The sequence below is a fragment of the Paraburkholderia sp. BR10882 genome, assembly GCF_040948855.1.
In the GTDB taxonomy this organism is placed as follows: Bacteria; Pseudomonadota; Gammaproteobacteria; order Burkholderiales; family Burkholderiaceae; genus Paraburkholderia; species Paraburkholderia nodosa_A.
The window spans coordinates 571,945-687,287 of sequence record NZ_JBFPKP010000001.1 but is presented as its reverse complement, the minus strand read 5'-3'; the positions used below and the strand labels follow the sequence as shown (position 1 = coordinate 687,287).

Below are 115,343 nucleotides of genomic sequence, written 5' to 3'. Positions count from 1 at the left end.
TGCAGCAGCAGCTTCATCGCGTTCGCCGTGGCGTTGGCCGTGGTCTCGTGCGCGGCCACGATGCCGGCCATCATCATCGAATGCAGATAGGAGTCCGTGACGACTTCGGGGTGCGTCTTCTGCTTGCGGATGCCATATTGCATCCAGCCCGGGCCGTCCGGGTTCTGGCGCATCTTGTCGAGCACCTTGCCCGCGAACCGCCAGAAGTTGCCCACCGCGTGCGCCACTTCGACCTGCTCTTCGGGGCGCGGCCGCCCCCACGTATTGACCGTATGCGCAATCGAATACTTGCGCAGCAAGTCCATGTCCTCCTCGGGCACGCCCAGAAAATGCAACGCCACGGTGAGTGGCACTTCCCAGAGCATCTGGTCCACGAGGTCGGCACGCCCTGCGTCGATGAAACGGTCCACGTACTCGCGCGTGAGGCGCCGCACCATCGGTTCGTGGTGCTTGAGATGTTCGGGCGTGAACGGCTCCATCAGCGCGCGGCGGCGCGGCATGTGGGCAGGCTCGTCCTCGTTCACGAGCGTTCGGTTCATGGCGTAGCCGTACGAGTCCAGCACCGCGTTCGCCTCGGGACCGGTGGGCGTGATCTTTTCGAGCGCAATGGAGGGCGAGAACGTGAGGTTGTCGCGAAAGATCGCCTTGATGTCGTCGTAGCGCGTGACCACCCAGTAGCCAAGCTGCGGGCTATAGAACACGGGTTCCTGCTCGCGCGCCCAGCGCACGTACTCGGGCGGGTCCTGCTGGTAGCCGTCGCTGAAGGGGTCGAATGCCGCGGCATTGGCACTGACCGGGCAGCGCGACGTGGCGGCCGACGTCCGGTTCGCGGCGTGGGGAAACGGGCAGCGGCCCGTCGATGGGGAAGGTGTCTCGCTCATATGCCTCTCCTGCATCCTGCGTGCATTACGTTTTGCGTAACTCTAGTACGCATTGCGTAATTACGAGATAGGGGTTAACGTGCAAGCTCAGCAGGCACTATGCCGCCCCTACGCGCCCTAAAATCCGCGTGAACCCAACCGATATCCCAGCGTCCCGTCCAGTATGGAAAGCAGGAAAACCACTCCCCGTCGCATCACGGCCAAAGTGGCCGACGCTTCGACGTCGCCCAAAGTCGCGCAAGAGACGAAGGCCGTAGCCGCGCCGCGAGAGCGCCGTCAGCGCGTGCAATCCGCGCAAACCGGCATGGCCGTGCTCAAGGGTCTCGCGCGCCTGGGCGGCCGCGCGAGCCTCTCGGGTCTCGCCGCTTGCGTGGGCGAGAGTCCCGCAAAGGTGCATCGCTATCTCGTGAGCCTGATCGAGGAAGGCCTGGTCGCGCAGGACACCGCCACCCAGCAGTATCGGCTCGGCGTCGAGGCGATGATGATCGGCGTGGCCGCCATGCGTCAGGCCGATCCGGTGCGCATTGCGGAGCCCGCGCTCGTGCGCCTGCGCGAGACGCTCGAAGTGACGTCGTTCGTCGCGGTGATGGGCAACAAGGGGCCCACGATCATCCGTTTCGAGGAACCGGGGCTGCCCGTGACCGTCAACGTGCGGGTGGGCTCGGTGATGTCGCTGCTATGGTCGTCCACGGGCCGCGTGTTTCTCGGCCTGCTCGACGACACGCGCGTGCTCGCGCAAGCTGAAGAAGAACTCGCCCACGCCGATGCTTCGTTGCGCGCGCAACTGAGTGCGAGCGATCCGATCGGCACGCTGCGGCGCGACGTGCAGCAAGCGCGCTGCGCGAGCGTGCGCGACACGAATCTCAAGGGCATCAGCGCCGTTTCGGCGCCGCTCTTCGATCACACCGGCAAGCTCTGCGGCGTGCTCACGGCGCTGGGCGCCACGGGCGGCTTCGACGCCACGGCCGAGGGCCCGAACGGTCGCGCCGTACGCCGCGAAGCGGACGCCGTGAGCGCCCTCCTCGGCTACGTGGCGAGCAGCGCTTAACGCTTCGTCAGCGCATAAAAAAACCCGGTTCAAAACTGACCGGGTTTTTCCTTTTTTTCTGAACGACGTTAGCGAGCCACCGTCTTTGCGTCCGCGTCGGTGAGGGTATCCAGGAACGCCATCACGTCGCGGATATCCGAGTCTGACCAGACCGGTTTGCCGCCCAGGTGATTCGTCAGCGGCTCCGTCCTGGTATCCACATTACTGCGCAGATTCTTCGGCAGGTCGTCAAACTTCATGACGTGGCCGTGCGCGTCTTTCGAATACCACTTCTCCGGGTTCGTGTCGCGCTCGACATAGAAGCGTAACGAATCTTCCAGCGTATGGTACATGCCATTGTGAAAGAAGACGCGTCGCGTGGCGACGTTGCGAAGCGTGGGCGTGCGGAACATCCCGCAGAACCACTTCTGCTGCTTCGCCTCGTCTTGACGCAGCGGCCCACATAGCCCCATGTCGAAGAAATTCGGATCGCGGTTGGCCGGAATTTCCATGTTGCGTGGCACACCCAGCGTCTGAAAGTTGTAATCCGTCAATGCCGGATGCGCGCCGTGAGCGCCTTTGTTGATCAGGTGACAGCTTGCACAGTTGCCCTTGTCCGGGTCGCTGAACAGCGCCAATCCGTGCGCTTCCTGTGGCGTGAAATGATCCTTGCCGTCGAGCACCCGGTCGAATTTGCTGGAGTACGGCGCGAACGACGGATCGTTGAACTGGAATGCCTGCAATACCTTTCCGAGGTCCGCCAGCGCCTGCGTCGGCCGCGAGAAAATGTCCTGACCGAATGCTTCGCGGAACTGCTGTGCGTAGGCGCTTTTGCTCAGCTTCTGCGCTACGTCCTCCGCGCTGCTGTTTGCCATTTCATCCGGATTGAGCAGGGGAAATGCAGCCTGATCCGCGGGGGAGTTGTAGCGTCCATCCCAGGTGTATCCGCCGCTGGGCTGATTATCGCCGTCTTCGAGACGCTCTTTCAGGCTATTTGCCTGCGTGAACGTCCAGTAAGGCACAGCACGCAGATAGCGCAGCGACGGCGCCGAGCGCAGTCCGGCTCGATCGAGGTTTGGACCACCCAACTGGACTGCCAGACCGTTCGGCGGCCCATAGGCATTCTCAGGGCTGTGACAGGAGGCGCATGACTGCTTGCCGGAAGCCGACAGCGACGGATCGAAGAACGCTGCCTTGCCGATGGCTGCCAGATCAGGCGCAGGTGCTTTGACCGTGGCTGCCTGAGCGTCCGGTGCATGTTGGTCGCATGCGCAAAGCAGGCAAATGCAAAGGGCCGTTGTGAGAACAGTCCTTAGAGGAAATTGGCGCATGACGGATCAGGAAAAGAGCCCGGTTCGAGCCGAGAACCGGGCCAGGACAACAAAGTTCTTGTGAGACCGCTACGGATTAGCGGTTATCGATGTTGGCCGATGTGAAGATCGGCTTGAGCGATGCATCATCTGCGTAGCCGAGATACGAGCCGATGCCGAAGTTGTCTTCGAGCGAACGCAGCAGCGCGTAGTGGTTGTAGCCCGTACCATCCACGTGACCGCCCTTGATGAACGGCGACAGCAGAAGCGTACCGATCTGATCGCCACCGACTCCGAGGTAGTTCAACGCAATCGACACGCTGCGCACGGATGCAGGCAGCGTCGCCGGGTTGATACCGAGCAGGGCTGCTTGAGCCACCGGCAGCGTGGACATCGTGACCTGTTCCGGACGCGTCACGTTCGGACCCGTTTGCTGGTTGCAGCCCGGGCACTGGTTGCCCATTTCCGGCTCCAGCAGGGAAAGCGTCGTGCCATCTGCGCTGAGCGACGTTGTCGGCGTCAGTCCGGTCACGACGCCTTCGTCCGTCGTGATGATGATCAGGCCGTCCTGCTTGTAGGCGGGCGAAGCCTGAATCAACGGGATCGTGTTCTTCAGGAACGCATCGATCGAAGCCAAACCGCCAGGCTGACCGTTTTTGCAGCCCTTGCCCGCCGTGCCCGTACCGTCACCATCATGGCCGTCGTTACACAGGTTCGGCGTGATGAAGGAGAAGTTCGGCGTAGTGGCAATCGACTGAAGATCCGTTGCCAGGTTGTCTTGCAGGTTGACCACGTGCGCGTCGCAGTGGGCCAGATCATCGATGGTCGAATGGAAATACGGGAACGGATTGTGACGCGTTGCGTACTCATCGCCCGCCACGTCACCCGAAGCAGAAGGCGCCTGCGCGGCCTGCGTGCCGTCCACAGCCTTCGCCGGGTCCGAGCCCGCAAGCTGCGCGGTACGGCGCGGGAACGAACAGGTTCTCGTGCCGTCACGGTTCAGGTCGTTGCCCATGTCCTCGTTGTAGCTGCGCCACGTGAGCTTGGCCTGTTCCATCTGGTTGCCAATATGCTGCACGCGAGCCGGGAACACACAGCCGCCGCTCGCGTGGCCGTTTGCGTCCGTACCTGCCTTGAGAACCTTGGGGTTCGCCGAGTCGTTGCCGGCATCCACGATATCGGACCATAGCTGGAAGCAGTCCGTTTCGGTGTCGTGCGTCGACGGCTGACCCGACACCATCGATATGTAATTGTCCAGCGAAACGTGGCCGGTGCCGTAGTAGTTCGAAAGGAACGTGCCCTGCGGCATCAGCGATTTCAGGTACGGGTCCTGGTTCGAATCCGAGGCCGTCGTGCCGTACGTCGATTCCGCACTCTTGTTTTCGAGCACGATAACCCAGACGTGCTTGATCGCCTTGCTCGAAACGACGGTTGCAATGTACTGATCGCTCGCGGCCTTCACCACGTTGTTGCCGTTGGTATTGAAGTCGCCCAGCAGGGCGTCCGGCGTCGTGCCGATCTTGTTCGCCAGTTGCGTTTGAGCATCCGACTGCGACAGGCCGCTGTCGATCAGTTGCGAAAGCTGCGTCGTGATCGCGCTGACGGAACTGACGTCACGCGGCGAACGGAACGTAGCCGTCCCGTTGAACGCCGTGCCCATGTTCTTGCCCGATGCGTCGTTCTCCGTGGCGCCGCTCAGGTCGGCCACGATGTACTTCCACGACCCATTGCTCGTATCGGAGATCGAGAACTTGCCCTGGGCATCCGAGCGCGCGACCGGCTCGCCCTGGTCGCACTTGCCATTGTTGTTCACATCCAGGCAGACTGCCGCATTCTGGATATAGCTGCCGAGCACCTGACCGGTGACCTTCGGTCCGCCATCTGAGCCGTTGTTTCCGCAACCAGATAACCCCGCCAATACGCCGATGCTCGCCAGCATCGCGAGCGCACCCCTGCGCGACTGTATTTTCTTCACAACCGTCCCTCGTTATAAGTCGGACACAGCCGACGGATTTTGACTCGCGGAAAGCTTATGAAAGTTGTGTTACACGCTTGTTAAGGAGTTGTTGGGTAAACATAAAATGACTGCGTTTTACGGCTCCACGTTCGAAAATCGTTCAAAGGAATCATGCTTGCGCACACAACCACATGCCGCACGGGGTGAGGCGCCGCTATCGCGATTCCCGGCCCGCCGCGGTGCAACCGGCTATCATGTGAATTCACACCGTAGATGGAACGAATCAATCACATGGCTTCCCCCCAGGAAAACATCAGCATGGCGGTGTTCTGCGACTTCGAGAACGTCGCGCTCGGCGTGCGCGACGCGAAGATCGACCGCTTCGATATCAAGCCCGTGCTGGAACGGCTCTTGCTCAAGGGCAGCATCGTCGTGAAGAAGGCCTATTGCGACTGGGAGCGCTACAAGGGCTTCAAGGCCGCGATGCACGAGGCGAGCTTCGAGCTGATCGAAATTCCCCACGTGCGCCAGTCGGGCAAGAATTCGGCCGATATCCGCCTCGTCGTGGACGCGCTCGATCTCTGCTATACGAAGTCGCACGTGGACACGTTCGTGATCGTGAGCGGCGACTCCGACTTTTCGCCGCTCGTCTCGAAGCTGCGCGAGAACGCCAAGAAGGTGATCGGCGTGGGTGTGAAGCACTCCACCTCCGACCTGCTCGTCGCCAATTGCGACGAATTCATCTTCTACGACGACCTGGTGCGCGAACTCGAGCGCGAACAGCACACGCACGGCAGGGGCAAGAACAAGGACGGCGGCGGTGCGAAACGCCAGGGCGGCGACGAACGACAGCCGAAGCAGGACGGCGACGAGCGCAAGTTGAAGGCCGTGGCCTTCGCGATCGAAACGCTCGACGCGCTCGTGCTCGAGCGTGGCGAAAGCGGCAAGATCTGGGCTTCGGTGCTCAAGAGCGCCATCAAGCGCCGGCGGCCCGACTTCAACGAAACGCGCTACGGCTTTCGCGCATTCGGCAATCTGCTCGAAGAGGCGCAGTCGCGCGGGCTGCTCGAAGTGGGCCGCGACGACAAGTCGGGGACCTGGGTGTCGCGGCTGAACCCGCCCCCGCTCGCGGCTGCCGCCGCCAGCGTGTCAGCGCCGGAAAGCACGGCGCCGCGTGCCGAGGAGCCGCGCGGCAGGCGCAAGGGCCGTCGCAATGGCCGCGGAGGCGGCGCGGCGGACGTGCGCGAAACCGCAGTCGAGCAACCGGTCGAGGCGCAAGGCGAAATTCCGTTCGAGCCGGTCGAGGCGCTCGCGCAAGCAGCGCATCGGTACGAAGCCGCGCCGCCCTTCTCCGTCGAGCCGTTCGACGCGAACGAGAGGACCCATTCGCCGCAAGAGGCCTACGAGGCGCATGCGGCGCCCGAACCGGCCGCCGATGTCGAACCCACCGCGCCCGCCCCCGCGCGAGCGCGCAAGACGGCAGCTCGCAAGAGCCCCGCGCGCAAGAAGACAGCGAAGAAAGCGGCAGAAACACCGGCCAGTTCCGTTGACGAACCGGCGAGCCCGGCAGCAGCGCCGGCTGAGCCCGCTGCCAGGAAGGCGCCGTCGCGCGCGCGTCGCGCGCGCAGCAAGGCCGCAGCGGAAGAAAGCTGACAATGGCGTGACGCGCGCCGCTCGAAGTGGGCGGCGCGCAGCGCATCCGTCAATCGCCGAACGGATTCGCGGGGCGTTTGCCCTTCGCAGGCGGCGCATCTTCACTCGCGGGCGCAGTATCGCCGAAAGGATCCTGCTTGCCCGACGGCCCCGCCACTCCAAACGGGTTTGCGGCCTGCGCGGGTTTCGATCCACCAAATGGGTTCTCAGCGCCGGCGCGCTTCGCTCCCCCGAACGGATCGCACGTGCCGGCCTGCTGGCCGACATCGTCCTCCACGGCTTCATCCTTTGCCTGCGCGAGGTTGTACTCGGCCTGCACCTGCTCCAGCACGCGCGCCACGCTCGCTTCGAAGCCAGCCGCGTTGTGAAAGTGCTGCATCGTCCAGTTGCAGCCGCTGCGGTCGGGCTCCTGCAACTGCGGGCGCGGCACGCCGATCTTCACGCCGTCTTCGACCACCTCCTGCAGCTTGTGGATGCGCCGATGCACTTCCTCCTGCAGCCGCGAAGCATTGAGCGTCTTGCGCAACATTGCAAACCTCCTTTCCTGTACGCGTCACGTCGCGCGAGTCTAGCGCAATGACTCGCTCGCGTCGCTACGTGGCCGACGCGTTCATGTGCGCGAGCGCATCGCGCATCGAATCGCTCGGCACCACGAGTTGTCCCGTGAACGGCGTATCGAGGTCGGCGATCACGTAGACGGCCGACGAAATCGACACCGCACCAAGGAAGATCAGCACGATCGCCAGCGCGTTATGCGGCGCGACGAGCCCGAAGCTCAGGAAGATCAAAATCAGCCAGAGCGCGAGCATCGTGAAGAACGGCCGCGAAATCGTGCCATGCGCCTCTTCGATCAGACGCCACCGCGTATCGGTCACGCGGTCGAACATCTGCGAGAGCGGGCTCACGAGTGCCTGGTGATAGGCGTCGCGTGGCGCGAGCATTTCGATTTCGTGCCCGACTGAGTTGAGCAGCGCGCCGAGCGGCCGGCTTTCGAGTTCGTCATTGCCGACGCCCGGATCGTGTGGATAGTAGTTTCCCGGCGGCGGCTTTTCCTGCGCCCAGGTCGAGGCGATGGCGCTTGCCGTATACGCGCGCAGCAAGGTGCGCGCCGCGGCCGCGTCGGGACCGTATTCGCGCAGGCGTTGATCGAGCTGAATCAGGTCGGCGGCGTAGGCGCGCATGTCGTTGGTCGCCGTATCGAAGCTCGATTTCGCGGACGCGGTGAGCAGGCTCAGCACGAGCGCCGCAAACGTCACCAGCATACCGATCACGAGTTGCACGAGCTGCACGGTTTCATGCTTGCGATGCTCCTCGGGCAATAACGGCCGCAGCAGCACGCCGAGGCCCGTACCGCCGAGCAGCAGCGCGAACACGAGCAGCGCCGACTGGATTTCGGTCATGGCGACGGCCTGCGCTCCCCGGCTGCGGCGTTTTCCATCGGCGCGACGGTGTCGGTGTGCGGCGCTATGGGTGCTGGGGGCTGCGCATGCGCATCGGCGCCGCCAACGCTCAATGCGTCGATGCGCGTATGAATCTCCTTCGCGTGCGTCTCGCCCGGCACGAGGTCCGGATGCGCCCGCGGCACGGCGAGCTTCCACGCGGCGTCCAGCTCGCGCCGGATCGAATCGTAGATCTCCTTCGAGATCGAGCGGTCCTCGTACATGGCCTGTACGCGTTCGCGCCCTTCACGCAGCGCGTACAGCAGCAGCATGCGCCGCTCGAGCACGTCCGAAGCCTGGCCGAAGCAACGGCGCACGTCCGCGAGCCCATGCTCGGCGGTCGCGATGCGCGCCTTGAGGATCGTCTTGAGCAGCGCCGCGAGACGCTCGCCCAGCAGCGGCGTGAGGCTGCGGTCGTTGAAGACGATCAGCTGATGCAGCACCACGCGGCGACACATCAGGAGTTCGAAACGATCGGCGAGCGCGTCGCCGTACGGCTGCCGCACGCGCAGCCAGCGATAAAGCAGGCGCGCGACGCGCATCTCGATCGTGTCGGCCAGTATTTTTGCGGCCGCGCGCTGATAACCGAGCCGCCCGCCCACGCGCGCCTCTTCGATCATGGCATCGGTGTTGCGCATCATGGCGTCGAGATTGCGGATCGTAATGATGCCGCTGCCATACTGCGGAATGAGGTCGCGCTCCTTCGCCGCGAGCGTCACGAGGCCGATGACGAGACGCTCGCGGTCCGAGAGCGCCGCCTCGAAATCGAATGCCGTCGCGCTGATGTCCACGCTGCGCCGGAACGTATGGCAGGCCTGGTCGGCGATCGCATCGGGAATGTGAAAGGTGCGTGCCGCCATATGCACGCGCTCGGATACGCCGATCGACGAAAGCTGCACCGCCTTTTGCTGCAGCGCCTGCTCCTGGGGCGACAGCAGATCGAGGCGCAGCCGCCGGATCAGCAGCTTGAGCGACGTGCCGTTCACGATGAGGCTCACGAGCACGAAGCCCGTCGCGAGGATCGCGACGAAGCGGCGCGTGGAATCGGGCAGCGCCGTGTCCTGCGCGAGGCCCAGCGCGAGCACGAGCGTCACCGCGCCGCGCAGTCCACCCCATGCAATCACGAGCTTGTAGGCCCCGCTCACGGGCTCGGTGAGCCGCAGGCGGCTCAGTAGCGGCAGCATGCCGAACACCACGACGACGCGCGCCGCGAACGCCGCCACCACCACGACGGCGAGCGCGACGAGATCGATCCATTGCGCGTCACGCAGCGTGGCCGGAATCTGCATGGCCGCGAGCAGAAAAATCGCTGCGCCCGCCATGGCCGCGATCTGTTCCCAGATCAGTTGCAGATGCTTCCAGTTCACAGGCGACAGGCGCGTGCTCCCCAGCCCGCTGATGACGAGCCCGGCCGCGACCACGGCCACCACGCCCGAGACGTGCAACATCTGGTCGGCGAGGAGATAGAGCGGATACGGCAGCGCGAAACTGAGCGAGATCTCGGCTTTGCCCTCGCCGCCCAGCGCCGGCAGGAGCCACGCGAATGCGCGCCCGGCCAGCGCCCCGACCAGCAGCCCGCCGCCGAGCGCGATGCCGAGCGCACGCAGCGCGGCCGTTGCCGAGACATTGGCCGCGTCTCCTGTGATCGCGGCGATCAGCACGCCGGCGATGGCAATGGCGGCCGCATCGTTGAGCAGGCTCTCGCCTTCCACGAGGCGCACGAGCCGCTCGGGTGCGCCCACTTCGCGGAACACGGCGAGCACCGCGGAAGGGTCGGTCGTCGCGATCATCGCACCGAGCAGGAGGCCGTCGGCAAGCGGACCGAGGCCCGTGAGCCGGACCGCGCCGCCCACCATGCCGGTCGCCACGAACACGGCCACCACGGCAAGCAGCAGAATCGGCGCCGCGTCGCCGAGCATCTCGCGCACGTTCACGCTGAGCGCGGCCTGGAATAGCAGCGGCGGCAGGAAGATCCAAAGGTAAGCTTCGGGCGGCAGCCGAGGCGCAAGCGCGGGCATCACGAAGTTCGCGGCGAGCGTGGGCCAGGCCTCGCCGCTCACGAGGTAGATGCCGCCCAGCGTGAAACCCCACCCGGCGAGCAGCACCGATTCGGAAATCGACCAGCGCAGGCTCACCGCCTGCACGAGCGCGATGCTCGCCAGCAGAAAGCCGCTCAGGAGAAGGACGTGGATGACCATGGCGTGCAACCGTCACGGCGCCGGCAGCCACACCACCGTCAACGACCTCACCCCTTGTGCCCCCTGGATCAACACACCTTCGATATCGGCCGTCGCGGACGGCCCTGTGACGAGCGCCGCGTAGCGCGCGCTGCGAAAATCGTCGCGCCGGTACGCGTCCTGCAGCCCCGCCACCAGCTGTGCGGGATCGAGCAGCACCACGAGATGCTGCACGATATAGCCGAGCGCGTTCACCACGTACTCGCACTCGCTCAGCCATAGCGATCCCGTTTCCGCCACGCCGAAGCGTGCGCGCACCACGCCCACGTCGACGTCTTCGAGCGAGGCCGGCTTCGTGACGGCGCTGATCTCGCGCGTGCCCTGGACCTCCGGCGTGGCCGACGCGATACGCGCCTCGCTGCCAAAGCGGCGCAGGATCATGGCGCGCACCTCGGCCCCGCTTTGCATCTGCGTGTCGCTGCCGCCCATCAGTTTGAGCGCGGCGCCAAAGCGCTCGCGCAGATCGCCGGCGGGCGCTTCGAACAACGGCACCTCGGGCAACGGTTCGTGCGCGGGTTGCGCGGCGCGCACGCGCGCGAGAAACGCCTCACGATCCGCCATCGCCGCCTCCCTTGCGGTTTTTCCGGTACCACGCATGGAACGTCGTGTGCGGCACGTGCGGCAGATCGCGCTGCTTGCCCCAGATATTGAGCGGGTTGTAGAGCATGAAGTTGGGCAAGCGCCGCAACGCGCCCTCGAGCGATTTCACCGTGCCGCGATAAAGCGTCGGACTGCCGAGCAAGCGGCCAGCCATCTTCAGCACTTCCTGCTTCACGAAGGGCACCTCGTGCTGTGCCGCGATGACCTGCCGCCACTGGTAGATCTGCTCGTGAATATTGATCTTCACCGGGCACACGTTCGTGCAGCTGCCGTTGAGCGTCGAGGCGAACGGCAATGCGCTGAAGCGTTTGAGGTCGAAGGTCGGATTGATGATCGCGCCGATCGGCCCCGCATAGGTGCTGCCGTACGAAAGCCCGCCGCTGCGCCGGTACACGGGACAGGTATTCATGCATGCGCCGCACCGAATGCACTTGAGCGAATACCAGAACTCGGGCATGGCGAGCCGCTCGGCCCGGCCGTTGTCGACGAGCACGAAATGCATTTGCGCACCGGGCCGCGGCGCGCGGAAATGCGAGGTGTATTGCGTGATTGGCGAACCGAGGGCGCTGCGCGAGAGCATGCGCACGAATACGCCGAGATCGGAAAGGCGCGGAATCAGCTTCTCGATGCCCATCGAGACGATGTGCAGCGGCGGCACGTTGGCGGAAAGGTCCGCGTTGCCCTCGTTGGTGCATACCACCACCGTGCCCGTTTCCGCCACCGCGAAATTGCAGCCGGTCATGCCCGCCGTTTTCTCGCGCACGAACCACGGCCGCGTATTCATGCGCTGGCTTTCCGCCAGATAGTGAATGTCGTTGTTGTGCGGGTCCGTGCCGATGGTGCGGCCGAACACTTCGGCCACGTCGTCGCGCAGCTTGTGCACGGCGGGCACGACGATATGGCTGGGCGGCTGCTTGTCGAGCTGCTGGATGCGCTCGCCAAGGTCGGTCTCCATCACCGAAATGCCGCGCGACTCCAGATACGGACGCATCTCGCACTCGTCGGTGAGCATCGACTTGCTCTTCACGAGCGCCGTCATGCCGCGCTCGCTCAGGATGCGATAAACGATTTCGTTGTGTTCCTCGGCCGAATCCGCGAAATGGACCTGCACGCCATTGGCTTGCGCCGTGCGCGTGAAGTGGTCGAGGTAGTCGGCGAGATGCGAGAGCGTATGCGCCTTGATTTGCGAGGCGAGCGTGCGCAGCATTTCCCACTCGGGAATGGCATGCGCCTGGGCGTCGCGCTTCGAGCGCAAGTCCCATAGACGCTTGTCGTGGAAGGCGACGTGCTCCGGCCGCGAGAGAAACGTGCCGGCGAGCTTCGCGTGTTCGACTCGCTTCATTCGCGCGCTCCGTTGAGCACCTGGGCAATGTGGATGAAGCGGATGTCCGCGCTCATGCGCTCGGCGCAGCCCTGCTGGTGCATGAGGCAGGACATGTCGGCGGAAACGATGTATTGCGCGCCCGCGCTCACGTGATCGACCACCTTGTCCTGGCCCATGCGCACCGACACCGCCTCTTCGGTCACGGCGAACGTGCCGCCGAAGCCGCAGCATTCGTCGGGGCGCGCCGGCTTCACGAATTCGATGCCCTTCACGTGTTCGAGCAGCGCGAGGGGTTTCGAAAACGTCGGACCCGCGATTTCCGAAACCGAAGCTTCCTTCAAATGGCGCAGCGCGCTGCAGCTATTGTGCAAACCCACGCGCCAGGGAAATTCGGCCCAGGGGAATTCGCGCGCGCCCAGCACGTCGTGCAGAAACTCGACGAGTTCATAGGTGCTCTCGCGCACCTTACGTACGGTCTCGGTCTGCTCGATCGCGGTGAAGTGGTCGCGCACGTGATTCACGCAGCTCGCCGACGGGCCGACGATATAGTCGTAGCCCGCGAACGCGCGCGCAAATACCCGCTCCGCGCCGGCTGCCTCGGCCTGCGCGCCGCTGTTGGCCATGGGCTGGCCGCAGCAGGTTTGTTCGAGCGGATAGTCCACCTCGCAGCCGAAACGCTCCAGCAGTTCCAGTGTGGCGATTGCCACCTCGGGGTAGAACGCGTCGATGAAGCAAGGGACGAACAAGGCAACTTTCATGCGCGGGCTCACACGAAAAGCGGACCCGAACATTCTACTGCCGAACGGCGCGGGCGTCGCGCGAAGCGTGTATGCGCTGCGCGTTGCCGCGGTGCATCATGCTGCGCCGCGGCTTTTCACTCAGAAGTTGTGGCGAATGCCCGCGATCACGGCAAGCTGCTTGTCGGAGTTCGAATTCACGAGGTTCGGAATCTGCGCCAGATTCTGCGTCGCCCCGCTCGCGGCATCGATCCCGAGACCCGCCCCCGACGACTTCTGGCCGATCGCCACCGCATAAACTGCCGTGCGCTTGGAGAGGCTGTAGACCGCGCCCAGATTGATCTGGTGAAGCCGTGTGGATGAGCCGCCGTCCGGGTGATCGTCGTTGAAGATATAAGCGAAGCCGAACTGCAGCGCGGGCGAGTATTGCCACGACGTATTCAGCTCGGCGATATCGAACGAGATGTCCGCGCCCTGCGGCCGTGCCGCATCCGCGAAATACTGGCTCTGCGAAAGAAGCGTATGGGTATAGCTGAGCGCCACGCTAACCTTGTCGAACGCGTACGAGCCGCCCGCGCCGAAAATGCTCACGCGCTGCGCATTCTGTAGTTCGCAGTACGACGCATTCGGATTGCTGCAACTGAAGTCGCCGATATAGCCGCTCTCCCCGCCCAACGCCGCCTGCAGCGGATTGCGCAACTCGAGGTAGCCGGCAGAAAGCGAAAGCGGCCCGTTGGCGTAATTCGCCGCCACCGACCAACCGCGGTTCTGCGAGAAATTCCCCGCCACGCCGCCGAAACTGAACAGACCGCCTATCGTGAAGCCGCCGAAACTCGGGCTCACGTATTTGATCGAGTTATTGAAGTTGAACGCTTCGTTGAGATTGTCCACGTCGCCGAAGTGCGAGCCATAGAGCGTTGCCCAGTTATTGCTCGACACATAGGCGCCCAGATCGTCGGAAAACGGATCGTACTGGCGACCCAGCGTGAGCGTGCCGTAGTGGCTATTCGCCACGCCCACCCAGGCGTTGCGGTTGAAGAGCGTGCCGCCCTGCAGGAGTGCGCCGTTCTGCGAGAAGAAGCTGTTTTCGAGCGTGAAATTGACGCTCGTGCCGCCGCCAATGTCCTCGCTGCCCGTGAGACCCCAGCGCGACGGCACGAGGTTGCCGCCGCCCAGTTGCCAGTTGGCGTGGCCGCTCGTGCTGCCGTCTGCGTGCGTGGTCTGCTGGTTGGTCGAATAGATGAGGCCCGCGTCCACCGTGCCGTAAAGCGTGACTGAAGATTGCGCGAGTGCGCTCGTCGCGAGGGCGCACGAAGCCAGCGCCAGCGCTGTGCGCTTGACGAGATTTGCCATGTCGTTGTCTTGTCGAAGAGAGATGGGCCGCTGCGCTGCATGCGCGTGCGCGGCCGAAGCGCGGCGCCGGGAGCGCGCCGCACTAGTCAGGAACTGCGGGAATCGAGGGCTTGACGCGAGACGCGTCCCGGGCAAGTCGTTATTCGCCGAAGCGCGCGTAGATGTCCGGCCGCGAACGCTTGAGCACGAAAGCAATCAGCACGCCGATCAGCGCCACCGCGAGCACGACCCATGGGAACGCACGTACGACCGGGCTATCGGAACCGGCGAGCGCGTCGAGATTGCCGATCAGCACGATGCCGATGGAGAACAGACCGCAGCCGCCCAGCACCGGCGCGAGGAACGCGTGCCACAGTCGCGTGTCCTTCTTCGTGGCGCGGAAAAACGCCGCCACCGAAAAGCTCGTGACCGCCTGCAGCATGACGATGCCGATGGTGCCGAGCGCCGAGCCCCAGCTGAACACGATGTTGAACGGATCGCTGCCCGCGAGAACGAAAAGGCCCACCGGCACAGCGACCGAAAGTGTCTGCAGATAGCTCGCGAGATACGGCGATCCATACTTCGGATGCAGGCGATCGAGCACCGCGGGAAGAATCCCCTCACCCGCAAGCGCGTGGATGTAACGCACGATCGTGTTGTGGAACGACAGCAGGCTCGCGAAGATGCTGGAAAGCAGCAGGAAGCTCATCGTCGTGGTCATCGCGCCGCCCAGGTACTTCGTCGACTGGATGAACCAGAAGTCGCCCGGCTGTTTCGTCGCGACGTCCGTGACGTTGCTGATGCCATAGGCGCAAACGATGGCCCACGTGACGAACGCAAAAAACACGAGAATCAGCGTGACGGAAACATAGGTGGCGCGCGGCACCGTCACCTTCGGGTCGCGGCACTCCTTGCCGTAGATCGCCGTGGCCTCGAAACCGATGAACGACGCGAGCGCGAACATCACCGCGATGCCGAGGTGGCCGCTGAAAACGTGGCGCGGCGAAAACGGCGCGAGCGTCAGGCCATCCGGTCCACCATGATGAATCACGATCGCGAGGCTCAGCAGCAGCAGGATGCCGAGTTCGAGACACATGAGCACGCCGAGCAGGCGGCTGTTCAGGTCGATGCCGCGAATGCCGGTGAACTGCACGACGACGAGGCACGCGAATGAATACGCGTACCACGGCAGCGAACTATGCAGCAGTGGCCCGAGCACCACCGTGCAGAAGAAACCGAACAGGCCGTACAACGCGATCTGGATGCTCGTGTACGAGAGCAGCGCGACGAGTGCGCCGGCCATGCCAACAGGTCGGCCGAAACCCGCCGTGATGTACGCGTAGAACGCGCCGGCACGCACGATGTGGCGGCTCATTGAAGCGAAGCCCACGCTGAACACGAGCAGCACGACGCCCGCGATCACGAATGCGCCGGGAATTCCCGCGCCATTGCCAAGGCTGATGGCAGGTGGCACCGCGCCCAGCATGCCGGTGAGCGGCGCCGCCGCGGAAATGACGAGAAAGACGATCTGCCAAAGCCCGAGCAGGCTGCGCTGTGAGTCCACTGCCGCGTTGTCTCCAACGAGGTGAGCGGGAGAAGAATACGGTTCGTTCATCGTTGCCTCTGCGGGTGTCTGTTCTGGGTTCGCCATACGACACGATGAAGAACCGCGTGCCTCCGGCGCTCGACGAATCGAATTTCCCGATTCGGATTGAGCGCATGGTAGGCAGCTAATAAACTCGCCGACTTGGCGCAACGCGCCAATTACTCGATAAAGTGCGCCATGGCTGGAGCGGGTTTTCACTTAACCGCGCTGAAGCGGCCGATATTACCTTCGGCATCCTGATTAATGCCGCGAGCCGGGAATCCGTACTTCAGCCCACAAGCTTACTGAAAGCCGTCAATTCTCTTTCACGATTTGCGCGCTAGCGGGGTCGCTTGGCGCCTGCACGGCCCCAGTTGCGCGTCGCACGCCATAGCACGGTGGCGTCGGCATAACCCACGGCGCGGGCCACGGCCGCGTTGGTCATGCCCTCCTGCTCGCGCAGCACCGCCACGCTGCGCTCGCGCTCTTCGCGAATGATCTGGCGCACAGAGGTCCCGGCGTCGGCGAGATGCCGCTGCAAGGAGCGGTCCGAAAGCCCGAGGTCCTTGGCGATATCGCCGACCACGAGCTTTTCGCGCGCGAGCCGGCGCGTCACGAGATCGCGCACCTGGTCCACGAGGGTATGCGGAATCGTGTCGCGCGAAATCAGGTCGGTGGCGTGGCGCTCCATCATGCGCGCCATCTGCACGTCGGCGCTCTTGAGCGGCGTGTCGAGATCGTGCGGGTGCAGGACCACGCCGTTGGCCGGCTGCTGGAAGCGCACGGGCACGCGAAAGAGGCGCAAATAAGGCTTGAGGTCCTCGGGCGCGGCGTGCTCGAAATGAATCTCGCACGGCGTCCATGCTGCGCCTCGCACCTGGCGAATCATGTGGCACATGGCGGAGACGCTGTACTCGGCGTCCTGCCGGCGCGGCCAGATTTGCGTATGCGCGATGCGATAGCTCCACATCGGCCATGCGTTGTCGCTCACGAGATCGACGGCCGTCGCGCTTTGCCACGAGCCGAGCGTGTCGGTGAACTTACGGATTGCGGCGCCGAGTGTAGGCGACGACATGAACACGAGGCCAGCCGGCCCCAGTTCCGTGAGCTGCAATTCGGCGCCTAAGCGCAGGCCGAGAAAGGGTTCGTCGAGGACCTGCGCCGCGCGTTCGAACGCGTCCACGTAGCGCCCGAGCGCCACGATTTCATACGGATTGGAAAGCTGCCGGCGACTCAGGCCGAACTCGGCCAGCAATGCATCGCAGTCCGCACCAGCGGCGTCGAGTGCACGCACGATGGGACCCATCACGGCACCGCGAATCATCGGGAACCCGCTATTGACAGGCACTCTTTTCATGTCTCGCTCCATTAGGGCCTGTATGCGCCGACGGATTTAACAGTCGATCGTCTCTGGCGCACTCTATCGCCCCTTTGGCGCGTTTTGCAAGCGCGAAAAAAATACGGCGTTTCTACGATTGACCCATCGACATCGCATGAGACGAATGCGGATTCTTCATACCCTCCCATGCCCTGTTGCGCCCAACGCCATCCTTACGAAATGCTTATGAACACGAATCCGAACGCGCATCCGCTCGACCCGTTGAGCCTCGCCGAAATGCAGCTGGCCTGTGACATCGTGAAAGCCGCCGAGCAGCTCGACGATTATGGGCGCTTTCCTGTCACCGAACTGTGCGAGCCGCCCAAGGCGGAAGTGCTCGCGTACAAGCATGGCGATTACTTCTCGCGCCGCGCCTTCGTCATCGCGATCGATCGCACCCGCAGCCAGACGCTCGAATTCGTGGTGGACCTGCGCGAGAAGAAAGTGGAATCGCGTAAGGCGCTCGCCTTGCAAAGCGCGCCCTATGGCCAGCCGCCCGTGATGATCGAAGACTTCATGAACGCGGAGCGCATCGTCAAGGAAGACGTAGCATGGCGCGAGGCCGTGAAAAAGCGCGGCCTCACCGAAGACGAACTCGAGCGCGTGCAGGTCGATCCGTTCTCCGCCGGCGCGTTCGACCGCCTGAACGAGAATGGCCGCCGCCTCGTGCGCTGCGTGAGCTACTACCGGGAGTCCCTGACCGACAACGGTTACGCGCACCCCATCGAAGGCGTCGTCGCCGTGGTGGACCTGCTCGCGCACAAGGTGATCGAACTGATCGACGACGGCCGCATCATCCCCATTCCGCGCGCCAGGCACAACTACGACACGCCGAGCCTCGGCAAGCCGCGTGACACCGTCAAGCCGCTCTCAATCAGTCAGCCCGAAGGCCCGAGCTTCACGATAGACGGCTGGCAGGTTAGCTGGCAGAACTGGAAATTCCGCGTGGGTTTCACGCCGCGCGAAGGGCTCGTGCTGCACCAGATCACATGGGACGACGGCAAGAGCGCGCCGCGCCCGATCGTCTACCGCGCGAGCGTGACCGAGATGTGCGTGCCCTACTCGGACCCCACCACGAACCATTACTGGAAAAGCGCGTTCGATGCGGGCGAATACGGACTCGGCAAGCTCGCGAACCAGCTCGAACTGGGCTGCGATTGCCTCGGCACGATCCGCTATTTCGACATTCCGTCCGCCGACGACTTCGGCAACGGCTTCACCATGAAGAACGCCGTGTGTCTGCACGAAGAGGATTACGGCACGCTCTGGAAGCACTACGAGTTCCGCACCGGTGTGTTCGAGATGCGCCGTTCGCGCCGCCTCGTGATCTCGTTCTTCGCAACAGTGGGCAACTACGATTACGGCTTTTACTGGTACTTCTATCAGGACGGCACTATCCAGCTCGAATGCAAGCTCACGGGCATCATCCAGACTTCCGCAGTGGCTGATGGCGATAGTTACCCGTGGGGCGGCATGGTCACAGAGAACCTGGGCGGCCCGACGCATCAGCACTTCTTCAACGCGCGCTTGCACATGATGGTGGACGGCGAGAGGAACTCCGTCACCGAGCACGAATTCGTGCCGCGCGCGATGGGTGCCGGGAATCCATACGGCAACGTGTTCGATACGACCAGGCGCGTGCTCAAGACCGAGCAGGAAGCGGCGCGTAACGCCAGTGGTCAGACGGGGCGCTTCTGGAAAGTGGTGAACCCGAACGTGAAGAACCGCGTCGGCGCGAATCCAGGCTACAAGCTCATCATCAACGACTCGCCGCTCATGCTCGCCGATCCCAACTCGAAGGTGCGCCAGCGCGGCGGCTTCGCCACGCGCCACGTGTGGGTCACGCCGTACGACACGACGCAGCGCTACGCGAGCGGCGACTACCCTAACCAGCACGCCGGCGGCGACGGCCTGCCGCGCTATATCGAGGCGAACCGCAACGTAGAGAACGAGGACATCGTGCTGTGGCACAGCTTCGGCCACACGCACGTGTGCAAGCCCGAGGATTTCCCCGTGATGCCGGTGGAGTATGCGGGCTTCATGCTCAAGCCCAACAACTTCTTCTACGGCAATCCCGCGATGGACCTGCCGGGCGGGCGCGATCCGCACAGCGTGCAGGACCGCGCAGACGCGCCCGAAGCAAAATCGTGCTGCCACGGCAAGCAGTGAGCGCGCGATGATGCCGCGCGAGCGCCGCCTTGATGTAATGCACGCCGCACGCCTGCTGTGCGTCTGGGCGTCGATCACGGGCGGCGCGAGCGCGCTTGCGGGAGGCGTCATGATCGCGGCGATGCCGGCCGGCGCGCCGTTTGCCGCATTCGCCGCGAGCGCGCTTGCCCTGCCTGCGATGTCGTTGATTCCGGGCGTGCTTGCGCGCAGCTTCGCCACGCACCCCACGGTGCCGATCGCGAGCGCACTCGCACTCACGATGGCGGCAATGGGCGCCGGCGCGCACGCAGGAGCAACGCTCGCGCAGACGCCGCTCATCCTGGGCGGCGTCGCCTTGATCGCCGCGGCGTGCATGCACTTGCGGCGCACGCGCGATAGCGCGGCAAGGTCGGTGCATACGCACGCAACGGCGCCCGTGTGGCGCGACGGCATGCTGCTCATCGCACCCGCGCTGCTTGCAGGCCTGTCGAGCGGCGTGCTCGCGCGCTTCCAGTTTTTTGCGCTCTGCGGCGGCACTGCGATGTCCGTGACGAAGGTTGTGACATCACTCGCCGTGGTGAGCCTCGCGGGCTGGCTCGCCGATCGCGTCGATTACCGACGCGCACTGCTCGTGCTCTTCGTATTGCGTGGCGGACTGCTCGCCGCGCTGACGTTCGATTGCCTCGCGCCGTGGGCTGCGCTTGCTGCCCCCGCATTCGCCGTGCTCGACTACCTGACGCTCCCCACGCTCATACGCGGCGGGCGAGCGTCGCGCGCTTCGGGTACCGGCTGCCCGGGCCTCGCACATCACGCGGGCATGCTGGCAGGCGCGGCGCTCGCCACCACGGCATGGGGCTTCGGACAGGGCTTTTACGCGCTGTTCATCGTTGCGGGCGCGCTCAATCTTGCATGCGCATACGCATTCGCAATGCCACGCCGATTCCGTGCACACACGCCCTACCCTGCGTCAGCCGCCCTCGCTACGGGCAGCACAATCGACTTACGCTGAAACACCGAAAAACGTTCGCATTACTACCGAAATCAGGAGACGGTATGGACTGCCAGGACTTCACGCACACGATCCGCACACAAATGTTCGTCGACGGACGTTTTAGCGAAAGCGGCAACGGCCGCACGTTTGCCGTATTCAATCCCGCCACGGGCGCGGAGATCGCGCAGGTGCCCGACGCCAGCGACGCCGACATCGACGCTGCCGTCATTGCCGCGCGCCGCGCCTTCGAAGCCGACACGTGGCGGCGTATGGCGCCCGCCGCGCGCGAGCGCCTGCTGCTCAAACTCGCCGACCTCGTCGAACAGCACGGCGACGAACTTGCTGCGCTCGAAACGCTCAACCAGGGCAAGCTGCTCGCCTTCTCGAAGATGCTCGAAGTGGGCGGCAGCGTGCAATGGCTGCGCTATATGGCCGGCTGGGCCACGAAGATCGAGGGCAGCACCGTGGATCTCTCGCTCGCTTTCCCGCCCGGCGTGCGCTATAACGCCTCCACGCGGCGCGTGCCCGCGGGCGTGGTCGCCGCGATCGTGCCGTGGAATTTCCCGCTGCTGATGGCGGTCTGGAAAATCGCGCCCGCGCTCGCCTGCGGCTGCACCGTGGTGCTCAAGCCCGCCGAAGAAACGCCGCTCACGGCCATCCGCCTCGCCGAGCTCGCGCACGAAGCCGGCTTTCCGCCGGGCGTGTTCAATGTCGTCACGGGCCAGGGCGAAACGGCGGGCGCAGCGCTAGTTCGTCATGTGCAGGTGGACAAGGTCACTTTCACGGGCTCGACCGAAGTGGGCCGCCTCATCGGCAAGCAATGCGCGAGCGATCTCAAGCGCGTCTCGCTGGAACTGGGCGGCAAGAGCCCCGTGATCGTGCTCGACGACTGCGATCCGCAGCGCGCGATCGAAGGCGCAGCCGGCGCGATCTTCTTCAATCACGGCCAGGTCTGCACGGCGGGCTCGCGCCTGTATCTGCCGCGCGCGCGTTTTGAGGAGATCGTCGATGGCATCGCTAAGGTTGCGCGCGCAACCGTGCTCGGCTCGGGTTTCGATGCGGCCGCGCAGATGGGCCCGCTCGTTTCGGCGCGCCATCGCGCCAAGGTCGCCGGCATGATCGCGCAGGGTCGCGCCGAAGGCGGCGAGGTCGTGGCGGGCGGCGGCGGCGGCAATCGGCCCGGCTTCTTCATCGAGCCCACGGTGATTGCGAACGCGACCAACAAGCCGCTTACCGTCGTGCGCGAAGAGGTGTTCGGGCCGGTGCTCGTCGCCATGCCGTATGACGACGTCGAAGAAGCCGTCGCGGCGGCGAATGCTTCGGAGTACGGTCTGGGCGCGAGTGTCTGGACCAACCAGCTCGACCGCGCGCTGCGCGTCGTGGACGGCGTGCAGGCGGGCACGGTATGGGTCAACACGCACAACATGGTCGACCCGGCATTGCCCTTCGGCGGCTTCAAGGCCTCGGGTATCGGGCGCGAGCATGGCCGCGCGATCATCGACGCGTACACGGAGACGAAATCCGTCTGCATCGCCTACTGAGCGCCGCCGTGCAGCATTGTTAATCGAAATGGAATGATGAAACCCGGCGGCGCGCAATGATCGCCGCCGCGGTTTCGTCCATGATCGAGCCCGTTCTCACCACTTACGAGAAGGACTCCGATCATGAATGCCTCCACGAATTCGCGCGGCGTCGCCATCGTCACGGGCGCCTCGCGCGGCATCGGCGCCGCCATTGCCGAACGTCTCGCGCGCGACGGCTACGCCGTCGTCATCAACTACGCTTCGCGCAGCGCCGAAGCCGAGGCGCTCGTCGCGAAGATCGCGGCGGGCGGCGGTCGCGCGATTGCGGTGCAAGCGAACGTCGCGAAGGCCGACGACGTGCGCCGTCTCTTCGACACCACCGCCGAAACGCTGGGCCAGCCCACACTGCTCGTGAATAACGCGGGCATCATGAAGACGGTGACAGTTGCCGATTCAACCGACGCGATCTACGACGAAACGTTCGACATCAACGTGCGCGGCACGCTCAACACGCTGCGCGAAGCGGCGACGAAACTCGCGGATGGCGGCCGCGTGATCAACTTCTCGACCTCCGTGCTCGCGATGAATCTGCCGGGCTACGCGCTCTATACGGCCAGCAAGGCGGCCGTGGAGACGATCACGCGCGTGTTCGCACGCGAGCTGCGCGGCCGCTCGATCTGCGTGAACGCGGTGGCGCCGGGGCCGGTGGCGACAGAGCTATTCCTCAGCGGCAAGACCGAAGAACAGGTCCAGCATTTCGCGAACATGCCGCCGCTGCAGCGCCTCGGGCAACCCGACGACATTGCAAATGTCGTGTCGTTCCTCGCGGGCCCGGACGGCGGCTGGGTCAACGGCCAGGTGCTGCGCGCGAACGGCGGGATCGTCTGACACGCCGCCCGGCGTGGCTTCGCGGCAGAACCCGGGCGCGACGTGGTCTCAGGGCAAACCGCTGCGGCGTGAAACCGGCGGTCCCGGCCGGTGCTACACTCCGTGGTCGAAAAACGGTAGAAAGACAGAGCCGGAGGCATGGCGCGCCGGCTCATATTGCGCCCTCAACCACTCCAGACCATGTATCTGTCCATCCTCGCCGTCGGCATTGGCGGCGCGCTCGGCTCGCTGTTGCGCTGGGTTCTCGGGCTACGCCTGAATGCCCTCTACCCTGACCTGCCGCTCGGCACGCTTGCGTCGAACATCATCGCGGGCTATGTGATCGGCGTCGCAGTCGCCTATTTCGGGCGCATGCCCCAACTCTCCGCCGAATGGCGCCTCTTTGTCATTACCGGCTTGATGGGCGGCCTCTCCACGTTCTCGACCTTCTCAGCCGAAGTCGTTTCGCATCTGCAGCACGGACGTTTCGGCTGGGCCGCGGGCGAAATCGCCATTCACGTGTGCGCCTCGGTCGTCATGACGATCCTTGGCATTGCAACGGTATCGGCACTGGTTCGCTGATCGGCAACGAAAACGGCCGCGTTCGCCATTCGCGAAACGCGGCCGCATTAGTGATGCGACGGGAAGATCAGGCAGGACGCTGATACCCGCCCAGCAAACCGTTCTTCGAAAACACCCACTGCCACAACTGGATGTCGCGCGCGCGGAACGCTCCGGCGCACGAAAGCAGGTAGTAGCGCCACATGCGATAGAAGCGCTCGCCCATCTGCGCCTTGAAACGCGGCCACGCTGCCTCGAAATTCGCGTGCCAGGCCATCAGCGTGCGGTCGTAGTCGGCGCCGAAGTTATGCAGGTCTTCGGCCACGAACAGGCCGCCCGAAGCGTCGGCGATCTGGCCGATGGTCGGCAGCTCGCCGTTCGGGAAGATGTATTTGTCGATCCACGGATCGGGCGTGGTGTCGCGGCGGTTCTTGCCAATGGTGTGCAGTACGAACAGACCGTCGTCGGCAAGACAGCGGTGCGCGACTTCCATATAGGTGCGATAGTTCTTCGGGCCCACGTGCTCGAACATGCCAACGCTCGCAATGCGGTCGAACTTCTCGTCGAGCAACCGGTAGTCCTGCAGGCGGAATTCAACCGGCAGATCCTTGCAGCGCTCGGCGCCGAGCGCGGCCTGCTCCTTCGAGATCGTCACGCCCACGCACGACACGCCATAGTGTTCGGCCGCGAACTTCATAAGGCTGCCCCACCCGCAGCCGATGTCGAGCAGGCGCATGCCAGGCTTCAGGCCCAGCTTGCGGCAGATGAGATCGAGCTTGGCGTCCTGCGCCTCGTCGAGCGTTTTCGCGCCGCCCGACCAGTAGCCGCAGGTGTAGGCCATGTTCTTGTCGAGCATGGCCTCGTAGAACTCGTTGCCGATGTCGTAGTGCTGCTGGCCCACTTTCCATGCCCTGCGCACGGTCTGGCGGTTCATGAGGCGCGCCTTGAGCGCGTAGAAGACGAGACGGGAGGGATCGATCTGGTCGTCTAGATGCGCGCGCAACACATGTGCGAAGAATTCGTCGAGTTGCTCGCAATCCCACTGGCCGTCCATGTAGGCCTCGCCGAGGCCCAGGTTGCCGAGCGCCAATACGCGCTCGGGTAACTGCGGATCGTGGATGCGCATGTCCCACGGCCGTGTGCCGTTGAATTTCACGTCAGCGCGCGCCAATAGCTGGGCTATAAACCGCCAGGCCCCGGAAACGGTGGCCTCACGAACGGGTTGAGCTGCTTCGAGATCAGTCGTTGCCATACGTGCTCCATGCGGCAGGAGTCGGGTCCTTGGTACCTTGCTCCGATGCCATTCAAGAGGTTGCTATCAAGACATTCGTCGTCGCGCGCGCTGCGAGAAACTCTATGATGCACCTACTTCAAAAATTGTGCAGGAACACGCACAAGCCATACGGGGCGGGCCATAATCGCAAACTCGACGAAACCCATCGCCCTGGCGCCAGCAAACGGCGCGCCCGAACTGGAGATACCGACAATGGCCTACGACGACAAGAACATCTTCGCGCGCATCCTGCGCGGCGAAGCACCCTGCATCAAGGTGTACGAGGACGACGCTACGCTCGCGATCATGGACGTCATGCCTCAATCCGAAGGCCACCTGCTCGTGCTGCCGAAGGAAGGCGCCGAGTTCATCTATGAGCTTTCACTGGAAGCCGGCGCCGCCGCGATGGCGACGGTGCAGAAGATGGCGGTCGCGATGCGCAAGGTGCTTGCGCCCGAAGGCCTCTTGATCGCGCAGTTCAACGGCGCCGCCGCCGGGCAGACCGTACCGCACGTGCACTTCCACCTGATTCCGCGCCGCGCGGGCGAAGAACTGCGCCCGCATGCGCGTGAAATGGCCGACATGGCGCAGCTCGAAGCGCTGGCCGCGCGCATTCGCGCTGCACTGTAAGCAATATGTATTGCTAACGTTAGCTATTCTTGACGCTTAAACGCCGTCGAATTGCACGAATTCGTCGAGCGGGACCCGCGCCGAGCGCCACTGGTTGATGGGCGCGTCCGGGTCTTCGTGACCGATCGCCATGCCGCAGAACACCATGCGTTCGCGCGGCAACGCGAGAAACTGGCCAACGCTTTGCGCGTAGCGCGCCCAGCATTCCTGCGCGCAGCTATGCAGCCCGGCTTCGCGCAGGAGCAGCATCACCGTCTGCAGGAACATGCCGAGGTCGGCCCATTGCGGCGGCCCCATCTGACGATCTACGCTGCAAAAGAGCGCGAGCGGCGCGTCGAAAAACGCGTAGTTGCGCGCGAATTGCCGTAGCCTGCCCGGCCGGTCCTCGCGCGCGACGTCGATGCTGCGGTAAAGATCCTCGCCCACCCGATAACGACGCTCGCGATATGGCGAACCCAGCTCGCGCGGATACACGTCGTACTCCATCGGCTCGCCCGCAGGCACCTGCGCAATGCGATCGGCCATGATCGACTTGAGCTTCGCGAGCGATTCGCCGCCCACGACATGAACATGCCACGGCTGCAGATTGCCGCCCGAAGGCGCACGCGCAGCGGTATCGAGTACCCGGCGAATGACGGCGGGGTCCACCGGATCGGGCAAAAACTGGCGCACGGACTTGCGACTCGTGACGGCTTCGCTGACCTTCAAGCAGATTCTCCTCGGGGGATCGACGAAGCATTATCGGCGATCCCCCGCGCGGCTGCCGACGCACGCCGCTTGGCTCCGTTCTGGCGTCAGAACTTGTGACGGATACCCACTACGACAAGCGCCTGATTGCCGGCGCCCGAACTCACGCCGAAGTCGCCGATCGATGCCTGCGCAACGACACTCGAACCCTTTGCGTCGAGCGTGTGGCCACTCGCCTTCTGGTAACCGGCGAGCGCGTAGAGATCGGTGCGTTTGGAGAGCGAGTAGTCGCTGCCGAGGTTCACCTGGTTGTAGTGCGCTGACGAGGGCCCGGTGAGCGACGTGTAGTTGTAGCCCGCGCCCGCGCGCAGCGCCGGTGTGATCTGGTAATTCAGGAACGCCGAGCCGCTATTGAATTTGGCGGTTTGGTGGAAGGTCGAGTACGCATCGTTTGCGTATTGGGTGTTCGAGTAGGCCAGCCCGAAGCTCAATGCGCCCACCGCATAGCTGCCGCCTGCGCGCACGATCTGGATGGAGGTTGCGCTCGCAAAGCCCTGATTGATGACCGTGTTGAAGAGGCTATCCGAGCTGCTCGTCCAGCTGCGCACGCCGGCAGTGAGCGTGCTGCCGCCATTGGCGAAGAAATAGCCGGCCGCGAGCGAGAGCGGCCCGTTCGAGTAGGCGGCGCCGAAGCTGTAAGTCTGGCCGCTGCCGCTCGCGCCGGCCACGCCGCCAAAACCGTACAGCGCCTCGAACTGCAGCCCTGCGACGAGCGGGCTCGCGTACTTGACCGAGTTGCTCACGCGCAGGCTGTTGTCGTAGTTGTCGAGGTCGCCAGGCGTGCCGAACACGCCGCCGAACGGACCGTCAGCGGTGAGCGGCTGCACGAGATCGACGAGCGGATCGTACTGGCGGCCGAGCGTGAGCGTGCCCCACGTCGTGCTGGCAAGACCGACGATCGCCTTGCGCCCGAATTCGCGGCTGCCCTGCCCGAGCGCGCCGGTACCCACGTTGAAGCCGTTTTCGAGCTGGAAGATGGCGGCGAGGCCGTTGCCGAGATCCTCGGTGCCGCGCAGGCCCCAGCGGCTGCCCGAAAGGTTGCCGCTGCTGAGCTTGACGAGCGTGGACTGGTTCAGGCCGTTCGCGCCCTGGGCGTTGTGCACGTAAGCGAGGCCCGCGTCGACGATGCCGTAGAGTGTGACGCTGCTTTGCGCGTGGGCACTCGTGGCGATAGTGGCGCCCGACGCGGCGAAGGCGAGCGCGAGAGCGGCGGTTAGCGGGCGGCGTGTGAAGGAGGCGTTTTTGTTGTTCATGCGGGGCGTTCCGTTGCGTGTGGTGGTTGTCGCTACGCGGTCCTTGCGAGGCGGCTGCAAGGCCGGTGCGGCAACGTTACGGAATGCCCGGCAAGCGGGGAACGAACGAATTCTGCGTTGCTTAGGGTGCGCGAGGGACTTTGCAAAGCGCAGATCGTGCCAGGCGCTGCGCGAGCGCTTTCCTCCGGCGCGCGGAGTCTGCTATAATTCGCCTCCCGCCGGAGAGATGGATGAGCGGTTTAAGTCGCACGCCTGGAAAGCGTGTATAGGTTAATAGCCTATCGGGGGTTCGAATCCCCCTCTCTCCGCCAGAACAAAACGCCGAAACCCCGTAAGCGCAATGACTTACGGGGTTTTTGTTTTTCCAGCCCATCAAATAGCCCGCCAGAGAGGGGATAACGTGCGCGGGGCACGTCCAAACGCCCTCAATTACACCCGCTCACCGTGCAATACTTGTTGTACACGAGCCCTTTGCCATCCATCCCCGAGATCGTTCGCGTGCCGTTGCCGTAGTTCGTGATCGTCTCGGTCCACGTCGACCCATCGGCAGCCTGCCCGGTGATGAACGTCGTGTCGCCAATCGACGCGCCGGTCTGCTCCCAGGCCTCGCCCGGCAGCTTCTGCTGATACCCGTTGACGGTAGACGTATTGCCGAAGCGCTGCACCGTGTACGAATTGCCCGATTCGTCGACGCAGTTCTGGAAGGCATCGTTGCCCCAGCATTTGGCAAAAGCGGCGGGCGCCGTAAAGGCGCCGAAAATGATCAGGCTGAGTGCAACGCGCTTCAATGATTTCCCCGAGAAAACGCCCTTTTTCGGCTCGATTCACCACGAGTCCGAGGCCGGCGGCGCGCGAAATTGTACCGTAGCCGCCAGGGCGATCTACGGATGCGCCGGACACGCGTGCATCGCACGCTCCCGCTAGTTATCGGACAAAAAACGGATGACTTGATGGGCGCAACGAGAACAGCAGCGCCGCCGGTCGTTGAACACGCAACGTTGGAAGGAAGTCCGAATCGACCAGAACAGGCAAGCAGAAAAAGGCGTCGGGCCGCAGCCCGACGCCGAATTCCCGCGTACTGCTTCGAGGACCGGCGCGGGAACGAGAGGACTTCAGTATCGCCTCGCCCGCCCGTTTTTTAAGTGCTCGACCGCACACCGGCAATCAGGTCCCCACTCTCACGGATGGCGGATATAGTCCACCAGCGCGAGCGTATACGCGTCCGGCTTGCGATCGATGAGACTCACGCCGATCGCCACGAGAAAGCCTGCGGGCACACCGAACACGCCAGAGCTGATGGGCTCGATGCCAAACCATCGCGGGCCCGCGAAGCCCGTGAGCTGCGTGAAGAACGGGTACGTCGAGACGATGTAATAGACGCACACGGTCAGGCCCGCGATCATGCCGGCCACGGCGCCCAGGCGCGTCGTGCGCTTCCAGAACACGCCGAGCACAAGCACCGGAAAAAGACTCGACGCCGCGAGCGAAAACGCCGCCCCCACCAGAAAAAGAATGTTGCCCGCGTTGAGCGACGCCACATACGAGGCGAACAGCGCCACGCCGAGCAGCAGGATCTTCGACATCGTCACGCGCCGCTGGCTCGACGCGCCCGGACTGACCATGTGGTAGTACACGTCGTGTGAGAGCACGTTCGAGATCGTGAGCAGCAGACCGTCTGCGGTCGAAAGCGCAGCCGCGAGCGCACCCGATGCGATGAGCCCCGACATCACATACGGCAACCCCGCGATTTCCGGCGCAGCGAGTACCACCATGTCAGGCTGCATCTGGATATCGCTCCAGCGCACCACGCCGTCGTTGTTCATATCCGCAATGCTGATGAGGTATGGCTCGACGCGCCGCCATTGCATGACCCATTGCGGCAGATCGTCGAAGCGCTGCCCCACCAGATGCGTGAGGATCTCGAACTTGATCAGCACCGCGAGCACCGGCACGGTCAGATAGAAGAGCGCGACGAAAAAGAGCGTCCAGCCCACCGAGCGCCGAGCCGAGGCCACCGAGGTCGTCGTGTTGTAGCGAGTGAGGATGTGCGGCAGGCTCGCCGTGCCAAGCGAAAGACACAGGAGCAGCGACAGGAAGTTGCGTTGATGAATGCGCCGCTGGGCATCGTCGTCGGCGGGAAACGGTTCGTTCATCGGCACGGGCGGCGCGGCGCGCTCGAGCAGGTCGTCGCGCTGGCGCGTCCACACCATGCGTGCGGCATCCACGTCGCGCGGGAAGGCGCTCAATTCACGTTCGAGCGAATCGATATCGCGCAGCGGGCCGTTGTGACGGCGCAGGTTCGCAAGCGATTCGACGAGGTGCGTCTTCTCCGCAACGTACGACTGCGGCAGCGTGTCGAGCCGCGTCTGCCATTGCGCCGCGCGCTCGCGGTAAGCGTCGCGCACGGTGGCTTCGGTGCTTGCACCGCGCACGTCATGCTCGAGCGCTTCCACGCGCTGCATCACGTTGCCGTAGTCGACTTGCGGCAGCCAGCCGAGGCCGTCGCGATGCGCGATCAGCGAGACCGGAATCAGAATGGCCGCGATGAGAATGATGTATTGCGCGACCTGCGTCCACGTCACGGCGCGCATACCGCCGAGAAACGAACACACGAGAATGCCCGCCAGCCCGCAGAAAATGCCGATGGCGAAATCCACGCCGATGAAGCGCGTGGCGATCAGCCCCACGCCCTGGATCTGCGCGACGAGATAGACGAACGAGCAGAGGATGGTCGCGAGCACGGCGAGCGCACGCACGAGGTTGCTCGAAAAGCGCGTGCCGAGGAAGTCGGGGATCGTGTAGCGCGCGAGCTTGCGCACATACGGCGCCAGCAGGAAGGCGACGAGGCAGTAGCCGCCCGTCCACCCCATCAGGTAAGCGAGGCCGTCGTAGCCGCTCGCGTAGAGCGAACCCGCAAGGCCGATGAACGACGCGGCGGAAAGCCAGTCGGCGGCCGTCGCCATGCCATTGAAGAACGACGGCACACGCCGCCCCGCCACGTAGTATTCGACGAGGTCCGAGGTGCGCGAAAGCAGCCCGATCACCGCATATACCGCGATCGGCACGAACAGGAACACATAGCCGATCCACATGCCGGGGCCGGTGGAAAGCTCGATACGCCACATCACGTAAACGAAGGCGAGAAAGCCGAGCGTGTACAACGCATAGGAGCGTATGAGCCGGTGCGCAAGCCTCATCGTTGCTGTGCCTTGCTGGCTTCGCGAATGGCGATGTCGGCTTCGAGCGCGGCTTGCAGTACGCGGTCGGCGCGCTGCATCAGCACGATATAGATCGCCACGAGCAGCACGTAGAGCAGGATCGCCCCCTGTGCGCCGAGGTAGAACGGCAGGCTGAAGCCTGCGAAGCGCAAGTCGGCGAGCTGCCGCGCAAAGAGCGGCGCGACGAACGAGACCAGGAAGCCGATCGTCATGAGCACGGCGATCAGCGCGAGATTGAAGCGCCAGTAGCGCCGATGCGCGCGCGCCATCGCCTCGCTCACCGGAGGTGGCTCAGGCAATGGATTGAGATTGTTCTGCGGAGTCGTGTGTGGCGCGGCCATGCGCCTGTGTAGCAAAAACGCGTAGGGCCGGCAATCGGGGGCAATGCGGGGATCGATGCGGCGCGCGGCGCCAGGCAAGGCGCCGCGCGAGCCTCGGCGTTTAGAGCGATTCGCCGAGCTGGTCCAGAATCGCCGGGTTTTCCAGCGTGGAGACGTCCTGCGTGATCGCCTCGCCCTTCGCGAGCGAGCGCAGCAGACGGCGCATGATCTTGCCCGAGCGCGTCTTCGGCAGGTTCTCGCCGAAGCGGATGTCGCGGGGCTTGGCGATCGGCCCGATCTCCTTGCCCACCCAGGCGCGCAGATCGTTGGCGAGCTTCACGGCCTCGTCGCCCTGCGGACGCGTGGCCTTGAGCACCACGAACGCCACCACGGCTTCGCCGGTGGTGTCGTCGGGGCGGCCCACCACGGCGGCTTCGGCCACGAGCGGATTCGCCACCAGCGCCGACTCGATCTCCATCGTGCCGAGGCGGTGGCCCGAGACGTTCAGCACGTCGTCGATACGGCCCATGATCGTGAAGTAGCCCGTGTCCTTGTCGCGCACGCTGCCGTCGCCGGCCAGATACAGCTTGCCGCCGAGCTCCTCGGGGAAGTAGCCCGACTTGTAGCGCTCGGGTTGTCCCCAGACGTTGCGGATCATTGCGGGCCACGGACGCTTCACGACGAGAATGCCGCCCTGCCCGTTCGGCACGTCCTGGCCGGTTTCGTCGACGATCGCGGCCATGATGCCCGGTAGCGGCAGCGTGCACGAACCCGGCACGAGCGGCGTCGCGCCCGGCAGCGGCGTGATCATGTGGCCGCCGGTTTCGGTTTGCCACCACGTGTCGACGATCGGGCAGCGCTTGGCGCCCACGTTTTCGTAGTACCACATCCACGCTTCGGGATTGATCGGCTCGCCGACCGTGCCGAGAATGCGCAGCGAAGAAAGGTCATAGCTCTTCGGGTGCACCTTCGAATCGGCTTCGGATGCCTTGATGAGCGAGCGGATCGCCGTGGGCGCGGTATAGAACACCGTGACCTTGTGCTTGGCGATCATGTCCCAGAAGCGGCCGGCGTTCGGGTACGTGGGCACGCCTTCGAACACGACCTGGGTCGCGCCGATCGTGAGCGGGCCATAGGCGATGTAGCTGTGGCCCGTGATCCAGCCGATGTCGGCCGTGCACCAGAACACGTCCGAGGGCTTGTGATCGAAAGTCCACTTCATCGTTTGCGCGGCCCACAGCAGGTAGCCGCCCGTACTGTGCTGCACGCCCTTCGGTTTGCCCGTCGAGCCCGACGTATAGAGGATGAAGAGCGGATGTTCCGCGCCCACCGGCACCGGCGCGCACGTGTCGCTCTCGGCCGCCGAAAGCTCGTGCATCCACTGGTCGCGGCCTTCGTGCCATGTAACCTTGCCGCCCGTGCGCTTGTAGACGATCACGCTGTGCACCGCTTCGCAGCCGCCCATGGCGAGCGCTTCGTCGGCGATGTTCTTCAGCGGCAGCGCCTTGCCGCCGCGCATCTGTTCGTCGGCGGTGATGAGCGCGACCGCGCCCACGTCGACCATGCGTTCGTTGAGCGACTTCGACGAGAAGCCGCCGAACACGACCGAGTGCGTCGCGCCAATGCGTGCACAAGCCTGCATCGCGACCACGCCTTCCACCGACATCGGCATGTAGATGACCACGCGGTCGCCCTTCTTCACGCCGCGTTTCTTCAGCGCATTGGCGAAGCGCGACACGCGCGCGAGCAGATCCTTGTAGGTGACGTTCGTGACGGTGCCGTCGTCGGCTTCGAAGACGATCGCGACGCGCTCGCCATTGCCCGCCTCGACGTGGCGGTCGAGGCTGTTGTACGAGGCATTGAGTTCGCCGTCTTCGAACCACGTGTAGAACGGCGCCTTCGATTCGTCGAGCACCTTCGTGAAGGGCTTTTGCCAGCTCAGGGTTTCGCGCGCGAGGCGCGCCCAGAAGCCTTCGTAATCGCGTTCGGCTTCGGCGCACAGCGCCTTGTATGCGTCCATGCCGGACACCGTGGCGCCAGCCACCGTTTGCTCGGAAGGCGCAAAGACGCGGCGTTCCTGAAGAACCGATTCAATCGCAGACATCGACAACCCCTTGGTGAAGATGAAACGTCAAACTCGTGGACACGCATGAGCATCTTCAATGCCCGTGCGCGCCGTCTCCGTGCGCCGCCGCCCGCATGCGGGCACGGCGCTATTGGCTTGCGCCGGGAGCCGCCATTGTGGCATCCGGCATGCATGGGCGCGCGATACAGGCACGATCGTGCGCGATCTTCGCAAACTACCCATGCCGGCAAGATTAAGCGTAGCAACTTACCAGCCACTTACGCGCGCTCATGCAGCGGCGCGCCATGGCACGCAAGTAAGCAGACATTTAGAATGCTAACTGAACTGCGCACCCGGATTCCAGCTTGAATCGCTATTCCCTGTTTCTCATTGCCTCGATGCTGCTCGTGGGCAGCAACGTCGGCATCGGCAAATCGATTGTCGCCTTCATTCCCGTTCCCCTCTTCGCGCTGCTGCGCTTCGTGATCGCGCTCGCGGTACTGGGCCCGCTCTTGCGTCGCTCCAAAATGCAACAGGTGAAGCGCGGCGAATGGATCAATCTGTTCCTCCAGGCGCTGTTTGGGACATTCGGGTTTACGCTGCTGATGCTCGGCGGCGTGCATCGCACGAGCGCGGTCGCGGCCGGCGTCATCACGAGCACGATCCCCGCCGTGGTCGCCCTCTTCTCCTGGCTTTTCCTGCGCGAGCGCCCCGACGCACGCGCACTCGCTTCCATCGTGCTCGCCATTGCGGGCATCGCGGTCATCAATTTCGCGCACGTGGGCGGCGGTGGCGACCCCGGCGCCAGTTCGTTGATCGGCAACCTGATGGTGCTCGGCGCGGTGTGCTGCGAATCGCTCTATGTGATCCTGTCGCGCCGTCTCACCCAAACGCTCGCGCCGCTCGACATCTGCGCGTACACACACCTGTTCGGGCTTTTGCTGATGCTGCCCGTGGGTCTGCCGGGCGCACTGTCGTTCGATTTCGCGAGCGTCCCTTCGGGCATCTGGTCGCTGGCGCTCTGGTACGGGCTTTCGGCAAGCGTGTTCTCGTTCTGTCTCTGGATGATGGGCATACGCCATGTGCCGGGCAGCATCGCCGGCGTGTTCACGGCCGTGCTGCCGGTCGCGGCAGCCGTGTACGGCATCGCGTTTCTCGGCGAGCGCCCCACGCCCGCGCACGGCATTGCTCTCGCCTGCGTGGTGGCCGGCATCGGCCTCGCGAGCCTCAAGATCAGGCGCCTGCCGCCGGTGGCCTCGTGACCATTCCGTAATGCGATTGAAAGTATCGGGCGCGGGCGGCGCTGCCGCAATCCCGGCGAGCCCTTCCTGCGACGCTGTACAATAGCGCCCGCCCGGCCCCTCGCGCGCGCCTTCTGGCCCTAACCAGACGGCCCCGCTTGAGCAGCCCCGCTTGAGCAGCCCCGCTTAGGCAGCCCCACTTAGGCAGCCCCGCCCGAATTCGCCATCGTGATTGCCCATGTCCGCCGCACGCCCCCAGCCGCCTTCCGCCGCCGCCCCGGGTAAAGCCCGTCGCCGCATGCGTCCGTTGCCCAGCATCATCTTCATGAGCCGCTGGCTGCAGGTGCCGCTCTACCTGGGCCTGATCGTCGCGCAAGCCGTGTACTGCGTGCTGTTCCTCAAGGAGGTCTGGCACCTCGTGAGCCACGCCACCACGCTCGACGAAACGAGCATCATGCTGGCCGTGCTCGGCCTGATCGACGTGGTGATGATCTCGAACCTGCTCATCATGGTGATCGTGGGCGGCTACGAGACCTTCGTCTCGCGCCTGAATCTCGAAGGCCATCCCGACGAGCCCGAATGGCTCGACCACGTGAACGCCGGCGTGCTCAAGGTGAAGCTCGCCATGGCGCTCATCAGCATTTCGTCGATCCACCTGCTCAAGACCTTCATCAATCCGGACGCCGCTTCGGCGCATACGGTGATGTGGCAGGTGATCATCCACGTGGCGTTCCTCGCCTCCGCGCTCGTGATGGCGTGGATCGACCGCATCACCACGCATACGCACCCCGAACACTATCAGGAGCTCGCCGCGCGCCATCCAGCGCCAGGCGGGCACGCCGCTGCGCGTCGAGCGGTTCCCGAGCACGCCGAGTCCGACTGAACCGCGCACACGGCAGACATGATTCAAAACACCCGTCCCCACAGAAGCTAGCCATGACCGTCATCAAACAGGAAGACCTCATCCAGAGCATTGCGGATTCGCTGCAATACATCAGCTACTACCATCCGCAGGACTACATCGAGGCGCTCGGCCGCGCCTACGAACTCGAAGAGAGCCCGGCCGCGAAGGACGCGATCGCGCAGATCCTCACCAACAGCCGCATGTGCGCCGAGGGCCGTCGCCCGATCTGCCAGGACACCGGCATCGTCACGATCTTTGTGAAGGTCGGCATGGACGTGCGTTGGGGCGGCGCCACGATGGGCGTGACCGACATGATCAACGAAGGCGTGCGCCGCGGTTACCTGAACCCGGACAACGTGCTGCGCGCCTCGATCGTGAGCCCGCCCGAAGGCGGCCGCAAGAACACGAAGGACAACACGCCGGCCGTGATCCACTACGAGATCGTGCCGGGCGACAAGGTCGACGTGCAGGTCGCAGCCAAGGGCGGCGGCTCGGAGAACAAGTCGAAGTTCGTGATGCTGAACCCCTCCGACTCGATCGTCGACTGGGTGCTCAAGACCGTGCCGACGATGGGCGCGGGCTGGTGCCCGCCGGGCATGCTCGGCATCGGCATCGGCGGCACCGCCGAAAAGGCGATGCTGATGGCGAAGGAATCGCTCATGGAATCCATCGACATCCAGGACATCATCAAGCGCGGCCCGAAGGACTGGATCGAAGAGCTGCGCGTGGAACTGCACGAGAAGGTCAACGCGCTCGGCATCGGCGCGCAGGGTCTGGGCGGTCTCGCCACCGTGCTCGACGTCAAGATCATGGCCACGGCCACGCACGCGGCTTCGAAGCCCGTCGCGATGATCCCGAACTGCGCCGCCACGCGCCACGCGCACTTCGTGCTCGACGGCTCGGGCCCGGCAAAGCTCGAAGCGCCCTCGCTCGACGCATGGCCGAAGGTCAACTGGGAACCGAACACGGAAACGAGCAAGCGCGTCGACCTCAACACGCTCACGCCGGAAGAAGTCGCTTCGTGGAAGCCGGGCCAGACGCTCCTGCTCTCGGGCAAGATGCTCACGGGCCGCGACGCGGCGCACAAGCGCATCGCCGACATGCTCGCGAAAGGCGAGAAGCTGCCGGTGGACTTCAAGAACCGTGTGATTTACTACGTCGGCCCGGTCGATCCGGTGCGCGACGAAGTGGTCGGCCCGGCAGGTCCCACCACGGCCACGCGCATGGACAAGTTCACGGAGCTGATGCTCTCGCAAACGGGCCTCATTTCGATGGTCGGGAAGGCCGAGCGCGGCCCGGTCGCCATCGAGGCGATCAAGAAGCACAAGGCGGCTTACCTGATGGCGGTGGGCGGCGCGGCTTACCTCGTGTCGAAGGCGATCCGCGGCTCGAAGGTCCTCGCGTTCGAAGACCTCGGCATGGAAGCCATCTACGAGTTCGACGTCCAGGACATGCCGGTGACGGTCGCCGTGGATTCGTCGGGCACCTCGGTCCACAAGACCGGCCCCGCCGAATGGCAGGCGAAGATCGGCAAGATTCCGGTCGCCACGGTTTGATGTCTGCCTGATGCCTGTTTAAAAACCGGGGCCGCGCGCCCCGGTTTTTTTTGCATCACGCGAGGCGTACTGAGATTAGTTCCCAGCACTGAGTAAATCGCCGATATACACCGCAATTCAATGTGGATTCGGCCTTGGCTTTTGTGTATTGAGCGTTTATTGTTGGAAACCAGTCACCGCCCCACAAAGAAAGGAAAGACTATGCAAGGCGACAAGAAGGTCATCGAATATCTGAACGCGCAGCTCAAGAACGAGCTCACGGCTATCAATCAGTATTTCCTGCATGCCCGCATGTACAAGCACTGGGGCCTCGAGAAACTCGGCAAGCATGAATATGACGAATCGATCGGCGAAATGAAACATGCCGATATGCTCATCGAGCGTATTTTCATGCTCGACGGTCTGCCGAACCTCCAGGACCTGCATAAGTTGTTGATTGGCGAAGAAACCGGGGAAATTCTCGAGTGCGATTTGAAGCTCGAACAGATTTCCCAGTCCACCTGCAAGGAAGCCATTGTTTATTGCGAATCGGTGCGCGACTTCGTTTCGCGAGAGATTTTCGTGACGATTCTCGAAGACACCGAAGAGCACATCGACTGGCTCGAAACGCAGATCGACCTCATCGGCAAGATCGGCATCCAGAATTACCAGCAGTCGGCCATGGGTTCGGTAGAATCCTGATCGCGCGCCTCGCGCCCGCGCGCATCCGTCCGCCTTGCGGGTGCGCCTCAACCCTTTTGCGCCCATCCCCGTGAACCTTCCGGCCTCATCCAGCGCTGCGCCCATCGGCATCTTCGACTCTGGCCTCGGCGGCCTGTCGGTGCTGCGCGCCGTGCGTGCGCTACTGCCCGCCGAGCGGCTAGTGTATGCCGCCGACTCGCGCTACGCCCCCTACGGCCAGCGCGACGACGACTTCATCGCCGACCGCACGCTCGCGATCTGCGAATGGCTCGTGGCGCAGGGCGCGAAGGCGCTGGTGGTGGCCTGCAACACGGCGACGGCGCAGTCCATCGCGCTCGTGCGCGAGCGGCTCTCCATCCCGCTCATCGGGGTGGAGCCGGGGATCAAACCGGCGGCGCTGGTTTCCAAATCGCGCGTAGCGGGTGTGCTCGCCACCCAGGTCACGCTGCGCAGCGCGCGCTTTCAGGCGCTCGTGGAGCGCCACGCAGCCGACCTGCGCGTGCTGTGCCAGCCGGGCCATGGCCTCGTGGAGGCCGTGGAGCGCTGCGACATCGGTTCGGCCGACTTGCTCGCGCTACTGCGCGCATACGTCGAGCCCATGCTCGACGCGGGCGCGGACACGCTCGTGCTCGGCTGCACGCACTACCCGTTTCTCGACACGGCGATCCGCTCGATCGTCGGGGAACGGATGACGCTCGTCGACACGAGCGTCGCCATCGCGCGGCAGCTCGAACGCGTGCTCGACCAGCACGGCCTGCGCGCTAGCGGCGAGCCTGCCGGCGCGGGCGGCGACGAGATTCGCTTTTGCTCGACGAGCGACGGCGCGCACCTGCACGAACTGGCGGCCGCGCTGCTGGGTCTCGACGCCCCTGTCGAGCGCGTAGTCATCCCCTCGCGCCGCTCGCGGGAACTGGAAGCGAACGCCGCCTGACGCACCGGCGCCTCACACCGCGCGTGATACGAAGTTCGCGATTCGCGCCTCGCCCGGAAGAGCGCGTTTCAACCCCGTTTCCGCCTATCCGACTCACTCGCCTCGTTCCGCCTGGCTCCTGCCAGGAGTCTCCTGGTGAGCTCCCGCGGCAATGCTCAATCCTGCTGACAGTCACGCAACGGCTAACCGCTAGCCGGCCCGTCAAACGCCTTGACGAGCGCTCTACAAGGCTTGCCTTTTCCTGACGCAAAGCAAAACCCCTGCTAACCATCCGGTTTTGTTACAAAAAATCCGCCTCCGCGCTTGCCAAACCCAGCAAACATAATGATAATAATTCGCATTAACTCTCTCTATTGCGGTCCATCATGATTGTCTGCGTTTGCAAATCCGTCTCCGACCGGACGATCCGCGCCTCCATTCAGGAAGGCATGGATTCTTTCGACGAGCTGCAGTTCGAGCTCGGCGTCGCGACCTGCTGCGGCAAGTGCGAAGAATCCGTTCGTGACGTGATGGCGCAAAGCGGTGTCTGTGCGAGCCGCTGCGGGGTCACGCAACCGGCGCACCCCGCCGTGGTCCCCCATGCGGTTCCGCTCACGTTTTACGAGCGCAAGGCTGCCTGAAGCCATGGCGCGCATCCGGCCACCGATGCGCGCCCGCCCCGTCCGCCCGTTTAGCCGGCGGCGCCTCAGGCGCCACGCGCCGCGGACGTCAAATCGCCGCCGACAGCAAGCCCGTCTCCCGACCAGCCAGCTACCGCTCGTACCCATCAAAGGAGGTCGTGATGGAATTGCTGCTCGGATTCGTAACGACGTTGTGCATCTCGCTGTTGATCTTTCGCAAATAAAGCTGCCCGACACGACGCGTAGGTTTGCCTGCGCGCCGTCGTCCGCATGGCAGCCACGCTAAACATGCAGGCTTTCCAAACCACCACTGGCACGCTGCCGTCTCCCTCCGTTCGCGTCAACCGCCGTGTCGTCACCGCGAGCGCGATCGTGGTCGCGCTGCACGCCGCGCTCATCGCCGTCGTGCTGATGAAGCGCGAACCCGTGACGCCTGTCGCGCTCCAGTCGCAGACGATGATGGCCGAACTGCTCAAGCCCGAACCGGTCGCCGCCCCCGCTGCGATTCAGTCCACGCCCACGCCGCCTCCGCCCAAGCCGGTCCCGCACGTGGCGCGCGAGAAGCCGAAAGTTCAGCCCAAGCCCAAGCCAACACCGCTGCCCGTGGCCGAAACGCCCTCGCAGCACGCGATCGAATCGGCCGCGCCCACGGCACCCACGCCGCCGGCTCCCACGCCGCCCGCACCGGCACCGCAAGCCGCGGCGGCCACCGACGCCAAGCCGACCATGGCGCTCTCGGCGCCGAAGAACGTCTCGCACCTCGACTGCCGCATCGTGCAGCCCGACTATCCGACGCTCTCGCGCCGGCGCGGCGAAACCGGCACGGCATTCGTGCACTTCGTCGTGGGCCTCACGGGCAAGATCGAGAACATCGAGCTGAAGAAGTCGAGCGGCTCCACCCGCCTCGATGACGCCGCGCTCGACGCGATGCGCCAAAGCTCGTGCAAGCCGTACCTGGAAAACGGCGAAGCCGTCCGCGCGGCCTACACGCAACCATTCGAGTTCAGCCTGAACAATTGACGGGCTGAAGTCACACGCTTTCATGAATTGAATAAAGAGGATCAGGAATGCAGAACTACGGTATCGCCCACGTGTGGGCGCAAGGGGATTTCGTGACACGCGGCATCGCGCTCGCGCTGTTGATCATGTCCGTGCTGTCGTGGTGCGTGATCGTCGTGAAAGGCTGGAATGTCGCGCGCCTCAAACGCCTCACGAAGAACGCCGAGCAGCAGTTTTGGCATTCGGACGATCTCGCCGACGGCGTGAAGAAGCTCGGCAGCGGCTCGCGCGAAGACAACCCGTTCCTCGCACTTGCGCTGTCGGGCCAGGAAGCCGCCGACCACCATCACCAGACCCAGCCGCATCTGCACGACCGCATGGACGTGTCGGACTGGGTCACGCGGTGCCTCAAGGACACGATGGACGAGTCGGTCGCGAAGATGCAAAGCGGTCTCGCCATTCTCGCCTCGATCGGCAGCACGGCGCCGTTTGTCGGCCTGTTCGGCACGGTGTGGGGCATCTATCACGCACTGCTTACGATCGGCGCGACGGGTCAAACCTCGATCGACGCCGTGGCGGGTCCCGTTGGCGAAGCGCTCATCATGACCGCCTTCGGCCTCTTTGTCGCGATTCCCGCCGTGCTCGGCTACAACGCCCTCACCCGCGCCAACAAGGCGATCGTCACGAAGCTCAACCGCTTCGCGCACGGCCTGCATGCCTTCTTCGTGACGGGCGCGCGCCTCACCTCGACCGCACGCGGCGGCGCGAAGGAAGGCAACGCGAGCAACCTGCGTGTCGCTGCGCGCAGCCACTAAAGAGCGGAGGCAAGCATCATGGCGATGAGCCCCTTTGCCAGCGACGACGACGATGGCCTGATGAACGAAATCAACATGACGCCGCTCGTCGACGTCATGTTGGTTCTCCTGATCGTTTTCATGGTGACGATTCCGGTGATCCGTCACGCCGTGAAGATCGACCTGCCGCATGCGAGCAGCCAGAAGGAAGACGCGAAGCCCGCGCAGATCAACATCTCGATCGAAGCAGACGGTACCGTGCTGTGGGACGGTACGCAGGTCGACGACGCGGCGCTGAACCAGAAGATCGCAGCCGCGGCGCAAACCACGCCGCAACCGGAACTGCATCTGAACGCGGACCGCAAGGTGCAATACGAACGCGTGGCCCAAGTGATGTCTGCCGCGCAAAGCGGAGGCCTCACGAAGCTCGGCTTCGTCACCGACCCTGCGCATCACTGATCGCGTCACTGCACGCAACGCGCAAAATTGAGCGGTACAAAGTAAAAGGCCTTCATCGTCAGATGAAGGCCTTTTTTCGTGCGCACGCGGCGCATTCGGGCGGTGGCGGCGACTCCCCGACAATCGATCGGTTCACGCCGGCACATGCGACTGCCGTGGGCAACACGGACTGCGCTTTCGGCCCTGAAGGCCCACTATGATAGCGGCCATCAATTCCCGCTCAAGACCGGTGCTTGGCGAGAAGGACTTCAATATATTCCTCTCGCTTCGCACCTTCAAGAGCCAGGCCATTGAAAGTAGCGATGGCCGCTCACGCTTGAATGCCTAAAAACAAATGGCGCTATACGTTGCGCACAAATGCACTGCGTGAAAACTCAAGTTTCATACAAGCGCACGTGCCTGCACGTTCGCAAAGCTTCATGCAGTTTCGATCTTGCTCGCGCTCTTTGTGCGCGAGAGCCCAACCTGCCCGGCGGGTGCACTCTGCCCTTGCGCTTTCGGCGCAAGCGCGGCGATGTCGCTTTTCAGCGGACATTCCTGCTGCAAGCCCTTATCGGCATCGAGCACTTCGACGAGGTAATCGACGAAGGCACGCACGGCCGGAACCATGCCCTGGCGCGAGAGAAATACCGCATAGAGCTGCGGCACCGGCAGCGTCCAGCCCGGCATCACCGGTGAAAGCTTGCCCGAGCGCAGCGCGGCGCCGTACATCATCTCCGGCAATGCCGCGATGCCGAGGCCTTCGAGCGCCGCTTCACGGATCGTCGTGAGGTCCGCGGTGATGAGGCGCGGCTCGTGTTCGTGCGAGTGGCGCGTGCCATCGGGTGCGATGAGCTGAAACACGTGGCGGCCGTCGCCCGTGGGCGTATCGAGCGTTTCGAAGCGCGCGAGGTCTTCCGGCGTGAGCGGCGGCGCGTTCTGCGCGAGCAGGCTCGGCGCGCCCACCAGCATCTGCTCGGTGCGCCACAGCGGACGCACCACGATATTGGCGTTCTGCGGCGGCTCCGAGCGCACGCGCAGCGCAATATCCACGGAGTCTTCGAACAGGTCGATCACGCGGTTCGTCACGCGCATCACTACCCGCACTTCGGGGTAGCGATGCATGAATTCCGGAATGACCTGCGAAAAGATCGTTTGCGAAAGCGTGACGGGCACGCTCACGCGCACCGTGCCGCGCGGCGACGACCGCAGCGACTGAACGACGTTCACCGCGGCCTGCGCTTCCGCGAGCATCGAGCGGCAATGCTGGTAAAAGAGTTCGCCCGCTTCGGTGAGCGCGAGCTTGCGCGTGGAGCGCTGCAGCAGGCGCACGCCGAGCGAGGCCTCGAGTTCGCTCACCCGCCTCGACAGACGCGACTTCGAGATGCCGAGCACGCGTTCGGCAGCGGAAAAGCCGCCATGCTCGATCACCTGCGAAAAGTACATCAGGTCGTTGAGATTATGCGAATCGATTTTCATGTCGTCGTTCCAGCGATGGGACAATCCATTGCGATGAGGCCATAAAACAGGCCAAATTGGCTACCTATAATAGCGGTTTGTTTCGCATATAACGCAATTCCCACAATTCGAGGTGATATCCATGACCATGACCCGTACGATCGAACGCGTGTATCCCGCGGTTCGCACCACCGAGGGTGGCGGATTCATCGTCCATCGGCCGTTTCCGACCCGCCAGCTGATGGACTTCGATCCGTTCCTGCTGCTCGACGAAATGGGCCCCGTCGATTACGCGCCCGGCAAGGCCAAGGGCGCGCCCGACCATCCGCACCGCGGCTTCGAGACCGTCACCTATATGGTCGAAGGCCGCTTCGGCCACAAGGACTCGGCGGGCCATTCGGGCACGCTGCGCCCCGGCGACGTGCAATGGATGACGGCCGGCGCAGGCGTGATCCACAGCGAGATTCCCGACCCCGAATTCACGCGTACGGGCGGCCGCATGCATGGCCTGCAGCTGTGGGTGAATCTGCCCGCGCGCGACAAGATGATGGCGCCGCGCTACCAGGAGCTGCCCACGGAGCAGATTCCGGTGGGCCGCTCGAAGGACGGCAAGGTCTCGGTGAAAGTCATCGCCGGCGAAGCGCTGGGCGTGAAGGCCGCGATCGAAACGCGCACACCCATCCTCTACCAGCACTTCACGCTCGCGCCCGGCGCGCGCGTGGAGCAGCCGGTGCCGAGCGACTATCGCGTGTTTGCCTACGGTCTTTCTGGCACGGGTCTGTACGGGCCCGATGCGCAAGCGATCGATGCCCAGCAGATGGTGACCTTCGCGAGCGACGGCGACACCGTCACGCTCGCCGCCCCGGCCGACGCGAGCGCGCCGCTCAGCGTTCTGTTGATCGGCGGCGTGCCGCTGAACGAGCCGGTCGTGCGCTACGGCCCGTTCGTGATGAACACGGAGCAGGAGATCCGCCAGGCCGTGCTCGACTATCAGGCCGGGCGCATGGGGCGCATCGCTCACTGAAACCGGGTTGCGCGGGGACGGGGCTTCCGAAGCATCGCTACAGGGCGGCCCGGTTTCCGTCACAATAAGGTTTCTGGGGCGCGCATCGCAGGTAGCGCGCCCGTCCCTCTTTAACCGTCCCGCCCGCGAGGAGCGCATGGCCGAACCCGCAGTCACCGCACACATTGGCTCGACGAACTACCAGGTCCAGTTCGACGACGGCACCCACACCTGGATCGCCGACGAACCCGCCTCGCTCGGCGGCGGCGACCGCGGACCGTCGCCCTTCTCGCTCTTGCTCTCGAGCCTTGGCGCCTGCACCTCCATCACACTGAAGATGTACGCGCAGCGCAAGGAGTGGCCGCTCGAAGGCGTACGTGTGAAGCTCGCGATGGAAACCGGCAGCGAAGGCACGAAGATCGATCGCCAGATCGTGCTCGAAGGCGCGCTCACCGACGAGCAGCGCGAGCGCCTGCTGCAGATCGCCAACGCCTGCCCGGTCCACAAGGTCCTCACGAATGCGATCACGATCCGCACGGGTCTCGCCGTCGCTTGAGCGACCGCGCGCGGACACAGACACAGGAAGGCGACGCCTTGAATTTCGAACACCTCATCCAGATCAACGATCCGCTGAACCCGCTCGTCGAGGCCATGACGCGCGAGCAGCTCTGGGAAGGGCTCGTGCTGCGCGCCGAGCAGCCGCAGCTCTTCGTGATCGGGCTCGACAGCTGCACGATCCTCTCGCGCACCGAGAGCACGATGGAGCGCGAGTTGCACTATGGCCACGCCACGGTACGCGATCGCGTCACGCTCACGCCCAACGAGAGCGTGCGCTACGACATCATGGCAACCGCCGAGTACGTGGGCGGCTCGCTCACGATGACGATCGAGCAGCCCGATCCGCTACAGCTCTTTCTGCGCTTCGAGTACCGCACGACGCTGCCGACCGCCGATACCGAGGACGACCGGCAGACGTCCGAAATCGTGAAGTCGGCCTATCGCGAGTCGGACATCGACACCGTGCGTCTCATCCGCCAGTTCGTGCAGGGCGACGGTAGCGCGCTGCACTGACGCCCCCCGCGCTTGCCCTATCGCCCTGTGCGACGCGGCAAGCGCCGATTCAGCGCGCTTCGGCTCAGGCTATCGGCATTCGATTTCGATGAATATCTCGTAGTTGCAAATACGAACTATTATCATTTAGAATTCATCCATCGAATCGAGACAAAGACGTCACGTTCATGACCGAACTGAACCGCACCTCCACGCTTAGCTTGCGCCGCAACGGCAGCTCGGCATTGACCAGCGCGCGGCCCAGGCCTGCCGTCACACAGCCCCAGCCGCGCAAGGGCGCCGAGCCGGCGGCCGCCGCGGCAAGCGACGAGAGGAAACTGGATAGCGCGGCGCTGCTGCAAGGCCGCAGCCACGTGAGCATCATGCACAACGGCGAAACCTATCAGCTGCGGGCCACCCGGCTCGGCAAGCTGATCCTGACGAAATAGGCTTTACGCAGTTTTCAACCGGGTATTGTGGGGACCGCCTCCACCGAGAGGCGTTGGGGCATTAGCCAGCAACGACGGCTTGCACGCGAGATCTAGACCCCTTCGTGCAGACATCCTTCAAGCTTCAGCCAGCCGTCGAAGCAAGCCACGCCATTTTTTTGTTCTCATACCAGATCGGGGCGGCGCGCGAAGCGTGAGCCGCCCGGGACAAACGCCGCGGCATCCGTCCGCGGCTTTTGTTTTTTCCGGCGCCTCCCGGCGCGGCAAAGGATTGGCTTACTCCACCTCCAGCGCCGCGATGCCCGCGCGCGCGATGGCGGCATCCTGGTCGGACTTCACGCCCGAGACCCCGACCGCGCCAATCACATCGCCGTTCACGCTCACGGGTACGCCGCCTTCCAGCATGCCCGTGAGCGGCGCACTCAGGAACGCCGTGCGGCCCTGCTTGATCACGTCCTCGTACACCTTGCTCTCGCGGCGGCCCAGCGACGCGGTGCGCGCCTTGGCCACGGCGATCTCCGCGCTGATGGGCGCTGCGCCGTCGAGGCGGCGCAAATGCAGCAGATGGCCGCCATCGTCGACGATGGCGATCGTCACGTGCCATTCATTCGAACGGGCGTGCGCGACGGCTGCCTCGGCTACCCGGATCACGTCTTCATCGGTCAGTACTGCTCGCGTTCGCATGCGTCTCTCCGAAAAGTCAAAAACCGGATTTGGCGAAATCGCCAACCCGGTTTTGAGAGTAACACCCAGACTTGTGCCGCGACGCGCTGATCCTTCGTATGTCGCCTATATCAGCGGCAGATGAAGAAGCGTCGAAACAGGCTCAGCGCACCCAGCCCCAGAACATGAGCCACCAGGCGCTGTCCACCACGGCGAGCGCGAGCGCAAAGCCCGCGAGCGCGAGCGCGCGCTGCCAGAACCGCGAGCTGTAGCGCCCTGTCACGCGCCACGCGAGCCACGCGCTCCAGAGGTTCGTGATGACCAGAATCGCAATGCGCACCTCGGCGGCCCAGTCGAGCGGCACGTGCTCCGCGCGCAGCAGCGAGAGCGTCGTGGCGGACAGGCCGAGGAACACGCCGGCCCCCGCCAGCGGGATCAGCGACTGTGCGAAGTGATGCAGACGGCGCATCTCGAAACGCCCGAGCACGGCAGTCGAGCCCGCGAGGATCGCGAGCAGCACGGTGCCATAGACGAGCCCCGTCGCAACGATATAAGCGACGATCATCGCGCCGTCGAGCCACGAGAAGACGTCGTTCTGCGCGGGGTAATGCGTGAGCAGGAACCACGGCGCGTTGGTATCGAGCGGCCAGGTGATGTCGCGGTCGATGAGCCAGCCCGCGAGCCACTGCTTGATGCCGATGAACCACGGCGAGCCGGTCCAGTGGAACGCGCCGATCGCCACGCCGAGCAGGCCGTAGAGAATCAGCGCCGTGTCCCACCCGCTGGCCTGGCTGTCGCCGAGTTCGACCACCTCTTGCGCCGGCGATCGCCACGAGAGCGCGATGGCGTCGCGGTGGCCGCTGCAGCGGCCGCACATGTGGCACTGCGCCGCGCCTTTCATGTTGCGCAGCGGCACGAGCGGCGCGCAGTTCACGGGAATCACGCGATGCCCGCCGTGCTCGCCGTGCGTGTAGGAGCTGCGCCAGGCGTCTTCGTCGACCTTGTAGCGAAACGGCGCGAGGCGCGCCAGAAGCGCGAAAACCCCGTTCACGGGGCAGAGATACTTGCACCACACGCGCTTTTCGCGCCCGTACAGAAAGCCGATCACCATCGCGCCGAGCGTCGATCCGCCCAGCACCAGCAACACCGCCTTGGGGTACTGGTAGACGCTCACCATCTGTCCGTAGATCGTGGTGAGACCGAAGGCCACGAAAGGCCAGCCGCCCCAGCGCATCCAGTGCGGGATGGCGCGGCCGCGGCCGAACTTGCTCGCGAACTCGGTGAGCGCGCCTTCGGGGCACAGCACGCCGCACCACACGCGGCCGAGCATCACCATCGAGAGCAGCACGAACGGCCACCAGATGCCCCAGAACACGAACTGCGCTGCGAGCGTGAAGTTGTTCCACAGGTGCGCCGTGTCGCCGGGCAGCGGCATCGCCGCCGGCACGAGAATCAGGAATGCGTAGACAGCGACCACGACCCACTGCACGGCGCGGATCGCCGCGCCGTTACGTTGCATCCACTGGCCCGCCTGGGCGAGCTTGCCTGGGCGACCCGTTGCCTGCGTCGGGCGAGCGGATGCACAACTCATGCTGCCTTCCTCTTCGCAACCGCACCCGCGCGGCCGCTGGCGCGCCGCACGAGGAACCACACCACGAGCCAGTACACGGCATAGGCGATCAGGTTCATGAGCGCCGGATGCGCGCGGTAGCCCGTAAGCGTCGCGACGAGCGAGCCGAAGGTGCTCGAGTCGTCGAGGATCGCCGAGGAGTTCCACACCTGATCGACGATGGTCGGCAGGATTTCCTTGTCGATCAGCTTGTCCACGCCGGTCTGGAACAGGCCCGCGCCGAGGAACAGCAGCATGATCTCGGTGATGCGGAAGAAGTGCCGCCACGAGAAGATCTTGCCGCCCAGCTGCAGGAGATAGAACGTGAGGAACGCGAGCGCGAGGCCGATCAGCACCGCGAGGTACTGACTCGCGTCCACATGGCCCGACTGGCCGAAGCCGAGGCCGTAGAGAAAGATCACCGTCTCGCTGCCCTCACGCGCGATGGCAAGCGTGACGAGAATCGTTATGCCCCACCAGTTCGCGTCCTGCGTGCTCTTTTCCAGCGACTCTTCCATCTCGCGTTTGAGCGTGCGGCCGTGCTGCTTCATCCACAGCACCATCTGCACGATCAGCACGCACGCCACCAGCACCATGCCGGTCTGGAAGTAGTCCTGCGCATCGCCCGACAGCACTTCGGTAAAGCCGACCAGCGCCGCGCCGAGGCCGATGGCGGCAAGAATGCCGAGCGCCACGCCGCCCCACAGGTACGGCACGCCGCGCCGCGCATCCGCGTCGCCGTTTTTCAGCCACGCATAAAGAATCCCGACGACGAGCAGCGCCTCGACGCTCTCCCGCCATACGATGAACATCACCTGACCCATTCAACACCTCCCGCTACCGGCGATACGCGCCGGCGGCCTGACTTCTCAATGCCCATTTGGCGACGCTCATTTGGCGACGATCACGCCCTGCGCCTGCTGATGGAAATCGTCGAAAAACTTGTACTCGCCCGGATCGAGCGGCGCGATCACGACGAAGGAGTCCGCGCCCGGCGCCAGGACTTTTTCCTTGCGCAGCTGAACGCTCTCGAACTCCGCCGCGCCCTTGCCCGTATTGCGCACCTCGATCTTGATGCGCTTGCCCGCCGGCACTTCGATGCGCGCGGGATTGAGCTTGCCGTCGGCCATTTCGAGCTTGAACGTGGGCAGATCTTCGGCGTGCGCCGTCGTGGCCACGCCCGCCAGCGACACCGCAAACGACGCGCTGAGTGCGAGCGCCGCAAACTTCCGCATTCCAGTCATTGGTTTTACCTGCTCCTTGCTGCCATTCATGCGGCGGCGCTGCACGCGATGCGCGCCGCCGCCCGAGCTGCTTCGCGACGGCTTAGTAGCCGCCCTTCTTGCCGATGCCCGCGAACGGGAAATCGTATTCCAGCGTGATGGGCTTGAACCACGGGCCCACGCCCGTTTCCTTGTCGACGTGACGGCCGAACGCCATGTGGCCCGTCTGCATCGGCGCGTCCACGATCAGCTTGAGGTGGTACTTGCCGGGACCGGCCAGCTTCACGTTGTCGCCATAATGCGGGCCGTCGTTCGCGACCATCGGCATCAGGTCGCCCTTTTGCGCATAGCTCGACCCCGGCTTCGTCAGTTCGTAGTGAACCTGCAGATACGGCATCCAGTCGCCTTCGGCGAAACCGGTCGGGTTGTTCTTGACCGCGTGGATATCCGATTCGAGGTGAATATCGGAATCCGATGCCTTGCGCATCATGCCTTCGGGCTCCATCGTGATCGGCTGCAGATAGACCGCGCCGATTTCCATGCCGCCCTGGATGGCCTGCTTGCCGATCGGGTATTCAGCCGCATTGGCGGCCAATGCCGCCGTGGCGGCCGCAATGACGGCAGTGCCGCGCACGAGAGTGTGAATCCGCATCGAAACTCCTGGTTTTTATATGAGGGTGACTTCCCACTGAGCCTGCCGCATGCACATAAGAAAGTTAATGCGAACAATTCTCAATAATGGCGAAGTTTAACACCGATGCAGATGAGGGACAAATTCGGCGCCAGGAAAAGCCTCAGTGGAACAGGGTTTTAGCAGCGCCTGGTTAACACAGGCTTAGGGCGCCTTACAGCGGGGTTCCCGGGCCGGGAATACACGAAAGGCAATCGAAGGAATACTTGGGGGCGAGACAGGCGCAGGGTGGCGCCCATGCCGCCCTGCCCGCCCGAGGGGATAGCGCGCTCGACGCCCATCAGATCGGATGATCGCCCACGTTCGCCCCGAACACGCGCCGGCGCAGCACGGCGAGCTGGTCGCGCGTCTGTGCGGCCTTCTCGAATTCGAGGTTCTTCGCGTAGTCCATCATCTGCTTTTCGAGCTTCTTGATTTCCTTCGCGATCTGCTTCTCGGACATGTCCTCGAACTTCGCGCGCTCCTGCTCCTCGCGCAGTTCGGCGCGGGCTTCATCGACGTTGTAGACGCCGTCGATGATGTCCTTGATGCGCTTCACGACGCCGCGCGGCACGATGCCGTGCTCTTCGTTGAAGTGCATCTGCTTGGCGCGGCGGCGCTCGGTTTCGTCGATGGCACGGCGCATCGAATCCGTGATGCGGTCGCCGTAGAGGATCGCCTTGCCGTTCACGTTACGCGCGGCCCGGCCGATCGTCTGGATGAGCGAGCGCTCGGCGCGCAGGAAGCCTTCCTTGTCGGCGTCGAGAATCGCCACGAGCGAGACCTCGGGAATGTCGAGGCCCTCGCGCAGCAGGTTGATGCCCACGAGCACGTCGAACGTGCCCAGACGCAGGTCGCGGATGATCTCCACGCGCTCGACCGTGTCGATGTCGCTGTGCAGATAGCGCACCTTTACGCCGTGGTCGGCGAGGAACTCCGTGAGCTGCTCGGCCATGCGCTTGGTGAGCGTGGTCACCAGCACGCGCTCGCCCGCGGCCACGCGCTCGTTGATCTCGCCGAGCACATCGTCGACCTGCGTCGATGCGGGCCGCACTTCGATCACCGGGTCGACGAGGCCCGTGGGCCGCACGACCTGCTCGGCGATCTGCCCCGTCACCTTCTTCTCGTAGTCGGCCGGCGTGGCCGAGACGAATACCACCTGGCGCATCTTGCGCTCGAACTCGTTGAACTTGAGCGGCCGGTTATCGAGCGCCGAAGGCAGCCGGAAGCCGTAATCGACGAGATTCTCCTTGCGCGCGCGGTCGCCGTTGTACATGCCGTTGAACTGGCCGATCAGCACGTGCGACTCGTCGAGAAACATCATGGCGTCGGTCGGCAGGTAATCGACGAGCGTGGGCGGCGGCTCGCCGGGCAGCGCGCCCGAAAAGTGCCGCGAGTAGTTCTCGATGCCCTTGCAGAAGCCCAGCTCCTGAAGCATTTCCAGATCGAAGCGCGTGCGCTGCTCGAGGCGCTGCGCCTCCACGAGCTTGCCTTCCGTGTGGAAGAACTCGAGGCGCTCGCGCAATTCCGACTTGATGGTTTCGACGGCGCGCAGCACAGTCTCGCGCGGCGTGACGTAGTGCGACGACGGGTACACCGTAAAGCGCGGAATCTTCTGGCGCACGCGGCCCGTGAGCGGATCGAAGAGCTGCAGCGTTTCCACTTCGTCGTCGAACAGTTCCACGCGCACGGCCATTTCGGCGTGCTCCGCCGGGAAGATGTCGATGGTATCGCCGCGCACGCGGAAGGTGCCGCGCTGGAAGTCCTGCTCGTTGCGCGTGTATTGCATGGCGATCAGGCGTGCGATGACGTCGCGCTGGCCGAGCTTGTCGCCGTGGCGCAGCGTGAGAATCATCTGGTGGTATTCGGACGGATTGCCGATACCGTAGATCGCCGAAACCGTCGCGACGATCACCACGTCGCGCCGCTCCATCAGGCTCTTGGTGGCCGAAAGCCGCATCTGCTCGATGTGCTCGTTGATCGACGAATCCTTCTCGATGAAGAGATCGCGCTGCGGCACATAGGCTTCCGGCTGGTAGTAGTCGTAGTACGAGACGAAGTACTCGACGGCGTTGCGCGGAAAGAACTCGCGGAATTCAGCGTAGAGCTGCGCGGCGAGCGTCTTGTTCGGCGCGAACACGATGGCCGGGCGGCCGAGGCGCGCGATGGTGTTCGCCATTGTGTAGGTCTTGCCCGAGCCCGTCACGCCGAGCAGCGTCTGGAACGAGAGGCCGTCTTCCACGCCTTCCACGAGCGTTTCGATGGCCGTAGGCTGGTCGCCGGCCGGCGGGTACGGCTGGTAGAGCTGGAACGGCGAGCCTTCGTAGTGGACGAATTTCGACTCGTCGAGCGCGGGCGCGTCGGCGACGGTGTGGTCGGACATGGGGGCATCCTGTGCGCGGAGCAAACAACTATTCTAGCGTCTCGCCGCCTCTTGCCGAGGGGCGAGCCTGGGGCGAGACGAGGTGGGCTGGAGCCATAGATGGGGCGTAACGGCGGCGCTGCAAGGGCCGCGCGTCGCAGCGACGGTGAACGTCAGCGAGCGTGCGCCAGAAATCGGCCAATCGTGCCGGAAATAGCCCTCAAAACGGCGCGGAGAATGGCAAATCCGCGGAAATCCCGCTTGAGGATTCGTTACAATAGCGAGTTCCGTGGCCGGTGCAGCATGCGGCCCAACCGATCTTCCTTCACTCTAGCCGAACGATCATGTCCCTCTTTTCCGCTGTCGAACTCGCCCCCCGCGACCCGATCCTGGGTCTGAACGAAGCCTATAACGCCGATGCGCGCGCGACCAAGGTGAATCTCGGCGTGGGCGTGTACACCAACGAGGAAGGCAAGATTCCGCTGCTGCGCGCGGTGCGCGAAGCAGAAAAGGCCCGCGTGGAAGCCGGTCTGCCGCGCGGCTATCTGCCGATCGAAGGCCTCGGCGCCTACGACGCCGCGGTGCAAAAGCTGCTGCTCGGCGACGACTCGCCGCTGATCGCCGCGGGCCGCGTCGTCACGGCTCAGGCGCTGGGCGGCACGGGCGCACTCAAGATCGGCGCGGACTTCCTCAAGCGCGTGAACCCGAGCGCCAAGGTCGCGATCAGCGACCCGAGCTGGGAAAACCACCGCGCCCTCTTCGAAAGCGCGGGTTTTGAAGTCGTCGCGTATCCGTACTACGACGCGCTGACCAACGGCGTGAACTTCGAAGGCATGCTGAGCGCGCTGAACGGCTACGCCGCCGGCACCGTCGTCGTGCTGCACGCGTGCTGCCACAACCCGACCGGCGTGGACCTCACGATCGACCAATGGAAGCAGGTCATCGAGGTCGTGAAGGCCCGAGGCCTCGTGCCGTTCCTCGACATCGCCTATCAAGGCTTCGGCGACGGCATCGCGGAAGACGGCGAAGTCGTGCGCCTCTTTGCCGCTTCGGAACTCAACGTGTTCGTCTCGTCGTCGTTCTCGAAGTCGTTCTCGCTGTACGGCGAGCGCGTGGGCGCGCTGTCGATCCTCACCGCCAGCAAGGAAGAGTCGGCGCGCGTGCTCTCGCAACTCAAGCGCGTGATCCGCACGAACTACTCGAACCCGCCGACGCACGGCGGCTCGGTGGTCGCAGCCGTGCTCGGCTCGGCCGACCTGCGCGCCATGTGGGAAGCGGAACTCGGCGAAATGCGCAACCGCATCCGCGCGATGCGCACGGGCCTCGTCGAGCGACTCACGGCCGCCGGCGTGGACCGCGACTTCAACTTCATCAACGTGCAGCGCGGCATGTTCTCGTACTCGGGCCTGACCGCTGCCCAAGTCGACCGCCTGCGCGAAGAGTTCGGCATCTATGCCGTGAGCACGGGCCGCATCTGCGTGGCCGCGCTGAACACGCGCAATCTCGACGTCGTGGCGAGCGCAGTCGCACAAGTGCTGAAGTAAGCGCGTTCGCCAGCAAGACAGGCCGCTGCGCAGCGGCTTGCCGGCGCGATAAAAAAAGGCGTCCGTTCTTTCGAACGGACGCCTTTTTCTTTGGTGAAGACTGCGGAAAACCCGCCGGCAAGTATCAGCCGCCGTGGCCTCGCGAATCGCGATGGATATCGTGCGTGACGAAGCCCGAGTCGTTGTCCGGCTTGTCGAGCCAGTCCGGCTGCGCGAGCGAGGCGCGGATGTCCTGCAAGCCGCTAGCCCAGTGCTCATGCATGGTCGAGAGGCCGAACTGGTAGTCCTTGAAGTGCCCCTCGTATTCCTTCTGCCGGTAGATGAGGTGGATCACGTTGTACTTCTTCGAGCACGAAAGCTCGTCCGCCAGCGCGACCCACGGGTCATTGCGATGCTCGGGCGCGACGCGGTCGAGAACCTCGCGCAACACATGCCGGTAACGCTGCGAGCGCTGCAGGATATCGGTCACGAGGCGCGTGCGGCTCGAATACTGAATGTCCTTCACGCGCCCCTGCACGTCGATGAGGTTGTCGGGCACCGGCCCGCGCGCGCTCCAGAGATCGACCTGGAACGCGAGCGTGTCGCGCCGCGGCGTGGTCTGGATCACCTCATAGAGCGGCGTGTTCGACATCAGGCCGCCGTCCCAGTAATACTCGCCGTCGATCTCCACCGCCGCGAAGCCCGGCGGCAGCGCGCCCGAGGCGATGAAATGCTCGGGACGCAAGGTCGTGGTCTTGTTGTCGAAGTAGACGAAGTTGCCGCTGCCCACGTTGACCGCGCCCACTGACACGCGCGTTTCGCCCGAATTGATGCGCTCGAAATCGCACAAGCGTTCCAGCGTGGCCTTGAGCGGCTTCGTGTCGTAGTAGCTGGCCGTTTCGGGCGAACCCGATCCGTTGGGCAGCGGCGGCGGGAAGCGCGGCACGAAAAAGCCCTTCTGCCCCTCCACGATCGCGCCTGCCGCCTGCATCGCCGTGAAGGTCTTGCGCACGGCGGCGTTTGCATTGAAGAGCGCATGCTCGACGAAGGGCGGCAGCGGGAAGCTGAAGGCGGGCTGGCAGATCGTCTCCCAGAACTCGCGTAGCCGCGCCACGCGATGTTCGGGCGCATTGCCCGCGATGACGGCGGTATTGAGCGCGCCGATCGAGATACCCGCGATCCAGTTCGGCGCGATGCCGGCCTCGACGAGCCCTTCGTACACGCCGGCCTGATACGCGCCGAGCGCACCGCCCCCCTGCAGCGTGAGCGCGATGGTTTCCCATTCTTTCGCTTGCGCGCCGCAGTTCGAAACATGCGGCTGCGGTGCGTTCCCCTGCGGTGCGTTCCCGACACGCGCGCCGGTATGCGCGCCGACCTCGTCGTCGACTGCGCTCGACTGGACCTGCCCCTTCTTGCGTTGCGCCATTGCCGCGCCTCCTCGGCCCGATGCCTGCGTTATTGCATGAACCAGCCGTGGCTCACCACGAAAGACTGGCCGGTAAACGCAGCGCTCGGGAACGCCGAGAGGAACAGCACGGTTTGCGCGACGTCTTCGACGGTCGTGAAGATGCCGTCCACCGTGCCGCCGAGCATCACGCGCTTGACCACTTCTTCCTCCGAGATGCCGAGTTCCTTCGCCTGCTCGGGAATCTGCTTTTCCACGAGCGGCGTGCGCACGAAGCCCGGACACACCACATGCGAGCGCACGTTGTGCTTGCCGCCTTCCTTGGCGAGCACGCGCGCGAGGCCGAGCAGCGCGTGCTTGGCCGCGACATAGGCCGACTTGAGCGGCGACGCTTCGTGCGAGTGCACCGAACCCATGTAGATCACGACGCCGCCGCGGTCGTCCTTGTACATGTGCTTGAGCACCGCCTTGGTGGTGAGGAACGCGCCGTCCACGTGGATGGCCTGCATCTTCTTCCAGTCGGAGAACGCGTAGTTTTCGATCGGGTTCACGATCTGGATGCCGGCGTTCGAGATGAGGATGTCGACCGGTCCGAGTTCGGCCGCGACACGGTCGATGCCCTGATTCACGGCCTCTTCACTCGTGACGTCCATGGCGACGCCGATAGCCTTGCCGCCTGCGCCCTTGATCTCCTCGGCCACGGCATCCGCGCCGCTCTGGTTCAGGTCGGCGATGGCGACCGCGGCGCCCGCCTGCGAGAGCGTGAGGGCGATCTGCTTGCCAATGCCGCTGGCCGCGCCGGTAACGACGGCGACCTTGCCATCGAGTTTCGTGTTCAGAGAGAGAGACGACATCGGGCACCTCCAGGTGAGTGAACGGGACAGGATGAAACCTAGGAGCGCGCGCCGTCAAACCTGACGAATGGCTTATGCCATCCGGCCGGATGTTGCGTCGCGGCCAACGAGGCTATTGTGCATGAACGCGCCTCGTCGAAGCATCGAGCAGGACAGGCAAAAGAGATTTTCGCCGCACTGCAAGGCGCGGCGCGCACGGCGCAAGCCGTTCAGCAGCGACGGCCAAGTCGTGCTAGCTTTATCGGCTCACAAGGAGGCGTTCATGAACTATCGGCGACTGGGCCGCTCAGGCCTGCAGGTAAGCGAACTGTCCATCGGCTCGTGGGTCACCTACGGCAACCAGGTCGACGCCAGGCTCGCGCGCGAATCGCTCGCGGCGGCGCGCGACGCCGGCATCAACTTCTTCGACAACGCCGAGGCCTACGCCGGCGGCAAGTCGGAAGCGCTCATGGGCCAGGCGCTCAAGGAACTCGCGTGGCCGCGGGTGAGCTATGTGGTCTCGACCAAGTTCTACTGGGGCTTGAACGAAGCGCCCAACCAGTACCACACGCTCAACCGCAAGTACCTCATGAACGCCATCGACGGCTCGCTCGAGCGGCTGCAGCTCGAGTACGTCGATCTCGTGTTCTGCCACCGCCCCGACCCGAACACGCCGGTCGAGGAAACCGTCTGGGCAATGAGCGACATGATCACGCGCGGCAAGGCGCTCTACTGGGGCACCTCGGAGTGGAGCGCCGACGAAATCCGCGCCGCGTGGGAGATCGCGGAGCGCCATCACCTGCACAAGCCGGTCATGGAGCAGCCGCAATACAACCTGTTTCACCGCACGCGCGTGGAAGACGAATACCGCCGGCTCTACGAAGACATCGGCCTCGGCCTCACCACGTGGAGCCCGCTCGCCTCGGGTCTGCTCACCGGCAAGTACCGCGGCGGCGTGCCGACGGGCAGCCGTGCGGAACTGCAGGGCTACGACTGGCTGCGCAAGAACGTCACCGACCCCGACAAGAACGAGATCGTCGGCAAGCTCGCCGAGTTCGCGAAACAACTCGACTGCTCGGTGGGCCAACTGGCGCTCGCGTGGATCCTGAAGAATCCCCACGTGAGCACGGTCATCACCGGGGCCTCGCGCATCGAGCAGATCGGCGAAAACGTGAAGGCGCGCGACGTGGCGGAAAAGATCACGCCGGACGTCAAGGCGCAGATCGAGGCGATCGTCGGCGACGCTTACGACTGACGTGGAGCGCGTACCCGCGAGGCGCGGCGCACCCGACACCGCGGGGCGGATTCGCGCGCGGGCATAGCCGGACGGACGGCGTACCGCGGGTCGCGTATTGCGGTGGCGTACAATACGCGGCCTCGCGGGCGGCGCAGTCATCGCGCCGCCGCTGCCGTCTTCCCCGTATTCACCGGACCTCGTGTCCCGTCCATCATGCTGAGCTACCGTCACGCCTTCCACGCCGGCAATCATGCCGATGTCCTGAAACACGCCGTTGTCGTGCAACTGCTGCATTACCTCGGCAAGAAGGACAAGGCGTACTGGTACATCGACACTCACGCGGGCGCCGGCGCCTATGCATTGCGCGAAGGCTACGCGACGAAGAACGCCGAGTTCGACACGGGCGTCGGCAAGCTGTGGGGCCGCAACGACCTGCCTGCGGCGCTCTCGGACTACGTCGACGAAGTGGCGGCGCTGAACCCCGACGGTGAGTTGCGCTTCTATCCCGGCTCGCCCTATCTCGCATGGCGCCTCATGCGCGAGCAGGACCGCATGCGGCTGTTCGAATTACACAGCACGGAAATCGACGTGCTGCGCCACCGCTTCCACGACGCGGGCCGCCGCGTGATGATCTACGCGGGCGACGGCTTCGACGGCATCAAGGCGCTCCTGCCCCCGCCGCCGCGCCGGGCGCTCGTGCTGATCGACCCGTCTTTCGAGGACAAGCGCGACTACGCGCGCACGCTGACGTGCGTCGAGGAAAGTCTCAAACGCTTCGCGAACGGCACCTATGCGGTCTGGTATCCGCAGGTCACGCGTCCCGAATCGCAGCGCTTCCCGGAGCAACTCAAGCGCCTGCAGAACAAGAACTGGCTGCACCTCACGCTTTCGGTGAGCAACCCGCCCGAAGACGGCTTCGGCCTCTACGGCAGCGGCATGTTCATCCTGAACCCGCCGTACACGCTCGAAGCGGCGATGAAAGAGGCGCTCCCGTGGCTCGTAAAAAATCTCGGCCAGGACGCCGGCGCGCAATTCAGGATCGAGTCGCGCGGCGACTAGGCCACGGACTCAAACCCGCCTGAACGGCGTCACTGCCCGGACGGTAGCGGCTGGGGAAGCGGCGGGTTTGGGCGATGAGGGGGGCGCGGCGGCCGCGGCGGTGTCGGCCTCCCGCCGCCCTGCTGCACTTCCACATACGGCGCGACGACATACGGCTGCGAAGAATCCGGCGCGAGACCCGCCGGTTGCGTCGCCTGAACCATCGGCTCGTGCGAGAGCGGCGCGTTTTGCAGCACCAGCCCCGGTTGGCCGTCGCTGATCCCTCTTTGTGTATCCAGAATGAGCGGCTGCCCGGCATGCGCGCCGGCGCTGGCGCACGCCATCACGACGACGATCAGGCCCGCACGCGCAACAGAAAAACGACGCAACGCGCGGCGCGGCAACACAGGCATGCGGTGGGAAATGCGGTCTAGCACCATGAACGGCCCCCGGAGAGAAAGCGACACCATTGCTATGACGGCTTGTCGCAAAAAGACTTTACCTTACCCCGGTGGGAAGGCTCAGACTCGGTTCCATCGGCGGTGCAGAAACGACAAAGCCCCGCCAATGCGGGGCTTGAGATCGTGCTGCTTCAACCGGACTGAAGCCCGGTCAAAGCTGGCTTACAGCGAGTTGTAGCCGTTCGTTTCGATCGAACGAAGGCGCTGCTCGAGCTGGACGATATCGGCCGACGAGGCGAGATACGCTTCGCGGCGACGACGTTCGGCAGTTTCAAACCAGTTGCTCAGCTTTTCAAGAAGGAATGCAAACATGACGGTGTGCTCCAAGGATTCGGTTCGGCGATCCCCGGTGAATTCGCATCAGGGATAACCCTCATCAGGGATAACCCGTATTGTAACGGTTGCACCGAACTTTGCCAGTGAATTGCCCGAATACTGTGCATTCCATTTTGGAATGGCCCCTAAGTGCGAATCGGCAACATCATGTTCTATCGACACATTTTCCAGCGAATTCGCGGAGACTTGACGGCAACCACGTTACATCGCACCAATACGGTGCAAACAGCCCCTGTGGTTGCGTCAATTTGCCCGCCGCGGTTGCACCTGCGCTCAGTGCACGTGGCCGGGCTCGTGGCACTCTGTAGTCGCGGCGTCGGCAAGCCGTTCGATGATCGGGCAGTCGGGCCGGTCGTTGCCCTGGCAGTGCGAGGCCAGGTGGGCGAGCGTGTCGCGCATCTGGGAGAGTTCGGCGATGCGCTGGTCGAGTTCCGCGACATGTTCGAGCGCGATCGATTTGACCTCGGAGCTCGCGCGGGAGCGGTCGTGCCAGAGCGCCAGCAGGCGCCGGATGTCCTCTACCAGAAAGCCGAGCCGGCGCGCCTGGCGGATGAAGCGCAGCGAATGCACTTCCTCCGCGCCATAGACGCGGTAGCCGGACTCCGTACGCCCTTTGGGCGCGAGCAGCCCGACACTTTCGTAGTACCGGATCATTTTTGCCGTAACGCCCGATTCACGCGCTGCTTCACCGATGTTCACGCCGTTCTCCCGCTGTCTGGTCGATCGTTTGATCAATGCACTGATCGTACACCTTCCCACGATGGGAAGGTCCAGCGCGGCATCCAGTCCCCGCTGGCATAATCCGCCAGCGGCCTCATATCGAGTAGGACAAGCCTCAATCTCTGAAAAAGGAACACACGATGATTCAGTTCAACGTCGAAGGCATGAGCTGCCAGCACTGCGTAGGCGCCGTCACGCGCGCGATCCACGAACACGACGCGCAAGCCCGGGTCGAGATCGATCTGGCCGCCGGCCGCGTGAAGGTCGAATCGAGCCAGAGCGCCGAAGTCCTGAAAACGGCGATCGACGAAGCCGGCTACACCGTCGTGGGTACGGCCGGCTGACGGTCCGGGCCATGTTCAAGGTTGCCGTGATCGGCGCGTCTGGCCTGCTTGGGCGCGCCGTGGTGCGCGAACTCGCCGCCGATACCGCCTGGCAAGTCGTGCCGACCGCGTTCCGTCACGGCGGCCCGCAACAGACTGTGCTCGATGTGCGCGATACGCAGGCCGTGAACGCGTTCGTCGAGCGCGAGGCGCCCGACGCGATCGTGCTGGCCGCTGCCGAGCGCCGCCCCGACGTGTGCGAGCACGATCCGGCAGCAGCGCGCGCGCTCAATGTCGATGCGGTGCGCAGCGTCGCCGCGGCGGCGCGGCAGCGCGGCGCGTGGGTGCTCTCGATCTCCACCGACTACGTCTTCGACGGCACCGAGCCGCCCTACCGCGTCGACGACACGCCGAATCCGCTCAACGCCTACGGCCACAGCAAGCTCGAAGGCGAACGGGCCTTGCTCGAAACCAGCGACAACGCACTCGTGCTGCGCCTGCCGTTGCTGTACGGGCCGATCGTCGGCTGGCACGAATCCGCCGTCACGAGCCTCGTGCCGGCCATCGTCGCTTCGGGAGAGCCCGGGGCGCAGGCGGCGCCGATGGACGCGTGGGCCACGCGCTACCCCACGTTCACGCCCGACGTGGCGTTCGTGATCCGCGAACTGTTGCTGCGCTGCGCAGACGGCAACGCGGTGCGCGGGATCGCGCAGTGGTCCGGCGACGAGCCGATGACGAAGTACGACATCGCCCAACGGATCGCGCAGGCGCTTGGCGTAAAGGCGCGTCTGCTCGCACAGCCCACGCCCACCGACGCCACGCCGCGCCCGCGCGACTGTCACCTCGATTCGAGCCGCCTCGAAACGCTGGGGATGGGCCGCCGCACGCCGTTCGACGTGGCGATTCGCGCCGTGCTCGACGCTTTCATGAGAGACGGCGCGCCGGCCGCTCGCCAGTGAAAATTCAGTGAAAATTGCGGCTCTCTGTGGCGAGCCGCCCGAGCAGCCGGCTGTGGTCTTCCAGCCGGTGCGCCACGAGGTGCACGACCTCGCCCTCGCGCTGCACCACGCCCGCCACCGCCAGCAGCGAAGACCCTAGCAGTTCCTTGCGCTGCAACTCGACGAGCGACGCGTGCACGATCACGTTGACGCTGCCGGTCTCGTCCTCGAGCGATACGAAGATCGTGCCGTTTGCCGTGCCCGGCCGCTGCCGCACCGTCACGATCCCGCACACGCGCGCGAGCATGCCGTGCCGGCAGTGCGCCAGCTGCTCCGCCGTGCGAAAACGCTGCTTCGCGAGGCCGTGGCGCAGCAGTTCGAGCGGATGGCGATTGAGCGTGAGACGCAGGCTCGCGTAATCGGCGACGATTTCCGCACCTTCAGAAGCGCGCGGCAGCGCGAGCGGCGCCTCGGCAACGGGCGCGTCGCGCAAAAGCGCAGGCACCGCGTGCTGCGCGGTCACGGCCCACCATGCCTCGCGCCGGTGGCCCGCGATGCTCTCGAGCGCGTTCGACGCCGCCAGCGCCTCCAGCTCGCGCCGCGTGAGCGCCGCACGGCGCGCGAGATCGTCGACGTCGGCGAACGGCGCGCGCTCGCGCGCTTGCATCACCCGCCGCGCGGCATCTTCGGAAAAGCCCTTGATGAGACTGAAGCCGAGGCGCACGGCCGGCCCGCCGCGTCCATAGCGCTGCGGCGCAAGCGCAATGCGCAAGTGCACGACGCGCTTGAGGCCGTCCATGAACCTGTGCCGCCGGCCGCCGCGCTTGAGCGTGCCCCTGCGCGTCAGCACGGCCGCACCCAGCAGCGCGCGATAACGCAGCACCTCGGCGTTGCGTGCGCGAACCGCCTCGCCATCGAGCCGCTCGCCGGGTGCGTCGCGCCGCTCCAGCACCGACGCCCAGTCGCTCAACGCGATATCGGGCGCAAACACCGGCACGCCATGACGCTTCGCATCCTGCACGAGCTGGGAAGGCGAATAGAAACCGAGCGGCTGACTATTCAGCAGTCCTGCCAGAAATGCGGCGGGCTCGTAACGCTTGAGCCACGAACTCGTGTAGACGAGCAGCGCGAAACTCGCCGCATGGCTTTCCGGAAAGCCGTAGTCGCCGAAACCCTCGATCTGCTTGCAGATGCGCTCGGCGAATTCCGGCGAGTAGCCCTTCTTGAGCATGCGCTTCGTAAGATCGGCCTGATACGGCCGCAGATCTCCATCGCGCCGCCATGCGGCCATTGCGCGGCGCAGCTTGTCGGCTTCCTCGCCGGTGTAGTCCGCGGCGACCATCGCGAGATGCATCACCTGCTCCTGGAAGATCGGCACGCCGAGCGTGCGTTCGAGCACCGGGCGCAATTCTTCCTTCGCATATTCCACTGGCTCGTCGCCGTGCCGGCGCTTGAGGTACGGATGCACCATGTCGCCCTGAATCGGACCCGGCCGCACGATCGCTACCTGGATCACGAGGTCGTAGTACGTGCGCGGCCGCAAACGCGGCAACATGCTCTGCTGCGCGCGCGACTCGATCTGGAACACGCCGACCGTATCGGCCCTGGCGCACATGCGGTACACCGCCGGGTCCTCGACTGGAATGTCCTGCACGCGCATCTCGGGCAACCCGCGCCTGAGCGCCACGAATTCGAGCGAGCGCCGGATCGCCGAGAGCATGCCGAGCGCGAGCACGTCCACTTTCAACAGCCGCAGCGCGTCGATATCGTCCTTGTCCCACTCGATCACGTAGCGGTCCTTCATCGCCGCGTTTTCGATCGGCACGAGGCGCGAGAGCTTGTCGCGCGCGATCACGAAACCGCCCACGTGCTGCGAAAGATGGCGCGGAAAACCGCGCAGCTCGCGTGTGAGGCGGATGAGCTGCTGCGTCACGTGCGAGTCGGGCGAAAAGCCCGCTTCCTCCAGATGGCGCGCGATCGAATCGGGGCCGTCCCACCACTGATGCGCGCCCGAGAGCTTTTCGACGAGCGCATTGTCGAGGCCGAGCGCCTTGCCGACATCGCGCAACGCGCTGCGCGAGCGATAGGTGATGAGCGTCGCGGCCAGCGCGGCGCGGCGCGTGCCGTACTTGCGGTAGATGTACTGAATGACCTCTTCTCGGCGCTGATGCTCGAAGTCGACGTCGATATCGGGCGGCTCGTTGCGCGCGCGGGAGAGAAAACGCGCCACGAGCATGTTCATGCGCACGGGGTCGATCTCCGTGATCTTCAGGCAGTAGCAAACCACCGAGTTCGCCGCCGAGCCTCGCCCCTGGCACAGGATCTTCTGATCGCGCGCGAAGCGGACGATGTCGTGCACCGTGAGGAAGTACTTCTCGTACTTCAGCTCGTCGATGAGCCCGAGCTCCTGCTCGATCTGATCCCGGCGCTTGTCGTTCAGGCCGTCGGGCCAGCGCTCCAGTGCGCCCTTCATCACGAGCTTGCGCAGCCACGACTGGGGCGTCTCGCCGGGCGGCACCAGTTCCTCGGGATATTCGTAGGCCAGCTCGCCGAGCGAAAACGTGCAACGGCGCGCGACGTCGAGCGTCGCGTCGAGCGCCTCGCGCGGATAAATCGCGCCAAGCCGCACGCGCGAGCGCAGATGCCGCTCCGCATTCGCTTCCAGCGCGCGCCCGCACGAAGCGAGCGGCTTGCCGATACGGATCGCGCTCAGCGTATCCTGCAACGGCTTGCGCGAACGGGCGTGCATCAGCACACCGCCCGCCGCGACGAGCGGCAGGCCGCTCTCCTGCGAGACATGGCGTAGCACTTCGATCTGCGTGTCGTCGCCGCCGGTCTGCCAGAGTTCGAGCGCGAGCCAGGCGCGCTCGGCCGCGAAGCCCGCGAGCCAGTGCGCGGCGCGCAGCGTTTGCGCGAGCGTGGCCGCGCGTTGCGGCACGAGCAGCAACACGCACTCGCGCAAGTGCTTCAGATGCTCGAAACCGGGCTCGGGCTCGGTGAAATCGGCGGGATGCACGCGATAGCTGCCCTTTGCCGCCCGCGAGCGAGCCAGCGTGATCAACTCGCAGAGATTGCCGTAGCCTTCGCGTGTCGTTGCGAGCGCAACGATCGTGCAGAACGGGGCGCCATGTTCGTCGACGAGATTCAGCTCGCTGCCGATCAGCAGGTGCAGCGACGGCTCGAACGGGCCCAGCGCCGCGGCGGCGGCATGGCCGCCGCGTTCGCGCGCCTCGCGCACGGCTTCGTCATACGCCTTTTTGCGCGCCTCGTCGTATTCGTTGAGCGCACTCCAGGCGCGCACGACGCCCGCGAACGAGCATTCGTCGGTGATCGCGAGCGCGCGGTAGCCGTGGCGGATTGCCTGCTCGACCATCTCGCCCGGGCGCGACGCGCCGTGCAGGAAGGTGAAATTGGTCAGGCAGTGCAGCTCGGCGTAGTCAGGCAGCTGCGCGGCCAACTGCGGCGGCAACTGTGGAGGCGACGACGCGCCCGTCCCGCTGATCGACATGATTCCTGAAACCCGAAAGAACGACGAATAAGCGCTAGCCGAACAGCCCTTGCAGATACCACTGGCCGCCAATGCGCTCGCGATACAGCCAGAACATGCGACCCTGGTCGTCGGCGGCGACGTAGTAGTCGCGCCCGACGCCCTCGCCGTCCCACCAGCCGGACTCGATGCGCTCGGTGCGCGTGAGCGTCTTCAGCGGCCGTCGATAAACGGGCCGATCGCCGCGCGTCGCAAGCTTGAGCGGCTTTTCGAGCAACCACGCCGGACGCGGCTGGGTCGGCAGCGGCACCTCGGGCAGATCGAAGGCGCTTTGCACGGGCGCGCTCGCGCCGGCTTCCTGCTGCGGCTTGCCTGCCTTGCGCGGCTTGCGCGTACGCTTCGCGCCGCTCTCGCGGTAAGGCCGCGCCGACATCGCCAACTCGGGCCGGTGATCGTCCTCGACGAAAAGCTGCAGCACGTTCTGCTCGCCAAGCCGCGCGCCGATGCGCTCGAAGAGCTGGCCGAGCGATGCCTCGGCAGCCTCGGCCATCGGAAAGAGCGTGTCGGTGGGCGCCGCGTATTCGCTCACCTGCGAGGCGACGAGCGCAAGGCCGATCACGGGCGCGGCAAGCTCAGTCTGATTCAGGCGCTCGCGAAGCAGCCACAGCAGATGCTCGGCGTCGCGCGAAGGCGATGCCCAGGCGATCGTGAGCGTCGAGGTGCGCGGCGCGTGACGCGAAGCCAGTTCGTGCTCCAGGCGCAGTTCGAAGCCGCTCAACGCCGCGTGCTGCGCCGCCAGCCAGCCGGCCAGCTGCATCACGAGCCGGCGCGCGGCAAAGAGCAGCGCCTCGGCACTCTCCACGCGCGCCTGCAATTCGAGCGACGCGTGAAACGACGGCGGCGCGGCAAACCAGACGCGCGGATCGGGCGCCTCGCCGCGCGCCTGCGCGAGCCAGCCGAGCACGCCGTCGCCGAAACGACGCACGATGCCGTCGCGCGGCAACCGCCGCAAATCGCCGAGCGTCGCGCAGCCGATCTGCGTGAGCGCGTGATCGTGCTGCGCGGCGAACGGCGCAAGCGTGACCGGCAGTGAGTCGAGCACGCGCGCGAGCGTTGTTTCCTTGAGCACATGCCAGCGGCGCGACGAACGCGTGACGCGCGCCTGCGCGAGCGTCCACGCCCCCCACGCCGTGGGCGCGCACGCCATGCGCGCGGTGTGCCCGCAGCCGGCCACCGTCGCCGCGACCCTGGCGAGCAGCGCACGCACGCCGCCGAACAGACGCAAGCTCGAGCCGACTTCGAGCAGCAGCGTGTGCGACTGCGCGAACGACACCTTGGGCGTATAGGCGAGCAACGCGAGCGCGAGCGCCTCGAACGCGCGGGTCTCGCGCGCCGGATCGGCTTCGAGCAGCACGAGCCCCGGCGCGAGCGCGAGCGCATGCGAGCGCGTGTTGCCGGGCTCGACGCCTGCGCGCAGCGCGTCGAGATCGGCGATCAGGATGCGCGTGTGGTCGGCGAGCGCGTAGCAGCGCGGCGCGCCGGTGACATGGGCATCGACGCTTTCAGGCAGGAGCGGCGTTGACGGCGCCGGCGGCATCAGAGGTCTGACGGCCTCCAGCGGCAACAACGGCAAGGTGACGGCGATCCACAGCATGATTGACCCCGGGCCACGGCATGACGACGGAAGCTGCGTCCGGCTGGGGCAGCACCGCATCCTGCAGCGGCAATGTAATGACGAGTGGCTGGGCGGGCGGCGGCCCGCGGCGCTTGAAAATATCGACAGAGAGCGCGGCGAACTGCATCCATTGCCGGCGGTTCAGGCTCGCGTCGTCGGGCGGCGGCACCGGCGAGCAGGTCATGCGCAGCGGCGCCGGCGACGACTGGTTGCGCGCGGCGAGCGGCCGCACGAGAAATGCGAGCGCCTGCGAATCCTGGGCGGCGACCTGTAGACGGCGCACAGCGTCGGCGCGCGCCTTCGCCTGCCAGAGCAGCACGGCGCCCATGCCTTCCTGCTTGAGCGCCTGTTCGGCCACCCAGGCGGCTTCGTTTTCGGCCGCGCGCACCCAGATCACGCGATCGAGCGCGAGCCCCCACGCCTTGAGCGCGCAGGCGTATGGGCGCCACGGCGGCGCGACGAGCAGCACGTGCCGGCCCGCCTGCGCGGTGAGCGCGCGCAGCGCCGGCGCGACAAGTCGCATCTCGCCCACGCCGCCCTGTTCGACGAGCAGCTCGGTCAGGCTGCCCGAGGGCCAGCCGGCGCCGGGGAGCTGGGCGTCGAGCGTCGCGTGGCCGCTCGGCACCGTGCGCTCGCTGGCGCGCGCGAGCTGATCGCCTTGCCACACGCGGCTTTGCAGCCGGGGGGGCAAGTGCGCGGCGAGTTGCGCGGTGGTCTGCGCAGTGGTCTGGGCTGCTGCTGCCATGTTCGTGGCCTGATTGATGGGAACGCTTCGCCCTGCCCGGCAAGAAATGGGGCATCGGCAAGAAGGAGGTCGACTCGCCTCCACCTGTATATTTATACAGTATTTTGAGAGATTGGAGGAGGCGGAAATTGGGGTCGGGTCACTTTGCGATCGCCGAGGGGCGACCGGACCGCCGCCGGACGTCGCGCTGACGTCCGGGGCAAGCGCTGCTTAATACACACCGCCAGCCCGATGTGGGCGGTGTGCGATAAGGGCGGCAGAGCTTGTTGCTATCAAGACGCCTGCGCCGACGTCATATCGAGCGCCACGGCTTGCGCCACTTCGATGCCGTCGATGGCCGCCGAGTAGATACCACCGGCATACCCGGCGCCTTCGCCCGCCGGATACAGACCTTCGACGTTCATGCTCTGGTAATTGTCTTTGCGACGAATGCGCAGCGGCGACGACGTGCGCGTCTCCACGCCGGTGAGCACGGCGTCGTGCATCGCGAAGCCTGCGATCTTCCTGTCGATCTGAGGCAGGGCTTCGCGGATGGCTTCGATCACGTAGTCGGGCAGCGCGGTGCTGAGATCGGTCGGGTGCACACCCGGCTTGTAAGACGGCACCACGGAGCCCAGCGACGTCGACGGACGACCGGCGATAAAGTCGCCGACCAGTTGGCCCGGCGCCTGGTAATTGCCGCCGCCGAGTTCGAACGCCCGCTCTTCCCACTTGCGCTGGAAGGCGATGCCCGCGAGCGGACCGCCCGGATAGTCCTGCGGCGTGATGCCGACGACGATGCCCGCATTCGCGTTGCGCTCGGCCCGCGAATACTGGCTCATGCCATTGGTGACCACGCGGCCGGGTTCGGAGGTCGCCGCGACCACCGTGCCGCCCGGGCACATGCAGAAGCTATAGACCGCCCGTCCATTGTTGGCGTGATGCACCACCTTGTAGTCGGCCGCGCCGAGTTGCTTGTGGCCCGCAAACTTGCCGAAACGGCTGCGATCGATCACCCCCTGCGGATGCTCGATCCGAAAGCCCAGCGAAAACGGCTTGGCTTCCATGAACACGCCGCGATCGTGCAGCATCTGGAACGTGTCGCGGGCGCTGTGGCCGACGGCCAGCACGACGTGGTCGCACGGCAGCGTCTCGCCGTTCGAAAGCTTGAGCGCGCGCACCTTGCCCTGTTCGATCTCGATGTCTTCGACGCGGGTTTCGAAGCGCACTTCACCGCCCAGCTCGTGGATGGTGGCGCGCATTTTTTCCACCATGCTGACGAGACGGAACGTGCCGATGTGCGGCCGGCTCAGATACAGGATGTCTTCCGGCGCGCCCGCCTTGACGAACTCCTCGAGCACCTTGCGGCCGTAGTGGTGCGGATCCTTGATCTGGCTGTACAGCTTGCCGTCGGAAAACGTCCCGGCCCCGCCTTCGCCGAACTGCACGTTGGATTCGGGGTTGAGCACGGACTTGCGCCACAGCCCGAAGGTGTCCTTGGTGCGCTCGCGCACGGCCTTGCCGCGTTCGAGGATGATGGGACGAAAGCCCATCTGCGCGAGGATCAGTCCCGCGAACAGGCCGCATGGCCCCATGCCGATCACCACCGGACGCGGATGCGTCGAGTGCTCGGGCGCCTTGGCGACAAAGCGGTAGGTCATGTCGGGCGTCACCCCGCAATGCGGCTTGCCGGCGATCCGCTTGAGCGCGGCCGCTTCGTCCTTGACTTCGACGTCGACGATATAGGTCAGCTTGATATCCGAGCGCTTGCGTGCGTCGTGCGCACGGCGGAATACGGTGTAACGCACGAGCGCATCCGCCCCCACGCCGAGTTCCGCGAGACGTCCCCGAATCGCGGCTTCAAGTTCGCTTTCGGCGTGGTCGAGGGGGAGTTTGACTTCGGATAAACGTAACATGGCTGCCAGGGTGCGATCGCCACGGGAGTGGTGGCCGATCCGTATTTTATAGGCTCGGTGGCTTTTCAAAGGGAACGCAAGCCGTACGACGAGACGCGAGCGCGTATGACCCAACATGGGAGAAAAAGAAAAAGGGGCTACAGGCCAATGGCGTGTAACCCCTCGGTATTGCTGGTCGGAGCGATAGGATTCGAACCTACGACCCTCTGATCCCAAATCAGATGCGCTACCAGGCTGCGCTACGCTCCGACGAATCAGCGATTGTATCGGCACTGATGCCACGCCGTCAAATCTGAGTGAGCCATAGCGACGAAAAGCGATCCACATCACGCGCTTGCCGCATACCGGCCTGGCGTGCACCATGACAGGACACGCCGCACGTGCACCCCATACCGCCAAAAAAGGAGACGCCATGCACCTCATCCTCTGGCGCCACGCCGAAGCCGAAGACATCGCCGCCAGCGACCTCTCCCGCCAGCTCACCACACGCGGGCGCAAGCAGGCGCAGAACGTCGCGCGCTGGCTGCGCGCGCGCCTGCCCGACGACGCCGTGATCCTCGCCAGCCCCGCCGCACGCACCATCCAGACTGCCGAGGCGCTCACCGACCAATATCGCGTCGTGCGCGAACTCGCCCCCGATGCGAGCGTCGAGGAGGTGCTGACCGCCGTCGGCTGGCCCAAGGGCCTCGCGTCCACGGTCGTCGTGGTCGGCCATCAGCCCACGCTCGGCGAGGTCGCGGCGCGGCTGCTCTCGGGCGGCGCCGATTCGCGCAGTTGGGCCGTCAAGAAAGCCGGCGTGCTCTGGCTCGCGAGCCGTGAGCGCGACGGCGGTGACCAGGCGGTCCTCCACGCGGCCATCACGCCCGATCTCGTCTAGCCCCGACCCCGCCTGCGTCTGCCCACCGGGCCGCCTGCACGCGGCCCCTACAGCGGTTCAAGCGCGGTTCAAGCGCGATTTAAGCGCCCTTCAAACGCGCCCGCCGCCCCCCGCCTTTCTGGCCACCTCGTCCGTCTGCCTGACGCCACGTCATCGAATCGTCATTGCGTTTTCATGGAAACGTAACCGCGTATTACTACATTGCCGGAAAAGTTCTCTTACTTCCGACCAGGACGCCCCATGCGAGATCTGCCGACGCCCACCCTGCCGTTCGCCTCGACGCTGTTCGAGTCGAGCCGACGCTTGCCGCGTGCCGAAGAAACGGTCACCGCGCAGCATCGGCTGCAGGTGGCCTGGGCTCGCACCGACGAGGAGCTGCGCGAAGCCCAGCGCCTGCGCTACCGCGTTTTCGCCGAAGAGATGGGCGCACGCCTGACCGGCCCCGCCGGCCTCGACGTCGACGCCTTCGACGCCTACTGCGACCACCTGCTCGTGCGCGACCTCGACACGCTCAAGGTCGTCGGCACCTATCGCGTGCTGCCGCCGCACCAGGCGGCGCGCATCGGCCGCCTCTATGCCGAAAGCGAATTCGACGTCTCGCGCCTCGCGCATCTGCGTCCGAAAATGGTCGAGGTGGGCCGCTCGTGCGTGCATCCCGACTACCGCAGCGGCTCGGTCATCATGTCGCTGTGGGGCGGTCTCGGCGGCTATATGCAGCACAACGGCTACGAGACGATGCTCGGCTGCGCGAGCGTCGCCATGGCTGACGGTGGCCACTACGCGGCGAACCTGTACTGCGCGCTCGGCGCGAACGCGCTGACCGCGCCCGAATACCGCGCGTTCCCGCACACGCCGCTGCCCGTCGAGGAACTGCGCACCGGCACGCCGGCCGTGCCGCCGCCGCTCATCAAGGGCTATCTGCGCCTCGGCGCGAAGATCTGTGGCGCGCCCGCCTGGGACCCCGACTTCAACACCGCAGACTTCCTCACGCTCTTCCGCCTCTCGGAAATCAACGAGCGTTACGCGCGCCACTTCCTCGGCGAAGCTGTCACGCGTTAAAACCTCATCCGCTCCTCAGTGGGCAGGATGAGTCAACAAAAAAAGCCCGGCTCACGAACGAGCCGGGCTTTTTTATCGGCGCAGTCAGACGAGGCGCAGCGCGCTACGCTCACTCTTCCGTATAGACCACGCGATACGGAATGCCGATCTTGCCCCATTCCGCCGCTTCCTGAACGAGGTTGTAATCGGTGAGCGGATTGTTCTGGACCCAGGCATTGGGCAGCAGCACTTCGTAGCCGCTGCCCTCCTCCTCCACCTTGATGTGCGGCAGACCGACATCGGCGCGGCGGCGCGTCAGCAGCGCGGCGAGACGCAGACAGAACAGCAGCGTCCATTCCACATCGCGCGTTTGCGAGAGCTTGCCGAGCTTGCCCACGTGGCCGAGCACCAGCGCGGCGAGGCGCGCCTGGTCGGTGCGCGAGAAGCCGGGCATGTCCGCGTTGCTGGCGATGTAGGCCGAATGCTTGTGGTACGCGCTGTGCGAGATGGAAAGCCCGATTTCGTGCAGCGACGCCGCCCACGTGAGGAACATGCGGTTCTCTTCGCGGCGCTCGTCGTCGGGCTCCTCGAACTGATCGTAGAACTTCACGGCCAGCTCGCCAATGCGCCCCGCCTGCGCGCGATCCACGCCGTAGCGGCGCATGAAGCCCTCCACCGTCACCGTACGCATGTCCTCGTGCTGCGAGCGGCCCAGCAGGTCGTAGAGCACGCCCAGGCGCAACGCGCCGTCCGTGGTGTCGACATAGTCGATACCGAGCTCCTCGAACACCGCGATCATGATCGAGAGACCGCCCGCCAGCACCGGGATGCGGTCGGGCTTGAGCGCGACGAGCTTGAGCCGGTTGACGTTCTCGGCCTTGATGAGCGCGCGCTTCAGGCGTTCGAGGCCACCGCGCGAAATGCCGTGCGTGATGCCGGGATCGTTGAAGCCGTTCGCCTCGACGAGTTCTGCGAGCGCGCGCGCCGTACCCGACGAGCCGATCGCCTGGTCCCAGCCGGTCTTGCGGTAGTCGGAGGAAATGATCTGGATTTCACGCGTGGCCGCGAGTTCGGCCTGGCGCATGGTGTACTCGTCGACGTTGCCCGACGGGAAGAACTGGCGGCTATGGCTCACGCAGCCGATATAGAGGCTTTCCATGCGGATCGGCGTGTAGTGCGCGCCGATGATGAACTCGGTCGAGCCGCCGCCGATGTCCACCACGAAGCGCTTGCCCGCGCTCGCCGGCACCGAGTGCGCGGCGCCCGCATAGATGAGGCGCGCTTCTTCGCGCCCCGCGATCACTTCGATCGGGAACCCGAGCGCGGCTTCCGCCTCGGTGAGAAACTCGCGCGCGTTCTTGGCGACACGCAGCGTATTGGTCGCCACCGCGCGCACCTGGTCGGGATGGAAGTCGCGCAGGCGCTCGCCGAAGCGCTTGAGCGCGTCCCAGCCGCGCACCTGCGAGGCGCGGTCGAGCAGTTTGTCCCTCGAGAGGCCGGCCGCGAGGCGCACCGGTTCGCGCAGCGCGTCCACCGGGTAGATCTGGCTGCCGGCATCGGTTTCCTCGACGCGGCCGACGATCAGACGAAAGCTGTTCGAACCGAGATCGACGGCGGCAAGCAGTTGGGGATTGGTGACCATCGAAGGGGCAGGCTCCATGCGTGCATACAGAGACGAACGCGCAGCCATGCGGGCTTGCTGCGCCGCCGCCGCGCTGTCCAAATGCGTCATTTTAAGCGTAGCCGACTTCACCATGTCGCTCCTCGCATTGGTCATGACCATGGGTACTTTTACCCAGCGTGCATGTTCGCAACGCGACTTGTCGATTTCGTGAAAATGCGGCGTAAAATTTATGACACTTCGAAAGTCACAATAAAGTCATATTACTGTGAGAATTTCCGAGCGTCCGTTCGAATCCATTCCTGACATTCCGTTTTCATTGCCGATGTCCATCCGCTATCCCCTACTCAATCGCGAACTGGGCATTCTGGGATTCAATGAGCGCGTGCTCGCACAGGCGTCCGATCCCGCTGTTCCTTTGCTGGAGCGCTTGCGCTTCATCTGTATCACCAGCAGCAACCTCGACGAATTCTTCGAAGTCCGTATGGCCGGGCTTCAGGAGCAGATGCGCGACAACCCGGGCGTGCTCTCGCCCGACGGCATGTCGCTGCAGCACGTGTACGACCTCGTGGTCGAGCGCGCGCAGCGTCTCGTGCATCGCCAGTACCGCATGCTGCACGACACCGTGCTGCCCGCGCTCGAACAGGAAGGCATCTACTTCCACGGCACCGACGCCTGGAACGAAGCGCAAACCGCATGGGCGCGCAAATACTTCTTCGACGAACTGCTGCCCGTTCTCACGCCCATCGGGCTCGATCCCGCGCACCCGTTCCCGCGCGTGCTCAACAAGAGTCTGAACTTCGTGGTCGAACTCGAAGGCAAGGACGCTTTCGGGCGCCAGGCCGTCATGGGCATCGTGCAGGCGCCGCGCGCGCTGCCGCGCCTCGTGCGCATGCCGCAGGAGCTTTCCGGCTTCCAGCACGGCTTCGTGCTGCTCGGCTCGCTCTTGCAGCGCTTCGTGGGCGAGCTGTTCCCGAGCCTCGTCGTGCGCAGCTGCAACCAGTTCCGCATCACGCGCAACAGTGAACTCTTCGTCGACGAAGACGAAATCACCAACCTGCGCGTGGCGCTGCAGGGCGAACTGCCCGCGCGGCACCTCGGCAATGCGGTGCGTCTCGAAGTGTCGGCGGAAACGCCCCCGCATCTCGTGAAGCGCCTGCTCGACGAAAGCGGCCTCGACGAAAAGGACTGCTATTTCGTCGATGGCCCCGTGAATCTCGTACGGCTCATGCAGCTGCCCGAGATGGTCGATCGCCCCGACCTCAAGTTCGTGCCGCACGTGCCCGCGATTCCGCGCCGCATTGCTGCGAACAGCAACATGTTCGACGTGATCGATCAGGGCGACGTGCTCCTGCATCATCCGTACGAGAGCTTCCAGCCCGTGCTCGAACTACTGCTGCAGGCCGCGAACGACCCGAACGTCGTCGCGATCAAGCAGACGATCTACCGCACCGGCACCGACTCGCCGCTCATGGACGCGCTCATGCAGGCCGCGCGCAACGGCAAGGAAGTGACGGTGGTGGTGGAGCTGCTCGCGCGCTTCGACGAAGAGACCAACATCAACTGGGCGGCGCAGCTCGAAGCCGTGGGCGCGCACGTGGTGTACGGCGTGGTGGGCCACAAGTGCCACGCCAAGATGATGCTGATCGTGCGCCGCGTGCCCGTGAACGGGCGCATGGTGCTGCGCCGCTACGTGCACCTGGGCACGGGCAACTACCACCCGCGCACGGCACGCCTCTATACCGACTTCGGCCTCATGACCTCGGAGGCGAAGATGTGCGAGGACGTGCACCACGTCTTCCAGCAGCTCACCGGCATCGGTGGCGAGCTGCAGCTGCACGATCTGTGGCAGTCGCCGTTCACGCTGCATCCGAAGATGATCGAGGCGATCCGCAACGAAGCCGATGCCGCGCGCGCGGGCAAGAAGGCGCGCATCGTCGCGAAGATGAACGCGCTGCTCGAGCCGACCGTGATCGACGAGTTGTACGAAGCATCGCAGGCCGGCGTGAAGATCGATCTGATCATCCGTGGCGTGTGCTCGTTGCAGCCCGGCGTGCCGGGGCTCTCCGAGAACATCACCGTGCGCTCGATCGTCGGGCGTTTCCTCGAGCACCACCGCATCTACTACTTCTATGCGGGCGGTAAGGAAGACGTCTACCTGTCGAGCGCGGACTGGATGGATCGCAACCTGTTCCGCCGCGTCGAAGTGGCGTTCCCGATTCACGACCGCAGGCTCAAGCGCCGCGTGATCGCCGAAGGGCTTTCCACCTTCCTCGGCGACAATCAATCGGCGTGGCTCATGCAAAGCGACGGCCACTATCGCCGCCGCCGCGCGGGCAAGGCCGTGCGCAATGCGCAGTTGAGCTTGCTGGCGAAGTTCTGTCCGTGATGCCTTGACGGAGCAATAACGCTGAACGCAAAAAAGCCGCTTCGAATGAAGCGGCTTTTTCAATTGCGGCGGCGCTTCGTTACGCCGGCGCCGGCTGCCGTCTCGTCGTGCGCGCGGCCGGGAAGCGCACCGTGAACGTGCTGCCCCGCCCTTCCTCGCTCTTCACTTCGAGCGCCGCGTCGTGACGCTGCAGCACGTGCTTGACGATCGCGAGACCCAGTCCCGTGCCGCCCGTATCGCGCGAGCGGCTGCGGTCCACACGATAGAAGCGCTCGGTCAGGCGCGGAATATCGGCGGCCGGAATGCCGAGGCCGCTGTCGGTGACCGCGAAGACCGCGCTGCCGTGTTCTGCGCGCCACGACAGATGCACCGTCCCGCCGTCCGGCGTGTAGCGCACCGCGTTGGTCGCCAGATTGCCGAGCGCGCTCATGATCTCGGTTTCGGAACCGGTGACGCTCAGTCCGTCGTCGAAATCGGCCGTGATGCGGTGACGCCCACCCGAAAGGCTTTCGGCGTCCTCGCGCACGTGCCCGAGCACCGCGCGCATATCGACCATGTGGTCGCCGGGCTGGCGCCCCTCGCCTTCGAGCTTGGCGAGCACGAGCAGGTCGGTGACGATATGGCGCATGCGCGAGGCCTGTTGCTCCATCAGTTCCAGGTAGCGATTGCGCTCGGCTTCGCCAAGCGGCAGCTCGCGCATCGTCTCGAGAAAGCCCGAGAGCACCGTGATCGGCGTTTTCAGCTCGTGCGAGACGTTGGCCACGAAGTCGCGCCGCATGGCGTCGGTGCGCTCGAGTTCGGTGATGTCCTGCGACAGGATGAGCTTGCGGTTCTCGCCGTACGGAAACACCTGCACCGAGATCACGTTCTGACGCTTCGCGCCCATGCCTCGCATGATCAGCATGTCCTTGTAATCGTGCGAATTGAGGTAGCGCACGAAGTCGGGCTGACGCACGAGATGCGTGATGTGCTGGCGCAGGTCGCGCCTCGCATCGAGGCCGAAGTGAACTTCCGAGATCGCGTTGCACCACTCGATCTGGTCGTGGTCGTCGAGCATGGCGACGCCGTTGGGCGACGCCTGGATCGCCTGGATGAAGCGCGAATGCTGCTGCTCCACCTGGCGCACCTGAGCGTGCCAGCGCTTCGCGAGCTTATGCAGACGGTAGTAGATTTCGCCCCAGATGCCGGGAGCGCTCGGTACTTCGCCGTAGACCGGCGCGTCGAGCAGGCGCCACAGACGCTGCTTGTGAAACGTGCTGAAGAGCATTTGCGCGAGCAGCGCCAGCACGGCGATGCTCAGCGCGATCTTGACGCCGAAAATCGCGCCAACGCCCGCGCACATGAGCGCGAGCAACACGATCGATACGAGGGAGCGCGCCCAGATGATGTTCATGTTCCTGCGATCGAAGATAAATACGGTCGGATGCGGGCACGCGACATCGAGTGACTACCGCGCGAATACCGGCGGCAGTGAAACGGTCGCGCCGCCCGGTGAGTCACCCTGCGGCGCGGCCATGGGTCCAGCTCAGGCGCTCTTGGCGAGACGGTAGCCGCTGCCGCGCACCGTTTCGATCATAGCATCGCACCCTGCCGGCTTGAGCGCGGCGCGCAGACGCTTGATATGCACGTCCACCGTGCGCTCTTCTACGAACACGTGATCGCCCCATACCTGGTCGAGCAGTTGCGTACGGCTATGCACGCGCTCCGGATGCGTCATGAAGAAGTGCAGCAGGCGGAATTCGGTCGGGCCGAGATCGAGCTTGATTTCCGAGCCTTCGGCGGCGGCCGCCACGCGGTGCGTGGCCGGGTCCAGCTTCAAACCGTTGATCGCCACCACGTCTTCCGTGAGCTGCGGCGCACGGCGGCGCAGCACCGCCTTGATGCGCGCCATCAGTTCCTTGGGCGAAAACGGCTTCGTCACGTAATCGTCAGCGCCGATTTCGAGGCCGAGCACCTTGTCCTGCTCGTCGCCGCGCGCGGTCAGCATGATGATCGGTATATGCTTCGTGCGTTCGTTGTTGCGCAAGTCGCGCGCGAAGTTCACACCCGACTTGCCCGGCAACATCCAGTCCAGCAGGATGAGATCGGGCAGCACGTCGCTGATCAGGTTTTGCGCCTGCTCCGCGTTGTAGGCGCGGATCGGGCAGTGGCCTGCGTGCTGCAGGTTCACCGAAATCAGCTCGGAAATGGCGGGCTCATCTTCGATGACGAGAATGCTGCTAGGCATCGGCACCTCTTGACCTTGTTACCTATGGAGTGAATTAGCTGAGCGCTTCGCGTTCGAGCGCGTCGCGCGACTTGTGGCGCACGTCGGTGCCCTTCACGATGTAGATGATGAATTCCGCGATGTTCTTCGCGTGGTCGCCGATCCGCTCGATCGCCTTGGCGATGAACAGATAGTCGAGGCCCACCGAAATCGTGCGCGGATCTTCCATCATGTAGCTCACGAGTTTGCGCACGAACGCGCGGAATTCCTCGTCGATCGCCTTGTCGTCGCGCACGATCTGCGCGGCGGCCACGGTGTCGAGACGCGCGAACGCGTCGAGCGCGCGGCGCAGGATCGACACGGCCATTTCGCCCGAGACCTTGATCTCGGCGATGTTGACCGCGCGCGAAGCGCCGTCTTCCATCAGGCGTTTGGTGCGCTTGGCGATCTTCTCGGCTTCGTCGCCGGCGCGCTCGAGGTTCGTGATGGTCTTCGAAATGGCGAGCACGAGGCGCAGGTCGCGCGCGGCCGGCTGGCGGCGCGCGATGATGTTGCTGCACTCCTCGTCGATCTCGACTTCCATCGTGTTGAGGCGGTCTTCGGCGGCGATCACGCGCTCGGCGGCGGCACCGTCGAACTCGTTCAATGCCTGCATTGCCGTGATGATCTGCGATTCGACGAGGCCGCCCATTTCGAGCACCTTCGACGAAATGAGGTTCAAATCGGCGTCGAACTGGCTGGACAAGTGTTTGTCGGACATGATTTGCTCCCTGCTCCGATTAGCCGAAGCGGCCGGTGATGTAGTCTTCCGTTTCCTTGCGGACCGGCTTGATGAAGATCTTTTCGGTGTCACCGAATTCGATCAGCTCACCAAGGTACATGTAAGCAGTGTAGTCCGAGCAACGCGCGGCCTGCTGCATGTTATGGGTGACGATCACCACCGTGTAATCGCTCTTGAGTTCCGCGATCAGCTCTTCGATGCGGCCGGTGGAAATGGGGTCGAGCGCCGAGCACGGCTCATCGAGCAGCAGCACTTCGGGGCGGATCGCAATGCCGCGCGCGATGCATAGGCGCTGCTGCTGGCCGCCCGAGAGGCCGTAGCCGCTCTGGCCGAGCTTGTCCTTCACTTCGTTCCAGAGCGCGGCCTTGGTGAGCGCCCATTCGACGCGGTCATCCATTTCCGGGCGCGAGAGCTTCTCGAACATCTTCACGCCGAACGCGATGTTGTCGTAAATCGACATCGGGAACGGGGTCGGCTTCTGGAACACCATGCCGATGCGCGCACGCAAAAGCGAGATGTCGCGCCTGGTCGTCAGCAGGTTCTCGCCGTCCATGACGATTTCGCCCTCGGCGCGCTGCTCCGGATAGAGCGCGAACATCTTGTTGAAGGTGCGCAGGAGCGTGGACTTGCCGCAGCCCGACGGGCCGATGAACGCCGTCACCTTGCCTTCGGGAATCTGCAGGTTGATGTTCTTCAGCGCGTGGTACTTGCCGTAGAAGAAGTTCAGGTCCTTCACTTCGATCTTCGGCTTGCCCAGCGCCGGCAGGCGTGCGTTCTGGGCGGGATCCGCAGGTTCAAACCCAGCGGAGGGCGCATTGCCGTGCGCAGCGGTGTTGAGGTGACTCTCAGCCATGTTCATCGGGAACTCCGCCCTTGCTTACTTGTTCGAAAAGATCGTGCGCGCGAGGATATTCAGACCCAGCACGCCGAGCGTGATCAGGAAAACGCCGGCCCACGCAAGCGACTGCCACTGCGCAAACGGGCTCATCGCAAACTTGAAGATCGTGACCGGCAGGTTCGCGATCGGTTGATTCATGTTCGCGGTGAAGAACTGGTTCGACAGCGCGGTGAAGAGCAGCGGCGCGGTTTCGCCGGCGATACGCGCAACCGCCAGCAGCACGCCCGTCACGATACCGGCGATCGAAGCCTTCAGCGTGATCGACATCACCATCTTCCACTTCGGCGTGCCGAGCGCGAATGCCGCTTCACGCAGGTTGTTCGGCACGAGCTTGAGCATGTTCTCGGTCGTGCGAATCACGATCGGAACCTGCAGGAGCGCCAGCGCAATCGCGCCGGCCCAGCCGCTGAAGTGCCCCATCTTCGCCACGACGAGCGCGTACACGAACAGGCCCACGACGATCGAAGGCGCCGACAGCAGAATGTCGTTGATGAAGCGCGTGACGCCCGCGAGCCAGCCCTTCTGGCCATATTCCGCGAGATAGATGCCCGCGAGAATCCCGATCGGCGTGCCGACGAACGTTGCGATGGCAACGAGCATCAAGCTGCCGACGATGGCGTTGGCGAGACCGCCGCCGTCGGTGTTCGGCGGCGGCGTGGACTGCGTGAACAGTTCCACCGAAAGGCCGCCGATCCCAAGCGAGAGCGTCGTGTAGAGAATCCACACGAGCCAGATCAGGCCGAACACCATCGCAGCGAGCGAGCACGTGAGCGCGATCGCATTGGTCACGCGGCGGCGACGCTGCAGCTTGTCGCGCATGCGCTCCAGTTCGGGGCCGTAAATCGCGCCCGGAATTTTCATCATCGGTTCGCTCATCGCGCACCCTCCGCTTTTTCAAGGCGCAGCAACATGAGCTTCGAGATCGACAGCACGATGAAGGTGATCACGAAAAGGATCAGGCCGAGTTCCATCAGCGCGGCGGTGTGCAGGCCCGGGCTCGCTTCCGCGAACTCGTTGGCGAGCGCCGAGGTGATGCTGTTGCCCGGTGAAAAGAGCGACACGTTGTCGAGCAGGTTCGTATTGCCGATCACGAACGTGACGGCCATCGTCTCGCCGAGCGCTCGGCCGAGACCCAGCATCACGCCGCCGATCACGCCGGTCTTGGTGAACGGCAGCACGATCTTCCACATCACTTCCCATGTCGTGCAGCCAATGCCGTAAGCCGACTCCTTGAGCAGTACGGGCGTGACTTCGAACACGTCGCGCATGACCGAAGCGATATACGGAATGATCATGATCGCGAGAATCACGCCGGCGCACAGAATGCCGATGCCGATGGGCGCGCCCTGGAACAGCGCGCCGACGATCGGCATGCCGCCGAGCAGCGAGCCGAGCGGCTTTTCGAACCACTGCGCGAAGATCGGCGCAAAGACGAGCAGACCCCACATACCGTAGACGATCGACGGGATCGCGGCGAGCAGTTCGATGGCGATGCCGAGCGGACGGCGCAGCCACGCCGGCGAAAGCTCAGTGAGGAACAGCGCAATGCCGAAGCTCACCGGCACGGCGATGATGAGCGCGATGATCGAGGTGGCGATCGTGCCGTAGATGGGCACGAGCGCGCCGAACTGCTCGCTGGGTGGATCCCAGTCGGCAGTCCAGAGGAATGCGAAACCGAATTTCTGGATCGTCGGCAACGAGGCGACGATCAGTGACACGATGATGCCGCCGAGCAGCAACAACGTGACGATGGCAGCGAGGCGTGCGAGGCCGCCAAAAATGATGTCCCCTGCCGGGCTGGGCGCTTTTTGCTGCGCGGCGTTGCCGGGCGGGTTCGACACGAGCGGGACGTCGGACATGGTGACCTGGGTTCCAGTTGCCGCGAGCGCGGGCTCACGACGTTGATGCAGCCGTGGGACTGCAGATCGCCCGACTTCCGGCCGTTAATACTGACGACTCAGCCGGAAGGCGGACGGCACATCTTGGACAGCGCGGATTCAGGCAAGCCACAAGCGAACAGGCCGCGCGCGTCACGCGGCGGCCTTTTTTTACACTTGCCTGACGCCCTGCTTACTCGGCGACCGGCTTGCCGCTCGCGTCCTTGACCTTCTCCTTCCACTGCGACTTGATTTCGCTCACGACCGACTGCGGCAGCGAGATGTAGTCGAGGCTGTCAGCAGCCGGCGTACCGTTCTTGAAGGCCCAGTCGAAGAACTTGAGCGTTTCCTTGCCCTGGTCCGGCTTGTCCTGTGCCGTGTGCAGCAGCACGAAGGTCGCGCCGACGACCGGCCATGCGTCCTTGCCCGGCTCGTTCGTGAGGATCTGGTAGAACGACTTCTTCCAGTCCGCGCCAGCGGCCGCTGCCTTGAACGTTTCGGTGTCCGGCTGAACCACAGTGCCCGCCTCGTTCTTCATGGCAGTGTAGACCATGTGATTTTGCTTGGCGTACGCCCACTCGACGTAGCCGATCGCGCCCGGCAGACGCTGCACGAAGGCTGCGACGCCGTCGTTGCCCTTGCCGCCCGTACCCGTCGGCCAGTTCACGGTCGTGCCTTCGCCGACCTTGCTCTTCCAGTCGGGGTTGACCTTCGACAGGTAGTTCGTCCAGATGAAGCTGGTGCCCGAACCATCGGCGCGGCGGACCACGGCGATGTCGAGATCAGGCAGCTTGACCTTCGGGTTCAGGGCGACGATGGCCGGATCGTTCCACTTCTTGATCTTGCCGAGGTAGATATCGCCGAGCACCGGGCCCGACAGGGTGATCTCGCCCGGCTTCACGCCCGGCACGTTGATCGCCGGCACGACGCCGCCGACCACCGTCGGGAACTGGAACAGGCCTTCCTTGGCCAGATCCTCGTCCTTCAGCGGAGCGTCCGAGCCCGCGAAGTCAACGGTCTTGGCCTGAATCTGCTTGATGCCGCCCGACGAACCAATACCTTGGTAGTTCACCTTGCCGCCGCCCGCCTTTTGATAGGCATCCGCCCATTTCGTATAGATCGGTGCTGCGAAGGTGCTGCCCGCGCCGGTGATGTCAGCAGCCTGCGCTGCGATCGCGAAGAGCGCGCCAGCAACGCCAGCGAGCGCGGTTTGCATCAATTTCATGAGACCTCCAGTGTGTGAGCGGATGAACGACACCGCGAAGCTTAGGGGGTCTCTGTGACAGTACTGTGACGATTCATGAAGCGAACGTGACAGTTCGATTACTGGCTGAAAGGCGCGTGGATATGCGTTTTGGGCGACTTTGCAGGCGCGGTTGCGACATGGCCTGCACGTGCCTGGATAGCTGAAAAGCCCGCCAGGTGGGAGTTTGGCGGATGCTGAGGGTCGCATGAAAAAATTCGAGTCTTTCCTCGAAAATGGTTTGCAAACCGTTATTCGATTGTTTTAAACGTTTGCTGCTTCCCTTGTGACGCCGAATAAATCGCAAAAAAATGAGCACGACGGCGGATTGCAACGTCGTGCTCATCGGTTAGGCGCAAGCGTGATTCAGTCGCGCGACTTGCGCGACTGAATCGTCGGCGATCACGCGATCGAACGCTTCACCACACTGGCGATCGCCTCGGCGTAATGCATCGTGTCGCGCTCCTCGCGGGCTTCGACCATCACACGCAGGACCGGCTCTGTCCCTGAGGCGCGAATCAACACACGGCCCTTGCCCTTTAATTCGGCCTCGGCGGAAGCGATCGATTGCTGGATCTCGGCGTTGCCCTTCCAGTCGGCGCCCTGCGCGATGCGCACGTTGATGAGCTTCTGCGGAAACAGCTTCACGCCGTCGAGCAGCTGCGCGATCGTCTTGCCGCTGCGCTTCATCGCCGCGAGCACGAGCAGCGCCGAGACGATGCCGTCGCCGGTGGTGTGGCGGTCGAGCGAAAGAATGTGGCCCGAGCCTTCCGCGCCGAGCTGCCAGCCGCGCTCGCGAAGTTGCTCCAGCACGTAGCGGTCGCCCACGTTCGCGCGCACCAGCTGCACGCCGAGGCCCTCGAGCGCCTGCTCGACCGCGAGATTGGTCATGAGCGTGCCAACTGCCCCTTCCACTTTGCCGTCGGTCGCGATGCGGTCCTTCACGAGCACATAGAGCAGCTCGTCACCGTTGTAGAGGCGGCCCTGGGCATCGACGATCTGCAGACGGTCGGCGTCGCCGTCGAGCGCGATGCCGAGGTCCGCATGATTCGCACGCACGGCGCGCACGAGCGCATCGGGCGCGGTCGCGCCCACGCCGTCGTTGATGTTGAACCCGTTCGGCGACACACCGATCGGAATCACATCCGCGCCCAGCTCGTGGAACACGTGCGGCGCGATGTCATAGGCCGCACCGTTGGCGCAATCGATCACGAGCTTCAGGCCGCGCAGATTGAACGCCTGCGGGAACGTGCTCTTGCAGAACTCGATATAGCGCCCACCCGCGTCGTGCAGGCGGCGTGCGCGGCCAAGCTGTTCGGACGGCGCGCAGGCGAGCGGCTGCTCGAGCTGCTCCTCGATCAGCGTCTCCACTTCGTCGGGGAGCTTGTTGCCGTCGGCGGAGAAGAACTTGATGCCGTTGTCGTAGTAGGGATTGTGCGACGCGCTGATCACGACACCCGCGGCCAGCCGCAGCGCACGCGTGAGATAGGCGATGCCTGGCGTCGTCATTGGCCCGGCCAGCATCACGTCGATGCCCGCAGCCGAGAGCCCCGCTTCCAGGGAGGCTTCGAGCATATAGCCCGAAATACGCGTGTCCTTGCCGATCAGCACGGACGGGCGCGGCCCGGATGCCGCTGCCGACCCCGCGAGCACCTTGCCCGCGGCATAGCCTAGCCGAAGCACGAAATCGGGCGTGATCGGCGCCTCGCCGACCTTGCCACGCACTCCATCAGTTCCGAAATAACGACGTCCCATCTTTCTACCCCTCGGTTTGGTGCTGCTTTGTCCTGTATTGTGGCGCCCGGAGCCGCTCCGGCGCACTTCGCGCCGGTCAGCGTTGCGCCGGGCAAACGCTCAGCCTTGTGTAGCCGACGTAGCGGCGGACATCGCGTCGCGCATCGCCGCCCAGACTTTGAGCGCGTCCACGGTGGGCGCCACGTCGTGCACGCGAATGATCGCCGCACCGCGCTCTGCCGCGCACACGGCCGCCCCCACGCTCGCCGCCACGCGTTCGGGCGCGGGCCGGTTCACGAGCGCGCCGAGCATCGACTTGCGCGACATGCCGGCCAGGATCGGATACGGTGCGAGGCCTGCCGCAACCTCTGGCGCCGTCTCGGGCAGGTGCGCGAGCAGCGCGTAATTGTGCTCGACCACCGACTTGCCGAAGCCGAAGCCCGGGTCAACGCTGATGCGCGCCTTCGCCACGCCTGCCGCTTCGAGTTCGGCGCAACGCTGGGCAAGAAACTCGCGCACCTCGCGCACAACATTCACGTAGTCGGGCTCGCCCAGCTGCATCGTCTGCGGCTCGCCGAGCATGTGCATCACGCACAGCCCGCAGTTGCTCGCGCGCACGGCCTCGATCGCGCCGGGCATCCGGAAACCCCAGATGTCGTTGATCATGTCTGCGCCTGCCGCGAGCGCCGCGCGCATGACCTCGGGCTTGTACGTGTCGATCGACAGCGGCACGTTCGCGCCCTTGAGCTTTTCCACCAGCGGAATCACGCGTTCGAGTTCCTCGTCGAGCGGCACAGGCGGCGCACCCGGGCGCGTCGATTCGCCGCCGATGTCGATGATATCGGCGCCGTCTAGCATCATCTGCTCGGCGCGGCGCAAGGCGTCGCCGAAAGCGATATAGCGACCGCCGTCGGAAAACGAGTCGGGTGTGGTGTTGAGGATGCCCATGACGAGCGGACGCTCGAACGTCAGCGTGAAACGACCGCACGCGAGCGGTTCAGGTGGGAGACTACCTTGCGAGGAGATGTTGGGCACGTCAGAAAACGTCAGATGTGTAACGAGATGCGGCGCCACAGCGGCACGCCAGAAATGCAAAACGGGCCGATGTGAACATCACACCGGCCCGCAACTTTACTCGATAAGGATCACGCCGGTGCGGTGGCGCTACCGGGCTTGACCTCAGTGCCCGTGCTGCCGCCCGACGACGCGTCGCCCGGCGACGGCGTGCTCTTCGGCGAGCGCGGCGGACGCCCGGCCATGATGTCGTTGATCTGGTCGGCGTCGATCGTTTCCCACTCCATGAGGGCCGCGGTCATGGCTTCGACCTTGTCGCGGTTCTCGTCGAGCAAGCGCTTCGCGAGGTTGTACTGCTCGTCGAGCACGCGGCGGATTTCCGCATCGACTTTCTGCTGCGTCGCTTCCGAGATCGCACGCGTGAAGCCCTTGCCGAACGGGCCACCGTCGTTGTCGTCGTCGGCGTAGACCATCGTTCCGAGCGCGTCGGTCATGCCGAAGCGCGTGACCATGGCGCGAGCGGTTTGCGTGGCCTTGTTGAAGTCGTCCGAGGCGCCCGTGCTGATCAGGTTCATGAACAGCTCTTCCGCCACACGGCCACCGAACAGAATGGCCAGACGATCCAGCAGATAGTCCTTCGAGTACGTTTCGTTGTCGTGCTCGGGCAACTGCCACGTCACGCCCAGCGCGCGACCGCGCGGGATGATCGTGACCTTGTGCACCGGGTCCGCCTTCGGCAGCAGCTTCGCGATCACCGCGTGACCCGACTCGTGGTACGCCGTGGCGCGCTTCGCTTCTTCGCGGATCACCGCCGACTTGCGCTCCGGACCCATGAAGATCTTGTCCTTCGCGTCTTCGAAGTCCTGCATTTCGACAATGCGCTTGCCGCGGCGCGCCGCGAACAGCGCGGCTTCGTTCACGAGGTTCGCGAGGTCGGCGCCCGAGAAGCCCGGCGTGCCGCGTGCAATGACCGCTGCATCCACGTCGTTGGCGATCGGCACCTTGCGCAGGTGCACCTTCATGATCTGTTCGCGGCCGCGGATGTCCGGCAGGCCCACGTAGACCTGGCGGTCGAAACGGCCCGGACGCAGCAGCGCCTTGTCCAGCACGTCCGAACGGTTGGTTGCCGCGATCACGATGACGCCCGAGTTCGCCTCGAAGCCGTCCATCTCGACCAGCATCTGGTTCAGCGTCTGCTCACGCTCGTCGTTGCCGCCGCCCATGCCGGCGCCACGATGGCGGCCGACCGCGTCGATTTCGTCGATGAACACGATACACGGTGCATGCTTCTTGGCCTGCTCGAACATGTCGCGCACGCGGGCCGCGCCCACGCCGACGAACATTTCGACGAAGTCCGAACCCGAGATGCTGAAGAACGGCACCTTCGCTTCGCCGGCAATGGCGCGCGCCAGCAGCGTCTTACCCGTGCCCGGAGGGCCAACGAGCAGCACCCCGCGCGGAATGCGTCCACCCAGCTTCTGGAATTTTTGCGGATCGCGCAGGAAGTCGACGAGCTCGGACACTTCTTCCTTCGCTTCGTCGCAGCCCGCGACGTCGGAGAAGTTGACCGCATTGTTGTTCTCGTCGATCAGGCGGGCGCGCGATTTACCAAAGGAGAACGCCCCGCCTTTGCCGCCCCCCTGCATCTGTCTCATCATGTAGAACCAGAACACGATGATGAGTATGGTCGGCCCGAGGTAGTACAGCGCGGAAACGAGCGCGTTCGGCTCTTCGTCAGCCTTGCCGCTCACCTGCACGCCATATTTCATCAGGTCGCCGACCATCCAGATGTCGCCTAGGGAGACGATCTGGTATTTCTGGCCATCAGCCGGAGTGACCGTGAGGTTCCGCCCCTGCACCACGACGCTCTTGACCTTGCCGTTCTTCGCGTCGTCCATGAACTGCGAATAGGAAACGCCTTCCTGGACACGGGGCTTGTCGAACTGCTTGAACACCGTAAACAGCACCAGTGCGATTACCAGCCACACTGCTGCCTTCGAAAACATGTTGTTGTTCAAAGCACCACTCCTTCACTCATAGATGGGCGCCTACATTTGCCTTGCGACTGCGACACCACCAAAGCATTCTAATCCAGTACACGGACCCCTGCCATAACGTTTCGCTACCGCAGGAATAGCCCGAGCGCCTTGTCCTGACCGCCTCTCGGGGTCATTTTGCGACCAGATTGCGCCATTTGCACGGCAATCATGCCCCGTTTAACAGGGACGCTTCAGATGTTTACCCAAAATAAACGTTTCGGACGATTTATCACGCGAAGCCTTCGGTTTGCGTGCCGCCACGACCTTGAACTGCTGCTTGAACTTCTCGACGATCTGACTGTAACCGCTGCCGTGGAAGCATTTGACTAAAAGGGCTCCATCGGGTTTCAGATGATTCTGCGAAAACTCGAGCGCGAGGTCGCACACGTGCTCGATGCGTGCCGCGTCTGCCGACGCGACCCCCGAGAGATTGGGCGCCATGTCCGAAATTACAAGGTCGACCGGGCGGCCGCCCACCAATTCTTCCAGTTGCGCGAGCACGTCGTCGTCGCGAAAGTCGCCCTGCAGGAACTGCACGTCTGAGACGGGTTCCATCGGAAGGAGATCGAGCGCAATGATCGTGCCGTCGATCCCACCCTGCCGCTGGTCGTCGCGCTTCGTGCCTTGCGCGAGCTTGTTGCGAGCGTACTGGCTCCAGCTGCCGGGCGCCGCGCCCAGGTCCACGATCACCATGCCGGGGCGGATCAGCTTGTCCTGCTCGTCGATTTCCTTCAGCTTGTAGGCAGCGCGGGCACGATAGCCCTCCCGCTGTGCCATTTTCACGTACGGATCGTTGATATGGTCGTGCAGCCACGACTGGTTGAAGCGATTTTTTGCCATTAAAGATGAACTCTTGCTGCGTGATTCCGCGCTTTTAGCGGATAATACGCGTTTTATTCGTGCGGCCGTCGCGGCCCGCCTGGCCGGATGTTTGTTGCTCCGCCGGCGTTTTTTGCCCGCGCCCTGCCGCTCCCCACGGTTTTCCGTAGTTCCGACGCGCTCTGCCCGCTGGCGGCCCGCTTTTCGCGGACCGCAATCCACGTCTGCCCAGGTTGTCAATTCACGCCTGTCGACCCGCGCGGCGCCGTCATTTTAGTCGAGTCTGCCACATCCCATGCCCGCCCTCACTCTTTCCGCCGAACAGCGCTCCGAGCTGCGCTCCCAGGCTCATGCGCTCAAACCGGTCGTGCTCATCGGCGCCGAGGGACTGACCGACGCCGTCCTCAAGGAAATCAAGGTTCACCTTATTGCGCACCAGCTCATCAAGGTGCGCGTGTTCGGCGACGAGCGCGAAGAGCGCCTCGCGATCTACGAAGAGATCTGCGACCGCCTGAGCGCCGCCCCGATCCAGCACATCGGCAAGCTGCTCGTCATCTACAAGCCCGAAGAAGCCAAGGCGAAGGCCACGACCGCGCGCGCCGGCGCCCGCGGCACCGTGTCGCGCCCGGCCGCCGACGTACCGAGCGCTCGTGAAGCGGGCAAGCGCGGCGCCGCGCCGCGCACCGTCAAGGTCGTCAAGGCCAGCGAGAACCCCATGCGCAAGCCGAAGGCGCAAAAGGTGACGGTCAAGGGCAACGAGCGCGTCACGCAAGGCGGCAACATCAAGCGCGCCAAGAAACGCCAAACCAGCTCCAAGCGGGCCCACCAGGGTTCGAAGTAAAAAGCGCGGCCTTCGAGCCGCGCTTTTTTTACGCCTGAACCGGCTTCAGGCCACTTTCAGCGCGGCGCGCTTTCCATGCGCTGCCCCAGCGTGCCGTGTGCCGAAGGCAGCAGCCAAACGAGCCACGCACCCAGCAGGCTCTGCACGAGATAGAACAGGCTCGACACGCCGTGCAGCAAGCCGAAGCGGCTCGCATACGGCGAACTGGCCACGTCCATGCCCGCGCTCATCGCCTGAACGCGCAACGCGTTCATGAACGGCTGCAGCGCGAAATAGCCGATCAGCACGCACAGCAGCATGGCGGCCAGAATCCAGCGCAGCCGGCGATAGCCCAACGCGCCGCGGCGCACGAGCACGCTCGAGAGCCCGAGCAGCAGCAGCCCGCACACCACGCCGATCAGACCTTCGAGGCGAAACAGCTGCGCGGCGAGTTCGCCCGCCACCGGCCTGTCGAGCGACGCGAACAGGACGGGGGCGACCGCATAGCCGATGGTCAGCTGACTGCCGACCCACAGCATGGCGAGCAGCCCGAAGAGGCGGTGCGCAACGAGCGAAACGGGAGTGGCGGAACCCACGTGGCTTGCAGTACTCACGTCGACGCGCCCTCAGACGTAGCGGACCTCGATGACCTCGTATTCGCGCACGCCGCCGGGGGCCTGCACTTCGGCGACGTCGCCTTCGGACTTGCCGATCAGCGCACGGGCGATGGGCGAGCTGACCGAGATCAGGCCGTGCTCGAGATCGGCTTCATCGTCGCCGACGATCTGGTAGGTCACCGTCTTGCCCGAATCGAGGTCTTCGAGATCCACGGTCGAGCCGAACACCACGCGGCCGTCTGCTTCGAGCGTGGCCGGGTCGATGATCTGCGCGGCCGCCAGTTTCGACTCGATCTCGGCGATGCGGCCTTCGATGAAGCCCTGCTTTTCCTTTGCGGCGTCGTATTCCGCGTTTTCCGACAGATCGCCCTGCGCGCGCGCTTCCGCGATCGAATTGATGACCGCCGGACGCTCGACGGACTTGAGGCGCTGCAACTCTCCGCGGAGTTGGTCTGCACCGCGCTTGGTCAAGGGAATCGTGCTCATAAACAACTCGTACGGCCCAAAAGGGCCTAAAGGAGACCGCGCCACGCACGCTTGTCGCGCACGTTGCGGCCATAAAAAAATTCCGCGGTTAAGTGCATCCCGCGAGGGCGGCTGCGCGGTCTGGCGCAGCCTGAAACCCTGTTGGGACGCCGCTTAACCGCGGCACATTCAGCTTTTGTAGCCTGCCTCGTCGAACGTTAGACAGACAATGGAAGCCTTAGTTTAGGCGAGCATGGAGGCCTTGTAAATCATAGACTTCCAGGTTCTTCAGGTAGCGCAGACCCTCGACGGCCGCACGGGCGCCCGACATCGTCGTGTAGTACGTGACCTTGTTGGCCTGCGCGCTCATGCGGATCGAACGCGAATCGGCGATCGCGGAGCGGGTTTCGTCGACCGTCGTGAACACGAGCGAAATCTCGCCATTCTTGATCATGTCGACGATGTGCGGACGGCCGTCCTTCACCTTGTTCACGACCTTCACCGGCACACCGGCCGCCTCGATCGCGGCAGCGGTGCCGCGCGTGGCGACGATCGGGTAGCCGAGTTCGTGCAGCATGCGCGCGACTTCGACAGCCTTGGGCTTGTCGGCGTCCATCACGGTGATGAAGACGGTGCCCGACTCCGGCAGGCGCGAGCCCGCTGCGAGCTGCGACTTGAAGAGCGCTTCACCGAAGGTCTTGCCCACGCCCATCACTTCGCCCGTGGAACGCATTTCCGGTCCGAGCACCGGGTCGACGGTCGGGAACTTGATGAACGGGAACACCGCTTCCTTCACGCTGAAGTACGGCGGCACGACTTCCTTCGTCACGCCCTGCTCCGCCAGCTTCTGGCCGACCATCGCGCGCGCCGCGATCTTCGCGAGCGGCAGGCTGGTCGCCTTCGAGACGTATGGCACGGTACGCGAAGCGCGCGGGTTCACTTCCAGCACGTAGATGATGTCCTTCTTCGAACCGTCATCCTGCGGCACTTGCTGGATTGCGAACTGCACGTTCATCAGGCCGACCACGTTCAGCGCCTTGGCCATCGCGGCAGTTTGACGCTTCAGTTCGGCGACCGTTTCCTGCGACAGCGAGTACGGCGGCAGCGAGCAGGCCGAGTCGCCCGAGTGCACGCCTGCCTGTTCGATGTGTTCCATGACGCCGCCGATGAACACGTCCGTGCCATCGGAGATGCAATCCACATCGCATTCGATCGCGTCGTTCAGGAAGCGGTCGAGCAGCACCGGCGAGTCGTTCGACACCTTCACAGCCTCGCGCATGTAGCGCTCGAGGTCGCGCGGCTCGTGGACGATTTCCATGGCGCGGCCGCCCAGCACGTACGACGGACGCACGACGAGCGGGTAGCCGATTTCGTCGGCGAGCTTGAGCGCTTCGTCTTCGGCGCGTGCCGTGCGGTTCGGCGGCTGGCGCAGGTTCAGGTCCTGCAGCAGCTTCTGGAAGCGCTCGCGGTCCTCCGCGGCGTCGATCATGTCCGGCGACGTGCCGACGATGGGCACGCCGTTCGCCTCGAGGTCGAGCGCGAGCTTCAGCGGCGTCTGGCCGCCGTACTGCACGATCACGCCAACCGGCTTTTCCAGGTCCACGACTTCGAGCACGTCTTCGAGCGTGAGCGGCTCGAAGTACAGACGGTCGGACGTGTCGTAGTCGGTCGAAACGGTCTCGGGGTTGCAGTTGACCATGATCGTTTCGTAGCCGTCTTCGCGCATCGCGAGCGCGGCGTGCACGCAGCAGTAGTCGAACTCGATACCTTGGCCGATCCGGTTCGGGCCGCCGCCCAGCACCATGATCTTCTTGCTGGTCGTCGGGTTGGCCTCGCACTCTTCCTCATAGGTCGAGTACATGTAGGCGGTTTTCGTGGCGAACTCGGCCGCGCAGGTGTCAACGCGCTTGTAGACCGGCCGCACGTTCAGCTCGATACGACGCTTGCGCACGTCCGTGGCGTTGCTGCCCAGCAGCTTCGCGAGACGGCGATCCGAGAAACCGCTTTGCTTGAGGTAACGCAGCTCGTCCTTCGAGAGACTTTCGAGCGTGCGGCCCTTGCATGCCTCTTCCTTCTTGACGATCTCTTCGATCTGCGCGAGGAACCATGGGTCGATCGCGGTCTCTTCGAAGATCTCTTCGCGCGTCATGCCCACGCGGAACGCGTCGCCCACGTACCAGATGCGGTCCGGACCGGCTTCGCCGATCTCGCGGATGATCTCGTCGCGGCTCGTGGTCTTTTCGTCCAGACCGTCGACGCCGACTTCGAGGCCGCGCAGCGCCTTCTGGAACGACTCCTGGAACGTGCGGCCGATCGCCATGACTTCGCCCACCGACTTCATCTGCGTGGTGAGGCGCGGGTCGGCTTCGCGGAACTTCTCGAACGCGAAACGCGGAATCTTCGTGACGACGTAGTCGATGGTCGGCTCGAACGAAGCCGGCGTCTGACCGCCCGTGATTTCGTTCTTGAGCTCGTCGAGCGTATAGCCCACGGCCAGCTTGGCCGCGACCTTGGCGATCGGGAAGCCCGTGGCCTTCGAAGCCAGCGCCGACGAACGCGACACGCGCGGGTTCATTTCGATCACGATCATGCGGCCCGTGCGCGGGTCGATCGAGAACTGGACGTTCGAGCCGCCCGTATCCACGCCGATCTCGCGCAGGACCGCCAGCGAGGCGTCGCGCAGGATCTGGTATTCCTTGTCAGTGAGCGTTTGCGCCGGCGCGACCGTGATCGAGTCGCCGGTGTGGATGCCCATCGGGTCGAGGTTTTCGATCGAGCAGACGATGATGCAGTTGTCCGCCTTGTCGCGGACCACTTCCATCTCGTATTCCTTCCAGCCGAGCAGCGATTCTTCGATCAGCAGTTCGCGCGTGGGCGAGAGGTCGAGGCCGCGCTTGCAGATCTCTTCGAACTCTTCACGGTTGTAGGCAATGCCGCCGCCGGAACCGCCGAGCGTGAACGACGGACGGATCACGACGGGGTAGCCGCCCGAGCCGGTGGCTTCGGCGATTTCGCCTTGCACCTTGATCGCCTCTTCCATCGAGTGCGCGACGCCCGACTTCGCCGAACCAAGGCCGATCTTCGTCATCGCGTCCTTGAACTTCTGGCGGTCTTCGGCCTTGTCGATGGCTTCCGGCGACGCGCCGATCAGCTCGACGTTGTACTTCGCAAGCACGCCGTGGTGGTGCAGGTCGAGCGCGCAGTTCAGCGCGGTCTGGCCGCCCATCGTCGGCAGGATCGCGTCCGGGCGCTCCTTCTCGATGATGCGCTCCACCACTTCCCACGTGATCGGCTCGATGTACGTGACGTCGGCCGTGTTCGGGTCGGTCATGATCGTCGCCGGATTGCTGTTGACGAGGATGACCTTGTAGCCTTCTTCACGCAGCGCCTTGCATGCCTGCGCGCCCGAATAGTCGAACTCGCACGCCTGGCCGATGATGATCGGACCCGCGCCGATGATGAGAATGCTCTTGATGTCTGTCCGCTTGGGCATAACGCTCTCGCTAAATATTCCTGTGTCTTTTACGTCTGGCGGCTCGCGGGTGACTCAGCTTGCCGCCCGGGTGCGCGCGTGGGCCGTCGTTCTTCGAACCGGCTCGCTGCGCACCCTGCTCTGCTTTTGCGCTCGATGCGGCGCTTACGCCGCCTTGGCCTTGTCCATCAGCGCCGTGAAGCGGTCGAACAGATAGCCGATGTCCTGCGGGCCCGGCGACGCTTCCGGGTGGCCCTGGAAGCAGAACGCGGGCTTGTCGGTCAGCTCGAAGCCTTGCAGCGTGCCGTCGAACAGCGAAACGTGCGTGACGCGCGTGTTCGCGGGGAGCGTCGCGGCGTCCACCGCGAAGCCGTGGTTCTGCGACGTGATGACGACACGACCGTCGGCCAGATCCTTCACCGGATGGTTCGCGCCGTGGTGGCCCGTTTTCATCTTCATGGTCTTCGCGCCCACGGCGAGGCCCATGATCTGGTGGCCGAGGCAGATGCCGAAGGTCGGGATGCCGCGCTCGATGAAGGCTTGCGTCGCCTTGATCGCGTAGTCGCAGGGTTCCGGGTCGCCGGGGCCGTTCGAAAGGAACACGCCGTCCGGGTTCAGTGCGAAGGCATCTTCAGCCGTCGCTTGCGCCGGCAGCACCGTGACGTCGCAGCCGCGCTCGGCCAGCATGCGCAGGATGTTCTGCTTCACGCCGTAATCGAACGCCACGACCTTGTACTTCGGCGCCGATTGCGTGCGGTAGCCTTCACCCAGACGCCATTCGGTGGTGTTCCACTTGTACGGCTTGCCGGTCGAGACGACCTTCGCGAGGTCCATGCCCGCGAGGCCCGGGAACGAGCGCGCGAGTTCGATGGCCTTCGCTTCGTCGTCGGAGCCTGCGAGGATCGCGCCGTTCTGCGCGCCCTTGTCGCGCAGGATACGCGTGAGCTTGCGCGTATCGATGCCGGCGATGGCGACTACGCCTTCGTCCTTCAGATACTGGCCGAGCGTGCGCTCCATGCGGAAGTTCGAGGCGAGCACAGGCAGGTCGCGGATGATCAGACCGGCGGCATGGACTTTCGTGGCTTCGACGTCTTCGGCGTTGACGCCGACGTTGCCGATATGCGGATACGTGAGGGTGACGATCTGGCGAGCGTAGCTCGGGTCAGTCAGGATTTCCTGATAACCGGTGATGGCCGTGTTAAACACGACTTCACCGATCGTATGACCCGGCGCGCCGATCGAGTAACCACGAAAGACCGTGCCGTCGGCGAGCGCGAGCAGAGCGGGAGAGAATGACGGCAACACGGGAGACTCCTTGGGGGAGCACCCTGTGCCGACCTGTTATCCGACGTTGCGATCTTGCGACCTGTGGGAGCGGCTGCGGCGTCGGCACCCCTTTCCGTGAGGATCAGGATGCGCGCGCGGCTCGCTCGCTTGCGCGACTCTTCGTGCGGTCGACCGTTGTGGCGCCGGGCCACGAGCGCGCGTTTGTGACGCAGGATCGGGCGGCAGCCGGCCAGTTGACGATGAAGCGCGGGCGGCGGATGAACGGATGGGAGGAGGTAGGCGCTAGGGTGCGGGTTGATAAGCTCAAACCTTGAAATTATAGCGCGAAAGTCACCTTTCCTTCAAATTTCAGGATGACGCTGGCGACGGGGAGCGTGCTCGCGGCCCGGTGCATGGCCCTTTCCACTATAGCGGGCGGGGGCGCAGCGGCAAGCGTCGCCCGCACGGCGCCGCACTGAATCACGCCCTTTATGTTTGGGACCCGCCAATGAAAACGCCGCCACCTGGCGGGGTGACGGCGTCAAACACAACAAAAACGGAAAAGTGATCGGAGCGAAATACCATGCGCTGCCCCCGCAACGCATGTTTGAGCACCCTTCGCCAGCCGCTATTTTGTATGGTGTTTCTGCGTGTGGGTGTCGGCCTTCGGGCGGCTCGCCGTACCCTTCGACGCCTTGCTGGGCGCAGCGCTGACCGTCCTCGCCTTGACAGGTTCGGAAACCTTGACGACCTCGGTGCGCGCGCGACCGTGCTTCTTATCGTATCGCGACTTCGACCCGGTGTCTGCAACGCGGGTGCCAATTCGCTGCACTCCACCACCAGAAACGTTCGTTGCCAGACGCTCCGGTCCCGGCTCGCTCGGCATCGCCTTGTTGACCGGTACGTGCAAAACCAGCACCTGGCCGGGCGCGACGTAGTCGCGGCGGGTCTTGTTCCACGCCTTCAACTGGCCGAGCGACACGCCATAGCGGCTCGCCACGGCTTCCATCGACTGCTTGCGGCGTACGCGGATCAGCATCTTGCGCGTGTCGGGTACGTCCGGCTCCATGGCCAGCACGGCGCTTTCCGCCACGTCGGCGCTGATGTCCTCGTCGTCGCCGTCGTCGGTGCGCGGCACCACGAGCGTCGAGCCCGCCTTCAGGCGCATGCCCGCCGGAATCTTGTTTACCGACATCAGCGTATCGGCGTCCACGCCGATCTTCTGCGCGATCGCCGCAGGCGTGGTGCGCGAGTCGGTCGTGTAGACGGTCCACGACGAAAGCTGACCGGAATAGGCCTTCAGGTTGCGCTCGAACGCGCTCGCGTTGTCGAACGGCAGCAGGATCTGCGGGTCGGTCGCGCCAAGAATCACGGGCTTCTTGAACGACGGGTTGAGCGAGCGGAACTCGTCGGTCGTCATGTTCGCGAGCTTGGCGGCGACGTCCACGTCGATGTCGTGCGAGGTCGTGACCGTGACGAAATACGGGTGGTTCGGAATGGATGGCAGCGTGAGCCCGTACTGCTGCGGGTTCATCACGATGTTCTTGACCGCCTGAAGCTTCGGCACGTAGTTACGTGTTTCGCTGGGCATGCGCAAGCTTTGATAGTCGGTCGGCAGGCCCGCCGCCTCGTTGCGCGCGATGGCGCGCTGCACGTTGCCCTCGCCCCAGTTGTAGGCGGCCAGCGCGAGATACCAGTCGCCGAACATGTCGTGCAGGCGCGAGAGATAGTCGAGCGCGGCGCTGGTGGAGGCCAGCACGTCGCGGCGCTCGTCCTGCCACATGTTCTGCTTGAGGTTGTAGGTGCGCCCCGTGCCCGGCACGAACTGCCACATGCCGGCGGCCTTCGCGACCGACAGCGCCTGCGGGTTATAGGCGGACTCGATGAACGGCAGCAGCGCGAGCTCGGTAGGCATGTGACGCGCCTCGAGCTCTTCGACGATGTGATAGAGGTACTTCTGCGAACGCTCGGTCATGCGCGCGACGTAGTCCGGCCGCTGGGCGTACCAGTTGGCGTTCATGTCGACGAGGTCGCTCTGCAGGTCGGGCATCTGGAAGCCGCGGCGAATGCGTCCCCAGAGGTCGGCGTCGGGGCTCGTCAACTGATCGACGGAGCCTTGATCGACGTTAATGGTTTCTTTCGCAGCGGAGGTCTTACGAATGAGGTCGGCGTTGGCCTGGGCGTTGGCCGGTGCTTGAGAACTCGCAGACGGTCCCCCGCTCGCACAGGCGGCGAGCATGAGGACCAGCAGCGCACTGATTATGAATCGCATGAAAATCTACATCCGCATGGCTGGAATTTGCAGCCGATAGTACGGAACGTGCCGGTTTCCGTCAATCGGAATTAATGGAAAAAAAGCCATGAAATCCGCAGCTTGGGCGTGATTCCATACGATTGGGTTGAGCATGCCCCCTGGCCCGGCTGGGTCAGCGGAACCGATTCTTCCATTCACGCATCATTGCGAAAGCCGCCAGCCGGTCCGGCACCGATTCGTGCAGCGCCTCTGAGAGCGCGGCTTGCACCGCCGCATCGCCCGCGCGCAGGAAAGGATTGACGGCGCGCTCGTGCGCGATCGTCGTAGGCAGAGTCGGCACGCCGCGCTCGCGCAGCGCCGCCGCCTCGCGGCTCCAGTCGCGCAGATCGCCGTTTTCGGGATCGCAGGCGAGCGCGAAGCGAATGTTCGACAACGTGTACTCGTGTGCGCAATGCACATGGGTATTGCCGGGCAGCGCCGCGAGTGCGTCGAGCGAGTCGAGCATCTGCGCGGGCGTACCCTCGAAGAGGCGACCGCAGCCGCAGGCAAAGAGCGTGTCGCCGCAGAACACGTGAGGTGTGCAGGTGGCATCGGCCGCCTGGAAATACGCAATATGGCCACGCGTATGGCCAGGCACATCGATCACCGTCAGGTCGAGCGCTGGTGCATCCAGATGGACGGCGTCGCCACCCTTCACGCGCGTGACGAATCCATCGAGCGAGCCGAGCGCCTCGCCGGCCGGGCCGTAGACGGGCACGCGTGCGTCGGCGAGCAGGTCGGCCACACCGCCGACATGGTCGTTGTGGTGATGGGTGAGTAAAATAGCGACGAGCCGCCAGCCGCGCATCGCGAGGTACGCGCGAACCGGAGCGGCGTCGCCCGGATCGACGGCAACGGCATTCCGGCCGTCCGAAACGACCCAGATGTAATTGTCTTCAAAAGCCGGAACCGGTACGTACTCGTAGGCGCACGCATCGCTCGAACGCGCGTACTCAAGCGGATTCTTCATGGGGCGACGTATTCTTCGACATGTCTGACCGATTGATTATAGACTGGCCCGCCTGGACCGCCTCGCCCGCTGGCAGGTATGTGCTCGGCTGGGAGCAGGAGCAGCTCGACCGCGTGGTGTCGAACATATTCGGCTACCATGCGCTGCAGCTCGGCCTGCCGCAGCTCGACGCCCTGCGCGAGAACCGCATGTCGTGCCGCGGCCTCGTGCTCGACGCCGCCAGTGCTGCAAGCGCACCCTACTCCGTACCCGGCGCGTCGGCCCATTCCCACCCGAACGGCGGGCAAACTCCGCCCGAGGCAGGCGGCGCAACAGCGGACCGCACGCCGGCTGCGGGCGGCGGTTCGTTGCTTCACGCGCCCGCGGGCCGCAGCACTGTCTGGTGCGACTTTCTCGATCTGCCGTTCGAGGCGCAGAGCGTCGACCTCATCGTGATGCCGCACACGCTCGAATTCACGAGCGACCCGCACCGTCTGCTGCGCGAAGCCGAACGTGTGCTGATGCCCGAAGGGCAGCTGCTGATCGTCGGGTTCAACTCGCTTTCACTGTGGGGTGCGCGCCAGTCGGTCGGCAAGCTGACCGGCCATCCGTTCCTGCCCGCGCGCCAGGACCTGATCGCGTTCACGCGTCTGAAAGACTGGATCAAGCTGCTGGGCTTCGAGCTTGAACGCGGGCGCTTCGGCTGCTATCGTCCGCCGCTCGCGACGGACCAGTGGCTCGGCCGCTACGGCTTCATGGAAGCCGCCGGCGACCGCTGGTGGCCGATTTTCGGCGCTATCTATATGGTGACGGCGATCAAGCGCGTGCGCGGCATGCGCCTCGTCGGCCCATTGAAGGTCAAGAAGCCGGTGCTGGCCGCGAGCCTGAAGCCCGCGGCGACCACCCCCTCCCCAACACGCAACAAGGACTCATGAGCACACCCGACTTCGTCGAAATCTTCACGGACGGCGCCTGCAAGGGCAACCCCGGCCCCGGCGGCTGGGGCGCGCTGCTGCGCTTCGGCGCGCAGGAAAAGGAACTGTTCGGCGGCGAGGCCGGCACGACCAACAACCGCATGGAGCTGATGGCGGTGATCGCCGCACTCGACGCGCTCAAGCGCCCGTGCAAGGTGATCGTGCATACCGACTCGCAGTACGTGCAAAAAGGCATCAGCGAGTGGATTCACGGCTGGAAGAAGAAGAACTGGATGACGGCCGCTAAAACGCCGGTCAAGAACGACGACCTCTGGAAGCGTCTGGACTCGCTCGTCGCCCAGCACGAGATCGAGTGGCGCTGGGTGAAGGGTCACGCCGGCCACCCGGAGAACGAGCGCGCCGACGCGCTCGCGAACCGCGGCGTCGCCACCCTCGCGGAACTCTGAGACCGCTGCTTTCCAGGACCGCTTCGCGGCGGCCTCACGCTTTCACGCCTTACAAGACATGCGCCAGATCATTCTCGATACCGAAACCACCGGCCTGAACGCCCGCACGGGCGACCGCATCATCGAAATCGGCTGCGTCGAGCTGGTGAACCGCCGGCTCACCGGCAACAACCTGCACTTCTACGTGAACCCGGAGCGTGACAGCGACCCGGGCGCACTCGCCGTGCACGGCCTCACGACCGAGTTCCTCTCCGACAAGCCGAAGTTCGCCGAAGTCGCGGACGAGATCCTCGACTTCATTCGCGGCGCGGACATCATCATCCACAACGCGCCGTTCGACATCGGCTTTCTCGACGCCGAACTCGCGCTACTCGGCAAGCCGGGATTCAAGGAGCACTGTGGCGAGGTGATCGACACGCTCGTGCAGGCCAAGCAGATCTTCCCGGGCAAGCGCAACTCGCTCGACGCCCTGTGCGACCGCTTCGGCATCAGCAACGCGCACCGCACGCTGCACGGCGCGCTGCTCGACTCGGAACTGCTCGCCGAGGTGTACCTCGCGATGACGCGCGGCCAGGAAAGCCTCGTCATCGACATGCTGGGCGAGCACGCCGCGCCCGGTGCGGCCGCCGCGCCGCGCATCCAGCTCGAGTCGATCGATCTGCCGGTGATCATGGCGAGCGACGAAGAAATCGCCGAACACAATGCCGTGCTCGACGGTCTCGACAAGGCGATCAAGGGGACGTCGGTTTGGCGCACCGAGCCGGCTCCCGCCGAAGCCAATGCGGCCGATGCGCAAAATGCTTAAAAAGGGCTTTACAAGATCGAAAACACCCTGCATAATCTCAGTCTCTTCGGGTGGTTAGCTCAGCGGTAGAGCACTGCCTTCACACGGCAGGGGTCACTGGTTCGATCCCAGTACTACCCACCAGAATTCCTGGTGTTGGTAACGACAAGCACCGAAGAATAAAGGCCTCGTTGCGAAAGCAACGAGGCCTTTTGCTTTGGGCTTCGGCATTGCGCGAAACATCCGGTCGGCGCGTTTCACTGTCAGCAATCCGAATCAAACAATCGAAGGATCTAGACCGATGCCGCGCGCCATGCCCGTGGCCGCGAATACCATCACGACAAGCATGAGCGTCTGCCATCTGCCGATAAGCGCGTATTTCGCCGCGCCGGTGAGATCCGGCACGTCGCCGCGCCGCACGGCGAGCCTCCAGCGCAGCAGCGCCATCATGGGTGCGATTTCGAGCAGAAGGATCAGCACGAGCGCGGCCATCTTTACGAGAAAGAGCGGCTCATGGATGTAGTACTCAGCGCCCTTCTCGAAACCGCCGAACGCACGCATTGCGCCAGTCAAGATCAGGACGACCGCCGAGCCGCCCCAGCCGTTGTCGGCGCTGAAGATCATCGGCAGGTCTTCGGTCGACGTGCAGCGGCGCAGGCCGCGCGTGCGCCGCAGGATCGAAGCGAGCGCAAAGCCGAAGGCGAGCAAATGAACGGCGGCGAGCAACCAGCGTATCAGCATTGCAACTCCTTCCGGTGGACGACAGGAACGGCAAGCAATGGTAAAGCGGCGAGAACGCGGACGTCGCGCAACGCGGCCGGGCCACGGGCCGTCAGACCTGCCTGAGCGCGGTGTCGAGGGCGCGTGCAGCGGTGCGGTCGCCTTCGGAGGCGAGCCCCACGCGAAACACAGTCTGACGGTTATGGCCCGCCGCAGCGGGCGAATCCCAGAGCAACTCGATCTTCGCGCGGCGCGCGGGCTTGCCCGCAGGCGCTGCAGCAGAGGATGCCGATGCCGCCCGCTGCGCAGCGGGCGCGCCCGGCTCAGGCGTGGCCGCAGACTGGCCGGCCCCCAGCGTTGCAGTGGTATCCGTGGTATCCGTGGCATCCGCGGCATGCGCAGCATCCGAAACAGCAGCCGGTTCGGCGACGCCACCCGCGGGCGCAGGATCGCCGGTCTGCGGCGGCGCGGGCAAGAGCGCGGGCCCGGACGCAACGGCCCCGCCCTGCGCCGCACCGCAGAGCCAGCGCACCGACAACTCGCGGGCATCGTACTGGCCTACCTTACGGCTCTCCCGCCAGACGACCGTCGTGCGCGTCGCAGCATCGATCGAAACGGCGAAGCGCCCGATCGCGAAGCGCCGCGCGGCGAAGTTGCTGCGCCAGAGCGCGCGCGGCCGGCAGATCCAGACCACGGCGGCATAGAGCGCGGGGGCGGCAACCAGCCAGCCGTTGGTGTCGGCCACGGCGTGGAAGGTGCGACGCCAGCCGGCGGTCCAGACGAACACGCCGATCGAGCCGATTGCGAACAAGAGGCCGAGCACGCCGAAAAATCGCAGCGCCTGACGCAGCCACTGGGGCAGCGGATGAAACGGCCGCTCGACGCGCGCCTTGGCGCCCGGCAGCACGATCAGCAAAAACAGGAAGACGAGATTCAGGCTTGCCGCCGGCGACGACGCCATGCCTTCGAGCGCGGCGACGAAGTTCATTTGCGCCATGGAGTGCAACCAGCGCGCGAGGATTACGAGCCCGATCGCGCGCAGCGCGAAAAGCGTCCCGGCACCGGGTACGGTGGCCGTGGGCGTCGGTCGGGTTCTGGCCAAGGGTATTCTCCTCTGTCGACCAGAGTTGACGCTTTAGCGTCTTACTCTGGTCCCATGCATAGCTGTCGACCAGAGTTGACGCTTTAGCGTCTTACTCTGGTCCCATGCAACGCTGTCGACCAGAGTTCGCGCTTTGGCACGTCACTCCGGTCCCATGCAAAGCACGCTTTCGTGGGCGCTGCGGATTTTACGGCACGGCCATTATAGGGACATTGAGCGTGCGCCTCACCCGCCGCCGCCGCGAATGTGACAACGCCCCGGTGCATTGCACCGGGGCGTTGGGGAACAGCGGGAAAACCGGGCGCGCCGCAGCGCGTCCAGTTTCGGTACGTAGCTTAGCCGGCGTTGACTTCGCGCAGCACGGTGCGATGCTTCTGGCGCAGCAGTTCTTCGTACACGGCCACGTAATTGCGTGCCATCACCTTCGACGAGAAGCGCGCCTCGAACGCGGCGCGCACCTTCTCGCGCGGTAGCGTCGACAGGCGCTTGACCGCCGCGACTGCGCTGATTTCGTCCTCGACGACGAAGCCCGACACGCCGTTCTCGATGACTTCCGGCACCGAGCCGCGCTTGAACGCGATGACCGGCGTACCGCAGGCCATGGCTTCGATCATGACGAGACCGAAGGGCTCCGGCCAGTCGATCGGGAACACCAGGGCATGCGCATTGCCGAGGAACTCGCGCTTTTCGTGCTCGCCAATTTCGCCGATGTACTCGACATGCGGCAACGCCATCAGCGGCTTGATGACTTCTTCGTAGTAGGCGCGGTCGGCCTTGTCGATCTTGGCGGCGACCTTGAGCTTCATGCCCGCCTGGCCGGCGATGCGGATCGCCCGGTCAAGACCCTTCTCCGGCGAAACGCGGCCGAGGAATGCGAGGTAGCCGGGCTCGACGTTCGGAATCGGCGTGAGCACGTCTTCCGGCAGGCCGTGGTACACGGTCTGCTGCCAGTTGGCCTGCTGCAGCGGAATACGCTGGTTGTCCGAGATCGACACCACCGGCACGTCGTTGAACGCATTGAACACCGGCTGCAGTTCCGGCAGGTCCAGACGGCCGTGCATGGTCGTGACGAACGGCACCGGCTGGCGCTGGAACAGCGAGAACGGGTAGTAGTCGATGTGGAAGTGCAGCACGTCGAACTCGTCCGCGCGGCGGCGAACTTCTTCGAGCAGCAGCATGTGCGGAGCCATCACGTCGCGAATCGTGGGGTCGAGGCGCAGTGCCTGCGGCCAGAACGCTTCGAGCTTTGCCGAGGTGATCGAATCGCCGCTGGCGAACAGCGTGACATCGTGGCCCTGTTCGACCAGCGCTTCGGTCAGGTAGGAGACCACCCGTTCCGTGCCGCCGTACAGCTTGGGAGGAACCGCCTCGTGCAACGGAGCGATTTGAGCGATTCGCATAGTGGTGAACTCCTTCCTCGTAATAAATCGGGCAATAGACTGCAAGTTTGACAATCGACCTATGCAGGCTGCGGCTTCCTTGTCGCCACGCGCCTTACAGGCGTTCCATACCGCTAACCGCGCCGGAAATCCGGACACAGACCCGACGCAGTTGTGAAGCGGCAAGAGAGCGCACACGCGGCGGTTCAGGCGGTAAACGCGCAGGGTTCGCGGCCGTTGACACAGAAGCTGTCAAATTCCCTACGCTGTCCGAGTCGGCATTATCCCGGTCCAGGGTAAATACCGGCTAGATCATTTCAAAGTCTTTACGTTGTTACACACCGGAAACACTCCGCAACCCATTGTTTTCCAAGAGAGTTCTAGATTGGGTGCTGCGCTGCGGGAAGCAACTGCGCGCGATTGTCGCGGCTCTTGTGCGCATGAATCGATCCTGCTCGTTTCCGGGTCCGCAACCGGCCGACAGCGTGTTGCGAGCAAGCACACCGCTTTTCCGAATGCAATCGGTAATTCTATCTCTAAAACACCTATCTCTAAAACGATCCACGATTCCTGTTGAACCTCCACTGCAACAACGTGTCCCCAATCTGTATCCCGCGCTATCGTGTCGCGATATGATGCGCGTCCGCCGGGCACAGGCGGTGCGCCAGGCCCATGGGGTGTTTACAATGCGGTAAGTCCGCCTTCGTTGCCGCGCGCCGGAAGCCGTTCATCGCCGGAGCGCCCGCTATCTTCCTTGAACTTGCACGGACGAAATTCCGTCAGACCGACCACCCGATCAATTGGAACATCTGACTCCCGCTCAGCGTAACGCCCACAACGCCAAGCTCGCGAGCTATGCGCGGCGCCCGCTCGCGTTCCTTTTCCGCTACATCAAGCGCCATCCGTTCGCCCATACTGTCGTGCTCGCGAGCGTGTTCGCGGCCGTCGGCTGCGCGCTTGCGTCGCAGTACGCCATCAAGCATCTGATCGACGTGCTCGGAGCGGGACGCCACCATCCGGGCCCGCTGTGGACCGCGTTCGCCATCCTCGTCGGCCTGATCGCCGCCGACAACCTGCTCTGGCGGGTCGGCGGCTGGTTCGCAGCGCACACCTTCGTCGCCGTGACGGGCGACCTGCGGCGCGATCTCTTTCAGTATCTGAGCGGGCACTCGCCCACTTACTACGCCGAAAAACAGCCCGGCACGCTCGCCAGCCGCATCACGGCGACGTCGAACGCCGTCTACACGGCCGAGAACACCACCGCCTGGAACGTGCTGCCGCCCTGCATCGCCGTGGCCGGCGCGATCGTCATGATCATCGTCGTGAACCCGCTGATGGCGGCGGGCCTCCTGCTCTGCTCTGCGATCCTTTCGGTGATCCTCTTCAAGCTGGCTGGGCGCGGATCGTCGCGCCACCACACCTTCGCCTCGAAAGCGGCCGCGGTGGATGGCGAGCTCGTCGACGTGATCGGCAACATGGCGCTCGTGCGCGCCTTCGGTATGACGTTCCGCGAGCAAAAGCGCTTCGGCTCGACGGTCAAGGCCGAACTCGACGCGCGACGCTCGAGCCTGCTCTATCTCGAAAAGCTGCGTCTGCTGCACGCCGTGATCACGGCCATGCTGTCCGCCGGCCTGCTCGGCTGGGCGCTGTGGCTGTGGGATCAGGGCAAGGCGACGTCGGGCGACATCGTGCTGGTCAGCTCGCTCGGCTTCACGATCCTGCACGGCACGCGCGATCTGGCCGTGGCGCTCGTGGACGTGACCCAGCACGTGGCACGCCTCGCCGAGGCCGTGCAGACGCTGCTGGAGCCGCACGGCATGCCCGACCGGGACGACGCCAAGGAGCTCGTGGCCCAGGGCGGCCGCGTCGAATTCGAGGGCGTGACCTTCGCGTATCCGCACCGCAAGCCGATCCTCGACCATTTCGACCTGCGCATCGAGGCCGGCCAGCGCGTGGGGCTGATCGGCAAATCGGGCGCAGGCAAGACGACGGTGCTCGCGCTGCTGCAGCACTTCTACGACACCCAGGGCGGCGCCATCAAGATCGACGGCCAGGACATTGCGCACGTTACGCAGGACACCCTGCGCCACGCCATCGCGCTCGTGCCGCAGGACATCTCGCTGCTGCACCGCTCGATCTACGAAAACATCGCCTACGGCCGCCCCGAGGCGAGCCGCGAGGAAGTGCTCGCCGCGGCCCGCGAGGCGCGCTGCGCCGAATTCATCGAGGCGATGCCCGAGGGTTACGACACGATCGTGGGCGACCGCGGCGTGAAGCTGTCGGGCGGCCAGCGCCAGCGCATCGCGATCGCGCGCGCCATTCTCAAGAATTCGCCGATCCTGCTGCTCGACGAGGCCACCTCGGCGCTCGACAGCGCGTCCGAAGAGGCCATCCAGCAGGCGCTCGACCGGCTGATGGTGGGCCGCACGGTGATCGCGATCGCGCACCGCCTCTCCACGCTCAACAACTTCGACCGCATCATCGTGATGAGTGCGGGCAAGGTGATCGACGACGGCAGTCCGGAAGAACTGCGCAACCGTCCGGGTCTCTACCGCGACCTCCTCGCCAAGCAGTACGGCAAGCAGGCCACGCTCCATCTGGGCAGCAAGAAGGCCGACGAAAAGCACGTGGCCTGACGCCACCCCGCCTGCGGGCGCATCGCCCGCTGGTCTTGCCCCAGACTCCCGGACGCAAAAAAGCCGCTTCAGTGCATCGACTGAAGCGGCTTTTTTTCGCTCTCGAATGGGAGCGAGGCGCGGGTGCTCAGCCCTGCGCGCGCTCGAGCGGCGGCAAGCTCACCCCTTGCCGCACGTAGACCCGGCCGAGATCGCGCATGAAGCGGTCGCGCCAGACCGAGACATTGTTCTCGCGCAACTGGGCCATCATGTCCTGATAGCGCGCGAGGCGCTCGGCAAGCGGCATGGAGAGCGCGGCGCCCAGCGCATCGGCCATCCCGTCGATATCGAGCGGATTGACGATCAGCGCGCCGGAAAGCTCCTGCGCCGCGCCGGCAAAGCGCGAGAGCACGAGCACGCCCGGGTCCTCGGGGTCCTGCGCCGACACGTATTCCTTGGCGACGAGGTTCATGCCGTCGCGCAGCGGCGTGACGTAGCCGACGTTCGACGCCCGGAACAGCGCGGCCAGCACCGCCCGTTCGTACTGGCGGTGGATGTACCAGATCGGCGTCCAGTCGAGTTCCGCGTAACGGCCGTTGATACGCCCCGACTCCGCCTCGAGGCGCAGCCGGATGTCCTGATAAGCATGCAGGTCGGCGCGCGTGGGCGGCGCGATCTGCACGAACGAGACCTTGTTGCGCTGCGCCGGCGTGTGGTCGAGCAGGCGTTCGAAAGCACGGAAGCGCTCCACGAGCCCCTTCGAGTAGTCGAGCCGGTCCACGCTCATGATGACCTTGCGCCCGTGCAGCGTGGACTTGAGGGTACGCACCGGCTTGCCGCGCTCGCCGGCCTTGGCGAGTTCCGCGATCTCATCGGGATAGACGCCGATCGGGTAATCGCCCGCGCAGAGCGTCTGCCCGAACGCCTCGATGCGCGTGAGGCCGTCCGGCTGCATCGCCGTCGTGCCTCCCGCCTCGTTCACGATGTAGTCGCAGAAGGCGCGCAGATCGGGCTTGGTCTGGAAGCCAAGCAGGTCGAACGCGCACAGCGCCTCAACCAGCTCGCGATGCGGCGGCACCGCCAGCAACACCTGCGAGGCTGGAAACGGAATGTGCAGGAAGAAGCCGATGCGGTTCTTCACGCCCGCCGCGCGCAATGCCTGGGCGAACGGGATGAGGTGATAGTCGTGGACCCAGATCACGTCGTCTTCGCGCAGCAGCGGCACGAGCTGCTGCGCGAGCCACGCGTTCACGCGGCTATAGCCCTCGTAGTCGTGGCGGTCGTACTGGACGAGATCGGCGCGGTAGTGGAAGGCGGGCCAGAGCGTCGCGTTCGAGAAACCGCGGTAGTACTGGTCGTAGTCGCGCCGCAGCAGGCCGATGGTCGCGAAGGTCACGGGACCGCGCTCTTCGAGGGCGATCTGCGGCTGGCCGGAGGTGAGCACGTCCCCGCTCCAGCCGAACCACATGCCGCCGGTTTCCTTGAGTGCGTCGTACACGCCCACCGCGAGGCCGCCCGCGGCCGGACCGCCTTCGGAAATCGGCGCGACGCGGTTCGACACGATGATCAATCGGCTCATGAGGGGCGGGGTCCGTGCAGGAAATCGGGAAGGCGTGGCGCGCGCGAGGCGGGGCTTCGGCTCGGCCAGGTCAGGCAGTCTACGTGGGCAATGAAGTGAGGCATGCGTGCGGTCATCGGGCGCCTGGCATGGCGGCGACGAGCGATGCGAGCCAGCCGATCAGCGCTTCGACCGAGTCCACGCGCGTTTGCGCGATGGTGTCGCCGCCGCCGACCTTGATTGACAGCCCGCCCAGCGCGTTGACGACGGCGAAGCCCTTTTCGTCGGTCAAGTCGTCGCCGGCGAACACCGGGCTACGGCCCGCGAACGGCGGCTCGTCGAGGAACGCGCGCAGCGCGCGGCCCTTGTCGACGTCCTTCGGCTTGATTTCGTAGACCATCTTGCCGGGCTGCAGGACGTAGGCGTCGGCGTAGTCGGCGGCGAGGCGCTCGGTCGCGGCGCGCGCTTCGGCTTCTCGCTCCGGCGCGTTGCGGTAGTGCAGCGCGAGCGACGCGCCCTTGATCTCGAGCAGCATACCCGCATGCGTGCGCACGACCTCCGCGAGCACCTGCTCCATGTGCAGCAGACGCTGGTCGTTGAAGCCGACACGCTGCGTGTCGCCGTTGGCGTCGCGCCGCTCGGCGCCGTGCAGGCCGGCCACGGGCAGATCGGGCATGCCGAGGAAACCGTCGATGCTCTCGATGCCGCGACCGGAGACGATCGCCACCGCGCCGTGCGTCGCGCGGCGCAACTCGCGCAGCAGCGCGAGCATCTCCGGTCGGACGAGCACGCCATCGGGCGTGGGCGCGAGCTCGACGAGCGTGCCGTCGAAATCGAAGAAAAATGCCGTCTGTTCAGGCGGCAGGACTGCCGGAAGTGCTTGCATTGCGTTCTTTTCACCCATCGGCCTCGCTGGCCGGGTATGGCCCCGGACTGCGCCCAGGGAAAGTGTGCGAATCTTACCGCGCCTTGGGTCGATTATCGAGAAAGCGAGGGGCTGACCGCCTGTGCAGGCATTCCCGGACTCGAAGATGCGGCATATCGACGCGAGCGATCGGCACGACCGGGCCACTCGCGACCGCGCGGACCCAATTTTGCTACAGTCGCAGCGACAAGCCGAGCCCCATGGTCAGAGCGAGCGCGGCCAACGTGATCCAATCGAGTCGACGAGATTGCCTTTGTTTCCCACCTTCGAGCGCACGCTGCGCACGTTCCGCACCCGCCTGCGCGGCCACCTTCGCGGCGGCATGCGTAGCCTGCGGCACGCGGCGGTGGTGGCCGGCGCGGTACTGCTCGCGGCGTGTTCGCACCCGGGCGAGGCGTGGCAGCTCACGAACGTGAGCGGTCATCTGCCCGACCTGGACTTCGCGCTCACGGCCGACAACGGCCAACCCGTGACCGGCACCAGTTTTCGCGGGGACACGACGCTCGTCTATTTCGGCTACACGCATTGCCCGGACGTCTGTCCGGAAACCATGGCGCGCCTGATGCAGGTTATAGCGAAGCTCGGCCCCGATGCGGACAAAGTGCGGATACTCTTCATCAGCGTCGATCCGGCGCGCGATACGCCGCAGGCACTTCACGCCTACGTCGGCGCATTCGACGCCCGGCATGCGCGCGGCCTGACCGGCACCGATGCCCAGATCGAGTCGCTCGCGCGGCGCTACCGCGTGGCCTATCAGATGGAAAAGCGCGCCCCCGACGGCGACTACGAAGTCACGCACAGCTCGGCCGTCTATGTGTTCGACGCACAAGGTCATGCGCGCCTGCTCGCCACCGACCACGACTCTGCGGACGCGATCGCGCATGACCTGCGCCGCGTCATCAACGACACGGCGTGAACGCATGCGGCCTCGCCGGTCCAATCATCGGGTTTTGACGCAACAGCAATCGCAACAGGAAACGTTATGACGAAGAACCTCAAGTCACTCACCGTCTCGCTCGGCTGCGCGCTGAGCACCTTCGGTGCGCTCGCCGCCTTCGCGCCCGACGCATACGCCGCCACCACGCTGAGCGCGCAGGACGCATGGGTGCGCTGGCTGCCCAACGACCTGCCGGCCGCGGGCTACGTGACGCTCAAGAACGATGGCGACCAGCCGGTCGACCTCGTGGGTGTCTCAAGCGACGCTTACGGCATGGTCATGCTGCATCAGACGGTCTCGAATGGCTCAACGCAGAAGATGGTCATGGTGCACAAGGCGACGGTGCCTGCGCACGGCACGCTCGCCATCGCGCCGGGTGGCTACCACCTGATGCTGGAGAAAGCGAAGCACAAGGTCGCGCCGGGCGACACCGTGAACGTGAAGCTGCAGTTCTCGGACGGCGAAACGCTCGACACGCCGTTCGCGGTCAAGCCGCCCTCGGGGCAGTAAGGCCGCGGTAACACCACCGCGCGCGCATGCAAGACTGGTTGCGCGCGCAAGCATGTTGAATCCGCGATGAAGCCGCCGCCATGCTCGCGATGACCCTGCTCTACTGGCTCCAGCCCTGGGAGCCTTCGCCGACCGTCATGATCTGCACGATGCTCGCGGCGGTGTTGTTCGTGCGCGGCAAGCGGCACGCGCGGGTGTCGCTCGCACGCCAGCTCTCGTTCTGGTGCGGGCTTGGCGCGCTCTACGTCGTGCTGCACACGCGCCTCGACTACTACTTCGAGCACGAGTTCTTCATGCATCGCGCGCAGCACCTGGTGCTGCACCATCTGGGGCCGTTCTTCATCGCGCTCGCCTACCCGGGCGCGGCGCTGCGCGCGGGCATTCCGTTCAGGTGGCGGCAACGCTTCGTGCGCCCCGCGCTCGCCGCGCGGCCCGTGCGCGTGGCGCTCGACATCGTCATGCATCCCGTCGTCGCGGTCGGACTCTTCGTCGGGCTCATCTATTTCTGGCTCTTTTCGCCGATCCACCTCATCGCGATGCTCGACTGGCGTCTTTACCGCGTCATGAACTGGAGCATGGTGATCGACGGGCTGTTGTTCTGGTGGCTCGTGCTCGACTCGCGCCCCGCACCGCCCGCGCGCCTCTCGCCGGGCAAGCGTGTGCTCGTCGTGATCGCAGCGATTCCGCCGCAGATCGTGCTCGGCGCGTTCATCTTTTTCACGCCGCACGAGCTTTACCCGGTCTATTCGATCTGCGGCCGCGCGTTCACCTGGCTCTCGCCCATGCGCGACCAGCAGATCGGCGGGCTGCTGCTGTGGATTCCGGGGTCGATGATGAGCGTGGTCGGCGCGCTGGTCGCGCTGCGCCACTGGATGCGGCTATCCGCACGCGGACGCTTGCAGCGGGACCGGCGGCCCGGCATGCGTCCGGCGGACGGCCAGCGTCACGAGGAAGAGCGCACCCTGCGCACGTAAGGCACTCGAGTGCCGGCGCAAGATGCGATCAACGTCGAATCAGGCCGAGCGCATCCATACGTGCGCAATGCCGTCCTCGTCGTGAATCTCGCCAACGGGCGAGAAGCCAAACGCACCGTAGAACTTCTGCAGATGCGCCTGGGCATGCAGACGCATCGCGACCTCCGGCCATTGACGCTCGATCTGCGCGATGGCGCGCTCGAGCAGCGCGTTGCCGAGCTTGATGCCGCGGTGGTTTTGCGACGTCACCACGCGGCCGATGCGCACGTCGGGGTCCTGCGCGTCAGGCAGCAGCACGCGCAAATAGCCCGCAAGCTCTCGCGCGCCGCCCTGCTCGCTCCATGCGAACAGATGCCATGCGCCGTAGTCGAGTCCGTCGATATCGCCATACACGCAGTTCTGCTCGACGACGAACGCGTCGGAGCGCAGTTTGAGCATGGCGTAGACTTCGCGCGCGTCGAGCGCATCAAAGGCTTTCCATTGCCAGTCGAATTGGGGCAGCGGCAAGGCGGTGGACTGCACGGTCATGGTCGGTGATTTCCATCAAGGCGTCGTGAATGACCACGATTATGCCGCGCGCCGCGAGCGCCACAAACCCGCGACTCTCGCAGCGCTCACTTTCGCCGGCGCGGTTGCTCGTATTTGCGCCAGTACTGGAATGGCTCCTCGTGCAGATCGATGTCGAGATCGACGATGCGCGCCTGCATGCTCTCCTGCGCGTCGGCAATGGCCTTGTTGTAGACCGCCGGCGCGATCTCTTCGAGAAAGAAGCCCAGCAGCGCGCCCGCTGCGACGTTGCCGATCGGCTCTTCCATGTTGGCATCGAAATAGCGCTGGATGGAGGCGATCGCTTCGGTGCGCGCGTCTTCGGGGAGTTCGATGGACATGTCGGCAAACCGCGGAGGAAAGGTTGCGGTTATTTTGCGCCAGGCGCGTTGGCGTGTCGCGAAAAACGCAGCAAGGCGGGCGCAAAAAACAAAAGCCACCCGAAGGTGGCTTTTGTTTTGCATCTGGAGGCGCGAGCCGGAGTCGAACCGGCCTACACGGCTTTGCAGGCCGCTGCATAACCGCTTTGCTATCGCGCCAGAAGCGGACTGACCGGGGTGCGGAAACTGCTTGCGCTCGCAACGACCGGACAGATTTGTTTGATGGCTTGATACGCTGACCAAAACCTGCCAAACAAAAAGGGAAGCGCTGCTTCCCCTTGGCATTTGGAGCGGGAGACGAGTCTCGAACTCGCGACCTCAACCTTGGCAAGGTTGCGCTCTACCAACTGAGCTACTCCCGCAAATATCCTGCTTTACTGCGACTTTTACTGCTTCGGCACTTCGTTTTTCGTTACTGCAAAAACGCCGCACCTGAAATTCTGGAGCGGGAGACGAGTCTCGAACTCGCGACCTCAACCTTGGCAAGGTTGCGCTCTACCAACTGAGCTACTCCCGCATATTGGCTTCAGATTTCGCCGAATTTTCCACTAAGATCGGCCTATCTTCTGCTATCTCCACCGCATCTTCTTGCTTGCTACTGCGTCGTGCAGCGGAGAAGTGAGATTATGTATAACCCGCAGAATCGTGTCAACCCCTTCGCATGATCTTTTTGGAAAAGACATAAGGGATTCACAGCATGGGGGTCACAAGCTCCCCCGTTCGCGGATCTGGGGCCACGCGAGCTTCATGTAGTAAAGCATCGACCAGATCGTGAGGAACGCTGCCACGTAGATGAGCCACGCACCCCACACGCGCGAGTCGAACAGCGTTACGCCACCGAGCGTGAGCGGCGCGTAGAACAGCAGCATGGGAATCGCGACCATCTGGCACGCGGTCTTGAACTTGCCGAGCGAATTCACGGCCACGCTCTTCGACGCGCCGATCTGCGCCATCCACTCGCGCAGCGCCGAGATCGCGATTTCGCGCCCGACGATCACGAGCGCGATCACGGCGTCGAGACGCTGCAGATGCACGAGCACGAGCAGAGCCGCGGTCACCATGAGCTTGTCCGCGACGGGATCGAGGAATGCGCCGAACGACGAGGTCTGATTCCACTTGCGCGCGAGAAAACCGTCGAACCAGTCGGTGAGCGCCGCCAGCACGAAGAGCAGCATCGCCAGCACGTTCTGCTGCATCGGGGAAAGCATCGTCTGCGGCAGATAGAACACGCCAACCACGAGCGGAATCGCCAGGATCCGCAGCCAGGTCAGGAGAATCGGAATATTGAACGGCATCGGCTGGCGCTATCTGTCGGGGAGATGCAATGATGGGAGATGCAATTGTGCCGCGTCGCCGCACGTGCCACAAGCAACCGTAAGGAAAGGCCCAACCGGACCCGGCCAGCGACGCCGCCGCATCAGTGAAGCTGCTGGTAGATCTGCTCGGCGAGCGAGCGCGAGATGCCCTCCACGCTCGCCAGATCCTCCACGCTCGCCGCCATCACGCCGCGCAGGCCGCCAAAGCGCGCGAGCAGGCGCTGGCGACGCTTCGCCCCCACGCCCTCCAGCTCTTCGAGACGCGAAGTCTGGCGCGTTTTGCCGCGCTTCGCGCGCATGCCCGTGATGGCGAAGCGGTGCGCTTCGTCGCGGATCTGCGCGACGAGCATGAGTGCGGCGCTCTCCTTGCCGAGTTCGAGCGGCGCACGGCCGTCGGCGAACACGAGCGTTTCGAGGCCGACCTTGCGGCCCTCGCCCTTCGCCACGCCCACCAGCATCGCCGGATCGAGACCCAGTTCGGTGAACACCTGGCGCGCGATCTCGACCTGCCCCTTGCCGCCGTCGATCAGGACGATGTTGGGCAGCGTGCCGCCGGGCGGCGGGGCTTCGACTGCCTCGCTGGCCTCCACGGCTTGCGACGCTGCATCCGGGTCGGCCGGATCGGGCGCAGGCACGGACAGCCCAGGCGCCTCGTCGGCTTCGGCGCGCGCCGCTTGCGCGACCATCTTTTCGTAGCGCCGCGTGAGCACCTGGCGCATGGCGGCGTAGTCGTCGCCGGGCGTGATGCCGGTGATGTTGTAGCGCCGGTATTCGGCCGACTGCATCTTGTGATGGTGATACACCACGCATGAGGCCTGGGTCGCCTCGCCCATCGTGTGGCTGATGTCGAAGCACTCGATGCGCAGGTGCGCGAGATCGTCCAGCTCGAGCCCGAGCAGTTGCGCGAGCGTGCGCGTGCGGGCCTGCTGCGAGCCCTGCTCGGAGAGCAGACGCGCGAGCGCGAGCCGCGCATTCTGTTCGGCCATGGCAAGCCATGCGCGCTTCTGACCTTGCGGCTGACGCAGCACCGTGACCTTGTGTCCGGCCTGCTCGCTCAGCACGTCCACGAGTTCGCGGTTCGCGGGCGGATGGCTCACCACCAGCACGGGCGGCACACGGTTGCCGAAGTAATGCTGCGCAATGAAGGCGTCGAGCACTTCGGATTCGATGCCGATCTCGCGCTTTCTGCGCGCATCCGCCTGCGGCTCGAGCGCGGGCGTGGCGGTTTCGGCATCGCTTGCCGCGTCGTCATCGTCGGCGAGATCGGCCGCGATGGCGAGCGGATCCGCTTCGAGCGCCGCATCGTCCTGTGCGTCTTCCGCCTGCGCTTCCTCGACGTAGTCCTCCACCGTCTTGCGCGCGAGCGTGGGCAGCGACTTCAGCGCGCTTGCCGCGACCACGGTCTCGCTGTCGATTTCCTCGGCGACGCCGCCCTCCTCGTCGGTCAGCGCACGCTCCACGTGCGCGGGGAAATAAGCCTTGTCGCCCAGATGCCGGCCGCCGCGCACCATCGCGAGATTCACGCAAACGCGCCCGCCCAGCGCCACCACGGCAAGAATGTCGACGTCGCTCTCGCTGCCCGTTTCGATGGCCTGTTGATGCAGCACCGTCGAAAGCGAACTCATCTGATTGCGCACGGAGGCCGCCTGCTCGAACTTAAGCTCCGAGGCGAACGCGTGCATCTTCGTCTCGAGTTCCTTCATCACCTCGTTCTGACGGCCCAGCAAAAAACGCGATGCGTTGTTCACGTCGCGCGCGTAATCCTCTTCGCTGATGGCGCCCACGCAAGGCGCCGTGCAGCGACCGATCTGATGCAGCAGGCAAGGCCGCGTGCGGTTGTTGAACACCGAGTCCTCGCAGGTTCGCAACTGGAATACGCGCTGCAGGATCTGGATGCTCTCGCGCACCGCCGACGCACTCGGAAACGGCCCGAAGTACTGGTTGTTGCGATCCACCGCGCCGCGGTAGTACGCCATGCGCGGGAACTTGTGCCCGGTGATCTTGAGAAACGGATACGACTTGTCGTCGCGAAAAAGGATGTTGTAGCGCGGTGTGAGCGCCTTGATGAGGTTGTTCTCGAGCAGCAGCGCCTCGGCCTCGGAACGCGTGACCGTGGTTTCGATGCGCGCGATACGCGTGATCATCATCGCGATGCGCGGCGAAAGCTGCGTCTTGGTGAAGTAGCTCGATACGCGCTTTTTCAGGTCGCGCGCCTTGCCGACGTAGAGCACCGCGCCTTGCGCGTCGTAGTAGCGATACACGCCCGGCAGATGCGGCAACTGCGCGAGCGCCTTTTTCGGGTCGAAAACGTCGGTGTCGGTCATCCAGTTTCGGGGACGGGCGGTGCGTCGAGAGAGATGAGACCTGGCCCAGCGCCGCCGTCGCGACGCATTCATGGCTGTGTCCTAGAATCGCAAGTTTAGATCATTCCATGCCGCACGGAACCTGCGCCGAACTTGCCGGCCGGGCGTTCTGCACCCGCTTGCTGCATGGCGGTCCCGATTCTCCGCGTCACCCGCTACCTATGACAGAAGCCCCCACACCCACCGCCGTCAGCGCTAGCGCCATTGCCTGCGACCTCTTTTGCGCCGTCATCGACAATTTCGGCGACATCGGCGTGTGCTGGCGGCTCGCACGCCAGCTCGCGCACGAGCACGGCTGGCAGGTGCGCCTCTTCGTCGACGACTTGCACGCGTTTCGCAAGCTCTGCCCCGCGCTCGACCCGAGCCGCGCCACGCAATCGGTCGAAGGCGTGCTCGTCGAGCACTGGCACGCGCCGGAGCATGCGGGCGACACGCTGCAAATCGCCGATGTCGTGATCGAGGCGTTCGCGTGCGAGCTGCCGGGCGTCTACGTCGCGGCGATGGCCGAGCGTGCGCGCAAGCCCGTCTGGCTCAACCTCGAATATCTGAGCGGCGAGGACTGGGTCGCCGACTTTCATCTGCGGCCGTCGCCGCACCCGCGTTACGCGCTCGCCAAGCACTTCTTCTTTCCCGGCCTCGGACCCGGCACGGGGGGCGTGCTCAAGGAGCGCACGCTCGATGCGGCGCGCGCGGACTTCGAGCGCTCACCGGACGAGCGCCCCGCATGGTGGCAGCGCGCCACGGGCGGCCCACCGCCCGGGCCGGAAGCCACCGTGATCTCGCTCTTCGCCTATGAGAATCCCGCCGTCGACGCGCTGCTCGAGCAATGGCGCGACGGCGCGAAGCCGGTGGTCCTGCTCGTGCCGGAGGGCCGCATCTCTGGCGCGCTCGCGCGCTTTTTCGGAGAGCCGGCGTTCGGTGCAGGTTCGCAGGCCACGCGCGGCGCGCTTCGCGCGCACGCGCTGGCGTTCACCGAGCAGCGCGGTTACGACCCCCTGCTCTGGGCGAGCGACCTCAACTTCGTGCGCGGCGAGGACTCGTTCGTGCGCGCGCAATGGGCCGCGCGACCGTTCGTGTGGCACATCTACCCGCAAGCCGACGACGCCCATCTG

At 64.7% G+C, this 115,343-nt stretch carries 100 protein-coding genes, 6 tRNA genes and 1 pseudogene (2 of these 107 only partly in view); 41 read left to right on the top strand and 66 right to left on the bottom strand.

All coding sequences use genetic code 11. The features are described from left to right. A protein-coding gene (locus tag AB3X99_RS03180) for a cytochrome P450/oxidoreductase (RefSeq protein WP_368616095.1) crosses the window boundary here: on the bottom strand, nt 1-881 show its 5' portion. The gene continues 1,459 nt to the left of window position 1, outside the view; only the first 881 of its 2,340 coding nucleotides appear in the window; it begins with the start codon at nt 879-881; its stop codon lies off the left edge, out of view. 163 nt (nt 882-1,044) lie between these two features. Here AB3X99_RS03180 and AB3X99_RS03175 point away from each other — a divergent pair, with 163 nt between their 5' ends. Continuing rightward, on the top strand, nt 1,045-1,929 hold the full coding sequence (locus AB3X99_RS03175) for an IclR family transcriptional regulator (RefSeq protein WP_368616094.1): 885 nt from the start codon (nt 1,045-1,047) through the stop codon (nt 1,927-1,929). Between the two features lie 68 nt (nt 1,930-1,997). Here the strand turns inward: AB3X99_RS03175 and AB3X99_RS03170 are convergent, their stop codons facing one another. Together AB3X99_RS03170 and AB3X99_RS03165 are read right to left on the bottom strand one after the other, a co-directional pair. Then, entirely contained in the window at nt 1,998-3,239 is a 1,242-nt protein-coding gene (locus tag AB3X99_RS03170) for a cytochrome-c peroxidase (protein ID WP_368616093.1), read from the bottom strand. A gap of 76 nt (nt 3,240-3,315) precedes the next feature. After that, nucleotides 3,316-5,193 carry an alkaline phosphatase family protein gene (locus AB3X99_RS03165; RefSeq protein ID WP_368616092.1) on the bottom strand — a complete coding sequence of 626 codons (1,878 nt, stop codon included), beginning with the start codon at nt 5,191-5,193 and terminating at the stop codon, nt 3,316-3,318. Between the two features lie 273 nt (nt 5,194-5,466). Here AB3X99_RS03165 and AB3X99_RS03160 point away from each other — a divergent pair, with 273 nt between their 5' ends. Next, nucleotides 5,467-6,828, top strand: coding sequence for an NYN domain-containing protein (locus AB3X99_RS03160; RefSeq protein ID WP_368616091.1), 1,362 nt, complete (start codon nt 5,467-5,469; stop codon nt 6,826-6,828). 295 nt (nt 6,829-7,123) lie between these two features. On the opposite strand, the pseudogene AB3X99_RS03155 reads toward AB3X99_RS03160, so the two are convergent. The 9 genes and pseudogenes from AB3X99_RS03155 to AB3X99_RS03115 all read right to left on the bottom strand — a co-directional run. Continuing rightward, nucleotides 7,124-7,357: pseudogene (locus AB3X99_RS03155) on the bottom strand (hypothetical protein); the annotation flags it as partial. Nucleotides 7,358-7,421: 64 nt separating this feature from the next. Beyond that, nucleotides 7,422-8,228 carry a hypothetical protein gene (locus AB3X99_RS03150; protein WP_368616090.1) on the bottom strand — a complete coding sequence of 269 codons (807 nt, stop codon included), beginning with the start codon at nt 8,226-8,228 and terminating at the stop codon, nt 7,422-7,424. Then, nucleotides 8,225-10,465, bottom strand: a complete 2,241-nt coding sequence (locus tag AB3X99_RS03145) for a cation:proton antiporter (RefSeq protein ID WP_368616089.1) — start codon at nt 10,463-10,465, stop codon at nt 8,225-8,227. The genes AB3X99_RS03150 and AB3X99_RS03145 overlap by 4 nt, the downstream gene beginning before the upstream one ends. A gap of 12 nt (nt 10,466-10,477) precedes the next feature. Next, on the bottom strand, nt 10,478-11,065 hold the full coding sequence (locus AB3X99_RS03140) for an LUD domain-containing protein (protein ID WP_069262485.1): 588 nt from the start codon (nt 11,063-11,065) through the stop codon (nt 10,478-10,480). After that, nucleotides 11,052-12,446 carry a lactate utilization protein B gene (locus tag AB3X99_RS03135; RefSeq protein WP_368616088.1) on the bottom strand — a complete coding sequence of 465 codons (1,395 nt, stop codon included), beginning with the start codon at nt 12,444-12,446 and terminating at the stop codon, nt 11,052-11,054. Before AB3X99_RS03135 ends, AB3X99_RS03140 begins: the two co-directional genes overlap by 14 nt. Then, nucleotides 12,443-13,186 carry a (Fe-S)-binding protein gene (locus AB3X99_RS03130; RefSeq protein ID WP_069262487.1) on the bottom strand — a complete coding sequence of 248 codons (744 nt, stop codon included), beginning with the start codon at nt 13,184-13,186 and terminating at the stop codon, nt 12,443-12,445. Before AB3X99_RS03130 ends, AB3X99_RS03135 begins: the two co-directional genes overlap by 4 nt. 120 nt (nt 13,187-13,306) lie before the next feature. Then, nucleotides 13,307-14,518 carry a porin gene (locus tag AB3X99_RS03125; RefSeq protein ID WP_368616087.1) on the bottom strand — a complete coding sequence of 404 codons (1,212 nt, stop codon included), beginning with the start codon at nt 14,516-14,518 and terminating at the stop codon, nt 13,307-13,309. A 139-nt stretch (nt 14,519-14,657) separates the two neighbouring features. After that, a complete protein-coding gene (locus tag AB3X99_RS03120) occupies nt 14,658-16,112 on the bottom strand; it encodes an APC family permease (RefSeq protein WP_368616086.1) in 1,455 nt (484 codons plus the stop codon). A gap of 310 nt (nt 16,113-16,422) precedes the next feature. After that, entirely contained in the window at nt 16,423-17,439 is a 1,017-nt protein-coding gene (locus AB3X99_RS03115) for an AraC family transcriptional regulator (protein ID WP_368616085.1), read from the bottom strand. Between the two features lie 207 nt (nt 17,440-17,646). On the opposite strand from AB3X99_RS03115, the gene AB3X99_RS03110 reads away from it, so the two are divergent. From AB3X99_RS03110 to crcB, 5 genes are all read left to right on the top strand, one after another. Then, entirely contained in the window at nt 17,647-19,629 is a 1,983-nt protein-coding gene (locus AB3X99_RS03110; RefSeq protein WP_368616084.1) for a primary-amine oxidase, read from the top strand. A 7-nt stretch (nt 19,630-19,636) separates the two neighbouring features. Then, nucleotides 19,637-20,617: a hypothetical protein gene (locus tag AB3X99_RS03105; protein ID WP_368616083.1), complete on the top strand. Its 981-nt coding sequence runs from the start codon at nt 19,637-19,639 to the stop codon at nt 20,615-20,617. A gap of 83 nt (nt 20,618-20,700) precedes the next feature. Next, a complete protein-coding gene (gene styD / locus AB3X99_RS03100) occupies nt 20,701-22,140 on the top strand; it encodes a phenylacetaldehyde dehydrogenase StyD (RefSeq protein ID WP_368616259.1) in 1,440 nt (479 codons plus the stop codon). Nucleotides 22,141-22,263: 123 nt separating this feature from the next. Then, nucleotides 22,264-23,010: an SDR family oxidoreductase gene (locus AB3X99_RS03095; RefSeq protein WP_368616082.1), complete on the top strand. Its 747-nt coding sequence runs from the start codon at nt 22,264-22,266 to the stop codon at nt 23,008-23,010. A gap of 180 nt (nt 23,011-23,190) precedes the next feature. Continuing rightward, nucleotides 23,191-23,571, top strand: coding sequence for a fluoride efflux transporter CrcB (gene crcB / locus AB3X99_RS03090; protein WP_342945518.1), 381 nt, complete (start codon nt 23,191-23,193; stop codon nt 23,569-23,571). Between the two features lie 67 nt (nt 23,572-23,638). On the opposite strand, the gene cfa is transcribed toward crcB, so the two are convergent. Beyond that, nucleotides 23,639-24,802 carry a cyclopropane fatty acyl phospholipid synthase gene (gene cfa / locus AB3X99_RS03085; RefSeq protein ID WP_083245106.1) on the bottom strand — a complete coding sequence of 388 codons (1,164 nt, stop codon included), beginning with the start codon at nt 24,800-24,802 and terminating at the stop codon, nt 23,639-23,641. A gap of 234 nt (nt 24,803-25,036) precedes the next feature. On the opposite strand from cfa, the gene AB3X99_RS03080 reads away from it, so the two are divergent. Next, the gene (locus tag AB3X99_RS03080; protein ID WP_069262497.1) at nt 25,037-25,453 is read left to right on the top strand and encodes an HIT family protein; all 417 of its coding nucleotides are present in this window, start codon (nt 25,037-25,039) and stop codon (nt 25,451-25,453) included. Between the two features lie 36 nt (nt 25,454-25,489). Here AB3X99_RS03080 and AB3X99_RS03075 read toward each other — a convergent pair whose 3' ends face one another. Beyond that, nucleotides 25,490-26,161, bottom strand: coding sequence for a nitroreductase (locus AB3X99_RS03075; RefSeq protein ID WP_342945516.1), 672 nt, complete (start codon nt 26,159-26,161; stop codon nt 25,490-25,492). 86 nt (nt 26,162-26,247) lie between these two features. Beyond that, on the bottom strand, nt 26,248-27,453 hold the full coding sequence (locus AB3X99_RS03070) for a porin (RefSeq protein WP_368616080.1): 1,206 nt from the start codon (nt 27,451-27,453) through the stop codon (nt 26,248-26,250). 220 nt (nt 27,454-27,673) lie between these two features. On the opposite strand from AB3X99_RS03070, the gene AB3X99_RS03065 reads away from it, so the two are divergent. Then, nucleotides 27,674-27,764 (top strand) — tRNA-Ser (locus AB3X99_RS03065). Nucleotides 27,765-27,878: 114 nt separating this feature from the next. On the opposite strand, the gene AB3X99_RS03060 is transcribed toward AB3X99_RS03065, so the two are convergent. The 4 genes from AB3X99_RS03060 to acs all read right to left on the bottom strand — a co-directional run bounded on the left by AB3X99_RS03060 (nt 27,879) and on the right by acs (nt 33,095). Next, the gene (locus AB3X99_RS03060) at nt 27,879-28,241 is read right to left on the bottom strand and encodes a hypothetical protein (protein WP_083245108.1); all 363 of its coding nucleotides are present in this window, start codon (nt 28,239-28,241) and stop codon (nt 27,879-27,881) included. A 390-nt stretch (nt 28,242-28,631) separates the two neighbouring features. Then, nucleotides 28,632-30,650: a VC_2705 family sodium/solute symporter gene (locus tag AB3X99_RS03055; RefSeq protein ID WP_342945487.1), complete on the bottom strand. Its 2,019-nt coding sequence runs from the start codon at nt 30,648-30,650 to the stop codon at nt 28,632-28,634. After that, entirely contained in the window at nt 30,647-31,012 is a 366-nt protein-coding gene (locus AB3X99_RS03050) for a DUF4212 domain-containing protein (protein ID WP_083245109.1), read from the bottom strand. The genes AB3X99_RS03055 and AB3X99_RS03050 overlap by 4 nt, the downstream gene beginning before the upstream one ends. Nucleotides 31,013-31,112: 100 nt before the next feature. After that, nucleotides 31,113-33,095, bottom strand: coding sequence for an acetate--CoA ligase (acs, locus tag AB3X99_RS03045; protein WP_368616079.1), 1,983 nt, complete (start codon nt 33,093-33,095; stop codon nt 31,113-31,115). A 326-nt stretch (nt 33,096-33,421) separates the two neighbouring features. Between acs and AB3X99_RS03040 the strand changes: the two genes are divergently transcribed. The 9 genes from AB3X99_RS03040 (at nt 33,422) to AB3X99_RS03000 (ending at nt 41,241) form a co-directional block, all read left to right on the top strand. Beyond that, nucleotides 33,422-34,318, top strand: a complete 897-nt coding sequence (locus AB3X99_RS03040; protein WP_368616078.1) for a DMT family transporter — start codon at nt 33,422-33,424, stop codon at nt 34,316-34,318. A 217-nt stretch (nt 34,319-34,535) separates the two neighbouring features. After that, nucleotides 34,536-35,180, top strand: a complete 645-nt coding sequence (locus tag AB3X99_RS03035) for a TIGR00645 family protein (RefSeq protein WP_069262503.1) — start codon at nt 34,536-34,538, stop codon at nt 35,178-35,180. A 53-nt stretch (nt 35,181-35,233) separates the two neighbouring features. Further along, nucleotides 35,234-36,757, top strand: a complete 1,524-nt coding sequence (locus AB3X99_RS03030; RefSeq protein WP_368616077.1) for a fumarate hydratase — start codon at nt 35,234-35,236, stop codon at nt 36,755-36,757. Nucleotides 36,758-36,958: 201 nt separating this feature from the next. Next, nucleotides 36,959-37,438 carry a bacterioferritin gene (gene bfr, locus AB3X99_RS03025; protein ID WP_342945484.1) on the top strand — a complete coding sequence of 160 codons (480 nt, stop codon included), beginning with the start codon at nt 36,959-36,961 and terminating at the stop codon, nt 37,436-37,438. A gap of 70 nt (nt 37,439-37,508) precedes the next feature. Further along, entirely contained in the window at nt 37,509-38,369 is an 861-nt protein-coding gene (gene murI, locus AB3X99_RS03020; protein ID WP_256094518.1) for a glutamate racemase, read from the top strand. 365 nt (nt 38,370-38,734) lie between these two features. Beyond that, entirely contained in the window at nt 38,735-38,989 is a 255-nt protein-coding gene (locus AB3X99_RS03015) for a bacterioferritin-associated ferredoxin (RefSeq protein ID WP_028208420.1), read from the top strand. A gap of 288 nt (nt 38,990-39,277) precedes the next feature. Next, entirely contained in the window at nt 39,278-40,009 is a 732-nt protein-coding gene (locus AB3X99_RS03010) for an energy transducer TonB (RefSeq protein WP_368616076.1), read from the top strand. A 47-nt stretch (nt 40,010-40,056) separates the two neighbouring features. Then, nucleotides 40,057-40,803 (top strand): MotA/TolQ/ExbB proton channel family protein, encoded by a 747-nt coding sequence (locus AB3X99_RS03005; protein ID WP_368616075.1) that lies wholly within the window; start codon nt 40,057-40,059, stop codon nt 40,801-40,803. An 18-nt stretch (nt 40,804-40,821) separates the two neighbouring features. Beyond that, the gene (locus AB3X99_RS03000; protein WP_028208423.1) at nt 40,822-41,241 is read left to right on the top strand and encodes a biopolymer transporter ExbD; all 420 of its coding nucleotides are present in this window, start codon (nt 40,822-40,824) and stop codon (nt 41,239-41,241) included. A gap of 417 nt (nt 41,242-41,658) precedes the next feature. Here AB3X99_RS03000 and AB3X99_RS02995 read toward each other — a convergent pair whose 3' ends face one another. After that, the gene (locus tag AB3X99_RS02995; RefSeq protein ID WP_368604877.1) at nt 41,659-42,699 is read right to left on the bottom strand and encodes a LysR family transcriptional regulator; all 1,041 of its coding nucleotides are present in this window, start codon (nt 42,697-42,699) and stop codon (nt 41,659-41,661) included. A gap of 121 nt (nt 42,700-42,820) precedes the next feature. Here AB3X99_RS02995 and AB3X99_RS02990 point away from each other — a divergent pair, with 121 nt between their 5' ends. The 4 genes from AB3X99_RS02990 (at nt 42,821) to hemP (ending at nt 45,180) form a co-directional block, all read left to right on the top strand. Further along, nucleotides 42,821-43,702, top strand: coding sequence for a pirin family protein (locus AB3X99_RS02990; RefSeq protein WP_368616074.1), 882 nt, complete (start codon nt 42,821-42,823; stop codon nt 43,700-43,702). 136 nt (nt 43,703-43,838) lie between these two features. After that, the gene (locus AB3X99_RS02985; RefSeq protein WP_368616073.1) at nt 43,839-44,237 is read left to right on the top strand and encodes an OsmC family protein; all 399 of its coding nucleotides are present in this window, start codon (nt 43,839-43,841) and stop codon (nt 44,235-44,237) included. Between the two features lie 38 nt (nt 44,238-44,275). Next, complete coding sequence (locus AB3X99_RS02980; RefSeq protein WP_069262922.1) at nt 44,276-44,752, top strand: SRPBCC family protein; 477 nt, start codon at nt 44,276-44,278, stop codon at nt 44,750-44,752. A gap of 167 nt (nt 44,753-44,919) precedes the next feature. After that, a complete protein-coding gene (hemP, locus tag AB3X99_RS02975) occupies nt 44,920-45,180 on the top strand; it encodes a hemin uptake protein HemP (protein ID WP_069262511.1) in 261 nt (86 codons plus the stop codon). A gap of 276 nt (nt 45,181-45,456) precedes the next feature. Here hemP and AB3X99_RS02970 read toward each other — a convergent pair whose 3' ends face one another. From AB3X99_RS02970 to uvrB, 6 genes are all read right to left on the bottom strand, one after another. Next, on the bottom strand, nt 45,457-45,864 hold the full coding sequence (locus tag AB3X99_RS02970) for a heme-binding protein (protein WP_069262512.1): 408 nt from the start codon (nt 45,862-45,864) through the stop codon (nt 45,457-45,459). A 142-nt stretch (nt 45,865-46,006) separates the two neighbouring features. Further along, nucleotides 46,007-47,434: a 4Fe-4S binding protein gene (locus AB3X99_RS02965; RefSeq protein ID WP_368616072.1), complete on the bottom strand. Its 1,428-nt coding sequence runs from the start codon at nt 47,432-47,434 to the stop codon at nt 46,007-46,009. Further along, on the bottom strand, nt 47,431-48,276 hold the full coding sequence (locus AB3X99_RS02960) for an FTR1 family protein (RefSeq protein WP_342945478.1): 846 nt from the start codon (nt 48,274-48,276) through the stop codon (nt 47,431-47,433). The genes AB3X99_RS02965 and AB3X99_RS02960 overlap by 4 nt, the downstream gene beginning before the upstream one ends. A gap of 66 nt (nt 48,277-48,342) precedes the next feature. Next, complete coding sequence (locus tag AB3X99_RS02955; protein ID WP_069262515.1) at nt 48,343-48,696, bottom strand: cupredoxin domain-containing protein; 354 nt, start codon at nt 48,694-48,696, stop codon at nt 48,343-48,345. 82 nt (nt 48,697-48,778) lie between these two features. After that, nucleotides 48,779-49,327, bottom strand: coding sequence for an iron transporter (locus AB3X99_RS02950; RefSeq protein ID WP_368616071.1), 549 nt, complete (start codon nt 49,325-49,327; stop codon nt 48,779-48,781). A gap of 319 nt (nt 49,328-49,646) precedes the next feature. Then, the gene (gene uvrB, locus AB3X99_RS02945) at nt 49,647-51,728 is read right to left on the bottom strand and encodes an excinuclease ABC subunit UvrB (RefSeq protein WP_069262517.1); all 2,082 of its coding nucleotides are present in this window, start codon (nt 51,726-51,728) and stop codon (nt 49,647-49,649) included. A 323-nt stretch (nt 51,729-52,051) separates the two neighbouring features. On the opposite strand from uvrB, the gene AB3X99_RS02940 reads away from it, so the two are divergent. Continuing rightward, on the top strand, nt 52,052-53,251 hold the full coding sequence (locus AB3X99_RS02940) for an amino acid aminotransferase (protein WP_368616070.1): 1,200 nt from the start codon (nt 52,052-52,054) through the stop codon (nt 53,249-53,251). 124 nt (nt 53,252-53,375) lie between these two features. Here the strand turns inward: AB3X99_RS02940 and AB3X99_RS02935 are convergent, their stop codons facing one another. Next, nucleotides 53,376-54,656 carry a patatin-like phospholipase family protein gene (locus tag AB3X99_RS02935; protein WP_069262519.1) on the bottom strand — a complete coding sequence of 427 codons (1,281 nt, stop codon included), beginning with the start codon at nt 54,654-54,656 and terminating at the stop codon, nt 53,376-53,378. A gap of 29 nt (nt 54,657-54,685) precedes the next feature. Further along, nucleotides 54,686-55,489, bottom strand: coding sequence for a 3-hydroxybutyrate dehydrogenase (locus AB3X99_RS02930; protein WP_069262520.1), 804 nt, complete (start codon nt 55,487-55,489; stop codon nt 54,686-54,688). Between the two features lie 262 nt (nt 55,490-55,751). Here AB3X99_RS02930 and AB3X99_RS02925 point away from each other — a divergent pair, with 262 nt between their 5' ends. Further along, nucleotides 55,752-56,723 (top strand): potassium channel beta subunit family protein, encoded by a 972-nt coding sequence (locus AB3X99_RS02925; RefSeq protein ID WP_368604875.1) that lies wholly within the window; start codon nt 55,752-55,754, stop codon nt 56,721-56,723. Between the two features lie 195 nt (nt 56,724-56,918). Beyond that, nucleotides 56,919-57,764, top strand: coding sequence for a 23S rRNA (adenine(2030)-N(6))-methyltransferase RlmJ (locus AB3X99_RS02920; RefSeq protein ID WP_069262521.1), 846 nt, complete (start codon nt 56,919-56,921; stop codon nt 57,762-57,764). A 29-nt stretch (nt 57,765-57,793) separates the two neighbouring features. Here the strand turns inward: AB3X99_RS02920 and AB3X99_RS02915 are convergent, their stop codons facing one another. From AB3X99_RS02915 to cueR, 3 genes are all read right to left on the bottom strand, one after another. Beyond that, nucleotides 57,794-58,183 (bottom strand): hypothetical protein, encoded by a 390-nt coding sequence (locus AB3X99_RS02915; RefSeq protein WP_368604873.1) that lies wholly within the window; start codon nt 58,181-58,183, stop codon nt 57,794-57,796. A 183-nt stretch (nt 58,184-58,366) separates the two neighbouring features. Beyond that, the gene (locus tag AB3X99_RS02910) at nt 58,367-58,516 is read right to left on the bottom strand and encodes a DUF3563 family protein (protein WP_083245111.1); all 150 of its coding nucleotides are present in this window, start codon (nt 58,514-58,516) and stop codon (nt 58,367-58,369) included. 297 nt (nt 58,517-58,813) lie between these two features. Next, complete coding sequence (gene cueR, locus AB3X99_RS02905) at nt 58,814-59,239, bottom strand: Cu(I)-responsive transcriptional regulator (RefSeq protein ID WP_069262523.1); 426 nt, start codon at nt 59,237-59,239, stop codon at nt 58,814-58,816. A gap of 161 nt (nt 59,240-59,400) precedes the next feature. On the opposite strand from cueR, the gene AB3X99_RS02900 reads away from it, so the two are divergent. Continuing rightward, nucleotides 59,401-59,604 (top strand): heavy-metal-associated domain-containing protein, encoded by a 204-nt coding sequence (locus AB3X99_RS02900; RefSeq protein ID WP_368616069.1) that lies wholly within the window; start codon nt 59,401-59,403, stop codon nt 59,602-59,604. Nucleotides 59,605-59,615: 11 nt separating this feature from the next. Further along, the gene (locus AB3X99_RS02895) at nt 59,616-60,542 is read left to right on the top strand and encodes a dTDP-4-dehydrorhamnose reductase family protein (protein WP_368616068.1); all 927 of its coding nucleotides are present in this window, start codon (nt 59,616-59,618) and stop codon (nt 60,540-60,542) included. A gap of 4 nt (nt 60,543-60,546) precedes the next feature. Here AB3X99_RS02895 and AB3X99_RS02890 read toward each other — a convergent pair whose 3' ends face one another. The 5 genes from AB3X99_RS02890 to AB3X99_RS02870 form a co-directional block, all read right to left on the bottom strand. Continuing rightward, nucleotides 60,547-64,029: an error-prone DNA polymerase gene (locus tag AB3X99_RS02890; protein WP_368616067.1), complete on the bottom strand. Its 3,483-nt coding sequence runs from the start codon at nt 64,027-64,029 to the stop codon at nt 60,547-60,549. A gap of 34 nt (nt 64,030-64,063) precedes the next feature. After that, nucleotides 64,064-65,662 (bottom strand): DNA polymerase Y family protein, encoded by a 1,599-nt coding sequence (locus AB3X99_RS02885; protein ID WP_368616066.1) that lies wholly within the window; start codon nt 65,660-65,662, stop codon nt 64,064-64,066. Next, the gene (gene imuA, locus AB3X99_RS02880) at nt 65,571-66,428 is read right to left on the bottom strand and encodes a translesion DNA synthesis-associated protein ImuA (protein ID WP_368616065.1); all 858 of its coding nucleotides are present in this window, start codon (nt 66,426-66,428) and stop codon (nt 65,571-65,573) included. The genes AB3X99_RS02885 and imuA overlap by 92 nt, the downstream gene beginning before the upstream one ends. 272 nt (nt 66,429-66,700) lie before the next feature. Next, nucleotides 66,701-68,323, bottom strand: a complete 1,623-nt coding sequence (locus AB3X99_RS02875; protein ID WP_368604867.1) for an NAD(P)/FAD-dependent oxidoreductase — start codon at nt 68,321-68,323, stop codon at nt 66,701-66,703. 172 nt (nt 68,324-68,495) lie between these two features. Then, nucleotides 68,496-68,572, bottom strand: a tRNA-Pro gene (locus AB3X99_RS02870). Nucleotides 68,573-68,735: 163 nt separating this feature from the next. Here AB3X99_RS02870 and sixA point away from each other — a divergent pair. After that, entirely contained in the window at nt 68,736-69,200 is a 465-nt protein-coding gene (sixA, locus tag AB3X99_RS02865) for a phosphohistidine phosphatase SixA (protein WP_368616064.1), read from the top strand. Between the two features lie 240 nt (nt 69,201-69,440). Further along, nucleotides 69,441-70,259, top strand: coding sequence for a GNAT family N-acetyltransferase (locus AB3X99_RS02860; protein ID WP_368616063.1), 819 nt, complete (start codon nt 69,441-69,443; stop codon nt 70,257-70,259). Nucleotides 70,260-70,368: 109 nt separating this feature from the next. Here the strand turns inward: AB3X99_RS02860 and ppx are convergent, their stop codons facing one another. After that, a complete protein-coding gene (gene ppx, locus AB3X99_RS02855; protein WP_368604865.1) occupies nt 70,369-71,970 on the bottom strand; it encodes an exopolyphosphatase in 1,602 nt (533 codons plus the stop codon). Between ppx and AB3X99_RS02850 the strand changes: the two genes are divergently transcribed. Continuing rightward, nucleotides 71,870-72,073 (top strand): hypothetical protein, encoded by a 204-nt coding sequence (locus tag AB3X99_RS02850; RefSeq protein ID WP_256094572.1) that lies wholly within the window; start codon nt 71,870-71,872, stop codon nt 72,071-72,073. The two genes, ppx and AB3X99_RS02850, sit on opposite strands and share 101 nt — an antisense overlap. A 111-nt stretch (nt 72,074-72,184) precedes the next feature. Beyond that, nucleotides 72,185-74,248, top strand: coding sequence for a polyphosphate kinase 1 (gene ppk1, locus AB3X99_RS02845; RefSeq protein ID WP_368616258.1), 2,064 nt, complete (start codon nt 72,185-72,187; stop codon nt 74,246-74,248). Nucleotides 74,249-74,327: 79 nt separating this feature from the next. Here ppk1 and phoR read toward each other — a convergent pair whose 3' ends face one another. The 11 genes from phoR to AB3X99_RS02790 all read right to left on the bottom strand — a co-directional run bounded on the left by phoR (nt 74,328) and on the right by AB3X99_RS02790 (nt 86,880). Next, on the bottom strand, nt 74,328-75,641 hold the full coding sequence (phoR, locus tag AB3X99_RS02840) for a phosphate regulon sensor histidine kinase PhoR (protein WP_069262533.1): 1,314 nt from the start codon (nt 75,639-75,641) through the stop codon (nt 74,328-74,330). Between the two features lie 132 nt (nt 75,642-75,773). Continuing rightward, nucleotides 75,774-76,475: a phosphate regulon transcriptional regulator PhoB gene (gene phoB / locus AB3X99_RS02835; RefSeq protein WP_042261377.1), complete on the bottom strand. Its 702-nt coding sequence runs from the start codon at nt 76,473-76,475 to the stop codon at nt 75,774-75,776. 34 nt (nt 76,476-76,509) lie between these two features. Next, nucleotides 76,510-77,214 (bottom strand): phosphate signaling complex protein PhoU, encoded by a 705-nt coding sequence (gene phoU / locus AB3X99_RS02830; RefSeq protein ID WP_069262534.1) that lies wholly within the window; start codon nt 77,212-77,214, stop codon nt 76,510-76,512. Nucleotides 77,215-77,233: 19 nt separating this feature from the next. After that, nucleotides 77,234-78,094, bottom strand: a complete 861-nt coding sequence (pstB, locus tag AB3X99_RS02825; RefSeq protein WP_342945466.1) for a phosphate ABC transporter ATP-binding protein PstB — start codon at nt 78,092-78,094, stop codon at nt 77,234-77,236. Between the two features lie 18 nt (nt 78,095-78,112). Further along, entirely contained in the window at nt 78,113-79,009 is an 897-nt protein-coding gene (pstA, locus tag AB3X99_RS02820) for a phosphate ABC transporter permease PstA (RefSeq protein ID WP_342945465.1), read from the bottom strand. Beyond that, on the bottom strand, nt 79,006-79,992 hold the full coding sequence (gene pstC / locus AB3X99_RS02815; RefSeq protein ID WP_069262537.1) for a phosphate ABC transporter permease PstC: 987 nt from the start codon (nt 79,990-79,992) through the stop codon (nt 79,006-79,008). The genes pstA and pstC overlap by 4 nt, the downstream gene beginning before the upstream one ends. 211 nt (nt 79,993-80,203) lie before the next feature. Next, complete coding sequence (pstS, locus tag AB3X99_RS02810) at nt 80,204-81,235, bottom strand: phosphate ABC transporter substrate-binding protein PstS (RefSeq protein WP_069262538.1); 1,032 nt, start codon at nt 81,233-81,235, stop codon at nt 80,204-80,206. A gap of 420 nt (nt 81,236-81,655) precedes the next feature. After that, complete coding sequence (glmM, locus tag AB3X99_RS02805) at nt 81,656-83,008, bottom strand: phosphoglucosamine mutase (protein WP_342945464.1); 1,353 nt, start codon at nt 83,006-83,008, stop codon at nt 81,656-81,658. Between the two features lie 99 nt (nt 83,009-83,107). Beyond that, complete coding sequence (folP, locus tag AB3X99_RS02800; protein ID WP_368616257.1) at nt 83,108-84,013, bottom strand: dihydropteroate synthase; 906 nt, start codon at nt 84,011-84,013, stop codon at nt 83,108-83,110. A gap of 119 nt (nt 84,014-84,132) precedes the next feature. After that, the gene (ftsH, locus tag AB3X99_RS02795) at nt 84,133-86,019 is read right to left on the bottom strand and encodes an ATP-dependent zinc metalloprotease FtsH (RefSeq protein WP_368616062.1); all 1,887 of its coding nucleotides are present in this window, start codon (nt 86,017-86,019) and stop codon (nt 84,133-84,135) included. A gap of 198 nt (nt 86,020-86,217) precedes the next feature. Beyond that, nucleotides 86,218-86,880, bottom strand: coding sequence for an RlmE family RNA methyltransferase (locus AB3X99_RS02790; protein WP_368616256.1), 663 nt, complete (start codon nt 86,878-86,880; stop codon nt 86,218-86,220). Nucleotides 86,881-87,154: 274 nt separating this feature from the next. Between AB3X99_RS02790 and AB3X99_RS02785 the strand changes: the two genes are divergently transcribed. Then, nucleotides 87,155-87,700, top strand: coding sequence for a YhbY family RNA-binding protein (locus AB3X99_RS02785; RefSeq protein WP_368616061.1), 546 nt, complete (start codon nt 87,155-87,157; stop codon nt 87,698-87,700). Between the two features lie 56 nt (nt 87,701-87,756). On the opposite strand, the gene AB3X99_RS02780 is transcribed toward AB3X99_RS02785, so the two are convergent. The 6 genes from AB3X99_RS02780 to gloB form a co-directional block, all read right to left on the bottom strand. Beyond that, a complete protein-coding gene (locus tag AB3X99_RS02780; protein WP_368616255.1) occupies nt 87,757-88,218 on the bottom strand; it encodes a DUF4149 domain-containing protein in 462 nt (153 codons plus the stop codon). Nucleotides 88,219-88,305: 87 nt separating this feature from the next. After that, nucleotides 88,306-88,782, bottom strand: a complete 477-nt coding sequence (gene greA, locus AB3X99_RS02775) for a transcription elongation factor GreA (protein WP_042261359.1) — start codon at nt 88,780-88,782, stop codon at nt 88,306-88,308. A gap of 217 nt (nt 88,783-88,999) precedes the next feature. Continuing rightward, nucleotides 89,000-92,254 (bottom strand): carbamoyl-phosphate synthase large subunit, encoded by a 3,255-nt coding sequence (carB, locus tag AB3X99_RS02770; RefSeq protein ID WP_069262543.1) that lies wholly within the window; start codon nt 92,252-92,254, stop codon nt 89,000-89,002. A gap of 144 nt (nt 92,255-92,398) precedes the next feature. Beyond that, the gene (carA, locus tag AB3X99_RS02765) at nt 92,399-93,538 is read right to left on the bottom strand and encodes a glutamine-hydrolyzing carbamoyl-phosphate synthase small subunit (protein WP_368616060.1); all 1,140 of its coding nucleotides are present in this window, start codon (nt 93,536-93,538) and stop codon (nt 92,399-92,401) included. 589 nt (nt 93,539-94,127) lie between these two features. Next, nucleotides 94,128-95,771 (bottom strand): transglycosylase SLT domain-containing protein, encoded by a 1,644-nt coding sequence (locus AB3X99_RS02760; RefSeq protein ID WP_069262545.1) that lies wholly within the window; start codon nt 95,769-95,771, stop codon nt 94,128-94,130. A gap of 154 nt (nt 95,772-95,925) precedes the next feature. Further along, nucleotides 95,926-96,762, bottom strand: a complete 837-nt coding sequence (gene gloB / locus AB3X99_RS02755; RefSeq protein WP_368616059.1) for a hydroxyacylglutathione hydrolase — start codon at nt 96,760-96,762, stop codon at nt 95,926-95,928. Between the two features lie 20 nt (nt 96,763-96,782). On the opposite strand from gloB, the gene AB3X99_RS02750 reads away from it, so the two are divergent. The 4 genes from AB3X99_RS02750 (at nt 96,783) to AB3X99_RS02735 (ending at nt 99,050) form a co-directional block, all read left to right on the top strand. After that, nucleotides 96,783-97,676 (top strand): class I SAM-dependent methyltransferase, encoded by an 894-nt coding sequence (locus AB3X99_RS02750; protein WP_069262547.1) that lies wholly within the window; start codon nt 96,783-96,785, stop codon nt 97,674-97,676. Next, a complete protein-coding gene (rnhA, locus tag AB3X99_RS02745) occupies nt 97,673-98,122 on the top strand; it encodes a ribonuclease HI (RefSeq protein ID WP_069262548.1) in 450 nt (149 codons plus the stop codon). Before AB3X99_RS02750 ends, rnhA begins: the two co-directional genes overlap by 4 nt. 58 nt (nt 98,123-98,180) lie before the next feature. Next, the gene (dnaQ, locus tag AB3X99_RS02740) at nt 98,181-98,927 is read left to right on the top strand and encodes a DNA polymerase III subunit epsilon (RefSeq protein ID WP_342945462.1); all 747 of its coding nucleotides are present in this window, start codon (nt 98,181-98,183) and stop codon (nt 98,925-98,927) included. Between the two features lie 48 nt (nt 98,928-98,975). After that, nucleotides 98,976-99,050 (top strand) — tRNA-Val (locus tag AB3X99_RS02735). 132 nt (nt 99,051-99,182) lie between these two features. Here AB3X99_RS02735 and AB3X99_RS02730 read toward each other — a convergent pair. From AB3X99_RS02730 to AB3X99_RS02720, 3 genes are all read right to left on the bottom strand, one after another. Next, complete coding sequence (locus tag AB3X99_RS02730) at nt 99,183-99,647, bottom strand: DUF2214 family protein (RefSeq protein WP_368616058.1); 465 nt, start codon at nt 99,645-99,647, stop codon at nt 99,183-99,185. A gap of 91 nt (nt 99,648-99,738) precedes the next feature. Then, nucleotides 99,739-100,728 carry a hypothetical protein gene (locus AB3X99_RS02725; protein WP_368616057.1) on the bottom strand — a complete coding sequence of 330 codons (990 nt, stop codon included), beginning with the start codon at nt 100,726-100,728 and terminating at the stop codon, nt 99,739-99,741. Nucleotides 100,729-101,063: 335 nt separating this feature from the next. Beyond that, a complete protein-coding gene (locus AB3X99_RS02720) occupies nt 101,064-102,128 on the bottom strand; it encodes a glycosyltransferase family 4 protein (RefSeq protein ID WP_069262552.1) in 1,065 nt (354 codons plus the stop codon). 779 nt (nt 102,129-102,907) lie between these two features. On the opposite strand from AB3X99_RS02720, the gene AB3X99_RS02715 reads away from it, so the two are divergent. Beyond that, complete coding sequence (locus tag AB3X99_RS02715; RefSeq protein WP_342945460.1) at nt 102,908-104,743, top strand: ABC transporter ATP-binding protein; 1,836 nt, start codon at nt 102,908-102,910, stop codon at nt 104,741-104,743. 127 nt (nt 104,744-104,870) lie between these two features. On the opposite strand, the gene otsA is transcribed toward AB3X99_RS02715, so the two are convergent. Next, nucleotides 104,871-106,301 carry an alpha,alpha-trehalose-phosphate synthase (UDP-forming) gene (gene otsA, locus AB3X99_RS02710; protein WP_368616056.1) on the bottom strand — a complete coding sequence of 477 codons (1,431 nt, stop codon included), beginning with the start codon at nt 106,299-106,301 and terminating at the stop codon, nt 104,871-104,873. Between the two features lie 112 nt (nt 106,302-106,413). Next, the gene (gene otsB / locus AB3X99_RS02705) at nt 106,414-107,166 is read right to left on the bottom strand and encodes a trehalose-phosphatase (RefSeq protein WP_069262927.1); all 753 of its coding nucleotides are present in this window, start codon (nt 107,164-107,166) and stop codon (nt 106,414-106,416) included. Nucleotides 107,167-107,527: 361 nt separating this feature from the next. On the opposite strand from otsB, the gene AB3X99_RS02700 reads away from it, so the two are divergent. From AB3X99_RS02700 to AB3X99_RS02690, 3 genes are all read left to right on the top strand, one after another. Beyond that, nucleotides 107,528-108,121: an SCO family protein gene (locus AB3X99_RS02700; RefSeq protein WP_368616254.1), complete on the top strand. Its 594-nt coding sequence runs from the start codon at nt 107,528-107,530 to the stop codon at nt 108,119-108,121. Between the two features lie 66 nt (nt 108,122-108,187). Further along, nucleotides 108,188-108,652, top strand: a complete 465-nt coding sequence (locus AB3X99_RS02695) for a copper chaperone PCu(A)C (protein ID WP_368616055.1) — start codon at nt 108,188-108,190, stop codon at nt 108,650-108,652. An 89-nt stretch (nt 108,653-108,741) separates the two neighbouring features. After that, nucleotides 108,742-109,626, top strand: a complete 885-nt coding sequence (locus AB3X99_RS02690) for a cytochrome c oxidase assembly protein (RefSeq protein ID WP_368616253.1) — start codon at nt 108,742-108,744, stop codon at nt 109,624-109,626. Nucleotides 109,627-109,665: 39 nt separating this feature from the next. Here AB3X99_RS02690 and AB3X99_RS02685 read toward each other — a convergent pair whose 3' ends face one another. The 7 genes from AB3X99_RS02685 to uvrC form a co-directional block, all read right to left on the bottom strand. Beyond that, nucleotides 109,666-110,154, bottom strand: coding sequence for a GNAT family N-acetyltransferase (locus AB3X99_RS02685; RefSeq protein ID WP_368616054.1), 489 nt, complete (start codon nt 110,152-110,154; stop codon nt 109,666-109,668). An 86-nt stretch (nt 110,155-110,240) separates the two neighbouring features. Next, complete coding sequence (locus AB3X99_RS02680) at nt 110,241-110,513, bottom strand: DUF2164 domain-containing protein (RefSeq protein WP_069262557.1); 273 nt, start codon at nt 110,511-110,513, stop codon at nt 110,241-110,243. A gap of 124 nt (nt 110,514-110,637) precedes the next feature. Next, nucleotides 110,638-110,711 (bottom strand) — tRNA-Cys (locus AB3X99_RS02675). A gap of 127 nt (nt 110,712-110,838) precedes the next feature. Beyond that, nucleotides 110,839-110,914 (bottom strand) — tRNA-Gly (locus tag AB3X99_RS02670). 79 nt (nt 110,915-110,993) lie between these two features. Next, nucleotides 110,994-111,069, bottom strand: a tRNA-Gly gene (locus AB3X99_RS02665). A 187-nt stretch (nt 111,070-111,256) separates the two neighbouring features. Further along, nucleotides 111,257-111,847 (bottom strand): CDP-diacylglycerol--glycerol-3-phosphate 3-phosphatidyltransferase, encoded by a 591-nt coding sequence (gene pgsA, locus AB3X99_RS02660; RefSeq protein WP_042261239.1) that lies wholly within the window; start codon nt 111,845-111,847, stop codon nt 111,257-111,259. 122 nt (nt 111,848-111,969) lie between these two features. Continuing rightward, on the bottom strand, nt 111,970-114,192 hold the full coding sequence (uvrC, locus tag AB3X99_RS02655; RefSeq protein ID WP_368616053.1) for an excinuclease ABC subunit UvrC: 2,223 nt from the start codon (nt 114,190-114,192) through the stop codon (nt 111,970-111,972). 200 nt (nt 114,193-114,392) lie between these two features. On the opposite strand from uvrC, the gene earP reads away from it, so the two are divergent. Further along, nucleotides 114,393-115,343, top strand: partial view of an elongation factor P maturation arginine rhamnosyltransferase EarP gene (gene earP, locus AB3X99_RS02650; protein ID WP_368616052.1) — the 5' portion only. 234 nt of this gene lie beyond the right edge of the window; only the first 951 of its 1,185 coding nucleotides appear in the window; its start codon is at nt 114,393-114,395; its stop codon lies beyond the right edge, outside the window.

Coding starts and splice junctions, on each gene's coding strand:
- AB3X99_RS03175 (WP_368616094.1), top strand. CDS start 1,045: ATGGAAAGCAGGAAAACCACTCCCCGTCGCATCACGGCCAAAGTGGCC.
- AB3X99_RS03170 (WP_368616093.1), bottom strand. CDS start 3,239: ATGCGCCAATTTCCTCTAAGGACTGTTCTCACAACGGCCCTTTGCATT.
- AB3X99_RS03160 (WP_368616091.1), top strand. CDS start 5,467: ATGGCTTCCCCCCAGGAAAACATCAGCATGGCGGTGTTCTGCGACTTC.
- AB3X99_RS03150 (WP_368616090.1), bottom strand. CDS start 8,228: ATGACCGAAATCCAGTCGGCGCTGCTCGTGTTCGCGCTGCTGCTCGGC.
- AB3X99_RS03145 (WP_368616089.1), bottom strand. CDS start 10,465: ATGGTCATCCACGTCCTTCTCCTGAGCGGCTTTCTGCTGGCGAGCATC.
- AB3X99_RS03140 (WP_069262485.1), bottom strand. CDS start 11,065: ATGGCGGATCGTGAGGCGTTTCTCGCGCGCGTGCGCGCCGCGCAACCC.
- AB3X99_RS03135 (WP_368616088.1), bottom strand. CDS start 12,446: ATGAAGCGAGTCGAACACGCGAAGCTCGCCGGCACGTTTCTCTCGCGG.
- AB3X99_RS03130 (WP_069262487.1), bottom strand. CDS start 13,186: ATGAAAGTTGCCTTGTTCGTCCCTTGCTTCATCGACGCGTTCTACCCC.
- AB3X99_RS03125 (WP_368616087.1), bottom strand. CDS start 14,518: ATGGCAAATCTCGTCAAGCGCACAGCGCTGGCGCTGGCTTCGTGCGCC.
- AB3X99_RS03120 (WP_368616086.1), bottom strand. CDS start 16,112: ATGAACGAACCGTATTCTTCTCCCGCTCACCTCGTTGGAGACAACGCG.
- AB3X99_RS03115 (WP_368616085.1), bottom strand. CDS start 17,439: ATGAAAAGAGTGCCTGTCAATAGCGGGTTCCCGATGATTCGCGGTGCC.
- AB3X99_RS03110 (WP_368616084.1), top strand. CDS start 17,647: ATGAACACGAATCCGAACGCGCATCCGCTCGACCCGTTGAGCCTCGCC.
- AB3X99_RS03105 (WP_368616083.1), top strand. CDS start 19,637: ATGATGCCGCGCGAGCGCCGCCTTGATGTAATGCACGCCGCACGCCTG.
- styD (WP_368616259.1), top strand. CDS start 20,701: ATGTTCGTCGACGGACGTTTTAGCGAAAGCGGCAACGGCCGCACGTTT.
- AB3X99_RS03095 (WP_368616082.1), top strand. CDS start 22,264: ATGAATGCCTCCACGAATTCGCGCGGCGTCGCCATCGTCACGGGCGCC.
- crcB (WP_342945518.1), top strand. CDS start 23,191: ATGTATCTGTCCATCCTCGCCGTCGGCATTGGCGGCGCGCTCGGCTCG.
- cfa (WP_083245106.1), bottom strand. CDS start 24,802: ATGGCAACGACTGATCTCGAAGCAGCTCAACCCGTTCGTGAGGCCACC.
- AB3X99_RS03080 (WP_069262497.1), top strand. CDS start 25,037: ATGGCCTACGACGACAAGAACATCTTCGCGCGCATCCTGCGCGGCGAA.
- AB3X99_RS03070 (WP_368616080.1), bottom strand. CDS start 27,453: ATGAACAACAAAAACGCCTCCTTCACACGCCGCCCGCTAACCGCCGCT.
- AB3X99_RS03055 (WP_342945487.1), bottom strand. CDS start 30,650: ATGAGGCTTGCGCACCGGCTCATACGCTCCTATGCGTTGTACACGCTC.
- AB3X99_RS03050 (WP_083245109.1), bottom strand. CDS start 31,012: ATGGCCGCGCCACACACGACTCCGCAGAACAATCTCAATCCATTGCCT.
- acs (WP_368616079.1), bottom strand. CDS start 33,095: ATGTCTGCGATTGAATCGGTTCTTCAGGAACGCCGCGTCTTTGCGCCT.
- AB3X99_RS03035 (WP_069262503.1), top strand. CDS start 34,536: ATGTCCGCCGCACGCCCCCAGCCGCCTTCCGCCGCCGCCCCGGGTAAA.
- AB3X99_RS03030 (WP_368616077.1), top strand. CDS start 35,234: ATGACCGTCATCAAACAGGAAGACCTCATCCAGAGCATTGCGGATTCG.
- bfr (WP_342945484.1), top strand. CDS start 36,959: ATGCAAGGCGACAAGAAGGTCATCGAATATCTGAACGCGCAGCTCAAG.
- AB3X99_RS03015 (WP_028208420.1), top strand. CDS start 38,735: ATGATTGTCTGCGTTTGCAAATCCGTCTCCGACCGGACGATCCGCGCC.
- AB3X99_RS03010 (WP_368616076.1), top strand. CDS start 39,278: ATGCAGGCTTTCCAAACCACCACTGGCACGCTGCCGTCTCCCTCCGTT.
- AB3X99_RS03005 (WP_368616075.1), top strand. CDS start 40,057: ATGCAGAACTACGGTATCGCCCACGTGTGGGCGCAAGGGGATTTCGTG.
- AB3X99_RS03000 (WP_028208423.1), top strand. CDS start 40,822: ATGGCGATGAGCCCCTTTGCCAGCGACGACGACGATGGCCTGATGAAC.
- AB3X99_RS02995 (WP_368604877.1), bottom strand. CDS start 42,699: ATGAAAATCGATTCGCATAATCTCAACGACCTGATGTACTTTTCGCAG.
- AB3X99_RS02990 (WP_368616074.1), top strand. CDS start 42,821: ATGACCATGACCCGTACGATCGAACGCGTGTATCCCGCGGTTCGCACC.
- AB3X99_RS02985 (WP_368616073.1), top strand. CDS start 43,839: ATGGCCGAACCCGCAGTCACCGCACACATTGGCTCGACGAACTACCAG.
- hemP (WP_069262511.1), top strand. CDS start 44,920: ATGACCGAACTGAACCGCACCTCCACGCTTAGCTTGCGCCGCAACGGC.
- AB3X99_RS02970 (WP_069262512.1), bottom strand. CDS start 45,864: ATGCGAACGCGAGCAGTACTGACCGATGAAGACGTGATCCGGGTAGCC.
- AB3X99_RS02965 (WP_368616072.1), bottom strand. CDS start 47,434: ATGAGTTGTGCATCCGCTCGCCCGACGCAGGCAACGGGTCGCCCAGGC.
- AB3X99_RS02960 (WP_342945478.1), bottom strand. CDS start 48,276: ATGGGTCAGGTGATGTTCATCGTATGGCGGGAGAGCGTCGAGGCGCTG.
- AB3X99_RS02955 (WP_069262515.1), bottom strand. CDS start 48,696: ATGACTGGAATGCGGAAGTTTGCGGCGCTCGCACTCAGCGCGTCGTTT.
- AB3X99_RS02950 (WP_368616071.1), bottom strand. CDS start 49,327: ATGCGGATTCACACTCTCGTGCGCGGCACTGCCGTCATTGCGGCCGCC.
- uvrB (WP_069262517.1), bottom strand. CDS start 51,728: ATGTCCGACCACACCGTCGCCGACGCGCCCGCGCTCGACGAGTCGAAA.
- AB3X99_RS02940 (WP_368616070.1), top strand. CDS start 52,052: ATGTCCCTCTTTTCCGCTGTCGAACTCGCCCCCCGCGACCCGATCCTG.
- AB3X99_RS02935 (WP_069262519.1), bottom strand. CDS start 54,656: ATGGCGCAACGCAAGAAGGGGCAGGTCCAGTCGAGCGCAGTCGACGAC.
- AB3X99_RS02930 (WP_069262520.1), bottom strand. CDS start 55,489: ATGTCGTCTCTCTCTCTGAACACGAAACTCGATGGCAAGGTCGCCGTC.
- AB3X99_RS02925 (WP_368604875.1), top strand. CDS start 55,752: ATGAACTATCGGCGACTGGGCCGCTCAGGCCTGCAGGTAAGCGAACTG.
- AB3X99_RS02920 (WP_069262521.1), top strand. CDS start 56,919: ATGCTGAGCTACCGTCACGCCTTCCACGCCGGCAATCATGCCGATGTC.
- AB3X99_RS02915 (WP_368604873.1), bottom strand. CDS start 58,183: ATGGTGCTAGACCGCATTTCCCACCGCATGCCTGTGTTGCCGCGCCGC.
- AB3X99_RS02910 (WP_083245111.1), bottom strand. CDS start 58,516: ATGTTTGCATTCCTTCTTGAAAAGCTGAGCAACTGGTTTGAAACTGCC.
- AB3X99_RS02900 (WP_368616069.1), top strand. CDS start 59,401: ATGATTCAGTTCAACGTCGAAGGCATGAGCTGCCAGCACTGCGTAGGC.
- AB3X99_RS02895 (WP_368616068.1), top strand. CDS start 59,616: ATGTTCAAGGTTGCCGTGATCGGCGCGTCTGGCCTGCTTGGGCGCGCC.
- AB3X99_RS02890 (WP_368616067.1), bottom strand. CDS start 64,029: ATGTCGATCAGCGGGACGGGCGCGTCGTCGCCTCCACAGTTGCCGCCG.
- AB3X99_RS02885 (WP_368616066.1), bottom strand. CDS start 65,662: ATGCTGTGGATCGCCGTCACCTTGCCGTTGTTGCCGCTGGAGGCCGTC.
- imuA (WP_368616065.1), bottom strand. CDS start 66,428: ATGGCAGCAGCAGCCCAGACCACTGCGCAGACCACCGCGCAACTCGCC.
- AB3X99_RS02875 (WP_368604867.1), bottom strand. CDS start 68,323: ATGTTACGTTTATCCGAAGTCAAACTCCCCCTCGACCACGCCGAAAGC.
- sixA (WP_368616064.1), top strand. CDS start 68,736: ATGCACCTCATCCTCTGGCGCCACGCCGAAGCCGAAGACATCGCCGCC.
- AB3X99_RS02860 (WP_368616063.1), top strand. CDS start 69,441: ATGCGAGATCTGCCGACGCCCACCCTGCCGTTCGCCTCGACGCTGTTC.
- ppx (WP_368604865.1), bottom strand. CDS start 71,970: ATGACGCATTTGGACAGCGCGGCGGCGGCGCAGCAAGCCCGCATGGCT.
- ppk1 (WP_368616258.1), top strand. CDS start 72,185: ATGTCCATCCGCTATCCCCTACTCAATCGCGAACTGGGCATTCTGGGA.
- phoR (WP_069262533.1), bottom strand. CDS start 75,641: ATGAACATCATCTGGGCGCGCTCCCTCGTATCGATCGTGTTGCTCGCG.
- phoB (WP_042261377.1), bottom strand. CDS start 76,475: ATGCCTAGCAGCATTCTCGTCATCGAAGATGAGCCCGCCATTTCCGAG.
- phoU (WP_069262534.1), bottom strand. CDS start 77,214: ATGTCCGACAAACACTTGTCCAGCCAGTTCGACGCCGATTTGAACCTC.
- pstB (WP_342945466.1), bottom strand. CDS start 78,094: ATGAACATGGCTGAGAGTCACCTCAACACCGCTGCGCACGGCAATGCG.
- pstA (WP_342945465.1), bottom strand. CDS start 79,009: ATGAGCGAACCGATGATGAAAATTCCGGGCGCGATTTACGGCCCCGAA.
- pstC (WP_069262537.1), bottom strand. CDS start 79,992: ATGTCCGACGTCCCGCTCGTGTCGAACCCGCCCGGCAACGCCGCGCAG.
- pstS (WP_069262538.1), bottom strand. CDS start 81,235: ATGAAATTGATGCAAACCGCGCTCGCTGGCGTTGCTGGCGCGCTCTTC.
- glmM (WP_342945464.1), bottom strand. CDS start 83,008: ATGGGACGTCGTTATTTCGGAACTGATGGAGTGCGTGGCAAGGTCGGC.
- AB3X99_RS02790 (WP_368616256.1), bottom strand. CDS start 86,880: ATGGCAAAAAATCGCTTCAACCAGTCGTGGCTGCACGACCATATCAAC.
- AB3X99_RS02785 (WP_368616061.1), top strand. CDS start 87,155: ATGCCCGCCCTCACTCTTTCCGCCGAACAGCGCTCCGAGCTGCGCTCC.
- AB3X99_RS02780 (WP_368616255.1), bottom strand. CDS start 88,218: ATGCTGTGGGTCGGCAGTCAGCTGACCATCGGCTATGCGGTCGCCCCC.
- greA (WP_042261359.1), bottom strand. CDS start 88,782: ATGAGCACGATTCCCTTGACCAAGCGCGGTGCAGACCAACTCCGCGGA.
- carB (WP_069262543.1), bottom strand. CDS start 92,254: ATGCCCAAGCGGACAGACATCAAGAGCATTCTCATCATCGGCGCGGGT.
- AB3X99_RS02760 (WP_069262545.1), bottom strand. CDS start 95,771: ATGCGATTCATAATCAGTGCGCTGCTGGTCCTCATGCTCGCCGCCTGT.
- gloB (WP_368616059.1), bottom strand. CDS start 96,762: ATGAAGAATCCGCTTGAGTACGCGCGTTCGAGCGATGCGTGCGCCTAC.
- AB3X99_RS02750 (WP_069262547.1), top strand. CDS start 96,783: ATGTCTGACCGATTGATTATAGACTGGCCCGCCTGGACCGCCTCGCCC.
- rnhA (WP_069262548.1), top strand. CDS start 97,673: ATGAGCACACCCGACTTCGTCGAAATCTTCACGGACGGCGCCTGCAAG.
- dnaQ (WP_342945462.1), top strand. CDS start 98,181: ATGCGCCAGATCATTCTCGATACCGAAACCACCGGCCTGAACGCCCGC.
- AB3X99_RS02730 (WP_368616058.1), bottom strand. CDS start 99,647: ATGCTGATACGCTGGTTGCTCGCCGCCGTTCATTTGCTCGCCTTCGGC.
- AB3X99_RS02720 (WP_069262552.1), bottom strand. CDS start 102,128: ATGCGAATCGCTCAAATCGCTCCGTTGCACGAGGCGGTTCCTCCCAAG.
- otsA (WP_368616056.1), bottom strand. CDS start 106,301: ATGAGCCGATTGATCATCGTGTCGAACCGCGTCGCGCCGATTTCCGAA.
- otsB (WP_069262927.1), bottom strand. CDS start 107,166: ATGCAAGCACTTCCGGCAGTCCTGCCGCCTGAACAGACGGCATTTTTC.
- AB3X99_RS02700 (WP_368616254.1), top strand. CDS start 107,528: ATGCGTAGCCTGCGGCACGCGGCGGTGGTGGCCGGCGCGGTACTGCTC.
- AB3X99_RS02695 (WP_368616055.1), top strand. CDS start 108,188: ATGACGAAGAACCTCAAGTCACTCACCGTCTCGCTCGGCTGCGCGCTG.
- AB3X99_RS02690 (WP_368616253.1), top strand. CDS start 108,742: ATGACCCTGCTCTACTGGCTCCAGCCCTGGGAGCCTTCGCCGACCGTC.
- AB3X99_RS02685 (WP_368616054.1), bottom strand. CDS start 110,154: ATGACCGTGCAGTCCACCGCCTTGCCGCTGCCCCAATTCGACTGGCAA.
- AB3X99_RS02680 (WP_069262557.1), bottom strand. CDS start 110,513: ATGTCCATCGAACTCCCCGAAGACGCGCGCACCGAAGCGATCGCCTCC.
- pgsA (WP_042261239.1), bottom strand. CDS start 111,847: ATGCCGTTCAATATTCCGATTCTCCTGACCTGGCTGCGGATCCTGGCG.
- uvrC (WP_368616053.1), bottom strand. CDS start 114,192: ATGACCGACACCGACGTTTTCGACCCGAAAAAGGCGCTCGCGCAGTTG.